Below are 115080 nucleotides of genomic sequence, written 5' to 3' on the forward strand. Positions count from 1 at the left end.
AGCGTCTGCGACACCACTGACAGATCATGTCGCGCACGCACCCTGCCAGCCCGTGCTGCATCAGCCCGCCACACCGAGCCAAGACCGACGAAACGCCGCCGCCACCCTCGGCACCGTCGTCGTGGAGGCCCAGGTCCGAAGTGGAGCACGCAACACCGCCCGCCACGCCGTCGAACTCGACCGCCAGCTCATGATCGTCCCCGGTGAGGCCACCTCCCCTCTGAGCGTCGGGGTGCACCAACTCGCCCGCGAGCCCGGCGGTGCCCGCATCGTCACCCGCGCCGCCGAGATCATCGAAGACCTCGGTGAACTCGGCACCGACCTCGCCGAGCCCCTCCACTCCCCGGACACCGTCCTCGACCGGCTCGACGAGATCGCCGCGCGAATCCTCGACTCCGTCCCCCGCCGCACAGCGGCCCTCCCCGCCCAGATCGCCGCCCAGGCCGGCACCACCCTCCGCGAAGTCAACCGGACCCTCCCCCTCCTCCACATGCGCGGCCTGATCGAGGACACCGCCGGCCGCTACCGCCAGACGAAGGCCGCCATCACCCCCGCCTTGGCAGCGGGAAGGGCGAGCGGGGCAGGTGGGGGTGGGGACGGGTGAGCGGGGTGAGGGCGGGAGCCGGGGATGGGCGAGCGGGGGCGGGAGCGGGGCCGGGGCCGGGGCCGGGGATGGGCGGGCCGGGTGAGCGCGAACCGAGCCGGGGCCGGGGATGGGCGGGCCAGGTGAACGCGAACCGAGCCAGGGCCGGAGACGGGCAGGCCGGGTGAGCGCAAGCCGAGCCGGAACCAGAGACGGGCAGGCCGGGTGAGCGCAAGCCGAGCCCGGGATGGGCGGGCGCTGAGGACCTGGCCCTGGCCAATCGCACCGCACCGCACCGCAGCCAGCAAACCCGTCCACGACACAAACGGAGGTGACATTCCCGGTCGACCGAAGGACACCCTGGGATGGGTTCCCTAGGTTCGCTCGCGGTTCGCCGGCTCGCCGGTTCGGGCACCTTCCGGACGGCACGACAGGCACGACAGGTACCGGGCCTCGCGAGCGCCGGTTGCCGGCGGCGACCGGCGTCGGCGTCGGCGTCGGAGCCAGCCGCCGTGGGCGGGAAGATGCTGCGTCGCGTCTTGGACATGCCCGCGCCGTCCGGGAGGCCGGCGCGTGGATGCCCGCGCTGCCAGGCCATGGCGGAACAGAGTCCGGAATCGCCACGATCAGGACACGGACGGAGGTGACGCCTCGGCGACGATGATGACGCAGACCGCCGCGAGCAAGCATCCGGAGCCGCAGCGGCGATGGACAACGGCATGCAGCGGCGTGCAGCGGCGTGCAGCTGCACCTCCCGTCCTTGCCGGGCTTCGCCTGGCTACGCCAGCCCGCCTCTACAAGCGACATCGAGCCATGGCGAGCCCGGCGGAGCCGGGCCCTGTCACCGAGCTCGCCAGGGGGGACTGCCAGCGCCATCTACCGTCGGCATTCAGCGAGGCCTCTCGGCGAGCGTGGCCATAAGGCAGCGATGCCAAGCGAGCCGATGGCTGCCGGGCCGGGTGAGCCGACGAGCACCGAAGTCGAGCGTTGGATGCCGGTGCTCGGCAACAGACTGGACGCCGGCTCGGGTCAGCCATCGAGTGCCGAAGCCGGGTGCCGGGTTTCGGGGCCGGGCGAGCCTTGGGCACATTTGTTCGCGCCAACAATGGGGCCTCGGCGCTCGGCGGGCGGGCAGACTGAATCGCTCGCGGCAACTACAGCGCATACCCGCCTGCCGTGCTGACGCGTCCACGGCGGCTACCGCACCAGTCGCGGCCGACGCCGGGCCACAGCGCTTGCCAAGGTTGCCGCATTCGCCGCGTCCATACCCAACGCCGAGCCGCACACCGAGCGAGCAACCGACCAGCCGCCAATCGGTGAAACGGCGAATCGACCGCCCAAACGTCCGCCCAACCGACCGACTGACACAGCCAGCCGACCAGCCGACCCAGCCGCCTACGGCAGCGTGATGTCTGGTTTGTCCAGCTCTTCGACGTTCACGTCCTTGAACGTCATCACCCGCACGTTCTTCACGAAGCGCGCCGGGCGGTACATGTCCCAGACCCAGGCGTCGCGCATCTCCACTTCGAAGAACACCTCGCCGTCGGTGTTGCGCACGTGCATCTCGACGTGATTGGCGAGATAGAACCGCCGCTCGGTCTCCACCACGTAGGAGAACTGGCGGACTATGTCGCGGTACTCCCGATAGAGCTGCAGCTCCATCTCGGTCTCGTACTTTTCGAGATCCTCAGCGCTCATGTCGCGGCCTCCACCCCGTCATTGTCACCCATGACCGGCGTGCCAGGCACCGCAGGCTGCCGCGACACACCCGCGTTCCTGACATTCGCGTAGGAATGCCGGTGCGCCACGCACGGACCGTAGGCGGCCAGCGCCTCCTGGTGGCCCGCGGTGACATATCCCTTGTGCGCGTCGAACCCGTATCGGGGGAACCTGACGTGCCAGTCGTCCATCAATCTGTCCCTGGTGACCTTCGCGAGCACGCTCGCGGCGGCGATGCACGCGGCCACCTGGTCACCCTTCCACACGGCCAGACCTGGCACGGAGAGCCCGTCGACGGCGAAGCCGTCGGTGAGCACGTACCCCGGCGCGACGCTCAGTCTGGCCAGCGCCCTGCGCATGCCGGTGAGGTTGCACACGTGCAACCCGCGCCTGTCGACCTCTTCCTGCCCGATCACCACGACCGAGTGGGCCATGGCGCGCGCGAGGACCTCCACGTAGGCCTCTTCGCGGGCGGCGGGGGTGAGCAGTTTCGAGTCGGCCAGCCCCGGCACTCGTCCGCGGCGTCCCGGCGGCAGGATCACCGCCGCTACGACGAGGGGGCCGGCGCAGGCCCCGCGGCCCGCTTCGTCGGCACCGGCGACGGCGTGGAAACCACGTCGCCGAAGCGCGTCTTCGAAGGTGTACAGGTCACCGTCGCGGCGGATGACCGTACGGGGAATGGTGATCACAGCGCCTCACGCAGAATTCGGCTCAGTTCCGGCGGGTAGATCACCTCGGCCGTGCCCGCAAGCTCGGCGGCGCTCCACCAGCGGTGCTCGTCCATGGTCGTCCGCTCGATCGGCTCGAAGCCGGCCGTGTCGACCACCCACGACTCGACGCGCGCCAGGAAGAACCAGTGCCGCTGCCGGTAGGCGAGGCCGTCGAAGGCGAACTCGGCGACTTCCTCGAACACCGGCCCGGCGAGTTCCTCGGCCGGCAACCGCAGGCCGGTCTCCTCGAAGAGTTCCCGGACGGCCGCGGCACGGGCGTCCTCACCCTCGTCGATGCCGCCGCCCGGCGTGAACCAGTACTTGTCGTCGGGCAGAGCCGGGTCGCAGCCACGAAAGAGCAGGACCCGGTCCTCGGCGTTGACGAGCAGAACCCTTCCGGCGAGCCGGTCGACCACCTCGGCAGAAGACATCACGTCAGACGACACTACGTCGGTTCGGGTACATCGGCAAAGGTGTCGGGAATCGCCAGCCAGCGCCAGCGATCGATCGGCCAGATGATCACGAAGGCCTTACCGATCACCGCGTCCACCGCGATCGTCGAGCGGTCGATGCTCTCGAAGCGGATGAAGTTCTCCCGCGAGTCACCCGACGCCGAACGGTGGTCGCCCATGACCCACAGGCGGCCTTCGGGCACGACGACGTCGAACTTGTTCGCGCTCGGCGCGTCCTGGACCCCGTCATCGTTGGTGTACAGGTATTCCGACTCGTCGAGCGGCTGGCCGTTGACGGTGATCTTCCCGTCCACACAGCACACGACGTGGTCGCCGCCGATCCCGATGACCCGCTTGATGAAGTCTTCCTCATTCGGGTCGCTGCGCCAGTCGTTCGGCGCGGTGAAGACGATGACCTCGCCGCGCTCGGGGTCGCGGAAGTCGTAGACCAGCTTGTTGACCAGCACCCGGTCCTTGAGGTCGAGGGTGTGCTCCATCGACCCCGAGGGGATCCAGAAGGACTGCAACACGAAGGTCCGCACGAGAAGGGCGACGACGATCGCCACACCGAGCAGGATCGGCAGTTCCTTCCAGAACGACCCGCTCTTCTTCTTGTCCTCGTCCTTGGACCCCTTCGCGGCGTCCTCGGCGGGCGGCTCGGTCTTCGGCTGCTCTTCTTCAATCACACGCGGAGTCTACGCATTGAACCTGAAACGTGGTGCCGGGAACACGGCGGTCAAAATGATCGGTGCCAACAAGACCGGACCGCCCTGGCCCCCTCCGGCCGCGATCGGCGCCGACCCGCCGGTGCCGGACGCCGGGTCGGGCACTCCGGCGAAGGTCGCCGGCAGCGGCAGCGCGTGCCAGCGGTCGACCGGCCATACGACGGCGATCGCGCGCCCGATCACGTTGTCCATCGGCACGAATCCCTGGCAGCGCGAGTCCTGCGACCTGCCGCGGTGGTCACCCATCACGAACAGCTGCCCCTCGGGGACCAGGACGGGCCCGAACTCCCGCGTGCGGCAGTCCCCGCCTTCCCCGCCGCCCTCGGCGCGGGGCGAATCCTCGAACAGGTACTCCGACTCGTCCAGCGGGTAGCCGTTGACGGTGACGCGGCCGTCCGCGTCGCAGCACATGACCGTGTCACCGGGCCGGCCGATCACCCGTTTGATGAAGTCCTTCTCCCCCGGCTCCCCGATTCCGACGAGGTCGGCCAGTCCCCCGCCGATGCGGCTGAGCAGCCCGGCGTTCGGGTCGGACTGGAACTCCGGCGCCCAGCGGTCGTTGCCGCGGAACACGATCACCTCACCGCGCTGCGGGGTGCGCACCTGGTAGACGACCTTCGACACCAGGACGCGGTCGCCTTCGGTGAGGATCTGCTCCATCGACGCCGAGGGGATCCCGAAGGCCTGCAGGAAGAAGGTCCTGATCAGCACCGCCACGCAGAACGCGACGAGCAGCAGCAGCGGCAGCTCTTTCCACAGCGGCATCTCCCGGCGGGCCGCCGTGCCCAGTGCGAGCCTGCGGCGGCGCTTCTCGTTAGCCGACTCGCGGCGGCCCGCGGCGGCCTTGCGCTCGGTCACGCCGGGCGCCGGGTCGGTGCCGGGGGTGTCGGCGTCCATGGCTCCTCCGGGGGCTGGGTCGCGCGGGTGCGCGCCTGGCCATCCTTCACGAGCCGTCAAGGGCACGGCAACGCAGGCACACGACAACGCGGGCCCGCCCGAAGGGGGACCCGCGTCGTGCAGATCTGGCGGCGAGGCCGCGGCGGACTAGTTCGCCGGACGCTCGCGCAGCTCCTTGATCTTCGCCTTCTTGCCGCGAAGCTCACGGAGGAAGTACAGCTTGGCGCGACGCACGTCACCGCGGGTCTCGACCTCGATCCGGTCGATGACCGGAGAGTTCAGCGGGAAGGTGCGCTCGACGCCGATGCCGAAGCTGACCTTGCGAATCGTGAAGGTCTCACGGAGGCCGGAGCCCTGGCGGCCGATCACGATGCCCTTGAAGATCTGGACACGGGAACGGTTGCCCTCGACGACCCGCACGTGCACCTTGAGCGTGTCACCGGCACGGAAATCCGGGATGTCCGCCCGTACCGAAGCGGCGTCCAGAAGGTCCAGCGTGTTCATGGCGAATAATCCTCGAAGCTCAAGGCGCGCTTTCGCGCCGAGTGAAAGTCTTGTCAGGTGTCGGCGGCCGAGTTCGGGGTGAGACACCGCGGAGCGGCCGATGCAACCGCTCAACAATACACATTACGATGGGCCGACATCGAACCCGGCCCCTTGCAACGTCGCCCGATCATGCTTGTCGAACTCCTCGACGGGCGTGGCGGCCAGCAGATCAGGCCTGGTCTGTGCGGTTCGCAACAGCGCCTGATCCCGCTTCCACCGCACGATCCTCGCATGGTGCCCGGACACGAGTACATCCGGTACCTCGAGTCCGCGCCATTCGGCCGGTTTCGTGTAGAGCGGCGCCTCCAGGAGACCCGTGGTGTGGGACTCCTCGACGATCGACTCGGCGTTGCCCAGCACGCCCGGCACGAGCCTGGTCACGGCCTCGGCGATCACCAGCGCGGCCACCTCGCCGCCGAAGAGGACGTAGTCCCCCAGCGACACCTCGGTCACCGGCATGCGCGTCGCGGCGTGCTCGATGACCCGCTGGTCGATGCCCTCGTAGCGGCCGCAGGCGAACATCAGCCACGGCTGCGTGCTCAGCTCCTCGGCCATCCGCTGCGTGAACGGCCGGCCGGCCGGGCTGGTCACCAGCAGGTGCGGGACCGGACCACCGGCCGGAACCAGCTCGTCGAAGGCCTCGCCCCACGGCTCGGGACGCATGATCATGCCCGGTCCCCCGCCGTAAGGGCTGTCGTCGACGGTCCGGTGGACGTCGTGCGTCCACTCGCGCAACTGGTGCACGCGCACGTCGAGCAGGCCGCGCTTGCGGGCGCGGCCGATCAGCGACAGCTCAAGCGGCTGAAGGTACTCGGGGAAGACGGAGACGACGTCGATCCGCAGCGCGGCGCCGTCCGGAGAGGATTCGCTCACAGGTCGAGCAGACCCTCCGGCGGGTCCACCACGATCCGGCGCCCGGGCACGTCGACCTCGGGAACCATCACCTTGATGAACGGGATGTAGACGGGCTTGGCACCCTTGCGCGACACGACGAGCATGTCGTGCGCGGCGCCGTGGTCGATGCGGGTGAGTTCGCCCACGCGCTCACCGGAGACGGTGACCACGTCCAGGCCCCACAGGTCGTGGTCGCGGAACTCGTCGGGGTCCTCGGGAGCCGCCATGCCCTCGCTCTCGAAGCACAGGCGGACTCCACGCATCTCATCGGCCCGAACCCGGTCGCCGACCTCCTTGAAGGTCATCAGCAGGCGACCCTGGTGCGGGCGGATGCCAGTGGTGGTCAGCGGACCGGCCGCCGCCGGGTCGGTGGAGTACACCTTCCCGACGGCGAACCGCGAGTCCGGCTCGTCGGTGCGAATCTCGACGACGAGCTCACCCCGAACGCCATGTGGCCGGATGATCCGGCCGACGACAAGCAGCACGGTCAGTACGAGTCGAGGATCTCGACGCGCACACCCCGGCCACCGATGCCGGTGACGACCTGGCGCAGAGCCTTGGCGGTACGGCCGCTGCGGCCGATGACGGTCCCGAGGTCGTCGGGGTTGACCCGAACCTCGAGCCGCTTGCCGCGGCGTCCGTTGATCATGCGGACCCGAACGTCGTCCGGGTTGTCGACGATGCCCTTGACCAGGTGCTCCAACGCGGGTCGGAGAACGTCAGGACTCCGCGGCGGCGTCCCCACCGGCAGTCTCCTCAGCAGTCGCGGTCGACTTGTCGGTCTTCTCGACCTTGGCCTCGTCGGCCTTCGCCTCGTCGGCCTTCTCGGCCTTCTTGGCGGGAGCCTTCTTCTTCGGCTTGGTCTCCGCGTCCTTGGCTTCCCCACCGGCGGCAAGGGCCTCGGCCTCGTACACGGCGGACTTGTCGGCCTTCGCAGCCGCGACCTTCAGCGGCTCCGGGGCGGGCAGGCCCTTGAACTTCTGCCAGTCACCCGTCTTGGACAGGATGGCCTTGACCGGGTCGGACGGCTGGGCGCCGACGCCGAGCCAGTACTGGACCCGCTCGGAGTTGACCTCGATGCGCGAGGGCTCCTCCTTCGGGTGGTAGATCCCTACGAACTCGATCGCCTTGCCGTCGCGCTTGGTGCGCGAGTCGGCGACGACGATGCGGTACTGAGGGTGGCGGATCTTGCCCATCCGCAGAAGTCGAATCTTTACGGCCACAGCTGTGTTAGCTCCTGTTGCGATATTGGGTGAGCGGCCTCGACACCGCGTAGGGTTGCGGCGCTTTCCGCTCGATGGACTGGCCGTACGACGTCGATGAGAGGGCGCCGCGCACGATCCACTACCAGCGGTCCATCCTACCGAGGCCCGATCAGTAGGAACGAGCCAGGTAGGCGACCAGTCCCTCTTCGTCCTCGGAGTCGGGAACCGAGCCGTCGGCACGGACCAGGCAGCGGACGCTGACGCCCTTGGTGTTGGCCTCGTTCTCACCCTCCACGCCGCAGTCCGACCACGGCAGCCGGACGAAGCCGTCGTTCGCGGCCTCGATCGCCTCGGCGAGCGTGCTCGCATCGGCGGTGTGGGCCTCGCGGTAGGCGAGCGCGGCGTCGAAAAGGGCCTTCTGGTCGGTTTCGAGGGCTTCGGTGACGGCCTTGGCGACCGCGTCGACGGACACGGCGGTCTTGGAACCGTCGATCCGGCGCACGATCGTGGCGTTGCCCTCTTTGAGGTCGCGCGGGCCGAGTTCGACGCGGATGGGGTAGCCCCGCAGTTCGGCGTCGACGGCGCGGCGGCCGAACGGGATGTCGGTGCGGGTGTCGAGTTTCACTCGGACGCCGGCGGCGCGCAGCTCGTCGTGGAGCTTCGCGGCGGTCTCGGCGACGCCTTCGCCGTCCTTGACGACGATGACGTAGGCCTGGACGGGGGCCAGTCGCGGCGGTACGCGCAGGCCGTTGTCGTCGCCGTGGGCCATGATCATGCCGCCGACCATGCGGGTCGACACGCCCCACGAGGTGGTCCACGCGTGGTGCTGCTTGCCGTCGCTGCCGAGGTAGCCGATGTCGAAGGCCTTGGCGAAGTTCTGGCCGAGCTCGTGCGAGGTGCCCATCTGGAGGGCCTTGCCGTCGCGCATGAGCCCTTCGAGGGTGTAGGTGTCGGTGGCTCCGGCGAATCGCTCGCGGGTGGTCTTGCGGCCGACGATGACGGGGATGGCCAGGATGTTGGCCATGAAGTCCTCGTAGACGTCGTGCAGGATGCGGCGGGCGTAGGCGCGGGCGTCGTCCTGGGTGGCGTGGGCGGTGTGGCCCTCCTGCCAGTGGAACTCCGCCGACCGCAGGAAGAGGCGCGTGCGCATCTCCCAGCGCAGGACGTTGGCCCACTGGTTGAGCAGCAGGGGCAGGTCCCGGTAGGACTGGATCCACTTGGCCATGAACTCGCCGATGACCGTCTCCGACGTGGGGCGGATGACGGCGGGCTCGTCGAGTTCCTTGCCGCCGCCGATGGTGACGACGGCGAGTTCGGGGGCGAAGCCCTCGACGTGCTCGGCCTCACGCTGGAGGTAGCTCTGGGGGATCAGCAGGGGGAAGGAGGCGTTCTCGGCGCCGGCGTCCTTGATGCGGAGATCGACCTCGGCCACCATGCGCTCCCAGATGGCCCACCCCGTCGGTCGGATCACCTGAGAGCCGCGGACTGGACCGTTCTCGGCCAGTTCGGCTTTCGCGATGACGTCCTGATACCAACGGGGGAAGTCCTCCGCCTGGGGAGTGAGCACTCGTGCCACGGTGATCCCGGGTCCTTTGCATGATCGTTTGTGCTGGTCAGAGTGGGTGTCGCCGTGAGGGACACCACGAAGGCAGCCTACAGGGCGCGTTTTGGGCGGTGACAGCGAATATGCGCCGCTCAGGCGTGAGCAGCGCGTGGGAGGCACTCGGTCCACTGAGGACTGTCGCACGAGGCCGGTAGCCTGCCCGCCGTATCCGAGCCGAAGGAATCCGCCTTGAGCGACTCGTCCGTCCACATTCCCCTCCACATCGCCGACCGCGCGATGGTCACCCTGATCAGTGCCGCCGGACCGCAGGAGTGGGACCGCGCCATCGCCTCGCGGCCGCGGATCGTGCGCGCGGTGCTCGACGGCCACGTGCCGGTGCCCGCCGCATTCGCCGAGGAGGCGCTGCGGGGCGGGGACGAGGAGTCGCTGATCTCGCTGCTCAAGGCCCACGAACGGGTGCAGGACATGCCCGACGTGCTGGACCGGCTCGCCGCGACCGGCCGCGCGCGGCTCTACCGCCACCACGACCGGCGCTTCCAGACGCGGCTGCTGGCCTCCGCGCACCTCGACCGGGCCGGCTGGGCCGCGATGGACCTGAGCCGGTGGGTGACGTGGATGCGTCCCGAGGACGAGGTCCGAACGTGGCGGCTGTACGTGCACTCGCGCCTGCCCGCGCTGCTGCGCGGCACCCTGGAGCGCGTGGGACACCTGCTGTCGGACCGGGAGCGGGCACTGGCGCTGTGGAACCTGCACGCGGCGGCCGGGCGCGAGGCGGCGGAGGCGTGGTTCGAGCGAGTCGGCGGAGTCGTCGGGGAGAAGGCCGCCGCCGAGGTCGCCGACGGAGGCGATCTCTCCGCCCTGGCCGCCTGGGCCGAGAGCACCGAGCTCGCCGTGGCCGAGTTGCGGGACACCGGGAGCGGCGACCGGGCACAGACCTTCGGTGCCCGCGAGGTCCTCGACTGGGACGTGTTGCGCGCGGCGCACCGCGAGGAGCCCTTCGACGTCGAGGCGGCGGGTCTGCTGGCCGGGCGTGAGGGCTGCCCGGAGGACTTCCTCGCCGAACTCTACGAAGCCCATCCGGGAGCGGTCGTCGACAACGCCGCGCGTCCCGACCGGGCCTGGTGGGCACTGAGGCCCAGCGGCTCGGCGGCGGTCGTCGCGCGGGCGTCGAAGGTGCTCGCCGGGCGGCTGGTCGCCGAGGGCGAGCCGGAGGGCGTGCTCGCCGAGGCGCGGCCCGCGGTGGCGGTTCTGGAGGCCCTGCGGACGTCGCGCGAGCGGCACGCCGAGAACACCGCCGCGCTGATGGACGAGCTGACCGCGCCGGTGGCGCGGCTCGGCGCCGATCCGGCCAGGTGGCGGGCGCTGCGGGCGGCGTTGAAGTCCGCGAAGGGCCTGACCGTGCTGGAGCTGTTCGCGAAGGCGGAGTCGATGGCGGCGGCCGGGAAGGCACCGGCGGCCTGGCCGGACGCGGCGGACGTTCCCCCCGAGGGCAAGGCGACGTCGCTGACGGGTGCGCGGTCGGCGTTCGTGCCGCTGTTCGACGTGGCGGCCGTCGAGGTGCAACTGGCCCTGCTTCCCCACCTGGACGGCAGGACTCGGCACGAGGTGTTCACCCTCGGCGCGTGGCGTCCGGAGTGGCTCGACGCCGCCCTCGCCGGCCCCGACCGGGGCTGGTGCCTGTCACTGGCCGCGCGGGCGTCGCTGAGCACACCCGCCATCCAGCGGCTGCTCGAACTGGACGATTCGGAGATCAACGCCCGGCTCTTCCTGCGCTCGCAGGTCTCGAACCTCCAGCGCACCGCGATCCTGTCCGGGCGGCGCTTCGGCGGCGGCGAGGGGCCGGTCCCTCTCGACCCGGGCCTGCGCGGCAGGCTGCTCACCCGAGACGGCGGCTGGCGCGGCACCGACGCGATCGACTGCGCCGACGCCGAGTTGCAGACGCACATCCTGGCGAAGGTACGGGTGCGCGGGGAAATGCCGCAGACGCGGCTGCTGGTCGAGGCGTGGGATCGGCACGGACGGGAGCTGGCGGCGAAGTACGTCGCCGGCGACATCGGGCCGAAGGCCTACTCGGCCCACCCGATCGGGCCGGGGCTCAAGAAGCGCTTCACGGCACTGCTGAAGCTGGACGATCCCTCGGCCGAGCTGGCCCGGCTGCGCGAAGAGGCGCGGGAGTCGCTGACCGCCGAGTGGCAGATCGGCCAGGTCCGGGCCGATCGCTCCGACCACTTCGACCTGGCCAAGCACTCCCACCACTGGCATTGGGACGAGCTGGTCGCCGCGCACCGGGAGGAGCCCTTCTCGCCGTGGATGATCAAGGGCTTCGACTCCGAGACCGCAGGGTGCCCGACCGAGTTCAAGGCGGACTCGGAGGAGCTGGGACCCAATCCGGAGGTCGGCGAGACCTGGGAGGACCGGATCCTCTCCTCCGGGGACGTCCTGCGGCGGCTGGAGGCCCCGCTGTCGGTGGACTACCAGAAGCGGCACTGGCTCGGCAGCGCGCTCGCGCGGGGCGCGGTCTCCCCCGGCGATGTCCTGGCCGTCGCGCGGCCCGCGGCGGTCGCGCTGGCGGTGGTGAACACGCGCGGCGCCGACGCGGTGTCGAAGCTGCTGGCGGAGACCGTCGCCGGGGACCCCGACGTGTGGATGCTGGTGCTGGGCATGCTCCCGGACTTCGCCGGCTCGCTGCCCGAGCTGCTGGACACGGCGAGGCTCGCCGTGGGCTGAGCACGTCAGCGGCCCGTGCGCGAACCGTGCGCGGGCCGTCAGCGCTCTCCGGGAACGTTCGGGGCACAGGGATCCACGACAACCCGAGGAGCGCGAGATGTCCCACGAATCCACCGTCGTCGCCGGCGGCGCGACCGACTTCATGACGGTCCGCCACCTGCGGCTGACCGGCGGCCAGCAAGAGATCGGCCGCGCACTGGGCGGCGAGGCGACCGGGTACGGCTGGGCGCCCACGCCGATCGACCCGGTGCTGGGCCGGGCCCGGCGCGTCTGGTTCGAGCGGCACTGGCCGCAGCACGCCGAGCGGCTGCGCGGGATCGCCGAGGCGGCCGGCGTCGACCCCGATCGCGACGACCTCGCCTTCGACTCGCCGTCGAGCGTGCCCGCCGGGTCGGGTTGCTCGGCGGTGTTCTGCCCGCCGTCATCCACAGTGGATGGACACGGGTTGTTCGGCCGCAACTACGACTTCTTCACCATGTCGTGGGAGGAGATGGTCGCGGCGTTCTCCGGGCCGGACGGCACGCCCGCCGCTCCCGGCGGCACGCCCATCGCGTCGCGACCGTACGTGCTGACCACCGTCCCCGACGACGGGCTCGCCACCACCGTCATCACGATGGACAACCTCGACGGCGCCACCGAGGGCGTCAACGAGGCGGGGTTGTCGGTGGCGTTGCTCATCTCCGACATCACCGAGGCCAAGCCGCCGGAGGGGCCCACTCCCCCGCAGGTCGGCGTCAACCCGATGCAGCTGCCGCGGTTCGTGCTGGAGACCTGCCGCACCGCCGACGAGGCGAAGGCGGCGCTGCTCGGCGCGAAGCAGTCGGCGGAGGTCGGCTGCCACTACCTGATCGCCGACGCCTCGGGCCGCGCGTTCGTGTGGGAGCGCGCGGGCGGCGTCGAGCACATCATCGAGGCCGAGGGCGGCGGTCCGCTGTGCGTGACCAACCACCTGCTCAGCCGCCACCCCGTCGCGCGCGACCTCCCGGCCGACACCGAGGAGACCTTCCTGACCTACGGCCGGGCCCGCACCCTCACCGAACGGGTCGAGGGCGCCGAGGTCGGCCGCGACTTCCTGGAGGACGCGATGGACGAGGTCTCGGTGCCGGCGGCGCCCGACTTCCCGTGGCGGACCCTGTGGCGTTCGGTGATCGACGTCAACGAGCCCTCGCTGGAGACGCGCTTCTACCTCGGCGACGCCGACGGCGCCGTCCGCCGCAGTGAGGCGCTGCGCTTCACGCCGAAGTAGCCGGCGAGGGCACCGGGCGCGCCGTCGCAACACGGACGGTGCGCCCGTCGTACGCGGTGCGCTGTCGCGGCGTGGGACTAGCGTCGGCAACCGGTCGGCGGGCGGGAAAGCGGAACCGTTCGTCCACTGAGGACTGTCGTACGCCGGCGGTAGCCTCCCGGTAGCCGAGCAGAAGGACGACCTTGAACGCACCGCATCTCACCCCCGACCACAGGCAGGCGTTCTCCGCTCTGATCGACGCGGCCGGCCCACTCGACTGGCGCGCGCTCCTCTCGGCCCTGCGTGGCCCCTTCACCCACGTCCTGGGCAAGTCTCACCGGCTTCCCGGCGAACTGATCGAGGCCGTCTTCGAACTCGGCGACGCCGAACTCCTGCGCGCGCTGGCCGGCAACGCCGAGCTGCGCCGCGATCCGGACGCACGGCGGAGACTCGCCGCCGGCGGGCACCCCGCGGTTGCCCTGGCCTGCGCCGACGACCGCGACCTGCGCCGCACCGTCCTGGAGAACGCCGATCCCTCGCACCCGGGTTGGCACGGGGAGACGGGCGCGATCACGCGACTGTGCACGGAGAAGGACCCCCGCGTCATCCGGTCGTTCGCGTACGCGCCCTTCACGCGCCTGCTGGAGCACGTCCTCGACATCGCCGCCGGTGAGCTGAGCGAGCGCGAGCTGGCATACGCCCTCGCCGGCCTGCGCCGCCACAGCGCGACGGACAACGCGCGCACGTGGGCCGAGCTGATCGGCGGGCCCGTCGCGTCGCGGGCCATCGTCGAACTCGAAGCCGGCGGCGACCTCTCCGGGCTCCTCGATTGGGCCGACGGAACCGAGTGCGCCGTCCGGGAGCTGCGTCCCGGCGGTCGCGGCGACCTCGAATGGCGCGTCTCCTTGCGCCCCGTCCTCGACTGGGCCGCCATCGACGCCGCCCACGCCGCCGAGCCCTTCGACGAGCGCGCCGCGCGGGCCCTGGTCGCCAGGGCGGACTGCCCGCCCGAGACCGTCGCACGGCTGCACGACACCCACCCACTCGCCATCGCCGAAGACGCCCTGGCCTTCGACGAGGGGATCTGGCGCGGCGAGAAGAACGCCACCGCCGCCGTCCTCGGCAAGTCGGCCGCCGTACTGACCCGCCGAGCCTTCGAACTGGGCATCCCCGCCGGCCTGATCACCGCCGCCCGCCCCGCGACGGCGATCCTGGCCGCCATGCGTCCCGAGCGCACGACCTCGCCGGACCACCCCGCCTTCGCCGAGCTTGAGCGACTGACCGCCGAGCAACTCGGCGACGACCCCGCCGCCTGGCGAGCGCTGCGGTCGGTGCTGCGCTCGGCGCCCGGGCCGGTCGGCGTGCTGTTCGGGACGGTGTGGTCGGTGGTGAACGGCAACGGCGCACCCCCGTCGTGGCCGTATCCCGCCGAGGCGCCCGCCGACGGCAAGTCGGGGGTCCCGTCGGGTGCCCGCGCGGCCTTCCTCACCGTCTTCGACTGCGCCACCGTGGAAGTGCGGCGCGGCCTGCTGCCGCACCTCGACGAGCGGACCCGCTTCGACGTGTTCACCCGTGCCGTCTTCGAGCCCTACCTCGCCGACGCGGCCGTCGAGGGCGGGGAGCGCTTCGCGCTGATGCTCGCCGCTCGTCCCACCCTCGAAGCCGGGACGATCCAGCGCCTGCTCGAACTCGACTCCCCCGCCGTCAACAGCAGGCTCTTCAACCGCACCGGGGCGACCCCGGAGCAGCGTCGCGCGATCTTGTCCGGGCACCGTTTCGGTCCCGGCGAAGGCATCGTGCCGCTCGACCCGGCACTGCGCGAGCGGCTGCTGGCCAAGCAGGCGGGCTGGCACCCCACCGAGGCCGTCGAATGCGCCGACGCCGAGCTTCAGGAGCACATCCTGCTCGCCGTGCGGGTCCGCGGCGACCTCCCGCAGCTGCGGCTGCTCCTCAACGCCTGGAAGTGGCACGGCCGCGAACGCGCGCTGCACCTGATCTCCGACGAGCTCAAGCCCGCCTCGTACTCGCGCAGGCCCATCGGCCGCACCGCCAAGTCCAGGCTGCGCAAACTCGCCGCTCTCTCCGACCCCGCGGCCGCCCTCGCCGAGGCCCGCGCGCAGGTCGACGCCTCGACGACCGCCGAGTGGCAGATCGCCGAGTTGCGGCGGGATCGGGACAACCCCTTCGAACTGGCGCGTCACTCGCATCCGTGGCGCTGGGCGGAGATCATCGCCGCCCACCGGGCCGAGGCCCTGCCGCCGAAGATGCTGGCGGCCATGCGGGACATGACCAGCGGGCTGCCCGCCGAGCTCGGGGAGGCGGCGGACGCCCAGGCCAACGCGTGGGACGGCCCGCTCACCAAGCCGGGCGGGGCCCTGCGGCGCCTCAAGGAGAAGCCGCTCGACGAGGGTTTCGTCAACGGCCAGTGGGTGCCACTGTGTCTCGCCTCCGGTCAGCTGACCCCCGGCGACCTGGTCCGCCACGGTTTCCCCGCCATGCGCGCGCTCGCGCTCGCCGCGCCGCACCTGTCCGAGGACCCCGGGCCGCTGTCGGCGCTGCTCGAAGAGACCGTCGACGGCCGTCCCGACGCGTGGCTGCTCACCTTGCGGATCCTGCCGGAGTTCACCGGCACGGTACCCGAGCTCCTGGCGACCGCGACCGCGGCGACGGACTGAGAGGAACGCGGTGAACAAGTCGCATCAGGCCGGTGCCGTCCTGCTCGGCGTGGCCCCCGAACAGGACTGGGCCCGTCAGGCGGCCGCGCTCGACGACCTGCTCGTCTCGGTCGTCGCCGAGCCATGGCCGCTGCCCGCCGGCCTCGTCGACGTCATGGTGCGCGGCGGCTCCGACCAGCTCATCGCCGCCCTCACCTGGCGCGCCCGGAACTCCGATGACGACGGTCTGCTGCGGCGGATAACCGAGTCGGCCCGGTTCGGGATGGGCGCGCTGTTCGCCCTTCCCCACGAACACAAGCGGATCGTGCTGTCCTCGCCTCCCGAGCGCGCCTGCTGGCACGGCCCCGACGGTCTCGTGGCCGGGTTGCTGGCGACGACCTACCCCGAGGTGCTCCGGCAGGCCGTGGGCTGCCCCTTCCCCGAGGTCGTCCGCCACGCCCTCGCCACGGCCGCCAGCGTGCTGACCGAGGCCGAACGCCACCGCGCGCTGCTGTCGATCCAGCGGGCGGCGGGCGACGACGCCGTCCGCGCATGCTCGCGCGACGGACTGGTCCCGCCGGAACTCACCGAGGACCTCGACGGCCTGGCCGCCCGGACCGAGCGGCACGAGGGCACGCACGGCCTCATCGCCGAACTGCGCGCCACCTCCGACCCCGCCGAGGCCGTCGCGCGCCGGGACACCATCGACTGGCCGCTGCTCGTCGCCGCGCACGAGCGCCGGCCGGTCGGCGGGATCGCCATCGGTGTGCTCGCCGAACGACCCGACTGCCCCGACGAGGCCCTGCTCGCGCTGTACCGCACCGACTCGGCGGTCGTCGTGCAGAACGCGCGGCGGGTCACCACCGCCATGCTCGCCGTCCCCGCGTCCGCGCCGGCACCCCACAACGCCGTCGTACGGCTGGTCGCCCGGCTCGTGGAAGACGGGCACGCCGAAACGGTCCTCGCCGAGGGACGGCCGGCTCTCGCGGTGCTGTCCGCCGTGCACGCCAGGCCGGTCGACTCGCCCGCGTGGGAACCGCTGGTGGCCGGCCTGCGCGAACTCGCCGAGACGCACCTGGGCGAGGACCCGCGCGCCTGGCGCGATCTGCGGACGCGGCTGCGCCGCTTCAACGGCACCGTCGCCGGTCTTTTCGGCGGCGCCCCGAACATCGCCGGCGCGGCGGCCGGCGGCTCCCGCAGCGGCCCCGGAGCCGACCGCAACGCCATCGCCGGGCTCCTCGGCGTCGTCGACACGCCCACGCAGATGAACGTCCTCCCCGAACTCGACGCGCCGACCACGGCGGCGCTGCTCGGCGAGGGGCCCTACCGGGCCGACTGGATGGAGCACCTGACCGCCTACGGCACCGCCGCCCAGCGCGCGCTGCTGGCGGGCCGCCGGGAACTGTCCGCGGCGGACCTCGACCGCCTGCTCGAACTCGGCGAACCGCTCGTGGACGCCCGCGTGCACCGGCACCCGGCCGTCACCCCGCGGCAGCGCGAGCTGATCATCGGCCGCCGGCTCGATCCCGCCTTCCGTGCCGAACTGCTCGACCGGGGCGGGTTCTTGACCGCCCGCGACGCCGTCGCCTGCGCCGATCCCGAGGTCCAGCTGCGCATCCTGCGGCACACCCGTGTGAAGGGCGAGACGCCGCAACTGCGGCTGCTGCTGAACGTCTGGCGCCGCCGGGGCACCGACAAGATGCTCGAACTCCACGACGAACTGCACCTGCGCAACACCGGCAGCGGCCACGAGCCCTTCGAGCAGGAGGTCGAGGCGACCTTGAAGGAGCTGCTGGCCATCGGCGACGAGGCCGCCGCCGTCGACACCCTCACCGCCCGTCTCGCGCACGCGGAGAGCGCGCGGTGGCAGATCGAGGCACTGCGCGATCCGGCTGTCGACCATGTCGCGCTCCTGGAGGAGTCGCACGACTGGCACTGGCCCGAGATCATCGCCGCCCACCGCGCCGAGCCCCTGCCCGACGAGGTCTTCGGCCGCCTCGGTCACGCCCACGGCCGCCCTCCGGAGTTCGCGGCCGAGGCCGAGCGCGTGCTCGTCGCCCACACCCGCACCGAGCGCGCGCTCATGGACGGCGCCGACATCGCGGCGGTCCTCGCCGACAACCCCCTCGGCGAGCGCCGCGACCAGGTGGCCTGGGTCTCCCGCGCCTTCACGGCATCGCGGGTGACCGTCGGCGACCTGCTCGGCCACGCCACGCCGGCCTACGAGGCCCTGACGGTCGTCGCGCGGCTCATCGCCGGACTTCCGCCCGGTGCGGCGGCCGAACAGGCACGGGCGACACTGTCGGACATGGTCCGCGACACGATCGGCACCGACCCGGAGGCGTGGGTGTTCGCCCTGCGGCTCCTCGGCGACTTCGGCGGGACCGTCGCCGAGCTGCTCACCACCGCCGCCGCGGTTGTCGGAGAGGATGACCGGTGACCGCCGAAGCGCACCGCCACCCAGGGTGCCGTGCCGTGGACCTGACCGACCGGCGCGCGCTGCTCGCGTACGAGCCGGCCGAGCCGGAGGTGATCGAGCGGGCCCGCGCGCTGAAGGAGTCGGCGCTGCTGGACCTCGGCATCGGTGAGAGCGTCGTGGCCTCCTGGCTGTACGCCAAGTGCCACCACCAGATCCCGACGACGGCGATCGCGACGGCGGCGGTCGTGGCGGGCGGAGACGGGGTGTGCACGCTGCTGTACAACCCCGACTTCTTCTGCCGGCTCGACGTGGCCGGGGTGAAGTTCGTGCTGTTCCATGAGGCGCGCCACCTCGTGCACCGGCACCTCCACGTCGATGCCGAGCTGCGCGCCGACCCGGTCTTCACGCTCGCCGCCGAGGTGAGCATCAACCATGTCGCGATGCGCAGGCTCGGCCGCTCGGCGCTGCCCGCCGAGACGATCGACGACGAGGGGACCACGCGCCCGACCGGCGTCGACCCCGCCGAGATCCACGCCGCCTACCACGCCGATCTCGTCGAACAGGGCCTCGCCCCACTGTCCTATGAGGACTTCGTGGACACCGATCTGACCGTCTACGCCGAACTCAAGCGCATGGCGCATCCGCCGGTCCCGACGATCCTGTGCATTCACGCCGACGACCACGGCAGGGGCGTGCCCCTCGACGGCGAGACCGTCGGCCGCGTCGGGCGGGCCGTGCTGGAGGAGACGATGCGGCAGGCCCGGCGCGGCAACGGCACCGCCAAGGGGGAGCTGCTCGACATGGCCCGTCGCGGCGGTGAGGAGGGCGAGCTCGGCAAGATGTGGGGCGACCTCGGCATCGCGGCGCTGCGCGGTCAGACGCCCAGGACGCGCCGGGTCGAGTGGTGGAAGCGCTGGCTGATCGACGTTCTCGCGTCGAAGCTGCGCGAGGGCGAGCGCCTCGTCTACCCGAAGAAGCTGGGCGCGGTGCTGCTGGCGCTGGGGCACGAGCCGATGCTGTCGCGGCGGGGGCGGGAGCGCACGAAGGTGGTGCTGGTCGCCTTCGACACGTCGGGATCGATGTCCGACGATGTCGTGGAGTGGCTGACGACGCTGGTCGGGAGCACCGACGGGGTGGAGACGCACTGGCTGAGCTTCGACGGGATCGTGATGCCCTTCAAGCCGGGTGAGCGGGTGCTGGGCGGCGGGGGAACGAACTTCCAGAACGTCGTGGACTACGCCGAGGGCCGGCTGGAGGTCGACGGACGGCGTTTCGAGGAGAAGGCCGACGCGGTGATCATGGTGACCGACGGCTACGCGCCGGTCGTGTCGCCGGCGGAGCCGGGCAAGTGGATCTGGCTGATCACCGACGGCGGCGACGACTGGCCGCAACGACAGGAGCCGCCGATGGCCTGCCATCGCGTCACCACGGGAGAACGATGACGGAACTGATGACCGGTGGACCGGGTCCGAACCGGACCGTCGGCGCGAAGGCGCCGAAGAAGGCCAAGCCGGAGCCCTCGGAGTTGGAGCGGTTCATCGAGGCGATGATCGCGATGGGCCAGACCGGGCAGGTGTTCGGCGAGCACGGGATCGGCAAGACGGCGACCTTCCTCTCCTACATACCGAAGCGTTTTCCGGGGACGGAGGTGGTGCTGGTCCCGGCGGCGAACCTGACGCCGGACGACCTGCTGGTCAACGCGCCGGTTCGCGACGGGCAGGGCGGGCTGGCGCTGCGGCAGCTGATCATGAAGCAGCTGAATCCGGGGCGGCCCTTCGTGCTGCTGCTGGACGATTCGCTGCAGGCCGGGGACACGATCCAGTCGCAGCTGATGCAGATCGCCTGCGACTGGACGCTCGGGGAGCACGATCTGCGTGAGCTGGGCTGTGTCGGGGTCTTCCTGACCGACAACGAGTCCTCGGCAGAGACCAGTGCCCGGCGCAGTGACCTGGCGGTCCTCGACCGGATGGTGACGGTGCGGATCACGGCGAACGACACGTCGTGGCGGCGGTTCCTCTCGGCGCGCTTTCCGCAGTGGGATCTGGCGCCGGTGTTTCGGGTGTGGTCGTCGCAGAGTCCCGAGATCCGGCAGCTGCTGTCGCCGCGGACGCTCCAGCACGTGCTGGACTGCGCGAGGGAGGGGTTCCCGCTGGAGTGGGGGCTGCCGCTGCTGAACGGTGCGCGGTTGAGTCTTTCCGACACGCGCGCGAACGGTGAGCCGCGGGATCTGACCGGCGAGATCCTGGGGCGGATCGCCTCGGCGCTGGGGGTCTCGCCGCCGGACATGGTCGCCGACCCGGTGCGGCGGATCCTGCGGGCCGCGATCCGCAACCGGTGGGCGGTGCTGCTCCAGGGGCCGCCGGGGTGCGGGAAGACGGCGGTGACGCGGCAGGTCGTGCGTGAGGAGACCGGTCGCGACGCGGTGTACTTCTCGCTGCCGGTGACCAATGTGGAGGACCTGTGCGTGCCCGTGCCGACGCCGGACGGGAGCCTCGAAGCGCTGCTGACGCGCAGTCTGCTGGGTCCGGAGCCGAAGGTGCTGGTCTGGGACGAGTACAACAGGCCCAAGGACAAGGCGGCCTTCGCCAAGCTGATGGAGGTCACGCAGGAGTGGACGCTGGCGGGCCGGCCGATCCGGAACCTGAAGGCGCAGATCGCTTTGCAGAACCCGCCGTACCACCTGGGCCGCAAGTTGATGGTGTCGAGCAACAACGTGGCGCAGGCGAGCCGTTTCACGGTGAGTTTCGAGGTGTCGCCCGACGACATCCCGGCCAACCAGTGGCTGATCGACACCTACGGCGACACCGCCGAGGTCGTGCTGGAGTGGTGGAAGAACGACATCGACGACGAGGGCCGCGAGTGGGTGACCAAGCGGACGATGGAGCGGCTGATCAAGCTGCACCGGCATGAGCAGCCGCTGCGGACGGGCCTGATCTACCTCGGCGACGGTGACTACGCGCCGGTCTCGCTCTCGGGCCTGGAGGCGCGTCTGGCCGACCGGCGCCCGATCGGCCTGCGCGAGCTGGCGTCCGATGTGGACGGCTGGGAGGCGCGGCTGCTGGCCGCCGCCGGCGCCAACGACGAGGGCACCGACGACACCGACCTGGTGCACCAGGTGTTCGCCAACGCCGAGGTCTCGCAGCTGCGCGACAACATGGCGGTGGTCGCGCGGCTGCTGCGGCACCTTCCGCCGAAGCTGCGCGCGACGTACCTGGTCGGGCAGACGCCGGAGAAGCAGCGGGTGTGGGTGGAGGCGGTCGCGGAGATGGCGCGGTTGCGCAAGGGTTGAGGGTGGGGCCGGTTCTGCCGGCCCGGCCGTCGGCGGGTATTCCCGTGATCGCTCATCGGCATCGCCGGTGGCGGCCGCCGTCGGTGCCGCGACTCCCGTGCCCCTACTTCCAGACCCGCCCGCGCAGCACGATCCGCTTGGGGTCGCGCAGGACCCGCAGGTCCTGGCGCGGGTCGGCGTCGTAGGCGACCAGGTCGGCGAGGCCCCGTTCGGTGAGGGAGGCGAAGCCGAGCCATTCGCGGCCGCGCCAGCTCGCCGCGGCGATGACCTCGTCGGCGGGGATCCCGGCGAGCTCGTTGAGCAGGATCATCTCCTCGGCGGCGAGGCCGTGGTCGATGCCGCCGCCGGCGTCGGTGCCGACGTAGATCGGCACGCCCGCCTCGTGGGCGGCGCGCACGACCTCGGGGAACCCGGTCTTGAGGCGGCGCATGTGGTCGGCGTACACCGGGAACTTCGGGTGGGCGTGCGCAGCGATGTCGTCGAAGGTGGCGATGTTGATCATCGTGGGGACCAGCGCGGTCCCGCGCCGGGCCATCTCGTCGATCAGTCCGGCCGACAGTCCCGTGCCGTGCTCGACGGAGTCGACGCCCGCCCGCACCACCGCGGCGACCGCCTCCTCCCCGAAGGTGTGCACGGCGACCTTGGCGCCCGCCTCGTGGGCGGCGTCGATGGCGGCGGCCAGCACCGATGCGTCGTAGGTGGGACCGAGATCGCCTTCGGCGCGGTCGATCCAGTCGCCGACCAGCTTGATCCACCCATTGCCGAGCTTCGCCTGCTCGGCGGCGCGGGCCGGCAGCTCCTCCGCGGTGCACTCGATCGCCACACCGCGCAGATACCGCTTCGCCGGGGCGAGATGCCGCCCGGCGCGGACCAGGCGCGGCAGCTCGGGGTCGTCGTCGAGTTCGGGATAGGGGAACGGCGAACCGGCGTCGCGGATGGCGAGCACACCGGCGTCGCGGTCCACGGCACCGAAGGCGCGCGCCTCGTCGAGAGAGGTCACCGGCGCCGAGCCGCGCTTGATGCCGATGTGGCAGTGCGCGTCGACGAGACCGGGCAGTACGTAACCGCCGTCGACGATCGTGCGCGCCCCCGCGATCGGCTCGAAGGTGACCGTGTCCCCGTACAGGTAGAGGTCGGTCACCTCGTCGCCGGGCAGCAGGACGGCGCGGACGTGCAGCGGCTCCAGCTCGCCGGGCACCGCGGCTAATCCTTCTTCTTGCCCAGCTTGCCGAAGTCGATGCTGGGCATCTGGAAGTCGGCGGGCAGACCCGAGGGGTCGGCGTCGACGCCGGGCGGCAGCTGCGGCTTCGGACCGAACATGCCGCCGGCGATCCCGCCGGAGCGGACATTGCGCTTCTTGACCTTGCCGTTCTTGCCCTTGCGCTTGATGGTCGGCGACTTGGTCGCCTTCCGCCCGCCGGGCATGCCCATCATGCCGCCCATCTGCTTCATCATCTTCTGCGCGTCGAAGAAGCGGTTGATGAGCTGGTTGACGTCGTTGACGGTGGTGCCCGAGCCGTTGGCGATGCGGATGCGCCGCGAGCCCTTGATGACCTTGGCGTCCTCGCGCTCGCCGGGCGTCATGGAGCGGATGATCGCGGTGACCTTGTCGAGGTGCTTGTCGTCGAGGTCGGCGATCTGGTCCTTCATCTGCCCCATGCCGGGCATCATGCCCAGGATGTTGGCGATCGGGCCCATCTTGCGCACGGCCAGGAGCTGCTCGAGGAAGTCGTTGAGGGTGAACGACTCCCCGCCGAGCATCTTGGCGGTCATCCGCTCCTTCTGCTCCTCCTCGAAGACCGTCTCGGCCTGCTCGATGAGGGTCAGCATGTCGCCCATGCCGAGGATGCGCGAGGCCATCCGGTCGGGGTGGAAGACGTCGAAGTCGGTGAGCTTCTCGCCGGTGGAGGCGAACATGATCGGCTGGCCGGTGACCTCGCGGACCGACAGTGCGGCACCGCCGCGGGCGTCGCCGTCGAGCTTGGAGAGGACCACACCGGTGATGCCGACGCCGTCGCGGAAGGCCTGAGCGGTGGTCACCGCGTCCTGACCGATCATCGCGTCGATGACGAACAGGACCTCGTCGGGCTTGGTCACGTCGCGGATCGCGGCGGCCTGGGCCATCATCTCGGCGTCGACGCCGAGGCGGCCGGCGGTGTCGACGATCACGATGTCGCGGGCGTGACGGGTGGCGTGCGCGAGGGACTCCTTCGCCACCGACACCGGGTCGCCCACGCCGCTGCCGGGCTGCGGCGCGTAGACCTCGACACCGGCCCGTTCGCCGAGCACCTTCAGCTGCTCGACGGCGTTGGGACGCTGGAGGTCGGCGGCGACCAGGAGCGGCTCGTGGCCCTGCCCCTTCAGCCACAGCGCGAGCTTGCCCGCGAGGGTCGTCTTACCGGCACCCTGGAGGCCGGCGAGCATGATCACCGTCGGGGGCTGCTTGGCGAAGGTCAGGCGGCGCGACTCGCCGCCGAGGATCGCGATGAGCTCCTCGTTGACGATCTTGATGACCTGCTGGGCAGGGTTGAGGGCCTTGGACACCTCGGCGCCGCGGCAGCGCTCCTTGACGTGACCGATGAAGGTCCGTACGACGGGCAGCGCGACGTCGGCCTCAAGCAGCGCGAGCCGAATCTCGCGCGCGGTGGCGTCGATGTCGGCGTCGGTGAGACGCCCCTTGCCGCGCAGCTGGTTGAAAATACCGGACAGGCGCTCGGAAAGAGTGTCGAACACTGGTGGTCGTCCTCGCTGTCAACTCATAGCAGGTCCAGTCGAGCCTATCCGGCTTGCGCCGGGCATGGCACATGGCCCGCGACTACCCCGTCGCGGGCCGTGTGCCGAGCGCCGCCTTCTACTTCGCGGCGCCCACCAGTTCTCCTTCTTCGCTCTCCTCGGCCTCGCTCACGGCGGCCGCGGGGGGCTCCTCGTCCTCGTAGGCGAGGACGTAGCCCTCCTCGGCGTGCTCGTGGGTGTCGATGCCCGCGGCCTCGCCCTCGGCCGGGACGCGCAGGCCGATCGTGACCTTGAGCACCAGGCCGATGATCGCCGCGACGACCGCCGAGTACACCGCGACCGCGCCGACGGCGGCGGCCTGCTTGCCCAGCAGGGAGACGTCGCCGCCGTAGAGCAGGCCCGCGCCGGTGCCCTCGGGGACCAGGTCGCCGACGGCGAAGACGCCGATCAGGACCGAGCCGACCGCGCCGGCGACCAGGTGCACGCCGACCACGTCGAGGGAGTCGTCGTAGCCCAGGCGCTTCTTGAGCAGGATCGCGAAGGGGCACAGGGCGCCGGCGATGAGGCCGATGGCGAGCGCGCCCAGCGGCTCGACGAAGGCGCAGGCGGGGGTGATCGCGACGAGACCGGCGACGGCGCCGCCGCAGGAGCCGAGCAGAGTGGGCTTGCCCAGGCGGATCCAGTCGACGACCATCCAGGCGACCACGCCGGCGGCCGTGGCGACCTGAGTGTTGATGAAGGCCAGCGCGGCGATGCCGTCGGCGGCGAGCTCGGAGCCGGCGTTGAAGCCGAACCAGCCGAACCACAGCAGGCCGGTGCCGAGCAGGACGAGGGACATGTTGTGGGGCTTGTGGTCGCGGTGCGGCCAGCCGATGCGCTTGCCGAGGACGAGGATGAGTCCGAGGGCGGCGGCGCCGGCGTTGATGTGGACGGCGGTGCCGCCGGCGAAGTCGAGGGCGCCGAGTCCGTTGGCGCCGATCCAGCCGCCGCCCCACACCCAGTGGGCGACGGGGAAGTAGACGACCGAGGCCCAGACGACGGCGAAGACGAGCCAGGAGCTGAACTTCATGCGCTCGGCGACCGCGCCCGAGACGAGGGCGACGGTGATGGCGGCGAACATCATCTGGAACACCGCGAAGAGCAGTTCGGGAATGCCGGTCGAGGTGACCGCCTCCTCCAGGTCTCGCAACCCGGCGGCGGAGAAGTCGCCGATGATCTCGTTGGTCCCCTTGAAGGCGACGCTGTATCCGTAGGCGATCCACAGGAGGCTTACGATGGCCAGTGCCGAGAGGTTCATCATCAGCATGTTGACCTTGCTCTTGGCGCGTGTGAGGCCGCCGTAGAACAGGGCGAGGCCGGGCACCATGAGTAGTACGAGTGCTGAGGCGATCAGCACCCAGGCTGTGTTACCGGCGTCGAGTTCCATGCCGCGGTCCCTCCGGTTCTCTTCCGTTTAGGTGAACGTGGAGAAAGCGTCGGACAGCGGTGTTTCGCACGGGATCCGTGCGTGTTACGGATATGGAAGCTGATGTTTCGAGGCGGTGAACTTCCGCTCACAATCGGCGGTGGGCGGGCGATCGGGACCGGTGCGCGTGGATATGGGCGCGGGCCCGCGCGTCAGCCGTCGATGTCCTTGCGCTCCAGGGGGTCGATCGCCGGGCCGTGCAGGACCTGCCCGTCGACGTCGAAGCGCGAGCCGTGGCAGGGGCAGTCCCAGGTCCGTTCGGCGTCGTTGAAGCTCACGATGCAGCCCAGGTGCGTGCACACCGCCGACAGGGCGCAGATCTCGCCGTCGTCGCCCTTGTAGACGGCGCAGCGCTCGCCTTTGTGCTGCATGACGGCGCCTTGGCCGGGTTCGAGGTCGCCGACGGTCCGGATGCGCGGCCTGCGGCGGATCCGGCCGGTCAGGAAGCGGCCGGCGACGGCGAGGTTGGCGCGGATCATGTCGCGCTTCTCGGGACGCGGGTTGAGCCGGGCGGGGTCGTAGAGGGCGGCGCGGTCGGTGTCCTCGCCGTTGATGAGGTCGGACAGGAGGCGTCCGGCGACGACGCCGTTGGTCATCCCCCAGCCGCCGAATCCGGCGGCCGCGAATACGTGCTCGGAACCGGGGCTGAGGCGGCCGATGTAGGGCAGGCCGTCGGCGGTGGTGTTGTCCTGCGCCGACCAGCGGCGGAAGGACTCGTCGGTGCCGAAGTGTTCGGCCGTCCAGGTTGCCAGGCGGTCGAAACGCTCACGGGTGGATCCGGCGCCGGGGGCGTGGGCCTCGCCGGTGACGATCAGCAGACGCCTGCCGTCGGCGTATGGAGCGGTGCGCACGGAGCGGACTCCGCTCTCGGGCGTGTTGAACATGCCTTCGGGGTCGTCGGCCGCCTCGATGGGCCCGGCCATGACGAGCTCGCTGCGGGGCACCAGGCGCGAGAAGTGCATGAAGGGGTCGAAGGCGGGATAGTGCGTGCACAACGCCACGGCATCGGACATGATCACGCAGCCCGACTCGGCGGTCACGCGGCAGCGCGACTCCTCCTCCAGCCCGACCACACGGGTGCCCTCGAAGATCTGCCCGCCGAGCCGCCGGAAGTCCTCGGCGAGCGCGAGCAGGAAGCGGCGGGGATGGAACTGGGCCTGGTTCTCGACGCGAATGGCCCCGGTGACGCCGAAGGGCAGGCCGGTTTCGGTGACGAAGGCGGCCGGCAGTCCGGCGCGCTGGGCGATGTCGACCTCGCGGTGGATCGCGTCGACCCGGTCGGTGCCGGTCACGTAGGTGTAGGCCGAACGGCGCTCGAAGTCGCAGTCGGCGCCCACGGAGTCCACGGCCGCGGCGAGGAGGTCGAGGGCGTCGCGCTGCGCGCGGGCGTGGCCGAGGGCGGTCTCCTCGCCGAGGCCGGCGGCGATGGAGGAGTACAGGAGTCCGTGGAGGGCGGTGACCTGGGCGGTGTTGTGCCCGGTGGTGCCGCCGGCTATCCGCTCGGCTTCGACCAGCACGACCGAGCGGCCCGCGCGGGCGAGCTCCCAGGCCGTCCACAGACCGGCGATGCCGCCTCCGATGACCGCGACGTCCACGTCGAGGTCGGCGGAGAGCATCGGATAGGAGGGGGACGGCGCGGTGTCCGTCCAGTACGACTCGTGATGACCCCCGACGGCGCCCATGTCACAGGTGTTACCCCGCACACGGCCCACCTAATCAGCGCAGGGCGTGGTCGAGGATGAACCTCTCCTGATCGAGCAGTCGAAGGTCGCGAACGGGCCGGCGGAGGTGGCCCTTGTGCACGATCCGCACGAAGGCGGGGTCGCCGGCCGCGGCCATCCGCCGGATGCCCTCGACGTGGTCGACGATGCGTTTGCGGATCACCCGGATGAAGCGCGCGCGGTCGCGCGCCGAAAGCCCGTAGGCGTCGGCGAACAGGCGCAGGCGGCGCGGCCGGTCGGGCCGCTTCCAGCCGAGCGTGTAGGAGTCGCGGTCGGTGAACAGCGGCACCCAGGTCCAGGCCGCGTAGGCCACGTCGTAGATCCGCGCGCCCGGCGAGGCCAGGTCGAAGTCGATCATGGCGAGGGTCCCGTCGGGGCGCCAGATGACGTTGTGCGGAGCGGCGTCGTGGTGGCAGATGACCTCGGTGTCGGGCGGCGGGGGCCCGAAGGAGCGCCACACCGCGCCCGGCGGCGGCACGAACCCGTACTGGGCGTCGTGGAACATCCGCAGCATCGTGGCGACGGTCTGGAGGGCCTCGTCGGTCGTCCAATGGGGAGCGAGGGGGTACTCCCCGCACTCGCCCTCCAGGTACGACAGGACCTCGCGGCCGTGCTCGTCGTTGCCCAGGGCCCGGGGGGCCCCGGTGAAGCCACGTACCTCCAGATGCCGAAGAAGCGAATGGACCGCCGGGGTCCAAGGACCCGTGTTCCGGCGAACCGTGTCACCGAGCCGCACCACGGTACTGGTGTTACCGCCGTGGAGCGGAACCTCCTGCTGCGTCACCGACCACCACCGTCACGTACGAGGATCAGCCCCGGAGACCTTCGCGTCTCGTTCGTCACCGAGCAACGCGTCCACGAAGTCGCTGACATTGAACGGCGCGAGGTCGTCGGGACCTTCACCGAGTCCGACGAGCTTAACCGGAACTCCGAGCCTGCGCTGCACCGCGATGACGATGCCGCCCTTGGCCGTCCCGTCGAGCTTGGTGAGGACGACACCGGTCACGTCGCAGACGTCGGTGAACACTCTTGCCTGTTCGAGGCCGTTCTGGCCGGTCGTGGCGTCGAGGACGAGCAGGGTCTCCGAGACGGGACCGTTGCCCGGCGAAGCCTGCGAGCCGGCCAACAGACTCCGCTCGACGACGCGCTTGACCTTGCCGAGCTCGTCCATGAGCCCGGCCTTGTTCTGGAGCCGCCCGGCGGTGTCGATCAGGACCGTGTCGACGCCCGACTCGATGCCCTGCTTGACCGCGTCGAAGGCGACGCTGGCGGGGTCGGCGGCCTCTTCACCGCGTACGACCTCGGCGCCGACCCGGTGCGCCCACGTGGCGAGCTGGTCGACGGCGGCGGCGCGGAAGGTGTCGGCCGCGCCGAGCAGGACACTGCGGCCGTCGGCGACCAGGACCCGCGCGATCTTGCCGCAGGTGGTGGTCTTGCCCGCGCCGTTGACGCCGACCACGAGCATCACCGCGGGCTTGCCGTCGCGGGGCTCGGTGTTCAGCGTCCGGTCCATGTCGGGATCGAGGGCGACGGTCAGCTCCTCGGCGAGCAGCGCGCGCAGCTCGGCGGCGTTGCGGGTGCCCAGGACCCGGGTGCGCTCACGCAGGCGGTCGACGATGACGGTCGTGGGCTGCACGCCGACGTCGGCGGCCAGGAGCGTGCCCTCGATCTCCTCCCACACGTCCTCGTCGAGCTTGTCGCTGGCCAGCAGGCTCAGCAGACCCCGGCCGATGGCGTTCTGGGAACGCGCGAGACGGGCCCGCAGGCGCACCAGGCGCCCGACGGTCGGCTCGGGCACCTCGACCTCGGGAGCGGCCACGACGGGCGGCGCCACGGGCGTCTCGGGGCTTGCCTCGACCGCGGCCTCGGGAGCGGGCGGCCGCTCCTCGGTGACCGTCCCGGTCGCCGCCGGCGGCTCGTCCCTCGTCACCTGCTCCGGCGGCGTTCGCTCGCCGCCCTTGCGGAGTCGGGGTACGACGAGGAGCGCGGCGCCGATGATGACGACGAGCGCGACCACGGCGTAGAGCCACCAGTTGTCCATGCGTGAATCCTTGCAGACGTCGATGCTTATGGGGCGGTGCCGGACGACGGCCGATGAAGTTCCTCACCGCGCGCGGCCGGGCCCGGGCTCGCCGATCTTACGGCCACCGCGCCCGCCCGCCCGACGCGGTCAGTCCTCGGTTTCGTTGAGACGCTGGCTGATCACCTGCGACACGCCACCGCGCATGCTGACGCCGTAGAGCGCGTCGGCGACCTCCATGGTCCGCTTCTGGTGGGTGATGACCAGCAGCTGGCTGGTCTCCTGCAGCTGGCGCAGCAGGTTGAGCAGGCGGCCGAGGTTGACGTCGTCGAGAGCCGCCTCCACCTCGTCCATGAGGTAGAACGGGCTCGGGCGCGCCTTGAAGATCGCGCACAGCATCGCCAGCGCGGTCAGCGAGCGCTCGCCGCCCGACAGCAGCGAAAGCCGCTTCACCTTCTTGTTGGGCGGGCGGGCCTCGACCTCGACGCCGGTGGTGAGCATGTCATCGGGGTCGGTGAGGATCAGGCGCCCCTCACCGCCGGGGAAGACGGTGGCGAAGACGTGCTCGAACTCGCGGGCTACGTCGTGGAATGCCTCGGTGAAGACCTGGAGGATCCGGTCGTCGACCTCGGTGACGACTTGGAGGAGGTCCTTGCGGGTCTTCTTGAGGTCGTCGAGCTGCTCGGAGAGGAACTTGTAGCGCTCCTCAAGGGCGGCGAACTCCTCCAGCGCGAGCGGGTTGACCTTGCCCAGCAGGGCCAGTTCGCGCTCGCCGCGGGCGGCGCGCTTCTCCTGCGTCGGCCGGTCGTAGGGAACCGGGAGGGGTATCGGCCTGCCGTCATCCTCGGCCTTGGCGATCTCGGCGGGGGTCGGCGGGATCTCCTGGTGCGGGCCGTACTCCTCGATGAGGGTGTCCAGGTCGAGGCCGAAGTCCTCGGCGGCCTTGCTCTCCAGCTGCTCGATGCGCAGGCGCTGCTCGGCGCGGGCCACCTCGTCGCGGTGGACGGCGCTGGTCAGCCGCTCCAGCTCGCCGGTGAGTTCGCGGACGGTCTTGCGGACGTCGGTGAGAGCCGCCTCGCGGGCGTTCTTGGCCAGCTGGGCCTCGTCGCGCTCGGCGGCGGCGAGCGTCAGGGACTGGTCGATGCGGCCGAGGACGACGCGGGCGCCGTCGGCGACGGCCCTGGCGATCGCCGCTCCCCGCTTGCGGGCCTGGCGGCGGGCCTCGGCGCGTTCGCGGGCCTCGCGCTCCTGGCGGGCCTGGCGGGCGAGGGCGTCGGCGCGGCCGGAAAGGGCGGCGACGCGCTCCTCGGCGGTGCGGACGGCGAGGCGGATCTCCATCTCGTTCTGGCGGACCTGCTGGAGGCCGGCGGCGAGGCGGTCGCGCTCGGCCGAGGACGGATCGTCGTCGTCGGGCTCGTCCTCTGCCAGGCGCAGCTGCTCCTCGAGTTCGGCGAGGCCGGCCAAGTCGGTGTCGCGGGCGGCCTCGGCCTTGTCGCGGGTGGCGACGAGACGCTCGACCTCGGCGACGGCGGAGCGGGCGGCGGCGCCGAGTTCGGCGAGCCTGCGGCCGGTCTCGTTGTTGCGCTGGTCGACCTGCTTGCGCAGGGCGGCGACGGTCTGGAGTTCGCGTTCGCGGGCGGCGGTCTCGTCGCGGGCGGCCGACAGGTGGCTGCGCAGCGTCTCGGTGCGCTGCTCGGCCTCGGCGCGCTTGTCGCGGGCCTCGTCGACGGCGGCCTGCACCTCGATGTAGCTCTGCTGCTTGGCCGAGCCGCCGGCCGCGCGGTGCGCGCCGAGGACGTCGCCTTCGGCGGTGACGGCGGTCAGCGCGGGGTGGGCGGCGAGCAGGTCGCGGGCGGCGGCGAGGTCGGCGACGACGACGGTTCCGGCGAGGGCCTGGCGGACGGCGCCGGTGAGCTCGGCGGGCGAGCGGACCAGGCCGGCGGCCCAGCGCGCGCCTTCGGGAAGCGTGATCGAGTCCTCGGCCGCGGTGGCCTCGGCCCCGATGAGGAGGGTCGCGCGGCCGGCGTCGTCGCTTTTGAGCAGGGCGAGCGCGGCGAGAGCCCCGTCGACGTCGGACACGGCGACGGCGTCGGCGAGCCCGCCGAGGGCGGCGGCCAGGGCGGCCTCGTGGCCGGGGTCGACGGCGAGGAGGGCGGCGACGCTGCCGAGCAGGCCGGGCACGGCGTCGGCGCGGCCGAGGAGGGCTCCGGCGCCGTCCTTGCGCCGCAGGCCCATGGCGAGGGCCTCCTCGCGGGCCTTCCACTGGGTGGCCTCGCGGTCGGCGGCGCGTTCGGCGTCGGCGAGTTCGCGGACGCGGGCCTTGGCGGAGGCGACGGCGTTCTGCGCCTCCTCGTAGCGTTCGGACAGATCGGCGTAGCCGGCGTCGGCGGTCTCGGACTGGTCCTTGACTTCTTCGTGTGCGCCGGTGGCGATCTCGGCGCGTTCGCGGGCCTCGGCGAGTGCGGTGGAGGCGCGGGCGATCTCGTCCTCGGCGGCCTGCGAGCGGGTGCGCAGGGCGTTGACCTTCCCGGCGAGGCGGGCCAGGCCCTCCCGGCGGGCGGCGACGGCCTTGACGGCGGCGACGAGGGCCTTCTCCGCCTCCGACAGGGACCGCTCGGTCTCCTGGCGGGTCTCCACGGCGGCGGCGAGTTTCGCCTGGTCGGTGTAGAGGGCCTCGCGCAGCTCGATCTCCTGCTCGCGGACCCGGACGGCCTCGGCCTCAAGGATCTCGGGGTCGCGGCCGGGGCGCTCGTCGGCGGTCTCGGCCGACAGGAAGCGCAGCCGCTCGCCGGCGAGCTGGCTGGTCGAGCGCAGGCGCTCCTGGAGGGCCGAGAGGCGGTACCAGGTCTCCTGTGCGCGGGCCAGGGCGGGCGCGTCGGCGGCGAGTTTCGCCTCCAGGTCGGCGAGTTCCTCGCCGGCCTTGCGGTGGGCGGTCTCGACCTCGGTGCGGCGGGTGCGCATGGCGCTCTCGTCGGCGACGTCCTTGGCGAGGGTGTCGCGGAGCTGGGTGAGCTCGTCGGCGAGCAGGCGCAGGCGGGCGTCGCGCAGGTCGGCCTGGATCCCCGCGGCGCGGCGGGCGAGGTCGGCCTGGCGGCCGAGGGGCTTGAGCTGGCGGCGCAGTTCGGCGGTGAGGTCGTTGAGGCGGTTGAGGTTGGCGCCCATCGACTCCAGCTTGCGAAGCGCCTTCTCCTTGCGCTTGCGGTGCTTGAGGACGCCCGCGGCCTCCTCGATGAAGGCGCGGCGGTCCTCGGGCTTGGCGTGCAGAATCCCGTCGAGGCGGCCCTGTCCGACCAGGACGTGCATCTCGCGGCCGATGCCGGAGTCGCTGAGCAGTTCCTGGATGTCGAGGAGGCGGCAGCGGTCGCCGTTGATCTCGTACTCGCCCTCGCCGGTGCGAAACATCCGGCGGGTGATGGAGACCTCGGTGTAGTCGATGGGCAGGGCGCCGTCGGAGTTGTCGATGGTGAGGGTGACCTCGGCGCGGCCCAGCGGGGCGCGGCCGGTGGTCCCGGCGAAGATGACGTCCTCCATCTTGCCGCCGCGCAGGGCTTTGGCGCCCTGTTCGCCCAGCACCCAGGCGATGGCGTCGACGACGTTGGACTTGCCCGAGCCGTTGGGGCCGACCACGCAGGTGATGCCCGGTTCGAAGCGCAGCGTGGTGGCGGACGCGAAGGATTTGAAACCCTTCAGGGTCAGGCTCTTGAGGTGCACGCGGGCTCCGTGGTCGGTCTCGGACGCTTGAGGGGGAAGCGGTCGGGTGGTCCTGCCCTGGCAGGCTACCTGTTCACCCCGTCAACACACGGCGATAACCCTGGCAACTCACCGGTGGGGCGGGGCCTCGGCCGGGTCCGCGGGAAGCGGGCCGCTCCGGCGCCGTCGGGCGCTCGCGGAGGTGGACGCAAAACGGCGCGCCGACCAATGGTCCGTCGGCGCGCGTCTTGACTTCTCGGGTGTCAGCGTACGGTGATCAGTTCGCCGGCCGACTTGGACAGCCGTTCCAGGTCCTCACGATCCGCCACCTCGGCGGTGAGTCGATCATTGTCGGCGCGCAGGCGCGCCACCTCGAACTCGAGGGTCCGTACCCTGGCACGCAGTTTGGTGACCTCGTCGAGCATGCGCCGGTCCGGCGCGGTGCCTACGTGGCCATACAGGGCCTTGGCCATGGTGTGTCTCCTTGGGAGCGCGCGGCAGCAGGTTACGTTGGCTCGCGTACCCGCGGCTTCGCTCGATGATTGTTTATTGCCACGTGGAGTGGCTTCAGCTGGTCGCGTACGGCAGGTGGCGTGTCTCCGAACGTCACGCACCGGACGATGCAGGCGTGATGCGAACGGTTGACGAACAGTACTGTTCACCTACTGGCGACACGGACCATCCTCCGCCCGAACGCGTCAAACGTCAAGCCTGACATACCGCTGATCGTGCCCGTTTTCGGGGAGATACGCGGGAGAAGACAAGAATTTTTCGGGCGTTGCGCCTGAAATCACAGTCGCGGACTCGCGCGAACCCCCGAAAGCCGCTAGCGTCGGGCAGCGATGTCGTCCCCCACCCCTCGGGCGCGCCGTCACAGTGACGATCCCTCCGACCGGGACCCGGCCGACCGGGCACCCGCGCGACGGTCCCACTCCGGCGCCCACCGACTACAGCGACACGGCGCCTGGCTCTCCCGCCTCGGCGCCGCGGCTCTCGTACTCCTCCTGGCGGGCCTGATCGCCGCCTGGTTCACCGGGGCCCTCCCCCTGCGCGGTCAGACACAGACCGACGACGCCGCCACCGACCTCCCCTTCCGCGTCGACCCCAGCGTCTCGGCCGGCGATGACAAGGCCAGCCGCGACGACCGCGACGGCGGCTCGGCCGAACCCGAACCGAGCGACACCGGGTCCGAGGGCGAGGACGAGGACGACCCGCCGCCGCCCGACGAGGACCTCAGCGAGGCCGAACAACTCGCCGCCGAGGCCGTTCGGCTGACCAACGTCGAGCGGGAGAACGCGGGCTGCGCAGCGGTGAAGGTGAACAAGAACCTGACCGCGGCCGCGCTGGGACACAGCCGGGACATGGCCGACAACGACTACTTCGACCACAACTCCCAGGACGGGCGCACGCCGTGGGACCGGTCCCGCGAAGCCGGGTACGACAACGCCATCGGCGAGAACATCGCCGCCGGGTACACGTCGGCGGCGGCGGTCATCGAAGGATGGATGAACAGCGAGGGGCACCGGGCCAACCTGCTCAACTGCGACGCGAAGGCGATCGGGTTGGGCGTGGCGAGCCGTGACGGCGGACAGCTGTACTGGACGCAGATGTTCGGGAGCGCCTGACGGCTCCCGCGACGCCCGTTCGGTCGCTCCGGACGACCGGCCCCACGCCACGGGAACCGCCCCACAGTGCACCGTCCACAGTGTACGGTTAGTCCGTTCGCCCACGCTTTGACCGGGAACTGTCACAGATCCGACTTATGTCTCCCCCTTTCGTTACGGATCGGTGACGATGTGTCCGCGGACGGTTACCGGACCGCCGCACGGATTCCCCTGGAGGCGCAATGGATCTCGTCGTCTGTGATGCCCAACGCGCTTACGGGGACGCGCTCGCCTCGGTCCTCTCCGCACGCGGCCACCGGGTGGTCACCGTCCCCGACGGCGGACTCCCCCGCGCCATGAGCGCGGGCACCCCGCAGGTGTGCGTCCTCGAACTCGGCGCCGCCGTGCGGGCCCGCGAAGTCGCCGACCTCTTCCCCCACGTGCGCATCTTCGTGCTCACCGGCCGCGGCGACGCGCGGGTCGTGCGCGACCTGGTCGCCGCGGGGGCCGTCGGCGCGGCGTCCACGATGCGCCGCCTCGACGCCGTCGTGCGCGCCATCGAGGAAGTCGGCGCCGGCCGCACCCACTACGACCCCATGCTCCTGCGCGCCGCCCTGCGCCCGGACCAGGAGATGGACGACGCCACCGCCCGCCGCCTCGCCGCCTACCTGACACCCCGCGAGGTCGAGGTCCTGCGCCGCATCGTGCGCGGCGAGGACACCCGCGCCATGGCCGGCGACATGGGCGTCTCGATCACCACCGTCCGCTCGCACGTCCAGAACGTTCTCGGCAAGCTCAACGTGCACTCCCGCCTCGCCGCGGTCGCCTTCTCCCTCTGCCACGGCCTGGTGTCCCTGCGGCGCGACGAGGTCGAGGTCTTAAGCGTCGTATAGTCCCGGCATGCCGGAGCTACCCGAAGTCGAGACCGTGCGCGAGGGCCTCGCCCGCTGGGTCGTGGGCCGCACGATCAGCGCCGTCCGCGTCGGGCACCCCCGCGCCGTGCGCCGCCACGTCGCCGGATCGGACGACTTCGCCACCGCCCTGACCGGCCGGACGATCACCGGCGCCGACCGTCGCGGGAAATACCTGTGGCTGCCCCTCGACTCCGGCGACGCGATCCTGTGCCACCTCGGCATGTCCGGGCAGATGCTGGTCCAGCCCGCCGACGCACCCGAGGAGAAGCACCTCCACGTCCGTGTCGACTTCACCGACGGCGGCCCCCAGCTCCGCTTCGTCGACCAGCGCACCTTCGGCGGCCTGTCCCTGTCCCGCGACGGCGCCGAACTGCCGCCCGAGATCGCCCACATCGCCCGCGACCCCGTCGACCCCGGCTTCGACGACGAGGCCTTCGTCGCCGCCCTGCGCCGCAAGCGCACCGAGGTCAAACGCGCCCTCCTCGATCAGACGCTGATCTCCGGCATCGGCAACATCTACGCCGACGAAGCGCTCTGGCGGGCCCGCCTCCACGGCCGCCGCGCCACCGGCAACCTCACCCGCCCGCTCGTCCGCGCGCTCCTCGGCCACGTCCGCGACGTCCTCGCCGAAGCCCTCCGAGCAGGGGGCACCAGCTTCGACGCGCTCTACGTCAACGTCAACGGACAATCGGGCTACTTCGACCGCTCCCTCAACGCCTACGGCCGCGCCGACGAACCCTGCCCGCGCTGCGGTACGCCCATCCGCCGCGAAGCGTTCATGAACCGCTCCTCCTACTTCTGCCCGCGCTGCCAGCGGCCGCCCGCCAGCTAAGCTGCGGGAGTGTCCGCAGACGACTACACGGCCTACCCCGACCACGACCCCCACGACCCGCCCCCCGGCGCCGCGCCCAGCTCCTGCCTCGGCTGCCAGGGAACCGGACGCACGTGGCGCGAGTACATGGCCGTCGGACCCCTGCGCGCGATCGACCTCGAACCCGGCGAAGTGGGTTCCGTGCCGGTCCTCGGTCTGTGCAAGCACTGCCGGGGGTACGGATGGACCTGGGGAACGAAGATCTAGGCGCCTGACCGCGACCGGACCCTGTCCGCCTTCAGCGAAAGGGGGTCCTCCCGCCCACGAGTCGGCCGTAGCGTGCGACGCATGACGCGAACCGCTTTCGTCCTCGGTGCGACCGGGCAGATCGGCCACGCCACCATCACCGCTCTCCTCGCCGACGGCTGGGACGTCACCGCCGCCTCCCGCGGAAAGAACCCCGCCGCCCTCCCCGATGGCACCCGCACCGTCACCGTCGACCGCTCCGACACCGCGGCCCTCAGCTCCGCCATCGGCGACGGCGTCGACCTCCTCGTCGACACCATCGCGTTCACCGCCGAGGACGGCCGCGGCCTGCGCACCCTCGCCGGCCGCGTCGGCTCGGCCGTCGTCATCTCCACCGGCGCTGTCTACACCGACACCGACGGCCACGCCCTCGGCGACGAGGTCTTCCCCGCCTTCCCCGACCCGATCCCCGAAACGCAGCCCACCAGCGACCCCACTCTCGGCGGCTACGGCCCCGACAAGGTCGCCCTGGAGAACGAACTCCTCGCCGCCGGCTCCGAACTGCCCACCACGCTCCTGCGCGCGGGCACCGTCCACGGCCGGCTGTCGGCCATCCCCCGCGAGTGGTACTTCGTCAAACGCGCGCTCGACCGGCGCCCCGTGCGCATCCTCGCCCACGGCGGCGCCACCGTCTTCCACCCGATCGCCGCCGCCAACCTCGCCGAACTCGTCCGCCTCGCCGGGCACCGCCCCGGCAGCCGCGTCCTCAACGCCGGCGACCCGAAACCGCCGACGGCCCGCGAGATCGGCGCCGCCGTCGGCGCCGTCATGGGCCATCTGCCCGAGGAGATCATCCTCGACGGCCCGCCGCCCGCCGACTCGATCGGCGACAGCCCGTGGACCCTCAAGGGCAACTTCGTCATGGACATGAGCCGCGCCGCCCGCGAACTGGGCTACGAACCGGTCACCGGCTACGCCGAATCCCTCCCGGACTACATCGCCTGGCTCATCGAGACCACCGAGGGCCGCGACTGGCGCGAGGCCCTGCCCGGCACGAAGCTCCTCGGCGGGGACGCGATGTTCGACTACGCCGCCGAAGACGCCTGGCTGGCCGCGCGCCGCTGATCACCCGCCCCACCCGGCCGCGTTACAGTCCCCACATGGTCACACGGGCACAGGTCGAGTCGGCTCAGGAACGCGTGCTGGGGCGGGTGCGGCGCACCCCGGTCATGCGCACGCCCTCGGCCTGGCTCAAGCTCGAGTTCACCCAGCACACCGGCAGCTTCAAGGCCCGGGGCGCCTTCAACCGCGTCCTCGCCGCCTTCGAGAGCGGCGAGTTCGACGGCGACACCGGCGTGGTCGCCGCCTCGGGCGGCAACGCCGGACTGGCCGTGGCCCACGCCGCCCGGGAGCTGGAAGTCCCGGCGACGGTCTACGTCCCGGAGACGGCCCCGGCGGTGAAGGTCGCGCGCCTCCACGAGCTCGGCGCGTCGGTGGTGCAGGTCGGCCACGAGTACGCCGAGGCCTACGAGGCCGCCACGAAGTACGCCGCCGACCACGGTTCGCTGTTCGTGCACGCCTACGACCAGCCGGACGTGGTCGCCGGGCAGGGCACCATCGCCCTCGAACTCGAAGACCAGGTTCCGGACGTCGACACGATCCTCGTGTCGGTCGGCGGGGGCGGCCTGATGGCCGGGATCGCCGCCGCGACCGACGCGGCCGTGGTCGCCGTCGAGCCCATGGACTGCCCGACGCTGAACAAGGCGCTGTCGGCGGGCGCCCCCGTCGACGTGCACGTCTCGGGCGTCGCCGCCGACTCGCTGGGCGCCCGCCGGATCGGCGACATCGCCTTCGAGCTCGCCACCCGCAAGGGCGTGCACAGCCTCCTGGTGCCCGACAACGCGATCGTCGAGGCCCGCCGCCGTCTGTGGCGCGAGCACCGCTTCGTCGTCGAGCACGGCGCGGCCTGCGCGCTGGCGGCGCTGACCTCGGGCGCCTACCTGCCCGAGGAGGACGAACGGGTCGCCGTGATCCTGTGCGGAGCCAACACCGACCCGTCCGACCTCGGCTAGTGGATCACTGCGGGGCCCCGCACCCGCAAGACCCACAAGACAAGCCCTAACAGTCGCCGCCGGCCGCCTCGGCGCGCGTCCGGCTGAGATTCCAGGTGAGACCGCCGTTGTCGCCCTGGTAGCAGGCGAGCCAGTCGAGGACATCCTGCCGCTTCTCGGCGGGGAGGCCGTCGAGGGCGGGCACGACGTCGTCGGAGAGGTTCCCGAGGTACAGCAGGTCGATCTTGCCGGTCTTGGCGTAGTGGTCGATGTTGCGGTCGGCGATGAGCGCGTCGGGGTTGACCGCGGCCAAGGCGAGCAAAGCGGCGGCACCGGTCGCGGCGACGGCGCGGGGCAGCCAGCGGGCGCGAAGCCGGACGCCGGCGACCATGACCAACAGGAACACCAGTCCGAGCCACAGTTCGACGGTGAAGATCCACACGCGCAGGCGGGTCAGTCCGTAGGCGTCCTCGTAGAGCGTCATCCGATGCAGCGCCGAGGCGACGACCACGAGGGACAGCACGCACAGCACGCCGAGGAGGACGCGCAGCAGCAGGCGCTGCAGCGGCTCGGCGCGCGGAGCCTTGCGAGCGGCGACGGCGATGACGGCCAAGGTGAGCAGGGTGATCCAGCACAGCTGCCAGAAGCCGCCGCGCGCGTACTCGGCGAAAGTCAGGCCGGTGGTGCGCTCGACGTAGTCGGCGCCACCGAAGAAGGCCACCGCCTGGACGGCGACGAAGGCCGCGAACAGGCCGTTGAGCAGGGTGAGGGGCACGGCCCACTCCCACAACCGCACCTTGCGCGCCGGCCGGGCGCCGATCAGGTCGAGGCGCGCCGGGCTCACCGCGAGGTGGGCGAAGCCGAGGACCCCGGCGACCAGGAACGGGAGCAGGATGAGCCGGCCGATCGCCAGGCCCGGTGACATGGTGGGTGTGACGGCCTCGACGAGTTCGGCGAAGGCCGGGTCGGCGGAGGCGAACAGGGCACCGAACAGCACCAGGACGACGACGGCGATGACGAAGGTGCGCAGGATCGGCACGGCGGTGCGGCGGCCGGGCATCGCGGCGAGTCCGCGCCGCGCCCAGCCCAGGCCGAGCGCCCACTCGAAACCGGCCAGCAGCGGCCCGAGGATGAAACCGGTGAAGCGCATCGGGGGTGCCACGGTGGCGGCCGTCGCGGCGAAGCCGGTGAGCACGCACATCGCGACGAGCTCGTCGTTGTCCAGGAAGGCCGGCACGCAGAACAGCCCCACGGTCAGCAGGGCGCCGACTCCGCGAACGGCGAGCTGGTCTCGCGGTGCCAGCGGGAGGGTGAGGGCCAGGACGGCGATGCCGGTGACGGTCATGCCGATGCCCGGTGTCCCGGAGGTGAGCACGAAGGTCGCCAAGAGCGCCACGACGGCGACGCCCGCGAGCGCCCAGTGCGGGGCGGCTCCCCGGGAGGCGGGGACGTGGCGGCTCATGAACGCGGTGATCGGGTCCGGCCTCGGCGGCAGGGCGGGCGGGTACGGAGCCGCCATCGGCATCTTGCCGCGCATCACGGGCGCCGCGGCGTGCCATGGGGGCGAGCCGGGCTCCTGCGGGGTGGGTGTCTCGGGAGTGGTCATCGTCCTGGCCTTTCTGGGCGGCCGGCCGCCGCGCACGGGCACGGCGCGGCGACCGGCCCGTCTCGGTCGGTTCGGCTGGTTTCCTGGTCGGCGATGGGCATGGGGCATCACCACCACGGTGCGATGTGCGCGGGAGGTGCGGTAGGGCGGTCAGTCCTGTTCGGGCGGACCGGTCCCGGAGTGCTCGGGCGCGGGGAGGCGGACCCTGATCAGGCAGCCCCGGGCGGAGTCCGCGACGGCGATGCGTCCGCCGTGCAGTTGGACGATCCAGCGGCAGATGGCCAGGCCGAGGCCGGTTCCGCCGCCTCTGCGGTCGAAGCGGGTGGCGTTGTCGCCTCGGGTGAAGCGTTCGAAGACGCGCCGGCGTTCGGCGACGGGGATGCCCGGGCCCTGGTCGGCGACGTCGATGACCAGGCCGCCGTCGGTGTCACGCGCCGCGCTGACGCTGACGGTGGCGCCGGCCGGGCTGTGGCGGACGGCGTTGTCGAGGAGGTTGGCGACGACCTGGTGCAGCCGCGCCGGGTCGGCGACGGCGGTGAGGCCGGGCGGCGCGGTCACCTCGACGGCGACGTCGCGGCCGCTCAGCGCCTGCTCGGCGGCGGCCCGGCGCAGCAGCGGCAGGACCTCGAACTCACTGCGGTGCAGGGGGACGACGCCGGCGTCGAGGCGGGAGAGGTCGAGGAGCTCGCCGACCAGCCGGCTGAGCCGCTCGGTCTGCGCCAGCGCCGTGCGCAGTGTCGGCTCGTCCGGTTCCGACACCCCGTCGACGACGTTCTCCAGCACGCCTTGGAGGGCGGTGATGGGCGTGCGCAGTTCGTGGGAGACGTTGGCGATCAGCTCGCGCCGCTGCCGGTCGACGGCGGCGAGGTCACCGGCCATCTGGTTGAAGGCCTCGGCGAGCACGCCGACCTCGTCCTGCGAGGTGGCGCGGACGCGGACGGCGTAGTCGCCGCGGGCCATCTTGCGCACCCCGGCGGTCATCTCGCGCAGGGGCGAGGTCATGCCGTGGGCGAGGACGCGGGAGACGAACACCGCGCCGATGATGGCGATGGAGGCCATCTTCCAGGGCAGGAAACCCAGCAGGTACCAGAAGACGAGCAGTCCGAAGGTGCCCGAGCCGACCAGCAGGATGCTGAACTTGACCTTGACGGAGCGGACGCGGTCGAGTGGGCGGGGCGCGACGTCGCCGAGCCAGATCCACATCTTGGCGACCGGACCGGCGTCGCTGGCCCTGGCCCTGGGGCTGTCGAGGTATTCGCGCAGCCACCGCCATCCCCTCCGCGGCGGTGTCCTGCGTGCGGTCTCACTGGTCATCGCGGGCTCTCCAGCGCGTAGCCGACGCCGTGGACGGTGCGGATGATGCCGTCGCCGAGTTTGCGGCGCAGGGCGCGGACGTGGCTGTCGACGGTCCGGATGCCCGCGGCGGCGGAGTGGCCCCAGACCTCGCCGAGCAGCTGTTCCCTGGTGTGCACGACGCGCGGCCGGGTGGCCAGGCGCACGAGGAGGTCGAACTCGGTGGCGGTGAGGTGCACCTCGGCGGTGTCGCGGCGGACCCGGCGTTCGGTGCGGTCGATCTCGACCTCGCCGATGCGCAGGGCGGACTGCGTCTCGGGGGCCGGGGCGGCGCGGGCGACGCGGCGCAGGAGCGCGCTGATCCGCGCGGTCAGCTCGCGCATGCTGAAGGGCTTGGTGAGGTAGTCGTCGGCGCCCACGCCCAGGCCGACGAGCATGTCGGTCTCGTCGTCGCGGGCGGTCAGCATCAGGACCGCGACGGGCCTGGCGGCCTGTACCCGGCGGCAGACCTCCAGACCGTCGATGCCGGGGAGCATGACGTCGAGGACGAGCGCGTCGGGCCGGTACTCGCCCGCGGCCTCGACGGCGGCGAGGCCGTCGTGGACCGTGCGGGTGTCGTATCCCTCGGCCCGCAGGCGGGCGGCGATCGACGCGGCGATCGTCGGTTCGTCTTCGACGATGAGGATCCGCCGCCTGGCGTCTGAGCTGGGCATGGGGCCAGCGTAGGACGCGAATGTGCAGACGGTGGGGTCCGGATGTGGAGATTTCGTGGAGATCGCCGGCAGGCGCGGGGTCGGTCGCCGAATAATGCCTTGCGCGCGGACTCGATCATCGGTTATGGTTCCGCCCGAAGTTGTAACGGTGCCGGCCCATCTGACGGGTCCGCGTGGAAGAGAGAGGGGGCGTCTCACGATGACTGCCGCCGTGCGGTTCATGCCGCCTGTCTCGAACGCCCTCCTCGGCGAGGGCTCCGCTCGCTAGGCGAGCAGTCCTTCCTCTTCACCGGCTTCAACAACACCCTTTCGGAAACTGTGTTGCCGGTGGCCTTTGCGATCTTCCACAAGGAGTACCACCAGTGCGCGAGCGCGACTCTTTCGTTCCCATGAAGTCCCGTGGCCGTAAGCGTGAGGCCGACGACTTCTACTACGAGGAGGCCGAACGTTTCAACGACGAGTTCGAAGGCGAGTTCGTCGAGTTCGACCCCGAGGCTCCCCCGTTCGGCGACCGCTGGACGACGTGGGACAAGTCCGAACCGCTCCAGCGGGCGCCCAAGCCGTGGCCGGACTGGCTCATCACCGACCTCGGCGCCGTCGACGTGGAGCACGGCGTCCTCAAGACCGGCAAGGAGGCCGACGTGTTCCTCATCGAGCGCGTCGTGCCCGACACCGACCGTTCCGTCCTGCTGGCCGCCAAGCGCTACCGGGACGCCGACCACCGCATGTTCAGCCGCAGTTCGGAGTACACCGAGGGCCGTACGGTCCGCAAGTCGCGTGACCAGCGCGCGATGGAGAAGGGCACCAAGGTCGGCCAGGAGATGCTGGCCGGGCAGTGGGCCGCGACCGAGTGGAACGCACTGGTCCGGATGCACAACGCGGGCGCCTCGGTGCCCTATCCGGTGCAGGTCCTGGGCACCGAGGTGATCATGGAGTTCGTCGGCACCGGCCGGGAGGCCGCGCCGAGGCTGGAGATCCTGCGGCCGACGCCGGCGGAGCTGGCGGACCTGTGGGACCAGCTGGTGTTCAACATGACCATCATGGCCCGCGACGGTTTCGCGCACGGGGACCTGTCCTCGTACAACATCATCGTCGACAAGGGACGGCTGGTGGTCATCGACATGCCGCAGATCATCGACGTCGTGGCCAACCCGCGCGGCCGCTTCTTCCTGGAGCGGGACGTGCGCAACGTCGGCGCGTGGTTCGTCTCGCGCGGCATGGACCCCAAGTACGTCGACATGCTGGTCGCCGACCAGTTCGCCGACGCGCGGGTCAGCTGAGCGGGCCGCCGGCCAGCATCGGCGCCACCTCGGCGCCGATCCGCTCGATCGTGGTGCCGGTGGCCTCGAAGCCGCCGGCGCCCTCGACCATCAGCAGGGCGTGCTGGACGCCGGTGCGCTCCGCCGACCGGCTCAGCACCTCGGCGCAGTGCTCGGGTGTGCCCACGGGGTGCATGCCGATGAGCGTCTCGACGTAGGCCGCCGGGTCCCGCGCGGGCCCGGCGGAGCCGTCGATGCGGACGTACTCGGCCACGCCGGCGCCGATCCAGCCGGGCATCGCGGCGCGGACCTCGGCGGCCGCCTTCTCCCTGGAGTCGGCGACGTGGCAGAGATAGGCGGCCGCGTGCGGGGCGGTGCCGGCGTCGTGGCCGAACATCTCGGCGGTCTCGCGGTAGCGGTCGAGCAGTTCGGCCTTGGCGGCGTCGCCGATGTGCACGCCCAGCAGCAGCGGCAGGCCCCTGCGGGCGGCCAGGTCCACTGTGGACGTCGAAGTCGCGGCGACCCACACCGGAAGGGGCGCGGCGGGTTTCGGCACGACGGCGACCTCCCTGAAGCGGAAGAAGCGCCCGTCGGCGGCCACCCGCGGCTTGCCGGACACCCAGTCGCACAGCACGTCGAGGGATTCACCGAAGCCCTCGGCGAAGCGCTCGATGCCCGTGCCGAAGACCTCCAGGTCGACCCACGGGCCGCCTCGTGCCACGCCGAGCCGGAAGCGCCCGCCCGACATCGCGTCCAGCGCCACCGCCTCCTCCCCCAGCGCCACCGGACTGCGGTTCGACAGCACGCACGCCGCCGTCCCGACGGTGATGCGCTCGGTGCGGCCGAGCAGGTTCCCGGCGGCCACCGTGGCCGACGGGCACACGCCGTAGGAAATGAAGTGGTGCTCGGCCAGCCACACGCCGTCGAGGCCGGCCCGCTCCGCCGTCACCCCATGGGAGACCGTGCGAGCGAGCGCCTCGCCCGCCGTCACGCCGGGGAACTTCGCGCCGGCCAGGAACAGTTCCAGTCGCACAGATCCTCCGGTGTCTCGGGAACGAAGAGGCGCCGGGAGCGTCGTGAAGGCGACGACACCCCCGGCAAGATGTGCTCTGCCGTATCCGACGCTGCTAGCAGTCGCGGAGTTCCGGGGACTGGTTGCGAAGCTGGCCGGTCGGCGAGATGAACTTGCGGTACTGCACGGAGTCGACCGCGGCGGGCCGGAACGCGGCGATGCGGTGGCAGTTCTGGAAGGCCAGCTTCACGCCGAAGTGGCGCTCGATGCCGCCCCGGATCGCGTCGGAGGCCAGGGCGCGCAGCAGCTGGCCGCGCGAAGTCTCGTCCGGCGGCGGGGTCACGTTGTCGGCGAACGGCGCCTCGGTGGTGCCGAGCTCGCCGACCACACGGCTGATGGTCTCCCACGCGTACGGCAGGGAGGTGCGCACGCACTCGACGAACTCGGCGTCGGTCACCTCGCCTCGTTCGGCCTTCTCCAGCAGATCCGGGGAAACGTCAAGGGACATGTCGGCTCCTTTCGGGTTTGGCGGACACGTGGTCCCAGTTGACTCCAACGGGGGGCCACGTACTGTCAGACAGTTGTCACCGGACCGTCACTAACTCAGCGCGGGCTCGCCGGTCCGGGTTTCGAGCAGGTGCGGGCCGAGGACGAAGTCGGGGTCGATCTGGCGGGAGAGGTCGGCGCCGGTGCGCTCGCTGCCCCACGCCTCGGCGTTGCGGCGGTGGAACTCGTGGGCCTGGCGGGTGAACTTCGCCCAGTCCTTGCCGATCCCGTCGAGCAGGGCGCGGGCCTTGTCGAGGACGGCGAGGTTGCCGGCTTCCAGGCCGGTGATCTCCAGGTGCCGGCCGCGCTCGGCGGCCTTGACGAACTTCGAGCGGCCGCACCAGCCGATCAGCGCGTCGCCGACGTGCTCGCGCAGGAAGTCCACATCGGACTCGTCGTCGACCTTGTTGCCGATGACGGCGATGCGCACGTCGAAGTCGGCGGCGTATCCCGCGTACTGCTTGAAGACGCCGACACTGCGCACGGTGGGCTCGCAGACGAGGAAGGTGCAGTCGAAGCGGGTGAACATGCCCGAGGCGAAGGCCTCCGCGCCGGCGATCATGTCGACGATGACGTACTCGCCGGGGAGGTCGACCATGTGGTTGAGCAGGAGTTCGACCGCGCCGGTCTTGGAGTGGTAGCAGGCGACGCCGAGGTCGTTCTCGGTGAATCCGCCGGTGACGGCCAGACGGACGCCGGCGACGTCGGTGACCAGGCCGTCCAGGAGCGGATTGGTCTCGGTGATGCCGAGGAGGCGTGAGCCCGGACCGGGCGGGGTCGTCTTCAGCATCTGCTCGACCGACTCGATGCGCGGGTTCGAGCCGCGCAGGTAGTCCTTGATGCGCGGGAGGGCGTCACCGAGGGTCGGGAGGGCGACGGCGTCGAGTTCGGCGAGGCCGAGCGCGCAGGCGAGGTGCTGGTTCACGTCGGCGTCGATGGCGAACACGGGGTTCCCGAGGTGGGCGAGACGGCGGGCGAAGAGCGACGCGAGGGTCGTCTTGCCGCTGCCGCCCTTGCCGACGAAGGCGAGTTTCACGGTGGCTCCTGGATGCGGGTGCGTAGGTGGTGACACGGCTGGCGCGTTTATGAACTTGGGAACCAGTTTCATTAGCGCGGCGGGGTGTGTCAAGGAAGCGCGCGGGCGTGTCGTCCGGCGACCGTTTCCGGCCGCGCGCACGAACGCGGCCCGCCCCTCCCGAAGGAAGGACGGGCCGCGCCTCAGCCCTACTGCGCCCACCTGCGACCGGGGCGCCATCCCCGGCCGCTTCGGCTCCTCGCGGAGCCCTTAGTAGTTCTCGATCTTCGGGTAGTCGTCCGGCCGCTTCATGTTCGTGTGACCGAAGGTCATGTCGAACGCGCGGTCCCAGTCGCCGTTGCGGAAGGACTCTTCGAGGGTCTCGTTGATGAACTTCCGCAGCTCCGGGGAACCGTGCTTCAGGCCGATGCCGTAACGCTCGGTCGTGAAGGTCTTGTTGAGCACGCGATAGGCGTCGGGGTCCGACTGCGTGAAGCCCTGGAGGATCACGTTGTCGGTGCTCACCGCGTCGACGGGTTCGGCCCCGTCGAGGGCGGTCACGCAGCTGGAGTAGTCCTTCAGCTCCACCACCTCGACGCCGGCCTGCTTCTTCAGCTCTTTCGCCGAGGTGGATCCCTTGGCGGCGCAGACCGACTTGCCGACCAGGTCCTCGACGGAGTTGATGTCCTTGTTGTCGGCCTTGACGAGGATGTCCTGACCGGCGACGTAGTACGGGCCGGCGAAGTCGACCTCGGCCTTGCGCTCGTCGTTGATGGTGAAGGTAGCGATCACCATGTCGACCTGCTCGGAGCTCAGATACGTGGTGCGGCTCTTGGCGAGGGTCTCGATGAACTCGATGTTGACGCCTTCTTCGACGGTACCGAAGATCCGCTGCGCGATGATGCGCCCGACTTCGGCGTCGAAGCCGTCGATGCGACCGGTCGCCTCGTTGCGAAGGCCGGTGAGGGGCTGGTCGAACCGGGTGCCGACGAGGAGCCGTCCGCTTTCCTTGATCGCCTGGATCTCCGCGGGGAGGGAGTCCTCCGGAGCCTGCGTCATCACGTAACGCGATCCGGTCGGCGCGGAAGGTATCTCGTCCTCGCCGCAGGCTGCGAGGGGAAGCAGCCCGAGCACCGTAAGGATGATGGCCAACCTACGAAGGGTTGACCTTGCTGTTAAAAAGTGTGATCGACTAGCGACGATCAGCTTGGCAGGCTTGAGCATGCGGATGAGCCTAGCGAGAAAGCCGGTCGGTGTGACCGAGACCCCACTCGCATTTTTTCGCCCCGCCGGAGGCGGTGGGACTACCGTTGGACCGTGACTCAGACGACGGCGACCGAGCACGAGATGCACGACCGCGACCCGCGACGAGCGCGCCCGCTGGACATTCGCAGGCGCGGACTTGTCGGCTACCAGGCCGCCTGGGACGAGCAGCGCGAACTGCACGCCCAGCGCATGGAGGACGAACTCCCCGACACCGTCCTGCTCCTCGAACACCCGAGCGTGTTCACCGCCGGCCGGCGTACCCAGGACTGGCAGCGCCCCGACGACGGCACGCCCGTCGTCGAGGTCGACCGCGGCGGCCTCATCACCTGGCACGGCCCGGGCCAGCTCGTCGGCTATCCGATCGTGCGGCTCCCCAAACCGCTCGACGTCGTCGCCTACGTCCGCCGCATGGAGCGGGTCATCACCGACGTGTGCGCCGAACTCGGGGTGCACACCGTCCCCAACCCGGAGCGCACCGGCGTCTGGGTCCCCGCCGACGACCGCGGACCGGACCGCAAGATCGCCGCCATCGGCGTGCGGGTGCGCTGGGCGGTCACCATGCACGGCTTCTCCCTGAACTGCGACAACTCCTTCGACGGCTTCAACGCGATCGTGCCCTGCGGGATCGTCGACGCCGAGGTGACCTCGCTGTCGAAGGAACTCGGCCGGGACGTCACCGTCGCCGAGGTCATCCCGCTGGTGGAACGGCACCTGCCGAAACTGCTGGCCTGACGCGCGAGACGGCCCCGGCGTGATCGCCGGGGCCGTCTCGCGTGTGCGGCCGAAGCTACAGGTCGTAGTCCTGGGCGACCTTCGCGTGGTGATCCGCGTCGAGTTCGGCGTCGACGGCCAGCGAGAGCCACGACATCGGGTGCTCCCAATCCTTCGTGAGCTCGGTCAGCAGCCGGTGGGCCTGGGCGGCGCTCGCGGTCGGCGGGACGGCGACGCCCGTGTAGACACCGGTCACCGTGTCCTCGGCGTCGGGCGGGAAGATCTGGTAGTCCTCGTCGGTGTACAGCCACACGCCGTAGCCCTGCTCGCGCAGCGCGTCCAGGAAGGCCTCGAAGGCCTCCGGCCCCGGGTGCGCGCCGTCGACGAAGTAGGTCCGGAACCCGCCGGGTGCCAGCAGGCGGACGGCGGCCACGGCCGGGTACCAGCCGTCGCGGTCCTCCTCCTTCTCCGGCGGCGGTTCGAGTGCGGCCGGGTCGATCACGACGAGGTCGCCGTGGTTGAGCGGTGCTCCCGGGCGGGTCACCGACTCCACCCGCGCGGTCGCCGGGCCGGTACGGATCGCCAGGACCACCACGCGCCCGTCGGGCCGGTCGTAACGCAGCTCGACCGGGTGCCAGCGCTCGTCGATCGGGCCCTCGGGCGTGTCGAGGTCGATGCCGATCTCGGCGCACTGGCCCCGAACGGCCGCCCAGTCCCCGTTGACGGTGGCGGCGATGATCAGCGACCACCGGTCGGCGGGCTGGGTGTGGTGCACCGGCGACTCGGCCTCGTCGTCGGTGCGTTCGAGGACCTCGGTCCACACTCGCTGCGCCGTCTCGAAGTCGCCGAGCTCACGGGCGGCGGTCGCCCACATCCGGCGGGCGTTGACGACCGAGTCGTCGACGGCGACGAGGGCCTCGCACTCGCGGGCTGCCTCGGCCCACTCCCCCTGTTCGGCGGCCCAGGAAGCGCGGTACCAGTGCGCCTGCGCGGGATCGCGGGGCGCGACGAGTGAGGCGAGCCGGGCGATGCCCTCGGCGTCGCGGCCTCGGGTGAGGACGTTGGCGAGGAGCCGGTTGCGGTCGTCGTTGCCCGGGTCGGCCTCAACGCGCTCCCACAGGATCCGGGCGGCCTTCCACGGCAGGCCGAGAACGCTGAGGTACTGGGCGACCAGTGCGAGGACCTGCGGATCCTCGGGCTCCCGCTCGTGGGCGACGGTCAGCAGGTCGAGGTTGCGCTCGGGATCGGCGGGCTGATAGGAGCCGTCCTCGGCGGCCACACCGAGGGCTTCGAGGTATCCGGGGAGGTGCTCGACGTCGACGGGGAGCTCGGGCGCGGGCAGCGCCTCGGCGTCGCGGCGCATCGCGATGAAGTCGCGGCCGGTCGCGGTGTCCTTGCGCCGCAGGTCGTCGAACTTGCGGGCGGCGAACTCTCCGAGGGACTGGGCCACGGTGCGCGCGCCGCGCTGGACGGCGAGGCGCCCGGCGATCAGCAGCATGTTCAGCGATGCCCGGTGGGAGCCGACGTCGTCGAGGTAGGCGGCCCAGCTGGCCAGGGCGGTGCCGAGGCGCGGCACGTTGTCCAGCGCGTTGAGCGACACCAGCCGCTCGGCGGTCTGGGCCCACTTCAGGCGCAGGTCGGCGTGCTCGATGGGCTCGGCGATCTCCGGCAGCTGCGCGAGTGCGTTCTCGGTGTCCCCGAGCCGGGCGTACAGCTCGGCGCGGGCCAGGGCGAGTTCGCGAAGGTCGTCCTCGTCGAGGGCGTAGGGACCGTTGCGGCGAGCGGCCTCGGAGCGTTCGAGGACGTCGAGGCCTTCCTGCGCGCGGTCGAGCTGCCCGAGGAGGCGGGCGCGCTGGATGTGCATGTAGAGAGAGGGGTCGCCGCCGGCGGCGCGGTGCCTGCCCTCGGCCTCGACAATGTAGGCGAGGGCCTCCTCGGTGCGGCCGTCGTCGTTGAGGGCGTAGCTGTACTCGCGGGTGAGACAGTCGAAGCAGTTGCGGGCGGGTTCGATGCGGCCGAGGGTCTCGTCGAGGATGGCGATGCGCTCGTTGACGTATCCGGGTCCGTCGATGCGGGCGTGGGCGATGCAGAAGTCCTGCACGACGCAGACCGACTGCGGGCAGTCCCTGGTCTCCTCGCGGTGGGCGAATTCGAGGAGCGCGGTGGCCTCCGGGAGGGCCTTGGCGCCCTGCTGGCGTTCGTTGACCAGCGACTGGAGTCGCCAGTGGCGCAGGAAGACCTCCACCCAGGGCAGTTCGAGGGCGCGCGCGGTCGCCAGGGCCTCGGGGAAGATCGCGTCGACCTCGTCGGGCCGGCCGTTGACGGCGTGGCCGGAGATCTCGGCGACGGCGTCGGCGAGGCGGTGGTGCCCGGCTTCGACGAGTTCGCGGTGGGTGTCGTGCACCCAGGCCCAGATGTCGCTGGTCATCGAGGGTCTGTCTCCTGTGCGTCGGTGGATGGCGCGGGGTCGGGCTGGGCGACGAGGCTCTCGACGGCGCTGCCGACGCCGATGAGCGCCGCGGTGAGGTCGCCGCGGTGGCCGGTCTCGCCGGCGGTGGCGGCCATGATGACCTTGAGGGAGCGCAGCAGCGCGGCGGCGGTGGTGCAGCCGGGGTGGTCGGCGCGGCGGGCTTCGAGGAGTCTGCGGACGGCGAGGTTGTCGAGGTTGAGGTAGAGGCGGGCGGCGACGCTGCCGTCGGTGGCGGCGGTGAAGTCGCGGGCGAGGGAGAGCGCGGCCAAGGGGATGCGGGAGGCGGTCTCGTCGGCCTCGATGCGGCGTTTGAGGGCCACGTCGGCGTCGGGGACGAGGACGAGGGGAAGGGCGGCGGGCGCGTAGCGGGCGGGGACGAGCTGCTCGTCGTCGTCGGTGAGGACGGCCGAGAGCCAGGCGTGGTCCGCTGTGGACAGTGGGGTGCCGGTGTCCTTGAAGAGCCTGCGGTCGCCGTCGCTGGTGCCGAGTTCGATGACGGGGCAGCCGCGTTCGGTGCCGTAGCGGCGCAGGAAGGGCAGGACGGCGTAGCGGTCGCCGCGGGCGATGGGAACCTGCATGGCGCGGTAGAGCATCTCGGTGAAGCCGCCGCCCTCGCCGGTGTTGACGTGGATGGTGCCGTTTCCGGCGGCGCGCAGGGAGCCGGCGGTCATGTCGCCGCTGGAGGTGGGCACGGGGACGTCGTCGGCGAGGAGTTCGAACAGGCGGTCGTCGCAGAGGGCGGCGCCGAGCAGGACCTGTCCATGGCGGGCGAGGACGCGCTGCCAGGTGCCCGGCTGGGTGCGGGCGATCTCGAACATGCCGTTGATGATCGCCTCGGTGAGTCCCTTGTGGACGGCCTGGTAGCGCTCGTCGCGCTGCAGGTCCTCGCGGCTCGCGGTGGGCGTCAGGCGGGCCGACTCGATGACGCCGCCGATGAAGCCGGCCCAGGTGGGCAGGAGGTCGCGGGCGTCCTTGGAGAGCATCATGCCGCGCAGGCAGACCGAGAGGTCGCGGTTGTCGGTGCTGCCGTAGGTCGCCGAGTCCTGGATCCACAGGAGACCGACGGCATCCGACTGCTCGTCGGGGCGGACCGGGATGGTGCACAGCGGCGCGAGGCGCTGCGCGAAGCGGCCGGCGAAGTCGAGGGCCGACTGCTTAGTGGAGTTCTCGTCGCGCCACGGGGCCGGCAGGTCGTTGACCGGGACGGTCTCCTCGCCGATGTGCACGGGGATGGGCAGCAGCGCGCAGTAGCGGGTGACGACCTCGCGGAGGGTGGCCTGCTCGGCGAGGTAGGCGAAGTCGGGCTTGAGCCGCAGGGTCACCTCGGTGCCCGGCGACTGCGGGGGCGCGTCGACGACGGAGTAGGTCTCGCCGCCGACCGAGTGGTAGCGGTGTCCCGCCGCGGTCTCGCGGTGCGAGGTGGTAACGACGGTGACCTCGTCGGCGACCGCGAAGGCGGAGAGGAAGCCGAGACCGAAGGCCCCGATGAGGTCCTCGCTGCCGGTCACGTCGCGCAGGAGGCGGGTGTAGCCGGTGCCGACGGTGGCGAGGTAGGCGTGGATCTCCTCCTCGGTGAGCCCGGCGCCCTCGTCGCGGACGGACACCGTGCCCGCGGCGGCGTCTCCGCGCACGATGACGCGACCCGAGGCGGCCTCGGGGTCTTCGAGGCGTCTGCGGGTGATCGAGTCATGGGCGTTCTGGACCAGTTCGCGAAGCGCGACCAGCGGGGTCGAATAGAGGTGGGCCGCCAGGACGGACACGAGTCCGCCGAGGTCGACTTCGGTCTGCCTGAGCTCTTCGCGCATGGTCGGAAAGTTTGCCACGCGCCTATGACAACGGCGTAGCCGGTTTAGCGCCGCGCCTTGCGCCGCCCGGGTTTCAGGCGGCGCGCGCCACCATCGCCGGCGCCGCCGGGACGACCAGCGGCGTCAGCGTCTCGGGGTCGTCGATGACGCGGCAGCGCAGCCCGAAGACCTCCTCGATCAGCTCGGCGGTGACGATCTCGCCCGGCACGCCCTGGGCGACGATGCGGCCCTCGGTCATGGCGATCAGGTGCGTCGCGTAGCGGCAGGCCAGGTTGAGGTCGTGCAGGACGGCGACGAGCGTGCGGCCCTGGGAGGCGTTGAGGTCGGCGCACAGGTCGAGGACGTCGACCTGGTGGGCGATGTCGAGGAAGGTCGTCGGCTCGTCGAGGAGCAGGATCGGGGTCTGCTGGGCGAGCGCCATCGCGATCCACACCCGCTGACGCTGGCCGCCGGAGAGTTCGTCGACGGGGCGCCCGGCGAGGTCGAGGACGCCGGTGGCGGTCATTGCCTCCTCGACGACCAGTTCGTCGGTCTTCGACCACTGCCGCAGCAGGCTCTGGTGGGGGTATCGGCCGCGCGCGACGAGGTCGGCGACGCTGATGCCCTCCGGCGCGGTCGCCGACTGCGGGAGCAGCCCGAGACGCCGCGCGGCCTCCTTGGCCGGGTATGAGCCGATGAGCTGTCCGTCGAGGTGCACCGCGCCGCGCTGGGGCTTGAGCATCCGCGCCAGCGCGCGCAGTAGCGTCGATTTGCCGCAGGCGTTGGGGCCGACGATCACCGTGAAGGAGCCGTCGGGGATGGAGACCGTCAGTCCGTCGACGACGACGCGCTTGTCGTAGGCGAGCACGAGGTCTTCGGCGTGCAGGCGGTCAGGCATGGCGGGATCCTCACGGCGGGGGAAGGCTTAGGCGAGCCTAACCTTCTCCCGCCGTGGAATGCACGCGGGTCAGTCGCGAAGAGGCACGGGTCTCGGGTTCCAGTCGAGCCAGCGGCCCCAGGGATCGCTCTCGGCGAGCAGTTCGGCGGCGACCGGGCGGCCCTCGCGGTAGGTGACCGACAGCAGGTGGAACTTGTCCTTCACCTCGCCGAGCGGGTCGTCGCTGACCAGGGAGAGCGAGTTCGCCGGGGCCTCCAGGGCGAGCCAGACGAGGTCGCGGCCGGCTGCGGCCAGGGCCCGGGCGAAGTGGGATCTGCGCTCGTACAGGCAGCACAGGACGGCCGAACCGTAGACGACGGGCAGGTGCCCGGTGGGGATCTCGGCGAGGGCGGCGGGGAGCAGGTCGACGAGGTCGCCGACCCGCCAGTCGATCGACACGCCGTCGGCCTCGGCGATGGCGAGGTCGAGCCTTCGCAGGGAGTCGTCGAGGTCGGGGCGGACACTCGCGCGCATCCAGGCGACGGTTTCGGGGTCGGTGAGGTGGAGGGGGTCCAGGTCGATGACGGTGCGGCCGGCGATGTCGACGGGGTGGTCGAGGTCGGCGGGCGCAACGCCGCGCAGTTCGAGGTCGAGGACCAGTGGCCGGTCTCCGTTGATGAGCCGGTCGCCGAAGCGGTAGCCGTAGCGGTCGGGCTGGGCGGTGAGTCCGGCGGCGCCGCCGAGTTCGACCAGGGAGAGCGGGCGGTCGTCGCGGGCGGCGACATGGGTGAGGGCGGGCCAGAAGTGGGCGACGCGAGCGGGGTCGTTCCACCGGGCGTTGCCGCGGGCCACCGATTCGATGAGGGCGTCGTGGTGCTCGGCGACGAACTCGGCGAGGACCGCGACCAGGCCCGGGCCGGGCTGCGCGGAGCCGCCGAGGGTCGGGAAGTAGGCGGCCAGCGGGTGGCCCGGCAGGCGGGTGCGCAGGACGTGGCTCACGGCCGTGGTGAAGCGGTCGGCGAGTGTCCAGTCAACGGGGAGTTCGTCGAGGCAGGCGGCCAGTCGCGGGTCGTCGGCGACGGCGGCGCAGATGAGGGAGAAGCACGGGAGTTCGTCGGCGGTTTGCTCGGACCGTTTACGGAAGACGCTTTCGAGCGTCGGCTCTGCTGTCATATCCGCCACAACGTAACCCGCGGCCACCGTCCGGCGCTATCCCGTAAGGAACGAGCCGGTGGATCGGTACATACATGATCACGATCCGCACAGAGATCGACATCACATGAAGTACCAGGCAGTAAGCCTTTAGCGTGGGCAACCGTACGTCCGCCGATCAAGTTCGGCGAAACCGCCCACTCATGGAAAGAGAGCAGTCGTGCGCATTCGCTCGATAGCTGTCATGGTCGGGGTACTCACCCTGACCCCGGTGGGAGCGGCCCATGCCGACCCGCCGGCCGCCCCCGAGACGACCACCGCCACCGACGCCGTCACCCTCCCCACCGGCGACCGGGTCCTGCCCCTGCCCGACGGCCGCCTCAGCGTCGATCCGGGTCCGGGCCGCGAGGGGATCACCTTCACCTCGCCCAGCGCCCCCGACGGTTCCGCGGACCGTCTCCTCATCCCCGCCGACGTGCTCGACCAGATCGGTGCCGGGGCGGTCGACCCCTCCCTCTACAACGTCGACGCGATCCTGCGCGGCGACGCCGTCGGCGCGAACACCTTCGCGACCACCGAGAACGCCCAGCAGGTGACCGTGCGCTTCGCGACGCCCTCGGGCGCGCTTGCCGAGCAGATGCAGGTGAACCTGCAGAACCAGGAGACCGGCGAGGTCTTCTATCTGCGCGCGCAGGGCGACGGCACGGCCGCCGGCCTCGTCCCGCCCGGTGAGTACGCCGGCCTGGCCTACCAGCAGACCAAGCCACAGCCGGGAGCGGCCGGATTCGTCTCGCTGACCTACCACCGGCTCACGGTCGCCGGTGAGCCCACCGGGTTCTCCGTCGAGGCGGCCGACCTGACCGAGCTGACCTTCACCGTCGACCGCGCCGACGCGCGGCTGCACAGCGCGGAGTTCAAGCTCCAGACGACGCTGCCCGGCGGCGTCTTCGGGATGAGCTTCACGACGATCCTCGAAGGCGACTGGCGGATCCACTCCACGCCCGTCGAGGCCGAGGGCCTGCTCTTCGCGATCCGCCCGACCCTGACCGGGCCGCCCACCGTGGACACGCAGACCGCCTACAGCTACCACCTCGTGCACTCCTCGGACAACGGTGTCCCGGCCGACCTGACCTGGCGCGAGCGCGACTCCAAGCTCGCCAAGCGCGTCAGCGACTACCAGACGCACGGCTACAAGATCGACCTGCGCCGCGACAGCTACGGCCGCGTCGCCTCCGGGTACGACTCGGCTTTCATCGTCCCCACGTTCGACGTCCGCACCCCCGCGCTGCGCACCGAGTACTACACGGCCTCGCCGAGCGTCGAGTGGTTCCACGGGGCCGACTTCGGTGAGCAGTACCCGCCGGACTACATCGTCCGCTACGGCGGGCACTACAAGGCCGGCAGCGCGAAGGTCACCTGGTTCGGCGCGCCGGTGGGGCCCGGTCTGGTTCCCGCGCGCTACGCCTTCTCCCTCAACCGCGACGGCGACCAGCTGTCGGGGATCACGCCCATGTTCACCGGGCCCGACGCGAACGAGGTCGGCTGGGGCACGATCGGCGTGACCGGCACGACGACGCTGTCGCGTGACGGTGTGGAGCTCGCGCGCAGGTCGAGCCGCCTGGAGTCGCAGAACTACTACCTCCCCGCCGGTGACTCGGGCACCTACACCCTCAGCGTCGACGCGGCCCGCGAGGTCGCCTGGACCGACCTGGGCACACGCTCCTCGGCGACGTGGACCTTCGGCTCGGCGAGCACCGCCGACCGGGAGGCGGTGAACCTGTCGACGGTGTCGCTCGACGCGACCGGCGTCGACGACGGCTACGCCCGTCGCTGGCTGCCGCAGGTGGTGACGCTCGAAGCGCTGCGCCAGGGCGCGGCGGCGAAGACCACCTCGATGACCTTCGAGGTGTCCTACGACGAGGGCGCGACCTGGAAGTCGGTGCCGCTGCTGCGGCACGGCGGCGAGGCCGTCGCCCTGCTGGTCCACCCCTCCGGCGCGCAGTACGTGTCGGTGCGCCTGTCCTCGACCGACTCGCTCGGTGGTGCGTTCTCCTCCACCACGATCCGGTCCTACGGGCTGAGGTAAGAGGTACGAGGTCTCACGCCCGGGCGGTGCTCAACGTCCGGGCGTGACCTTGTCCGGGAAGTGCGCCGAGGCCAGGCCCGCGACCTTGCCGATGGAGCCCAGGTCGAAGGGCGGTTCCAGCGAGGCGCCGCCGTCGCCGAAGACGACCTCGGTGATGAAGGAGCCCTCGGCGTTGCGGCCGGCGACGGTGACGTAGGAGTCGGTGAGGGCGAGGCCGGTGAACGAGTGGTCCGGAGCGTCGATCCGCCAGCTGCGCGCGACCGTCCACACCGCACCGGCGGTGTCGTCGACCTCGGCGAGAGTCCCGTCCGCGGTGAGCATCAACGCCCGCCCGGCGGCGTCGAAGGCGAGGTCCACCGGCGCGTCGACGCCCTCGACCTCGACAGGTGCCGCTTCGCCGGGGTTGGCGCCCTCGAAGGACAGGATCCTCCCCGGCGCCTGCCCGGCGAAGAAGAAGCCCCGGCCGTCCCGGCGGAAGGCCAGGCCGCGCTTGCCGTGCGGCACCGACAGTCCCGGGTGCACGCCGGTGCGCTGGGAGTTCACCTCGTCGCCGGCGATCCACCAGTGGTCGCCGGACGACGGGTCGAACGCGTTGGACAGGTGCCCGGCGAGTTCGCCGAGGTCGACGACGGTGTCGCCGATCTCCTGGTCGCGGACGGCGAAGATGCGGGCCGGGGCGGGCTCGGGGGTCGCCCCGGAGATGGTGATGGCGTAGATCTCGTCCATGGCGGGCCTTTTCTCCGGTTGCGGAAGTCCCGACCGACGGTAGTGGAGTCGGCGGCCCGGCGGGAGTGCTTCGCGGGCACGGCCGGGTCCGTGTCGAACCCGGCCGTGCCGTCGGCGTCAGGGCGTCAGCCGGTGCAAGTCTCTCGGGAACAGCGTGACCTCGCGGATGTTGGCCGCGCCGGTGAGCTGCCCGACGAAGCGTTCGAGGCCGATGGCGAAACCGCCGTGCGGCGGCATCCCGTGCTTGAACGCGGCCAGGTAGCCCTCGTAGCCCTCCGGGCTCTCGCCCTTGGCCGCCAGCGCCGCCAGGTAGTCGGCGTGGCGGTGCAGGCGCTGCCCTCCGGTGACCAGTTCGGTGCCCCGGAACAGCAGGTCGAAGGACGCACTGTAGTCGGGACGTTCGGGGTCGGGATGGGTGTAGAACGGGCGTTTCGACATCGGGTAGCCGATGATGTAGGCGAAGTCGCTGCCGTGCTCGCGCATCGCCCACTCCCCCACCCAGCGCTCGTGCGCCGGCGCGAGGTCGTCGAGCCCCTCGGTCTTCTCACCGGTGGCCGCCGAGATCATCTCCAGGGCCTCGGTGAAGTGCAGCGCCGGGACCTTCTCGGGCATGACCGGCAGGGTCAGGCCCAAGGTCTCCACCGCCGCCGGCGCGTGCCGCCCGACCGCCGAGAGCATCCCGCGAATCGCCGCCTCCAGCGCGGCCTGCACCTCGGCGTAGCTCTCGATGAAGCCCAGCTCGGCGTCGAGGGACACGTACTCGGCGAGGTGCCGGACGGTGTCGTGCGGCTCGGCCCGAAAGACCGGCCCGACCTCGAAGACGCGCTCGAAGACCCCGACGAGGGTCTGCTTGTAGAACTGCGGGCTCTGCGCGAGGTACGCCTTGCGGCCGAAGTAGTCGACGGTGAAGACGCTGGCGCCCGACTCCGTCGCGGTCCCGACCAGCTTGGGGCTGTTCACCTCGGTGAACTCCAGCTCGGACAGCGCCTCGCGGAACCCGCGCACGGCCGCGGCCGCGATCTCGAACGGCGCCCGCTTGCGCGGGTGCCGCAGCGCCACCTGGGCGTTGTCGAGCATCGTCGGCAGGGTCGCGCGAAGCTCCGGCCGGTACAGCTCGAAAGGCGCCGGTTCGGCCGCGTCGCCGAGCAGCCGCAGCGACGGCCCGGTCATCTCCACACCACCGGGAGCGTCGGCGTTGGCCGTGGCCTCGCCGGTGAACTCCACCACGGTCTCCTCGGTCAGCGCCTCGATCCGCGCCCGCAACCCGGGCTCGCGGACGACGACCTGCGCCAGCCCGGAACGGTCGCGGACGACGGCGAAGACGACCGACTTGAGGATCCGGCGGCGATGCAGCCACCCGGAAACCCGCACGGTCCGTCCGATATGGACGGGCAAGGACGAGGCCAGGACCCTCGGCGGGTCGGCACTCGCCTCGGGGACTGCGGCGACGGTCGTTTCGATTTCATACGACATCTGTTCTCACACCTCCTCGATTCACTGGGAATCCCCGGAGGTGTGGGCGACGGGGTAGTCGCGGTGCCACCACACCTTCACCGCGCGCCGGCTGCGCGCGGCCTTCATGAAGCCCGTTTCGTGGGCCGTACGGCGGGCTCTACTCGGCGCCTCGCGACGCCTTTCTTCCCGCGGCTCGGGAGGGTCTTCGCACCCGTTCCGCGGTCCACCTTCACAGCTGCCGGTGGCTCTCTCGTCCGCGGGTCGGCGGGTGTTACTCGGCTCCGTCGATACCGTGCCACGGACCGTAGCACACGTTCCGGCGGTCCGTCATCAGCGAAACGCCAGGCCGACGGCGAGTGAGGCGCGGTGCCCGCGCACGACCGTCTCGGCCGGAAGGACGAACGACGAGAGCCGCCGCACTCGCGTGCGGCGGCTCAACGCTCAGGCCGGTGACTAGCCGGCGGCGTACGGGTCCACCAGGCCGCTGAGGTCGGGGGCGCCCTCGGGGTCGCCCGCGGGGGCGGCGGGGTCCACAGCCGACGGGTCGGCGGCCGGGTCCACGGCCGACGGGTCCGCGGCGGGGTCGGTCTCGGTCGGGTCGGCACCGAAGACACCCGGGAACGAGGACTCGGGATCGGAGGCGGTGGTGTCCTCCTCGATCGGCTCGTCCACGTACTCGGTCTCGTCCATCATGCCGTCACCGGTGCTGTCGTACTCGATGCGGTCGACGTTGCCGTCACCGTCATCGTCGGTCTGCAACTCCTCGATGAGACCGTCACCGTCGTAGTCAACGGCGATCATGTCGGCGTCCCCATCGCCGTCCGAGTCGTAGCGGTACTCGTCGGCACCGTCCGCACCGACCGAGTGCTCGTACTCGTCCCCGGTTCCATCACCGTTGAAGTCGATCCACGGCTCGGTCATCGCTATCCCCAATTCATCACGTCGGTTGCCTGTGCACCAAACCATAGGCGGCTGCGCGAGACGCATTCTCCCGGATCTGTGCCAACGCCGGGATGTCGGGAGGGCGCCCGACGGGGCCGGTTTCGGCTGGTGACGGGACAAATGCGGAGGGTTCGCGCCCGGTCGCATCGGTGCCGGGAGCGGTGCCCGGCGGGCACCGCTCACCGATGGTCACCGCCCGCGCGCGAGCGAAGAGGGCGGTCGCCGCGGCGACCGCCCTCTCATCCCTCGCCCCTTGCTAACCCTCGCGCGGCGGCAGCACCGGTGCCGTCAGCCGCGGCCGAGCCTTCGGGTCGGCGACGTGCGGCGGCCGCTTCTTCAGCTCGCCGAGCGCCAGCTCGATCGCGGTGTCCAGCTGCGGGTCGCGTCCCGCCGCGTGGTCCTGCGGCGCGAAGTCGACCTCGACGTCGGGGTCGACGCCGTAGTTCTCCACGCCCCAGCCCGCGTTGTCGAAGTGGAAGGCGAACTCCGGCTGCGACAGGAAGGTGTTGTCCACCAGCCCGGCGCGTTCGGTGTAGCCGACCACCCCTCCCCAGGTGCGCGTGCCGACCAGCGGCCCGAGGCCGAGCTGCTTGAAGGCCTGACTGAAGATGTCGCCGTCGGAGCCGGCGAGCTCGTTGGCGATGGCGACCAGCGCCCCGCGCGGCGACTCGACCGGGTAGGACACCGGCACGTTCCAGCGGGAGTGGTCGTAGCCGAGCCTGCGGCGGGCGAGCTTCTCGATGAGCAGCGCCGAGACGTGCCCGCCGCCGTTGTAGCGGACGTCGACGATGAGCCCGCTGTGGTCGAACTCGTTGAGGTAGCCGCGGTGGAACTCGGCGAACCCGGCCGGTCCCATGTCGGGCACGTGGATGTACCCGATCTGCCCGTCGGTGGCCTCGTGGACCTTGCGCCGGTTGGCCTCGACCCAGTCCCTGTAGCGGATGTCCTGCTCGGAGGACAGGGCCCGGACGGTGACGGTGCGCGGTTCGGCGTCTCCCCGCCCGATGGTCAGGCGCACCTCCTGCCCGGCCTGGTTGACCAGGCGCTGGGCGGGGGTGACGCCGTCGTCGCCGACGGGCTGGCCGTTGACGGCCAGCAGCTCGTCGCCCTCCCGGACGTCGACGCCGGGACGGTTGAAGGAGGAGGTGACCTCCGGCCGCCAGGGGTCGCCGTCGAGGATGCGGTCGACGCGGTAGACGCCGTCGCGCACGGAGAACTCCGCGCCGAGGTAACCCTGCCCGTAGTGGGGGCCGGGCCGGTAGTCACCGAGCGCCTCGTAGGCGTGGGAGGTGCCCAGTTCGCCGTTCATCTCCCAGAACAGGTCGGACAGCTCGCCGCGGGTGGAGATCCGCTCGATGAGCGGCGCGTAGCGGTCGTACACGCCGTTCCAGTCGACGCCGGACATGTCCTCGGTCCAGAACTGCTCGCTCTGCAGCCGCCAGGCCTCGCGGAACATCTGCGGCCACTCGGTCTCCGGGCGCACCGAGACCTTCACGCGGCCGAGGTCGATCCAGCCCGACTCGCGGCCGCTCGCCGACTCGTCGGGCACCTTCTCGCCGGCCTTGACGACCCGCAGGCGCTCGTCCGAGCGGTACAGCAGCGTCTTGCCGTCCGGGCCGAGCTCGACGTCGCTGACGGCCTCGGCGACGCGCTCGACCTTGCCGGTGCTCAGGTCGACGCTGTCGAGCACGCCGACCGGCTCCGTCGGGGCGTCGCCCGAAGGTCGCGTGCCCTCGATCGGCCGCGACAGGATCAGCACCTTCCCCGAAACGCCCACGACCTTGTCGTAGCGGCCGTCGGGAACGGGCAGGGGCACGATCCGCCGGGTGATGCCGTCGAAGTCGACGCCGCCCTTCGGCTCCTCGGCGTCCTCCTTGTCGGCGTCCTTGCCCTTGTCCTCCTCCTCGACGACGGGTTTGGGCTCGGGCACGAAGGGCGCGGGCACGTCGGCGCGCAGCGCGATCGCGTAGGGCCGCGAGCCGGTGGGGAAGTTCAGGTCGAAGTGCAGCTCGTCGTAGACGGGGTTGAACTCGCGGTGGCCGATGAAGTACAGGTACTTGCCGTCCGGGTCGAAGGACGGGCCCTCGTCGCGCAGGACCCGGTCGGCGGCCAGGCGGGTGCGTCCGGTGGCGAGCTCGACGAGCTTGATGCCGGTGCGGCTGGCGGAGTCCTCCTGGACGCCCTGGAGGGGGCAGGAGTAGGCGAGCCACTCGCCGTCGGGGGAGAACACCGGGTCGCACATCTGGCCGAAGGCACTGGTGTCGAGGACCTGCACGGAGGGCTCGTCGGCCGCCAGGTCGACCAGGAGGAGCTGGTTGCGGTGGTTGGTGACGGCGACCGTGGCGCCTTCGGGCGCGACGGCGAGTTCGAGGACTCGTCCGAGGTCGAGGCCGTCGAAGCGGCGGTCGGGCTCGAAGCCGCCGGCGGGGAGCGTCACGAGGACTTCGCGCGGGCCGTCGTCGGCGGCCACGGCGACGAGGCGCTCACCGCCGGGCAGCCAGGTGAGGTCGCGGTAGCGCACGCCGTAGGGCTCGCCGTGCTGGACGACCGGGCCCTCCCAGTTCCCGAAGGTGAAGGGCTTCCCGCGGCTGGTGATGGCCAGGGATGAGCCGTCTCCCGACAGGCGCGCGGAGTGGAGGTACTCGCCGGCGTCGACGAAGCGGCGGGCGCGCTGCGTGTGGGTCACGCCGATGGAGATGTCGAGCTTGCGCGGCCCGTCCTCGGCGGGGTCGAGGAGGTAGATGTCCCCGCCGCAGTGGTAGACGAGGCGGCTGCCGTCGCCGGACAGGGAGCGGGCGTAGAAGTCGCCGTGGTCGGTGTGGCGGCGCAGGTCTCCGCCGGTGAAGTCGGTCGAGTAGACGTTGCCGTAACCCTCGTGGTCGGAGAGGAAGTACAGGCGCTCGCCGACGATGTGCGGGTTGCCGACGTTGCCGGCCGGTTCGCGGATCCGACGGAAATCCCCCGCGTCATTGCCGTCGCAGATCCACAGGTGTCCGGCGGTCCCGCCCCGGTACCTCTTCCAGGCCGAGGCGTCGCGGAACCCACCGCGCGCGATCACGGTGACGCCGCCGGGGCCTTCGGCCAGCTCGGTGGCGCGTCCGTAGGGCAGTTCGGCGCTCTCGCCGCCGGTGCGGGCGTCGATCGCGCGCAGCCGGGACTCGGAGCGGTTGGGGCTGTAGGCGGAGGTGGCGTAGACGACGGAGTCGCCGCGCCAGGCGGTGACCGCCGAGGAGTAGCCGCCGTCGAAGGTGAGGCGCCTGGACTCGCCGCCGGCCATGGGCACGACGTAGGCCTCGGCGGGGCCTTCCTCGCGGCCGGTGTAGGCGATCAGGGTTCCGTCGGGCGAGACGCGGGGATGTGACGCCGCGGCGACACCGGCGGTCAGCCGGGCGGCGAATCCGCCGCCGCCGGGGACCGTCCAGAGATCGTCCTCGCAGACGAAGACGATCGTGTCGCCGTGAATGGTCGGGAATCGGGGATAGCCGTTCGCCATCGATGACCTCCGGATGAGGGGTTCTCGGTCCGCACACCGCCCACTGGAGCGGCATCATCATGACATCACACCGACGCCACGTGAGCAAGCCCACGAGTGGGCGGGTCCGCCACGACGTAGGCTCGACAGCGTGACCTCCGTACAGCCCGAAGGCCGCCGCATGCTGCGCATCGAAGCGCGCAATGCGGCCACGCCCATTGAGCGCAAGCCGTCCTGGATCAAGGTCAAGGCCAAGATGGGCCCGCAGTTCACCGAACTGTCCGGGCTGGTCAAACGCGAGGGCCTGCACACCGTCTGCCAGGAAGCCGGCTGTCCCAACATCTACGAGTGCTGGGAGGACCGCGAGGCGACCTTCCTCATCGGCGGCGACCAGTGCACCCGCCGCTGCGACTTCTGCCAGATCGACACCGGCAAGCCGCAGGCGCTCGACCGCGACGAGCCCCGGCGCGTGGCCGAGTCGGTCGCCCAGATGGAGCTGAAGTACGCGACCATCACCGGCGTCGCCCGCGACGACCTCCCCGACGGCGGCGCTTGGCTCTACGCCGAGACCGTCCGCCAGATCCACGAGATGCTGCCCGGCTGCGGCGTCGAGCTGCTGATCCCCGACTTCAACGCCGTCCCCGAGCAGCTCGCCGAGGTCTTCGGCTCGCGCCCGGAGGTGCTGGCGCACAACGTCGAGACCGTGCCGCGGATCTTCAAGCGGATCCGCCCGGCCTTCACCTACGAGCGCTCGCTCTCGGTGATCACCAAGGCCCGCGAGGCCGGCCTGGTCACCAAGTCGAACCTCATCCTGGGCATGGGCGAGGAGCGCGAGGAGATCTCGCAGGCCCTCAAGGACCTCCACGCCGCCGGCTGCGAGCTGATCACCATCACGCAGTACCTGCGCCCCTCGGCCCGGCACCACCCCGTCGAACGCTGGGTGAAGCCCGAGGAGTTCGTCGAACTGAGCGCCGAGGCCGAGGCCATCGGCTTCGCCGGGGTCATGAGCGGCCCCCTGGTGCGCTCGTCCTACCGGGCCGGACGGCTCTACAAGCAAGCACTCGACGCCCGCCAGCCCGCGTGACGCGGACCTCCATCTAAGATTGACGTTATGGCAGACCAGCCCGAGAAGGTTTCATTCGGCCAGCGGATCAAGCAGATCGGCCAGGCGTTCACGTTCACCGCGAAGCGGGACAAAGTATTCCTCCCGCTGGTGATCGTCGCCATCCTCGTACCGCTGATAGCGGTCGCGGCGCTGGTGACCTTCACCGAACTCGGCTGGTGGCTCATCCCGGTCGGCATCCTGATGTCGCTGCTGGCCATGATGATCGTGCTGAACCTGCGCGTGAACAAGGCCGTCATGAACGAGGCCGTCGGCAAGCCCGGCGCCGCCCTCGCCCTGATGGACATGATCCGCGGCTGGACGACCACCCCGGCCGTGCAGGTCAACACCCACCAGGACATGGTGCACCGCACGATCAGCCGCTCCGGCGTCGTGCTGCTCGCCGAGGGTTCGCCCCACCGCCTCAAGAGCATGATCGCGCAGGAGAAGAAGCGCGTCAGCCGCATCGCCGGCAGCGCGCCCGTCTACGACTACATCATCGGTGAGGGCGAGGGCCAGCTCTCCGTGCGCAAGCTGCGCACCACGCTGACCAAACTCCCCAAGAACCTCACCTCCAAGGAACTCGCCGGCCTGATCAAGCGGCTGGAGGCGATCAGCGCCCGCTCGGCGCCGATCCCGAAGGGCCCGATCCCGGGGAACATGCGCGCGCCCAAGGGCATGCACAAGGCGATGCGCGGCCGCTGAGCGGACGCGCACGGAGCCGGGACACCTCGCGTGTCCCGGCTTTTTCACGCCCGCGACGACCGGACAAAGCCGGGTAAGACCGTACGGACCCCGCACCGAAAGTGTCCGACATCCGGACGGACCCTTCACATCGAGCCCTGCGCTCCGTACGATTCCCGAAACCGTGACGGCCCGTCGCAGCGAGCATGAAGACCGTCACGGCACGCACACGTCGACACCGTCGAGACCACATGCGAAGGTTGGAACATGGACGGCGAACCGCTTCTGCGCAGCAAGGGCCTGCGAGTGACAAAGCAGCGACTCGCCGTGCTCGAAGTACTCACCGAGGGCGGGCACCCCGAGGTCGACGAGATCATCAACCGCGCCCGGCCGAAGGTCGGCTCGCTGTCGACGCAGGCCGCCTACGACGTCCTCGCCACGCTCACCGGCGCCGGCCTCGCCCGTCGCATCGAGCCCGCCGGGCACAACACCCGCTACGAGGCGCGCACCGGCGACAACCACCACCACGCCGTCTGCCGGCAGTGCGGGCACGTCGAGGACATCGACTGCGCGGTGGGCACCGCCCCCTGCCTGCACGCCGCGCAGGACCACGGGTACGTCATCGACGAGGCGGAAGTGACGTACTGGGGCCTGTGCGGCGACTGCCAGGGACCGCGGGGCTAGCGGACTCACCGAAGGCTCTTCGCGCCGGCGCTCCGAAGGGCGCCGGGAGACGGTGCGGGGATCCGCCGGCACCCGGGCGGCGAGGACGCCGGGCCCTAGCGGATGACGACCGACTCCGCCGCGCGGTCGTGCAGGCCGCGCCGGTCGGAGTCCATGATCAGCGCGGGCACGACCAGCGCCAGCAGCACACCGCGGATGAACGCGCGGTAGAGGCCGAGGCGCTCGCCGTCGAGCCGCACGCAGCGGATCTTGGCGACCCGCATGCCGGGCGTCTGCGTGAAAAGGCCGATGAACACGGCGTACTCGAGCACCAGCACCGCCGAGGCCCACAGGTTGCCGTAGGGCTGCGGCGCCACGGCAACGGCGAGCAGCAGGCACAGGATCCAGTCGATCAGCAGTGCCAGGAAGCGCTCGCCGAGAGTCGCGGGGCGAACCTCGGAAGACGACTGCGAGGAGGGGCCTGCGGTGGTAGACACGTGGTGAGCCTACCCGGCGGCGGGTTCCGGGCTCGGTCGACGGTGTCGCGTGTGCCCGGTCACCATGAACGCCGTGTAACACGGCCGAAACAAGCGAGACACGGCAAGGCAACGCCGTCGACTTACGGTCGCCGCAGGCTGCCATGCCGACTGTTCCCACAGCGCCTACCACCGCCTAGCGGACGGAGGAACATCCAGTGTTCGCCAACCCCGACGAGCTTTTCGCCTACGTGCGCGACAACGACGTCAAATTCATCGACGTTCGTTTCTGTGACCTGCCCGGTGTCATGCAGCACTTCAATGTGCCAGCCGAGTCCTTCGGCGAGGACGCGTTCACCGACGGGCTGGCGTTCGACGGTTCGTCGATCCGCGGGTTCCAGGCGATCCACGAGTCCGACATGCTCCTCCTGCCCGACGTGACCTCGGCCTTCGTCGACCCGTTCCGCGCGCAGAAGACGATCGCGCTGAACTTCTTCATCCACGACCCGTTCACGCGGGAGGCCTACAGCCGCGACCCGCGCAACGTCGCGAAGAAGGCCGAGCAGTACCTGTCCGGCATCGGCTTCGCCGACAAGGCCTACTTCGGCGCCGAGGCGGAGTTCTACATCTTCGACTCGATCCGCTTCGACACCGCCGCGCAGCACGGCTTCTACTACATCGACTCCAAGGAAGGCGCCTGGAACACCGGCAAGGACGAGGAGGGCGGCAACCTCGGCTACAAGCCCGGCTACAAGGGCGGCTACTTCCCCGTTCCGCCGGTCGACCACTTCGCCGACCTCCGCGACGGCATGGTGCGCGAGCTGCTCAACGTCGGCCTTGAGGTCGAGCGCGCCCACCACGAGGTCGGCACCGCCGGACAGGCGGAGATCAACTACCGCTTCTCGACGCTGCTGCACTCCGGCGACCAGGTCCAGCTGTTCAAATACATCGTGAAGAACACCGCCTGGGCGGCCGGCAAGACCGCGACCTTCATGCCCAAGCCGCTCTTCGGCGACAACGGCTCGGGCATGCACACCCACCAGAGCCTGTGGCTGGGCGGCGAGCCGCTGTTCTACGACGAGACCGGCTACGCCGGCCTCTCGGACATGGCGCGCTACTACATCGGCGGCCTGCTCAAGCACGCCCCGAGCCTGCTGGCCTTCACCAACCCGACGGTGAACTCCTACCGTCGCCTGGTGCCGGGCTTCGAGGCGCCGGTCAACCTGGTCTACTCGCAGCGCAACCGCTCGGCCTGCACGCGCATCCCGGTCACCGGGACCAACGCCAAGGCCAAGCGCGTCGAGTTCCGCGTGCCGGACCCGTCGAGCAACCCGTACCTGGCCTTCTCGGCGATGCTGATGGCCGGCCTCGACGGCATCAAGAACAAGATCGAGCCGCCGACGCCGGTCGACAAGGACCTCTACGAGCTGCCGCCCGAGGAGTACAACGAGGTCGCGCAGGTCCCCGGCTCACTGCCGGCGGTCCTCGACTCGCTGGAGGCCGACCACGACTTCCTGCTGGAGGGCGGGGTGTTCACCCCCGACCTGATCGACACCTGGATCTCCTGGAAGCGCGAGAACGAGGTGGACCCGATCCGTCTGCGCCCGACGCCGCACGAGTTCGAGCTCTACTTCGACGTGTAAACCCGCGAGAGCCGGACGCACGCGAGAACCCCGCCACCGTGGCACGACGGTGGCGGGGTTCTCGCGTATCGGTACCCAATTGCCTTGCGCCCCAAGGCTTCCCCCGGCAAGCTGACCGCTTTCCGGCACCCCTGGAGCGCCCATGTCCCTCAACCTCACCCGCGTCCTCGGCGACGGGCCCTTCGCAGAGATCGGCGCGCCGACCGCCGTGGCCGCGCATGACGGGCTCGTCGCGGTCGGCGGCGATCTCGGCTCGCTGTACTGGGACGGGGACGGGACGGCCCGCGTCGGCTGGAGAGCGCACCGGCTGGGCGTGTACGAAAGCGGCGGCGAACGGTGCCGGGTGCTCATCGAGACGCGGTGGCCGGTCAACGCGCTCGACTTCCACCCCTCGCTGCCCCTGCTGGCGGTGGGGACCGGCTCTTACGACGGGGGCGACTACTTCGACGGGGAACTCATCCTCCTCGACGTCGAGACCGGCGAGACCGTGTCCCTGATGCCCGACGAGCGGGAGGTCCGCCGGGTGCGGTGGGCCGACGCGCGGACGCTGGAGGTGGTGGTGGCCCCGCCCAACGACAACGACTTCCCCGAGCCGCGCGAGCGCGGCTTCGCCGAGGTGATCGTGCGCGCGGACTGGCAGACGCCCGAGCCGTACCGGCTGGGCGAGGTCGCCGGACGTGAGACGGTGCCGAGCGCGGCGCCGCCGGTGTCGCTGCGGGAGCACGCGGGAGAGGCGTGGGAGCCCCGGGACCAGGTGTGGGCGGTGGCCGCGACGAATGACGGGGGCGTCGTCGTGGGGCGTCAAGGCGTACTGCTGGAGGCGTGGACGGCGGGCGGCGAGCCGGCGTGGTCGGTGCCCGACGAGGGCGGGGCGAAGCAGCTCCTGGTCGATCCGGGTGGGCGGACCGCGCTGGTCAACGTGACGCGTCCGTGGCGCGAGGGTCCGGACGGGTGGCACCGGGGGCCCGATCTGGTCGGGCGCGTCTCGCTCGACGACGGGCGCTTGCTGACGCGCCTCGACGAGGGCTGGGCCGCGGTGCTGGCCGGAGCGGCCGACGGCTCGGCGCTCATGCGCCACACGAACTACCGCGAGGAGCACGCGGCGATCCTGCTCGACCCCGCGGGCGAGCGCGCGGGGACGGTCGCGCTGCACGGATGCGACACCTTCAACCACCCGTTCGAGGTACGAGGGAGCGCCCTGCCGCTCGTCCTGGTCGGCGAGCCGGACGCGCCCCACTGGGACAAGTGGGTCGCCGCGGTCGGTCCCGGGGCGGACCTCGACCGGCTCTTCCCTCTCGAATGGGAGGCCGGCCCGGGCAGGCACCTCTTCGGGGGACCGGGTGTGGTCTCCGGCGGGACGCTCGTACACGCCGGAACGGTCCACCACGGGCACGGCCTGCTGCCCGGCAACGCCTTCGTGGTCGCCCGCGACTTCACGGGCGGCTCGGCGCGCTGGGTGCACGCCGGCGACATACCGGTCACCGCGCTGGACACCGACGGCGAGCGCGTCTACGCGGCCTTCAACTCGGGTGAGCTGCTGGTCTTGGACTTGGAGAACGGCGAGGTGCTCCACCGCGAGGAACTCGTGGTGCGGGGACGTCCGGTGGTCGCGCTGTCGCTGGCCCTCGACGGTCCCGGGCGGCTGCTCGCCGGAACGGTCGACGGCCGGATCCTCGACTTCGCGCTCGACTTCGCCGCCTGAGCAACTTTTCGGTCCGGCCGCAGCGTCGACCGTAGCGGCGGCTGCCCATGCCGCCGGAGACGGAGATCCGCCATGGCCGGCCGACGCCGCCGCCGATCCGCCGTACGACGCCTGCCCTGGTGGGGGAAGACCCTGCTCGGCGTGGGCGCCCTGCTGCTCGTCCTCGCATCCGGTGCGATCGTGTACGTGAACGTGATGCTGGACAAGGTGAACGACGCGCTGCCCAACCAGTGCCTGCTGGAGGACTGCGACGCCTACGAACCGGGTGAGGAGATCAACGGTCCGCTGAACTTCTTGATGATCGGCTCCGACATGCGCTCCGACTGGTCGGCGGCGCAGTCCGACTCGATCATGATCCTGCACCTCGACGCCGAGCTGTCCTCGGCGAACATCGTCTCGGTCCCCCGCGATCTGCGGGTGACGATTCCCGATTGCGACGGCGGCGCGCCCTGCGAGGGTTCGAAGATCAACGCGGCCTTCAGTCTCGGCGGGCGGGACATGAAGAAGGCCGTCTCCAGTGTCGCCGCGACGCTGACGGAGCTGACCGGGGTGAAGTTCGACGGCGCCATGATGATCAACTTCGGCGGCTTCCGGGACGTGGTGGAGATGCTCGGCGGGGTCGAGCTGTGCGTGCCCTTCGACATGTACCTCGAACACCCCAAGAACGCCCAGGGCGAGAAGCCCTTCGTGGAGAAGGGCTGCAAGGAGTACGAACCGAAGCTGGCGCTGGGGATCGTGCGCGAGCGGATGGCCTACGATCCGACCAACCCGAACTGGGACGAGAAGTACGGGATCGGCGACTTCGGCCGCCAGCGGATGCAGCAGCACTTCGTCAAACAGCTGCTCAAGCGCGCCAAGGAGCAGGGCTACCTGACCGACGTGTTCAAGGTCGGCGACCTGATCGAGAGCATCGGCGACCAGGTCCTGCTCGACCTCAAGGGCCGGCTGGTCACCGACGTGGCCTTCGCGCTGACCGACCTCGACGCCTCGAAGCTGACCACCGTGAAGATCCCCTCGGAGTCGCAGACCATCGGTGACACCGACTTCGTCGTCACGCAGCCGGGTGAGCAGGAGGAGGCCGCCGAGGCCCTCTACCGGGCGATCCGGGAGGACGACATCGACTCCTGGGTCCTCACTTACCCGAAATGGGTGAACAAGTCCTCCTGACCGGGCCGGTGGTGCGCCCCCGCGGGCCGGGGACGCACCACCGGCTCAGGCCGCGGCGGCCTTGCGTTCGGCCTGCGTCAGCAGGAAGGCGATGCCGCCCATCAGGCCGAGGGCGAAGCGGACGAGGGCCTCGTAGTTGGTCAGGTCGGGCGAGTGCTGCATGCCGACATCGGTGTCGCTGCCGAGCAGGACCATCAGCCCCCACATGCCCCAGCCGAACAGCGAGCCGGAGCCGACCCAGGCAGCGCCGGTCACGATCCAGCGCGGGACGCGCGCCGGGCGGTCGCGGAGGTTGAGGAGGAGACCCCATGCGGCGAGGAGCGCGAAGACCGCGACGACGAGGCCGTTGGTGCGGCCGTTGCGGCTCATGGCGTCGGCGTGGTCGGCGCTGAGGCCGCCGGTGTAGCCGAACGCCCACGCGCCCTGGACCACGGCGACGACCATCGAGCCGATGGCGACGCACCACGTCAGGGGGACGCTCAGGGAGCGCAGTGCGGGGATGCCGGCGGGTCCCTCGCCGGCTCGGCCGGTGAAGGCGCCGGGCCAGCGGCCTCGCGCGTACAGCAGGAAGGCCACCAGGAAGGCGACTCCCTGTACGACGAACCCGGCGTAGACCATGCCGAAGACCCACGCGGCGACCGGCGGCGGTGGCTCGTCGGCGGGGGCCGATGGGAGCAGCGGGTCCCCGGAGAGGGCCGCCGCGAGGGCCTGGAAGGGCATGCCGACCACGATCTGGCCGAGCAGTCCGGTGCCGACCCAGACCGGGAACAGGATGAGCCAGGCCGGTGCCCGCAGGCCGCGCCGGAAGGCGAACACGCCCGCCAGGAGGGCGGCGACGAGGTCCATGCCGGCGGTGAACGCGTTGAGCGCGTCGAGCTGTGTCGTGTCGGCCATGTCGTTGAGGCCGGCGGTGCCGCCGAACAGCCAGTGGATCTTCAATATGAGGTAGGGCAGGGTGGCCACGACCAGGAGCCCGCAGGCGAGGCGGCGGACGAGGTCGGCCCATTGAGGGCGTGCGGTCTCGGACATGCCCCCAGCCTCGGGCGGACCGGCGGGAGAAACCTGCCCCTGCAGCGTGAAGAGCCTCCCCTGCATGGGGGAGATCGGCGCAGCCTGGGACATATCGCCCCATGAGCGGCGCGGAGCCGCCCCCTGGGAGGATGTGCCGATGGACCGCGCTCGTCTCCTCCGTCTCCTGCGCCGCATCGGCCTGTGGACCCTCGCCGTGCTGACCGTGCTCGTGCTCGTGGTATCCCTCGGGTTCGCCTACATCGTGCGGCGGTCATTCCCCACTGTGGACGGTGAGATCGCGTTGCCCGGGATGTCGGGACAGGTGGACGTCTGGCGCGACGAGCGGGGAATCCCGCAGATCTACGCCGACACCGCCACCGACCTGTTCCGCGCGCAGGGCTTCGTGCACGCCCAGGACCGCTTCTGGGAGATGGACTTCCGCCGGCACGTCACCGCCGGCCGGCTCGCCGAGATGTTCGGCGAGAGCCAGGTGGAGACCGACGCCACCGTCCGCGCGATGGGCTGGCGCAAGGTCGCCGAGCAGGAGTGGGAGATCCTCGACGCGACCACCAGGAGCTACTTCACGGCCTACGCCGAAGGCGTCAACGCCTACCTCGAAGGCCACAGTTCGGGTGAGATCAGCCTGGAGTACACCGTCCTGGGGCTCGACAATCCCGACTACGAGATCGAACCCTGGTCTCCGGTCGACTCCATCGCGTGGCTCAAGGCCATGGCCTGGGACCTGCGCGGCAACCTCAGCGACGAGCTCAACCGGGCCACGCTGGCCGACGCGGGCCTGACCCCGAAGCAGATCTCGCAGCTCTACCCGGCCTACCCGACCGACCGGCACAAGCCGATCATCCCCGACGGCACCGTCACCGACGGCGAGTTCGAGCTGTCCGACCCCGCTCAGGTCGGCGAGGACGACGGCGGCGAAGGCGGCGGCGAAACCGACGCCACAGTGGACGCCACGGCCGCCTTCGGCAGCGCGCGGAGCGCCTTCGACGCGCTCGCGGCGGTCACCGGCCCGGCCATCGACGGGATCGGGTCGAACTCCTGGGTGGTCTCGGGCTCGCGGACCGAGACGGGCATGCCGATCCTGGCCAACGACCCGCACCTGGCGCCGTCGATGCCCTCGGTCTGGTACCAGGCCGGGCTGCGCTGCCGCACGCTCAGCGAGTCGTGCCCCTTCCGGGTCACCGGCTTCACCTTCTCCGGCGTGCCGGGCATCATCATCGGCCACAACGCCGAGGTCTCCTGGGGCTTCACCAACCTCGGCCCCGATGTCACCGACCTCTACGTCGAGCGCGTCGACGGCGACAAGTACCTCGTCGACGGATCCTGGCTGCCCTTCGAGAGCGTCCGTGAGGAGACCATCAAGGTCGCCGGCGGGGAACCCAGGACGATCACCGTCCGTGAGACCAAGCACGGCCCGATCATGTCCGACCACGGCGGGGCCTACGACTCCCTGGCCGCCAACCCGCCGACGCCGAAGATCAACGAGGGCGGCGAGTACGCGGTCGCGCTCCAGTGGACCGCGCTGGAGCCCGGCCGCACCGCCGAGGCGATCTTCGCGCTCAACCGGGCCACGAACTGGCCGGAGTTCAAGGCCGCCGCCTCGCGCTTCGAGGTCCCCTCGCAGAACATGATCTACGCCGACACCTCCGGCAACATCGGCTACCAGGCGCCGGGCAAGATCCCGGTGCGCGGCACCGGCGACGGCACCTGGCCCTCCCCCGGCTGGGACTCCGGCTACGACTGGTCGGGATACATCCCCAACGAGGAACTGCCGTACACGATCAACCCCGAAGAGGGCTTCATCGTGACCGCCAACAACGAGGTCATCGGCGAGGAGTACCCGCACCTGCTCACCGAGGACTGGGCGTACGGATACCGCAGTGAGCGCATCCGGGACATGATCGAGGCCGACACCGACCTGCTCAGCATCGACGACATCCGGCTCATGCAGATGGACGGCCGCAACGGCGGCGCCGCGCCGGTCGTGCCGAAGCTGCTCGCCGTCGGCGCCGAGGGCACCGTCAAGGAGGCGCAGGACCTCCTGCGCGACTGGAACCTGCAGTCCGACCGCGACTCGGCGGCCTCCGCCTTCTACAACGCGACCTGGCGGCACCTGCTGCTGAACACCTTCGACGAACTGCCCGACTCGGCGCCCCCCGGCGGCGGCGAGCGCTGGTACGAGGTGGTCGCCAAGCTCATGGAGCAGCCCGACAGCCCGTGGTGGGACGACGCCGCCACGCCGGAGGTCGAGGACCGCGACGCGATGCTCTCGCGGGCGATGGCCGACGCGGTGAGCGAGCTGACCGAGCGGCTCGGCGACGACCCGTCGAGTTGGCGCTGGGACGAGCTGCACACGCTCACTCTGACGAATCCCACCCTCGGCACCTCGGGGATCGGGATCGTGGAATGGCTGTTCAACTCGCCCCCGGTCGGGGTGGCCGGCGGGGACGGAATCGTCAACGCCACCGGCTGGAACCCGGCGAAAGGGTACGAGGTCGACGCCGTACCCTCTATGCGAATGATCGTGGACCTGGCGAACCTCGACGGGTCCTGGTGGGTCAACCTGACCGGCCAGTCCGGGCACACGTTCAGCGCCCACTACGACGACCAGGTCCAGATGTGGCGTACCGGCGCGCTCACCCCCATGCGCTGGTCCGACCGCGACATCGAGGTCACCACCCGCGACCGGCTGAAGCTCACGCCCTGACGGCCCGTACCAGAGGAACCGACACCACAGTGGACACCACTACCAAGGCCGCCCCCGGGCCCGACGCCGACGACGGCGTGACAGAAGAGGGCGCGTCGCGCGGTCTGCTCGGCAACCCCAGGGCGGTCTTCTGGCTGCGGGTCGCCGCCGTCGTGCTGCTGATGGCGGTGGTGTGGATCCTCACCGACAGGTTCGGCGAGCACCACCGGCTGTTCGACTTCCGGATCTACCGCAAGGCCGTGCTGTTCTGGCTCGACGGGGACAACATCCTCTACAACTACTCACAGCCGGACAAGACGAACTACAACCTGGGCTTCACCTACCCGCCCTTCGCGGCGCTGATCATGATCCCGCTGGCGGTGCTGCCGTACGGGCTGGCGCTGTGGTCGCACCTGATCGTGATGTCGGCGGCGCTGGCGCTGATGTGCTACTGGGTGGCCACTCCCCTCGCCCGGCGCCTCAACCAGCCGGCGTGGTTCGTCTGCGGGCTGGTGGTGCCGCTGGCCTTCGCGCTGGAACCGATCCGAGAGTCGCTGAGTTTCGGTCAGGTCAACCACGAACTGGCCGTGCTCATCATCGGCGACCTGCTGTTCCTGTGCCGCCGCAACTCGAAGTGGGCGGGCATCGGGATCGGGCTGGCCACGGCGATCAAGCTGACGCCGGGGATCTTCATCATCTACCTGCTGCTGACCAAACGCTGGCGGCCGGCGTTCATGGCGATGTTCTGGGCGACGGCGGCGACGGTTCTGGCCGCGGCCTTCGACCTGCGCTCCTCGGTGAAGTTCTGGCTGGTGACCTTCTGGGACTCCAGCCGGGTCGGGATCCTCGACCAGACCTCGAACACCTCGATCAACGGGATGATCCTGCGGTGGTTCGACCAGCGCGACCCGAACTATCCGCGCTGGATCTACCTGCTGGGTGTGCTGCTGGTCGTCGGCTACGGGATGTGGCGCGCGGTGCGGGCCTACCGGCAGGGCGACGAGATCTGCGCGCTGACCATCGTCGGCCTGGTGGGCGTGATGGTGAGTCCGGTGTCGTGGATCCACCACAACTTCTGGATCGTGCCCGCCCTGGTGGTGCTGGCCGACGTGGCCTTGCGCAAGGGCGCCTGGACGAAGCGCTTCTGGCGCTGGGCGGCGCTGTTCCTGCTGGTCTACTGGTCCTTCGCGCTGACGATGAGCCTGCGCTTCGCCGAGGTGACCACCAAGCACTGGATCCACGGGCCGTTCTGGTGGATCGGGGAGAACTCCTACGTGATCCTCTCGCTGGTGCTGATCCTGATCCTGCCGATCAGGCGCGACACCGACACGCTCGACCTGGCGGACGGGAACTTCTGGCCGCGCTGGCCGTCACGGCTCGCGTCGTGGCCGGACCGGCGCCGGGCGGCGGCCGAGGCGAAGGCGGCGTAGCCCGAACACGATCGTGGCGATGACCAGGCCGGTCATCGCCACGGCCCCGGCGAGTTTCGTGCGCAGCGCGAGGTTGTCGCCGTCGGGCAGGGTCAGCGCGGGAAGCGCCACGGCCAGGACCTCGCCGGCGGTGCGCAGACGTCCTGTGTGGACGGACACGGCGAGGACCGCCAACGGCCACAGCACGTACCAGGGGTGGAAGACCGGCGACAGCGCCACGACCGCGACCAGTGCGCCCGTGAGGTGTCGCAGGATCGCGCCGGGGTCGCGCGCCTCGCGATAGGCGCGGACCCAGATGACGACGAGCGCGACGGCCAGCGCCGCCCAGCCGATGACGCGCGCGACCTCGACGGCGCCGGTGGTGACGTCGTGGCCGAGGGCCTTGCTGAGGGCGCCGACGGCCATGCCGACGGCGGTCGGGGGCGAGGTCCACTGGACGGAGTCGCCGGAGGAGGCCAGTCCGCGCAGCCAGCCCAGCCGCAGGCCGCTCGCGAGGGTGATGGCGGCGAAGACGGCGACGGTCCCGGCCAGGGGCGCCCAGGTCCTGCGGAGGAGCTCGCGGAAGGTGCGCTCGCGCATCAGCAGCAGGACGGCGAAGGGCAGCGCGATTCCGGCGGTGGCCTTGACGGCGACGGCCGCGCCGAGCAGAGCGCCCGACGCCAGGCCGCGGCGGTGGAAGGCGGCGAGGAGGCCGCACAGCGCCAGACCGATCATCAGCGCGTCGTTGTGGCCGCCGGAGACGACGTGGACCATCAGCAGCGGGCTGGCCAGCCCGAGCCAGGCGGCGCGGACGGGGTCGACACCGGCGCGCGCGGCGAGCCGGGGAACGGCGTAGGCCATGAGCAGGACCCCGAGGAGCGCGCCGACGCGCAGCACGGTCACGGCGACGGCGAGGTTCCCGCCCGCGACGGCGACGGCCGCTCCGGCGAGCAGTACCCAGACGGGGCCGTACGGGGCCGGTGTGTCATGCCAGATCAACGAGACCGAGTCGAGCCAGGGGCACGGGAGGGCCGCCGAACCGACCTCGTAGGGGTTGAGGCCGCCGTGGACGGTGGCGCCCTGGCAGGCGTAGGCGTAGAGGTCGCGGCTGCCCAGTGGCGGCGCGAAGAGCAGCGGCGCGGCCCACAGCGCGGCGGTGGCCAGGACCGCACGCAGGGACCAGTCGGCCTTGCGGGCGTGCCACCAGGCAACGCCGAGGGCGGCGAGGCCCAGTGCCCACACGCCGATCGCGGCGGCCGTGCCGGGCCGCGACAGGGCCATCTGGAGGTTCGACTTGAGGTCGGTGTCGGGCTTGGCGCCGCCGAGCCAGGCGGCCACGGCGAGCAGGACGCCGCCGAGGAGGCCGAGAAGGGTGATCGTGAGGCGGCGCACGGGGGCCATGGTCGCACACGGGAAGGTCGCGTCTTCGCCGTGACGTCGCCCTCCGGGTCGCTAAACTCGGCCTCAGTGCGGGCGGGGGCTCCCCGGAGGGGATCGCCGACGACCACGGCGCCCTCCGAGACAAGGGACGACCATGACCTTCACCGCGAGCGTATTCATCGGCACCAGCCTCGACGGGTACATCGCCCGCGATGACGGCGACATCGAGTGGCTCACCGCGCGCGGCGAAGACGTCGGCGACATGGGCTTCTTCGAGTTCCTCGACACCGTCGACACGGTCATCCTGGGGCGCACCACCTACGAGACCGTTCTCGCCTTCGGCGAGGAGGCGTGGGTCTACGGCGACCGGCGCGTGGAAGTGCTCAGCACGACCATCCCCGAGGGAGCCGACCCTCGGGTGACCGTCCACCGCGATCTCGACGCGATGATCGCCGCCCTCGACGAGCGGGGCGCGAAGCACGTCTACCCCGACGGCGGACGGCTCATCCAGTCGTTGCTGCGCGCCGGACGCGTCGACCGCTTCATCATCGCCACCGCCCCGGTCCTCATCGGCGGCGGGCACCGCCTGTTCGGCGACCTGACCGCCGACGTGCGCCTGCGGCACGAGTGGACCAAGACGCCCGGCGCCGGGTTCGTCCAGACCTCGTGGGCGGTCGACAGGCCCTAGATCGTGCGCCGGTGGGCCAGCTCCTTCTCCTCGTCGGGAAGCGCGTCGGCGGTCAGCAACCGGGGCAGCAGCTCTGGTTCGAGCGTCATGGCGCGAAACACCAACGCGACGGACACGTCGTGGCCGGGGCGGTGCACGATCTCGACGGCGTCGCCGGCCCGGATCTCACCCGGCTCGATCACCCGCAGGTAGGCGCCGGGCACGGCGGCCTGCGTGAACCGCTTGATCCACCCCGCGCGCTCCAGCCATCCCTGGAAGGTCGCGCACGGAATACGGGGGGTGGCCACCTCAAGGACCACCTCGGCGCCGATCCGCCAGCGCTCACCGATGAGCGCTCCGTTGACGTCGAGCCCGGCGGTGGTGAGGTTCTCCCCGAAGACGCCATTGGACAGCGCGCGGCCGAACTCCGGCTCCCAGCCGTCGAGATCCTCGCGCGCGTAGGCGTACACGGCCTGGTCGGTCCCGCCGTGCGCCCGCACGTCGTAGACGCGGTCGCCGGCCAGACCCACGGCCCCGGTGCCCTTCGGGCCGGGAGCCGACACCGCGACCGGGCCGTCGACCGGCCGCTTGTCGATGCCGGTCGCCGCCAGTTTCTTCCACGGGTTCGCCCGGGGCACGCCGATGTTGACCGAGAGCAGCCTCATGACCGCGACGGTACGCGTGGGCACCCCTGCGAGGCCACGCCTTTCCCGCCCCACCCGGACCCCCGTGCGACCATGTCCCCGATGCCGAACCCACGCCGCGCCGCCCCGACCGGCCCCGTCCCCGTCGCCACCGCCGTGGCACTGGTCCTGAGCGTCGCCTGGTGGCTCGCGCCGACCATGGGCACCGACACCTCCGCCCAGTTCGGGCACGCCGAGTTCTTCGCCAGGTACGGCTTCGCCCTCGTCGACTTCTCCTGGTACGGCGGAACCCAGGCCCTGGGGTACAGCCTCGTCTCGCCGCCGGTCATGGCCGTCCTCGGACTCGGCCTCACCGGCGTGCTCACCGCGACGGCGTCGACCGCGCTGCTCACCCTGATCTTCGTGCGGACCGGCCTGCCCCACCCGCTGCTCGGCGGGCTCGCCGCGGCGGTGACCATGGCCGGGAACCTCGTGTCGGGGCGCCTCACCTTCGGGCTCGGGGCCGCCTTCGGGCTGGCCGCGCTCGCCGTGCTGACGACGTCCTGGCGGCGCCCGCTCGTCTTGTCCCTCGCGGCCGCGGCGGCCGTCCTCGCCTCGGCGACGAGCCCGGTCGCCGGCCTGTTCACCGGCGTCGCGGCGGCCGCGCTGCTCCTGGTCGGCGAACGGCGCACCGACGGGCTGGTGGTGGGCGCCGCCGCCGCCGTGCCGATGGCGGTCCTGACGCTGCTGTTCGGCGACGGCGGCTGGATGAACTTCTCCCCCGACGACTTCCGGCGCTCGCTGGTGACCACGCTGGTGGTCGCCGGGATCGCGCTGGCCGCACGACGCCGGGTCGTCCTGGCCGGCGCGTTGATCACCGCCGCGGGCCTGATCGGGGCCTACGTGCTGCACACGCCCGTCGGCGCGAACGCGATCCGCCTGACCGTGCAGTTCGCGCTGCCGCTGGCGCTGGCGATGCTGGACGTGCGCGTACCGGCCTCCTGGCCCCGGCCCCGGCTCGTGGCCGGTGCGGCCCTGGCGGTCCTCGCCGCGCTGCTGGTGTGGTGGCAGCCGCCGGTCAATACCGGTGACCTTCGCGACGCCGGGAACCCCGCAGCCGAGACGTCCTTCTACGCGCCGCTGCTCGCCGAGCTCGCCGCGCGCGGACCGGTCGGGCGCATCGAGATCCCACCGACCCGGAACTACTGGGAGGCCGCGTACGTGGCCTCCGAGGTGCCGCTCGCGCGCGGCTGGCTGCGGCAGCTCGACATCGAACGCGATCCCCTGTTCTTCGACGCCCTGCCCGGCGGCCAGGAAGGCACCGGGGTGCCGCTCGACGCGGGGACCTACCGGGAGTGGCTGCTGGACACCGGCGTCTCTTACGTCGCCCTCCCCGACACCGAGTTCTCGTGGGTCGGCCGCGCCGAGGCCGCGCTCGTCGCGGGCGGACTGCCGTATCTGCGCGAGGTGTGGAGTTCGCCGGACTGGCGGCTTTTCGAAGTGGACGGTGCCACCGGAGTCGTCGCCGCGCCCGCGACGCTGGTGTCCTCGCGCGCCGACGGGCTCACCTTCGACGCGCCCGGGGCCGGGGACTATCTCGTGCGGGTGCGGCCGCTGCGGTGGTTGACCGTGAACGGTCCAGGCGCCCCCCGATGGCGAACGGAAGGCGCCTGGACGATCGTCACCGTGTCCGGGCCGGGCCGGTACACGGTCGCTTCGTGACCGCGGTCAGTGGTGGTGCGGCCGGTACTTCTTGGGGAGCTTGAAACCGTATTCGGCCATCACCGAGCGCAGGCGGTCGGGGTAGTCGGTGATGATGCCGTCGACGCCGTCCTCGATGAGTTTGCGCATGGTGGGCTCGTCGTCGACCGTCCAGGGGATCACCTTGATACCGCGCGCGTGGGCGGAGGCGACCATCTCGGCGGTCACGTAGGGCCGGTAGCCGGGGTCGGTGACCTTGCCGTTCTGCGGGAAGCCGTGGACGGGCGAGAAGGCGTCGGCGCCGAAGGAGTCGACGGCGGCGATCGGGTCGCCGCCGAAGTCGTCGATGTCGAGGCCGCCGAGCCAGGGTGAGGCGCCGGGCTGTCCGACCTGGAGGAAGTCGTAGTTGGTGAGGGCGACCAGGGGCAGGCGGGGTTCGACGCGGCTCATGCGCATCAGGGCGCCCCAGTCGAAGCTCTGGACGGTGACCTGGCGCAGGAGTCCGGCGCGGCGGACCTCGGCGGCGACGATCCGCACGAATTGTTCGCGGGGGGCGGTCTGCTCGGGTGCGCCGGCTTCGACCTTCGTCTCGATGTTGAGTTTCACGCCGTGTGCGCGGTGGCGGTGGACGAGGTCGAAGACCTGGCGGAGGGTCGGCATGGTCTCGCCCGGTTCGGCGCGCTGGCCGGGGAAGGCGGGGAGGGTCTGGGTGCCGCAGTCGAGGGTCTTGACCTGGGCGAGGGTGAGGTCCTTGATGTACTTGCCGACGTAGGGGTACTCGGGGTCGCCGGGGTAGAGGGGGGCGGTGTCGAGGCATTTGGTGCCGCTGATCTTGCGGTCGTGGGTGACGACGGCTTTCTGGTCGGCGGTGATCTGGACGTCGAGTTCGAGGGTGGTGACGCCGAGCCGGAGGGCGTTGGCGAAGGCCGGGAGGGTGCTTTCGACGACGAGTCCGAGGCCGCCGCGGTGGGCTTGGAGGTCGAAGGATCGGCGAGGGTGCGCTCCGGCGGGCGTGGTGGTGAGGGCGAGCAGCACGCTAGCGGCCGTCATGGCGGCGAGGGCGGTGCGCAGTGGTCTCATGGGCGACACCTTTGCGGGGGAAGGTGTACGGGGGGTGTCTTCGGGTTGAGCGGGGTGGCACATCGATCGCAACACGATAGCGTGTCGCCCGCGCGCCGGGAACCCGTGAGTTCGGGCGTCGCCGAGGGTGGGGGCGGCGGTGCGCCGGGGACCTGCTGGGTCGGGGGTCGCCCCGGGGCGGGGCCGGCGGGTTCGCGCCGGGTACCCGGTGGTTCAGGCGTGACCCCGGGCCGGGCCGGCAGCTTCGCGCCGGGTACCCGCCAGTTCAGGCGTAACAAGACGCCGGGGACCCGGCACCGGAGGAGGTGCCGCAGCCCGATCCCATGCCTGTCAGGAGGTTTCGTTAGCCTCCGACCAAGCAAGCACAGAAGTCAGGCGTCACCCCAGCCCGGGGACCCTGCCGCAGCCGGCCCCGCCCGCCGTCACTGCCTCCGGGTGTCCAGGCGTCACCCGACCCGGTCCACCACCAGCGCAGGCGTAACCCCAGTCCGGGGACCCTGCCGCAGCGTGCTGACCCGCCGTCACTGCCTCCGGGTGTCCAGGCGTCACCCCACCCGGGCCACCACCGGCAGGCGTCACCCCAGCCTCGGGGACCCTGCCGCAGCATCCCCCCGGCCGCAGTCACTCCCACCCTGAGCCCTCTCCCCGCCCACTGGCGCGCACACCGGCCGGGACCGCCAACTCAGGCGGCACCCCACACCGGGCCTCCGCCCTTCAGGCGTCACCAACCGCCGGGCCGGCAGCTTCGCGCCGGGCACCCGCCAGGTCAGGCGTCACCCCCGCCCGGGAACCCTGCCGCAGCCGGCTTGCTCACCGCAGCCACCCCCGCCCTCAGCCTCCACCCCACCCCACCCCACCCCAACCCTCAACCCCCAGCCCTCAAGGTCAACCCCCCGGCCGGGGGCTTCGCCCCCCGCACCCCCACCGGAGCTCCGCCCCGGACCCCGCCAAGGGCTCCGCCCCTGGACCCCGCCGGGACTCCGTCCCAGACCCTGCTGGGAGGCTTCGCCCCCAGGCCCCCACCAGGAACTCCGTCCCTGGACCCGGTCCTCTCGCCTCGGCTACAGGCCGTTTGGGCTCGGGCTATGTGCGGCCGGCTTCGCCTCGGCCGCAGGCCACCCAGAGCCCGCGGTGGCCGAACCCACCCTCAGCCCTCAGCCCTCAGCCCTCAGACCTCGCCCCGCTCCAACCTCGCCCCAACCCCAACCTCGCCTTAACCCCTACCCCATCCTCGCCGCGATCAGCAAGAACGGTGGGAGGCCTGCCCTCCTCGGCTGTTCCGCCAGGATCCTCGCGTTCGGTGCGGGTTCCGACACCAGGTCGATGGTGAACCCGCACATCACGAGCCCCATCGCGTACGACGCGATGGTCCGGTGCTGGTTCCCCGCCCGTCGGACGCCGGTGGCGTTGGCGGAGCGCCAGAAGCCTTCGTCGAGGTAGTCGCCGACGAGTCGTTGGCCGTCGGGTGTCCAGGAGGCTCGGGGGGCTTCGAAGCAGGGGTGGGGGACGGTGAAGGCGAGTCCTCCGCCGGGTTTGAGGACGCGGCGGGCGGCGGCGAAGGCGGCGGGGAGGTCGGGGACGTTGTTGTAGGCGAGGCCGGCGGTGACCCAGTCCATGGAGGCGTCGGCGATGGTGGCGAGTGTTCTGCCGTCGTCGACGGCGTACTTGACGCCTGCGGGGCGGGCCTTCTCGGCGGCGCGGGCGTATTCGATGAGTCGTTCGCTCGGGTCGATGCCGTGGGAGGCGGCGCCTCTGGCGGCTACGGCGCGGGTGATGATTCCTTCTCCGCAGCCGACGTCGAGTACACCGTGGCCGGTGAGGTCTCCGGGCAGTGCGTCGAGCAGTAGGTCGCGGGCGAAGTCGTGCAGCGCGGAACCGGACCGAAGTTTCTCGGCGTACCAGTCCGCGATCGAATCCCAGGTCTCGGCGCTCACGGGCGGCAAGCTTATCCGGCGGGCGCGACAGTTTTCTCCAGGTGCACGAGCATCACCCCGGTGCCGCCGGGTTCGCGGCGAATTTCCCGGTATCCGTGGCGCTCGTACAGGCGCAGGTTCGCGGTGGAGAGGTGGCCGGTGAACAGCGCGAGTTTCCCGACGTCGCCCGGCATCTCGTCCTCCACGGCGGCCAGGAGCCGGGTGCCGATTCCCTCGCCCTGCCGGTCGGGGGCGACCATGAGGCGGCCGACGTGCAGGACGCCGCCGTCTCGGCGCGCGCGGATCGCGCCGACGATGCGGCCTCGGTGGACGGCCTTCTTCCACGTCGTCGTGTCGAAGTCGGCGAGCAGCGAGTCGATGGTCTGGACGAGTGGCGGCAGGTCGAGGCGGCCGTACAGGCGGGCTTCGGAGAGGTAGGCGGCGTACTGGAGGGTCAGCAGTTCGCCGGCGTCGTCCGGGCCGGCCGGAAGGATCTTCACGTCGGGCATGACCGTGAGGCTAGTAGTAGGTCTCCGGCTCCAGCTTGACCGCGAGCAGGCGACGGAAGGACGCCAGCCGTTCGGCGCTGGCGTGACCGGCGGTGACCAGCTCGTCGAGCCCGCACTCCTCGTTGTCGCCGGTGTGGTCGCAGCCGCGCGGGCAGTCCTCAAGGCCGGGCACCAGGTCGGTGAAGGCGTGCAGCAGCGACTCCGCCGACACGTGCGCCAGCCCGAAGGAGCGGATCCCGGGCGTGTCGACGATCCAGCCGCCGGTGGGCAGTTCGAGCGCGACCGCGCTGGTCGACGTGTGCCGCCCCTTGCCGATCGCGCTGACCCTCCCGACGTCGCGCAGCGCGCCCGGCACGATCCGGTTGACCAGCGTCGACTTGCCGACCCCGGAGTGCCCGATGAGCACCGAGAGGCGGTCGGTGAGCAGTTCGGTGACCGGCTCGATCGGACCGTCCGGCGAGGTCGTGACGTACGGCAGGTCGAGGTCGGCGTAGTACTCGCGCAGCCCGGCCAGCGCGGTCTCGGCGGGCTTGCCGAGGTCGGCCTTGGTGAGGCACAGCAGGGGCGCGATCTCGGCGTCGAAGGCCGCGGCCAGGCAGCGGTCGATGAAGCCGGTGCGCGGCGGCGGGTCGGTCAGCGAGGTGACGATGACGAGCTGCGCGACGTTGGCGACGAGCACGCGCTCGGTGGGATCGTCGTCGTCGGCGGTGCGCCGCAGCGCGCCCGTGCGCGGTTCGATCCGCACGATCCGGGCCAGGGCCCCGTCGGCGCCGGAGACGTCGCCGAGCAGTGCGACGCGGTCGCCGACCACGACCCCCTTGCGGCCGAGTTCGCGCGCGCGCATGGCAGTCACGTTGGTGCCGTCGGTGACCCCGTCGACCCGGCACGTGTAGCGGCCGCGGTCGACCGCGATGACCAGCGCGGGCACCGCGTCCTCGTGCGTCGGCCGGATCTTCGTGCGCGGCCGCGAGCGCCGCGTCGGCCTGATGCGGACGTCGTCCTCGTCGTATACCCGTCGTTTCGTCAGGACCCTTCCTCCAGCATCCGTGTCCACATCCCCGGGAAGTCGGAGAGCGTCTTGGTCGTGCAGCTCACGTCGTCGAGGGACATGCCCTCGACGGCGAGGCCGAGGATGGCCCCGGCCTGCGCCATCCGATGATCAGCGTAGGTCTCGAACACCGCCGGAGTGAGGCGGCGCGGCGCGATGCGCAGGCCGTCCTCGGTCTCCTCGACCTTGCAGCCGACGCGGTTGAGCTCGGTCGCGAGCGCTTCGAGGCGGTTGGTCTCATGCCCCCGGATGTGCGCGACGCCGCGCAGCGTCGAGGGGGAGTCGGCCAGCGCGCACAGGGCCGCGATCGCCGGGGTCAGCTCGCTGACGTCGGACAGGTCGGCGTCGATGCCCTTGATGCGCCCGGTGCCCTTGACGGTCAGGCCGCGGTCGTCCAGGACGCACTCGCCGCCCATCTCGGTGAGCAGGCCGCGCAGGGCGTCGCCGGGCTGGGCGGTGTTGTGCGGCCAGCCCTCGATGGTGACCTCGCCGCCGGTGACCAGCGCGGCGGCCAGGAAGGGCGCGGCGTTGGACAGGTCGGGCTCGATCTCCCAGGCGCGGCCGGTGAGCTGGCCGGGTTCGACCTCCCACACGTTCGGGCGGGAGTCGTCGACGGCGCCTCCGGCGGCGCGGATCATCGCGATCGTCATCTGGATGTGCGGGGCCGAGGGGACCGGCGGGCCGATGTGGCGCAGGACCAGTCCGCGGTCGAAGTCGGCGGCCGACAGCAGCAGGCCGGAGACGAGCTGGCTCGTCTTCGAGGCGTCGACGGTGAGCTCACCGCCCCGGACGCTGCCGGTGCCGTGGATGACGAAGGGCAGCGAGCCGCGTCCCTCATCGCTGATCTGCACGCCGATCGCGCTGAGCGCCCGCAGCAGCGGGCCCATCGGGCGCTTTCGGGCGTAGGCGTCCCCGTCGAAGCGGACCGCGCCGGTGGCCAGCGCCGCCAGCGGCGGAACGAAGCGCATGACGGTGCCGGCGAGGCCGCAGTCGATGTCGGCCGGGCCGTGCAGCGGCTGGGGCCGGATGACCCACAGGTTGTCCTCGGCGGTGTTGACGCCGACGCCCATGGCGCGCAGGGCACCGGCCATGAGGGTGGTGTCGCGTGCGATGAGGGGGTCGGTGAGGCTGCTGTGCTTCACGGCCGCCGCGGACAGCACCAGCGCCCGCGCGGTCATCGACTTCGACCCCGGGAGGGCGACGGTCGAGATCACGGGTTCGGTGGCCCGGGGGGTTTGCCACGGTGTGGGCGCTGAGGTCTGCTCGGTCACGCCGATCAGCGTACTGTTTCTGCCATGTGCGGGCGTTACGCATCGACGCGGAGTGCGACGGATCTGGCGGCTCTCTTCGAGGCCGTCGATGACACGTCGGGGGCCATCGAGCCCGGATTCAACCTTGCGCCGACCAGGTCGGTGCCCATCGTGCGGGTCTCGAAGAGCCTGGAGTCGCGGGCGGTGTCGCCGGCGCGCTGGGGGCTGGTGCCCAGGTGGGCGAAGGATCCGGGGATCGGCAGCCGGATGTTCAACGCGCGTTCGGAGACGGTGACGACCTCGAACGCGTACAAGAACGCCTTCAAGCGCAGGCGCTGCCTCGTGCCAGCCGACGGCTGGTACGAGTGGCAGAAGCTGCCCGACGGGACCAAGCAGCCTTTCTACATGACCTACGACGACGGCGAGCCGCTCGTCTTCGCGGGGCTGTGGGAGACCTGGGGCGAGGATCCGCTGATGAGCATGACCGTGCTGACGACCGACGCGCACGGTGGCCTTGAGGACATCCACGACCGCATGCCGCTGGTGCTCACCCCCGATCGCTGGGCCGACTGGCTCGGGGAGTCCGACGACGTCGAGTCGCTGCTCCTGCCGCCCTCTCTCGAGGTCATCGCGGCCATCGAGGCGCGTCCGGTGTCCAAGGCCGTCGGTAACGTACGAAATGATGGTGCGTTCCTTACCGACCGCGTTGAGGCGGCGAGTGTTCGAGGGGTCGAACCCCCTGTCGAACAGGATGGGGCACCCACCCTGTTCTAGGGTGTTTTAGCACTGTTCGTTCCCGGTCGTACAGTTCCCTTTTCGCGTCAAGCCTTGTCCGCCCCTTGTGCCGCGGGTTAGAACACAGCACCGGTGCGGGAGGAATTCCGCGCCGGTTTCCGGGGCGGGAATCCATCACACCACCAGCGAACTCCTGCCCCGACTGACCACATTGGACAGTCACCATGGGGAGGTGGGTCAATGACCCGCGCGAGATTGCCACGGCCGGAGGAGGTCGCCGCCGCGCGCGCCGACCACAGGCTGCTGAACGCACGCGAGGAGCGCCCGGTCGACGAGACCTGGCGTGTCAGGGGGAACTGCCGCTCGGTGGATCCCGAGACGTTCTTTCCGGCCGCCACCGAGGCGCCGGACATGGCCGTCGCGGTCTGCGGGGGATGCGTCGTCAAGGCCGCATGCCTCGCCTGGGCGCTTGAGACGGCCGACGGCCACGGTGTCTGGGGAGGCACCACTCCGAGGGAGCGGAGGGCCATGGTCGTCGCCTGGCAGGACCGTGAACCCGCTTTGGCGGGGCACTGACCGGAGTTGATCGACTTCGGAGCGTAACCGGGGGTCCGATCGGTCGTTAGAGGAAGTGAACCGGCACATCTGGCTCGTCCAGAGGCGGTCTTTCGGGACCGCGCCGACCTCCCAGGCCCTTCCTGGCTCTGGTGGCAGGCACCGCCACCAGAGCCAGGAAGCGCGAGGCGCCGGCGCCGCCGCGTCTTCCCCGGAAACAGGGAGGCGTTCGTCACTCCGGCCCGGCGGAATTACTCCCACCACAGTGGCGTTCTCCCCTCCGTAAGGGATGAAGGGAGCCACCAGACGTGATGACCAAGGTGCGTAACCAGCCCGGAGGGTCTGGTGCGGGGTCGCGAGACGAGACGACCGAACAGCTGCGTCGTCTTTTGGCCGGTCCGGCCTGGCCGGTTACCGGTTCTCCCGTCGAACCCAGCGGCGTATCCTCAGCGGGGATGATCAACCCGAGGGGGACGAAGACCTTGCCGCAGGCGCCCGACGCTCCGGAAACGGTCGAGGAACGCGGCTCGCGCTTCGAGCGTGACGCCATGCCGTTCGTCGACCAACTCTATGGCGCCGCCCTGCGCATGACGCGCAACCCGGCCGACGCCGAGGACCTGCTCCAGGAGACCTTCCTGAAGGCCTTCGCCGCGTTCCACCAGTTCCGCGAAGGCACCAACCTCAAGGCCTGGCTGTACCGGATCCTGACCAACACCTACATCAACTCCTACCGTCGGCGTAAGCGCCAGCCGCTTCAGTCGCCGACCGAGGAGATCACCGACTGGCAGCTCGCCGAGGCCGAGTCGCACACGTCGAGCGGTCTGCGCTCCGCGGAGACCGAGGCACTCGACCGGCTGCCCGACAGTGACGTGAAGGAAGCCCTGCAGCGCCTGCCGGAGGACTTCCGGCTCGCGGTGTACCTCGCCGACGTCGAGGGCTTCGCCTACAAGGAGATCGCCGACATCATGGGCACTCCGATCGGGACGGTCATGTCCCGTTTGCACCGTGGGCGCCGCCAGCTGCGTGACATGCTTCAGTCCTACGCCGCCGAGCGGGGTTTCACCCACTCCGGCGCGGACCCGGAAGGGGCCTGAGGTGAGCTGTGGGGACCCGAATGAGGTCGACTGCCGAGAGGTGCTCTCCGAGGTGTACTTCTACCTCGACGCCGAATGCGCCGAGGCGCGCCGCGAGATCATTCAGCAGCACCTCGACGAGTGCACGCCCTGCCTGAGAGAGTTCGGCATCGAGCAGGAGGTGCGCGCGCTGGTGCAGCGATGCTGCCGCCAGGAGGTCGCGCCGAACGGGCTCAAGGACCGCCTCCGGGAGAAGCTCTCGGGCTTCGACCTTCCTCGGTAGAGGCGCGGCCGGCTCGTCCGGAACCGAAGGCGTGAAGACGTGAGCAAGGCGCGGGGCCGAGGGGTTCCGCGCCTTCTCGCTGCCCGGGCTACGCCTTCTGCGATTCCTCGCCGGGGGTGAGCAGGGTTTCGGCCGCCTTGACGGCGGCGCTGGCCAGGCCGTCGACGAGCGGGTCGTCGGCCATGTGGATCTCGTTGGCAGAGACCAGCCCCTGCGCCACCGACAGGGCGGCGTCGCGCAGGTTCTCGCGGTCGGTGCCCTCGTCCTCGAAGAACACGAACCAGCTCGTGTGGACGGTCATGATCGCCTGGAAGGCCCGCACGCGCGTCTCAAGGTCGGCGCCGGGCTCGTACATGAGCCGGTGGAGGGCGCCCATGCGCTCCTTGAAGTGCTTCCCCTTGTCGTCCATCCGGCGGACCGTCGGCTGGTTCTCGTGGAAGAAGCGGATCATGTCGTGCTTGTCGATGATCAGGTCCATGTAGCGGCGCAGCACCTCGCGGCGCAGTTTGGGGCCGCGCGGCTGTGCCTCGCCCCAGGCGATGAGGTCGTGGACGGCGCCGCCGAAGTCCTCGAAGTAGCTGGTGAGGATGTCCTCCTTGGCCTTGAAGTGGTAGTACAGGGCGGCCTTGGTGACGCCGAGACGCTCGGCGATCTCCCGCAGCGAGGTCTTCTCGTAGCCCTGCTCAAGGAACAGCTCTAGTGCGACACGTTGAATACGTTCGCGGGTGCTGGACATCACAAACCCCATTACTTACTTGACGACCGGCTAGCGGCGACTTAAGTTTCACATATCACTTGCCGGTCGGCAAGTAAGTACTGCTTGAGAGGATCTTCCCATGTCTCAGGCTACCGACGCCTCCCCGCCGAAGATGCGGCGGGAAATCCTGGTCGTCATGCCTGGTCTGATGCTCGCGATGCTGCTCGCGATGCTCGACAACACCATCGTCGGCACGGCCATGCCGGTCATCGTCGGTGAGTTCGGTGGCTACGCTCACATGTCGTGGGTGGTCACGGCCTACATTCTCGCCGCGACGATCTCCACGCCGCTGTACGGCAAGCTCGGCGACCTTTATGGCCGCAAGCGTCTGTTCATGTTCGCCATCGCGCTGTTCCTGGTCGGTTCGGCCGCCTCCGGCGCCGCTCAGGACATGGGCCAGCTCATCGCCTTCCGCGGTCTCCAGGGCCTCGGCGCCGGCGGTCTGATGGTCGGTGTCATGGCCATCATCGGCGACCTCGTCCCGCCGCGCGAGCGTGGCAAGTACCAGGGTTTCATGGCCGCGGTCATGATGCTGGCGATGATCGGCGGCCCCTTCATCGGCGGCTTCCTCACCGACGCGATCAACTGGCGCTGGACCTTCTACATCAACATCCCGCTGGGCGTCGTGGCCCTGCTGGTGGTCGCGTTCACCCTGCACATTCCGCGGCACAAGAACCAGGCGCGGATCGACTACCTGGGCATCGTGCTGCTCAGTATCGCGGCCGGCTCGCTGGTGCTCCTGACGACCTGGGGCGGCACCGAGTACGAGTGGAACTCGCCGCAGATCCTCGGCCTGGGGGCACTGGCCGTCGTGGCGCTGGTCCTGCTGATCATGGTGGAGCGCAGGGCCGCCGAGCCGGTGCTGCCGCTGCGTCTGTTCAAGGACCGCAACTTCGTTCTGATCAACGCCGTCGGATTCCTGCAGGGCTTCGCGATGTTCGGGGCGATGACCTTCATTCCGATGTACCTGCAGATCGTCAAGGGGCAGTCGCCGACCGAGTCGGGTGTCACCTTCATTCCGATGATGCTCGGCGCGATGGTGGCGTCGCTGCTGTCGGGTCAGGTGCTGACCAAGACCGGCAAGTACAAGATCTTCCCGATCATGGGCGGCGTGATCATGATCGTCGGCATGGCCCTGCTGACGATCCTGAAGGTCGACACGTCCCTGTGGGTGATCAGCGGGTTCCTGATCATCTTCGGTGTCGGGCTGGGTCTGATCATGCAGGTGTCGATGGTGGTGGCGCAGAACAGCGCGCCGCAGCGCGACATCGGCGTGGCCAGCAGCACCTCGACGTTCCTGCGCAGTATCGGCGGGTCCTTCGGTGTGGCGCTGTTCGGGGCGATCTTCGCCAACCAGCTGACCAACTACTTCACCGGCAGGCTGCCGGGGGACACGGCGTCGAACTTCACCGGTGGCGGAGCGGGTCTCGACCCGTCGCAGATCAAGGAACTGCCGCCGGAGATCCTCGGGGTCGTGACCACCGGGGTCACCGAGGCGATCACCAACGTGTTCATGTGGAGCATCCCGTTCGCGGTGGCCGGGCTGCTGTTCGCGCTGTTCGTCAAGCAGGTGCCGCTGCGCACCGCGGGTCTGCCGGGCGGGGACGACGCGAAGGGCGCGCCGGACACCGTCGAGGCGGACGCGGCGAAGATGTCGGCGATGCACTGAGGTCGTTGCGTGCGCGTCGGCGTGTGCGCCAGTGGGCGGCATGTGGCGCGTGAGCGTTGAGCCGCGCGCGGCGGGTCAGGCCGCGCGGGGTACGTGAAGGGGGCGGGGTTCAGGCGCTTGGGTGCCCGGGCCCCGCTTTCGCGTCGGGTTGCCGTGCCGTCACAACACGAAGCTAGCGCGGACCTTGTGACCTGTGGCACACTCTGACGTCGACCGTGATCAATAGATCACGATCGATGATCATCCAGTCCGCGATCATGGAGGAACCGTGAAGTTGATCAAGTCCGCGAGCGACGCGATGCTCAGCCTGCTCGTTCCGAAAGCCGAGGCGGGTGCGTGCTGCAGCGATCAAGGTAAGCGGAAGACCGTCGCCTGCAATATTCATTCGCACAAGGTCTGCGTCCTGAACTGCCAGTGTGTGTGGGTGTGCGGCGCCTGCGTCCCCAACTAGGCGCAGATTCCACGTACCTGTTCTGAGCGAGCGCGACGCGAAGATTCGCCCGAGGCCGACGCATGGGAGTCCGGTGACTCGGCGCGGACGCTTTTCGGACGATCGGCACCGCCCCCGGCACGAGGGCCGATCGGTGCCGCGACACTCGTTGTCGCCGTGAATCAGCCATCACCAGCCCCGGCACGAGGAAACATCTTGCGTGCCGGGGTTCACCATGGTCGGCGGTTCGGCGTACATCAGGCGAGCGGCGGGGGCGCGCGCCGGTGATGTTCTTCCGCCGGGCGCCGGCGTAGGTCCCCCACGTTCCGGCGAGGGCGAGAAGCGGGGCCGGTGCCGGCGCGGTCGCGTCACGAGCGCGGCCCGCCCCGGAGCAGGCCACCCGCCCCGAGCATCCATCCCAACCCCACCCACCAAAACGGCCCACCCGCCATACCTCGACGTGTGGGCCGTTGGCGTCCGCGCTAGGCGTTCGGACGGCGTCCGTGGTTCGCGCCCTTTTTCTTCCGCGCGCGACGCTTGCGGGCTCGCTTCGCCATGGTGATCACTCCAAACTTCGCTAGTCGGCGCCCTACACGATATTGGCTGCCCCATGACGCGATGGAGGCGAGGCAGCCTACTGTGATCGTCGAATGGACACTGCCCGACCGATGGAGGCGATGATGGCCGAGGAAATTCGTGCCGAGATGGTGGCGAACGTCTGGAAGATCGTGGCCAAGCCCGGCGACCAGATCGCCGAGGGCGACACGATCGTGATCCTGGAGTCCATGAAGATGGAGATCCCGGTCATCGCCGAGGAAGAGGGCACCCTCACCAGCATCGAGGTCGCCGAGGGCGACGTCGTGCAGGAGGGCGACCTCATCGCGGTGCTCGACTGATGGACCTGGAGATCCGGGTGGCGACCCCCGCCGACTACGCCGAGGCGGGCCGCATCGCCGTCGAGGCCTACCGGGTCCACGGACACCTGGGCGCCGAGGACGGGCCCGGCTCCTTCTACGCCGAGAAGCTCGCCGACGCGCAGGGCCGGGCCACCGACAGCACCCTCCTCGTCGCGGTGGACCCGGCGACCGGCCGCGTCCTCGGCACGGTCGCCTACCTGGAGCACGGCTCGCCGATGGCGGAGATGTCGGCGCCCGGCGAGGCGGAGTTCCGCATGCTCGCCGTCGACCCCGCCGCGTCCCGCCGCGGTGTCGGCGAGGCCCTGGTCAACGCCTGCGTGGAGCGGGCGCGCACGCGCGGGCGCACGGCCGTGGCGATCTGCAGCCGCGGCGACGTGGCCCAAGGCGCCATGCGGCTCTACCACCGGCTGGGTTTCACGCGCACGCCCGACAAGGACTGGGAGCCCGTCGCGGGCATCGCCCTCATCGGCTGGCGCATCGAGGTCTGACCCTACGCCCCGCCGGAAGGCCGCTTCGCCCGCGAACCGGGTCGGGGCGGCCGCATCTGCGCTATTTCACTGATTGCCCGGCGCATCGAGACTTAAGCTCCCCTCAGGTGCGGCGTACCTGCTCGGTTTCGCGCACAATATGCTTGCTTCGCGCACGATCACGCAACACGCACGCCCGAACGAGGAGAACCGCATGACCGAGCAAGTGGGGACGGCCCGTGCCGCCCAAGCCGCGCCCGACGGCCTGAGCGCACCGCGCGGGTCCGGCATGGCTGCCGACATCGACGAGCAGCCGGCCGTGTTCGCCGACCTGCTCGACAACCACGCCAAGGCGATCGCGGACGTGGCCGGCGCCATCGCGCGAAAGAAGCCCAAGTTCGTCGTCTACACCGCGCGCGGAACCTCCGACCACGCCGCGCTCTACGCCGCCTACCTCACCGAGATCCGCCTCGGCATCCCGACCGGCCTGGCCTCGCCCAGCGCCATCACGGTCTACGGTGCCCGCCCCGACCTGTCCGAGGCCCTCGTCGTCGGCGTCTCCCAGAGCGGCGGCTCGCCCGACATCGGCGAGGTCCTGCGCGTCGCGCGCGAGTCCGGCGCCCAGACCCTCGCAGTCACCAACAACCCCGGCTCCCCGCTGGCCAACGCCGCCGAACTCCACATCGACGTCTCCGCCGGCCACGAGCGCGCGGTCGCGGCCACCAAGACCTACACCGCCGAGCTGATGGCCCTGCTCATGCTCATCGAGGGCATCCGTGGCGGCGACGGCACCCTCCCCGCCGACGAGCACGCCGAACTCGCCAAGCTCCCCGAACTGGCCCGCGCGCTGCTCGCCGACGACACCGCCGTCGAGCTCGCCCCGCGCTACCGCTTCGCCGAGCGCCTGGTCACCACCGGCCGCGGCTACGCCTACCCGACGGCCCGCGAGGCGGCCCTCAAGCTCATGGAGACCAGTTACCTCTCCGGCCTGGCCTTCTCCGGCGCCGACCTGCTGCACGGCCCGCTCGCCATGGCCGACCCGGACGTCCCGGTGCTCGCCATCGTCGGCAGCGGCCCCGGCGGCGCGACCATGCGCGAGGTCCTCGGCCGGCTCGGTGAGCGCCGGGCCGACGTCGTGGCGATCGGTTCGGACGTGCCCGGCGCGGCGCTGCGGATCCCGACCCCCGACGTCGACGAGCGCTACAGCCCGCTGCTCGACATCCTCCCCCTCCAGCGGCTGGCGCTCGCGCTGTCGCTGACGCGCGGGGAGAACCCCGACGCGCCTCGCAGCCTCAAGAAGGTGACCGAGACGCTCTGAGACGGCCCCCTGCAAGGGGCTGGGGCGAACGGCCGCGCCGCACGTCGGCGCGGCCGTTTTCGTGCCCTCAGTGCCCGGCGAGCAGGTCCTCGGTGAGGGTGCGCAGCCGTGCGGCCGCCGCGGTGTCCCAGTCGGTGCCGTCGACGGGGATCCGCTCGTGGTGGAGGTATGCCGACAGCGGTTCGGCGGGCGGGTCGTCGAGGCGGTGGAGGATCGGCACGACGGCCTCGCCGACGGTCTTGCCGCCGCGTCGCATGGCGGCGACATGGGCGGCGTCGGCGGCGCTGTAGGTGCCCGAGTGACCGGTGACGGTGACTCCCGGGTGGTGCAGGACGTAGCGGACGCGGGTGCCTGGATGGGCGGCGGCGTAGTCGACGCCGAGAAGGTCGGCGAGTTTCCCGGCCTGGGTCATGGCCCGGCCGCCGTTGTAGCCGCGGGTGAGCTGGAGGTCGCCCCAGGCGATCACGCCGAGGGGCGCGCCGGGCCCGGCGACGCTCATGATCACCGGTGCGGGGGCCTGCTCCAGTCGCGAGGCGAGGCCGTGCCCGAGTACGTGGCGGCTGAGGTGGAACAGCGCGAAGTTCTCCTCGAAGCCCTCGGCGGTCTCGGCGCGGGCGGAGCGGTAGTGGCGGGCGCACAACACCAGCGCGTCGACGGCCGGCGCGGTCGCGGTGATCTCGGCCAGGACGCGGCGGTTCTCGGCGACCAGTGCGAGGTCGGCGGCGATGAACTCCGCGCCGGCCGGTGCCTTGGCGGCGTCGCGGCCGACGACGATGACGCGGTCGCGGCGGCGCAGGAACGTGCGGGCCAGGGCCCGCCCGATGCCGTCGGTGCCGCCGGTGATCACGATGGTCTTCACAGTGAGGCTCCTTCCAGGACGGGGGAGGGGGTGCGGTCGCGGCCGGGCACGCGGGCCGTTGCGGCCAGCATCGCGGCGGCGGCGAAGACCAGCGCCCAGGAGACGTGGTGGAAGCCGGTGACCGGATCGGCGGCCGACTGGACGAGGAGCGCCATGAGCGTGATGCCGAAGGAGGCGCCGAGCTGGTTGAGCATGTAGAGCAGTGAGCTGCCCTGCGCGACCCGCTCGGGCGGCAGGACCTTGAACACCGCGCCCATCGTCGGCGCGCTCGTGCAGCCCAGGCCGAGGCCGAAGGTGAGCGAGGCGGCGACGGGCAGGATCCGGCCGGTCGAGCCGTCGACGAAGGTGAAGGCCAGCGCGCTCAGCACCGTGAGGGTGGCTCCGGCGACGGCGAGGGTGCGCGACCCGAGACGGTCGGAGAGCCGCCCGGCGAGCGGCATGGAGATGACCGCGCCGACACCGAGCGGGGCCAGCAGCAGCCCCGCGGCGAAGGGGCCCTCACCGCCGGCCTGCTGGTAGAACAGCGGCAGCGCGAAGAGGGCGCCGTAGGTGGCGACGCCGTTGAAGGCGAGCACCAGCACGCCGACCGGGAAACCCCGGTGCGCGAACATGCGCAGATCGATCAGCGGCGGTGTCCTGCGCCGGCGCAGCGCGTGGGCGACGTAGACGCCCAGGAGCGCCAGTCCGACCGCCAGCGGCCCGATCACGTACGGCGTTGTCAGTCCGCCGTGCTCGGCGGCCTGCGAGAGGGCGAGGACGGAGGCGGCGACGCCCGGACCGATCAGCGCCACGCCGACCACGTCGAGCCGTGTCCTGGGGGCGTCGGCGGCGGGCCGGTCGACGGGCAGAACCTTGCGGGCCAGCAGGAAGGCGGCGATGACGATCGGGACGTTGACGAAGAACATCCACCGCCAGTCGAGGCTCTGCACGATGAGGCCGCCGACGATCGGCCCGACCACGGGCCCTGCCGAGCCGACGGCGCCCATCAGCCCGACGACGCGGCCCGAGCGGCCGGGCCCGGCGGTGCGGATGAGCAGGGTGAGCATGAGCGGGTCGAGGATGCCGGCGCCGGCGCCCTGCACGACGCGGAACGCGATCAGCGGCCCGACGTCCCAGGCGAGCCCGGAGGCGACCGAGCCGATGAGGAACAGCACCAGCCCGAACAGCCACAGCCGCCTGCCGCCGACGCGGTCGACGGCCCACGCGGTCACCGGGACGGCGACGGTCAGGGCGAGCAGGTATCCGGTCGAGGCCCAGCCGATCACGGCGAGGGAGCTGTCGAAGCGTTCGGCGAGCGTGTCGGCGGCGGCGACGACCATCGAGCCGTCGAGGATGCCCATGATCCCGCCGAGCAGGATCACCGCGATCGTCCGCCGCACGAGAGGTTCGAAGCGGTCTTCGGTGGGTGGCATTGAGCACTCCAGAGAGGGAAACTGAACCAACGGGTTCACCGTAGCGAACCATTTGGTCGTACGAAACCTTAGGGTCTGCCTGACTGAACCAACAGGTTCAGTTCGCTGGGTGACGGGGTAGGCTTCCGGGGTGACCGCACCGAAGACGCATCCCGGCCGCACCGGCTCGCGAGGCCGCATCGACAAGCGCGAGGCGATCCTGGAGGCCGCTTTCCAGGTCTTCTCCCGCAAGGGATTCGCCAGTGCCTGCATCAAGGAGATCGCCGTCGAGGCGAAGGTCGCCAAGCCGACCATCTACAGCCACCTCGACGACAAGGACGCGCTCTTCCGCGAGGCCGTGGCCGCCGCCTCCGAGGTCGCCGCCGCCGAGAACATCGCGGCCGTCGAAGGGCTGCGCAACCCCACCGGGGACCTCGACGCCGCATTCGCCGAGGCGGCCCGGCTCCTGCTCGCCAGTTGCCTGCACGCGCGCTCCTGTGCGCTCAAGCGCCTGACCTACGCCGAGCTGCCGCGCTTCCCCGAACTCCTCGACACCGTCCGGGGTGCGGTCACCGACCGCCTCGTCGACGCCCTGGCCGGCCACCTCGCGCTGCTGTCGCTGGCCGGGTCGCTGAGCGTCGCCGACCCGGTCACCGCCGCCGAGCAGTTCGTCAGCCTGCTCACCGGCCCCCTGGAGCGCCGCACGCGCCTGGGCACTCGCGCGCTTCCGCAGGCCGAAGTCGACGCGATAGGCACGGCGGCCGTGCGCACGTTCCTCGCCGCTTACCGCAAGGACTAATCCGGCATACCCGGGCGAGTCGCCTGGACTTTCGTCTTTTGCTCTGGTTGCCTCACGCTGACCGCCCGGTCATGATCGCGAGGCGAGCCGTTGAGTTTCTGGGACTACGTCACCAGCCGCTGGGACCTGCTGGCCTTCGAGACCTACCAGCACGCGAGCATGGTCTTCCAGTGCGTGCTGGCCGCGACCATCATCGGCCTGGCCGTCGCGATCGCCTCCTACCGCACGCCGTGGCTGGCCAACCTCGCCACCGGCACCGCCTCGGTCATCTTCACCGTCCCGTCCTTCGCGCTGTTCGGGCTGATGATCCCCCTCTTCGGACTCGGCGTCGTCCCGTCGGTGGTCGCCTTGACCCTCTACGCGCTCCTGCCGATCATCCGCAACTGCATCGTCGGCCTGGCGGGCGTCGACCCCGCGATGGTCGACGCCGCCCGCGGCATGGGCATGAACCGCGCGATGGTCCTCGCCCGCGTCGAACTCCCGCTCGCCTGGCCGGTCATCCTCACCGGCATCCGCGTGTCGACCATGCTCACCATGGGCGTCGCCGCGATCGCCGCCTACGTCTCCGGGCCCGGCCTCGGCGACGAGATCTTCTCCGGCCTCGCCCGGCTCGGCGGCGCCAACGCGCTCAACGCCGCCCTGGCCGGAACGATCGGCATCATCCTGCTGGCGCTGCTCTTCGACGCCGCCTACATCCTCATCGGCCGACTCACCACATCCAGGGGGCTGCGTGTCTGACGTCGGTGGAGTGCAGATCGACCTGCGCAATCTCACCAAGCGCTACCCGGGCCAGAAGAAGCCCGCCGTCGACGACGTCACCATGACGATCAACGCCGGCGAGATCGTCGTGTTCGTCGGCCCGTCCGGCAGCGGCAAGACCACCACGATGAAGCTCATCAACCGGCTCATCGAGCCGACCTCCGGCGAGATCCTCATCAACGGCGAGGACGCCCGCCGCAAGAAGGCCGACGACCTGCGCCGCCACATCGGCTACGTCATCCAGGCCGGCGGCCTCTTCCCGCACATGACCGTCGCCGACAACATCGCCATCGTCCCCAAGATCCTCAAGTGGGACAAGAAGCGCATCGCCGCACGCGTCGACGAACTCCTCGCCATGGTCGGCCTCGAACCCGCCGTGTACGCCCAGCGCTACCCGCGGCAGCTGTCCGGCGGGCAGCAGCAGCGCGTCGGCGTCGCCCGCGCCCTGGCCGCCGACCCGCCCGTCCTGCTCATGGACGAACCCTTCGGCGCCGTCGACCCCATCACCCGCGCCAAACTCCAAGACGAACTGCTCTCCCTGCAAGACGAGCTGAGCAAGACCATCGTCTTCGTCACCCACGACTTCGACGAGGCCGTCAAGATCGGCGACCGCATCGCCGTGCTCGCCGAGGGCTCCCGGATCGTGCAGTACGCCGAGCCCGCCGAGATCCTCGCCAACCCCGCCGACGACTTCGTGCGCGGCTTCATCGGCGAGAACGGCGCCATGAAGCTCCTCAACGTCACCCGCGTCGCCGACATCGACCTCGACGAGGCCCTGACCGTCGACCCCGAAGCCGACGCCGCCGAGGTCCACCGCGCCCTCGCCGACCGCGACGAGCACTGGGCCGTCGTCCTCGACCGCACCGCCGGGCGGCCCGTCCGCTGGGTCAACCGCGAGGAACTCGCCGATGCCAGCGGACCCGTCGAGGGCTTCGGCGGACCCGTCGACGTGACCATCTCCGGCCGCTCGACCCTCCAAGAGGCCCTGGAGGCCCTGTTGCGCTCCGACGCCGAACTCGTCCCCGTCGTCGTCAAACGCCGCTACCGGGGCCTGGTCACCCTCAACACCGTCCAGCAGGCCATCGCGACCCTGCGCGAACGGGCCCGCAAGTCATGACCGTCACGACCGAAGCGGCCGTCGAGGTCGCCACCGACGTCGCCCCCTCGCCCTCGGCGACGGGCAGCGCCTGGCACCTGCTCATCACGCCGGCGATCATCGTCGCCGCCGGGATCGCCCTGTTCGTCGGCGTGCGCGCCGCCGAACCGAACGAGTCCGAACTGCGCTCCCTCGAAGCGTCCTTCGTACTGCGCCTGCTCGGCCAGCACATCAGCCTCGCCGCCGTGTCCAGCGTCATCGTCCTGGCCGTGGCCATCCCCGTCGGCATCGCGCTCAGCCGCAAAGGCGCGCGCCTGGTCACCCCGGCCATCCTCGGCATCGCCAACATCGGCCAGGGCGCCCCCGCCATCGGCGTCATCGTCATCCTCGCCGTCATCCTGCCCACCGCCGCGCCCTTCTGGGTCGCGATCCTCGCCCTGAGCCTCTACAGCGTCCTGCCTGCCCTGCGCAACACCATGGTCGGCCTCCAGCAGGTCGACCCGGCCCTAGTCGAGGCCGGACGCGGCATCGGCATGTCGGCCACACGCACACTCCTGACCGTCGAACTGCCGCTGGCGGCGCCCATCATGCTCGCGGGGATCCGCACCACCCTCGTCCTCAACGTCGGCGTCGCCGCCCTCGCCGCCTTCATCGGCGCCGGGGGCCTCGGCGAGATGATCGCCGCCGGCGTCAAACTCCAGCAGAACGTCGTGCTGATCACCGGCAGCGTCCTCATCGCCATGCTCGCCCTGGGCATCGACTGGCTCGGCGCGCTCGCCGAGCGCTACCTGCGGCCGAAGGGGGTCTGAGCGGTGCGAAGGATCCCGTTGCTGCTTGCCTGCACGGCCCTGCTCGCCGGCTGCGGCCTGCAGCCCGCCTCCCAGTTCATCCCCGAGGTCGAGGCCGGCCCGGTGCTCGACCAGTACCCGGGTTTCGACGGCGCCCCGATCGTGGTGAGCTCCAAGGACTTCACCGAGCAGCTCGTGCTGGGCAAGATGACCAGCCTCGTGCTGTCGGCGGCCGGAGCGAAGGTCACCGACAAGACCAACATCAAGGGCAGCGTCAACGCGCGGCTGTCCATGCTCGGCGGCGACGTCGACGTGATGTGGGAGTACACCGGCACCGGCTGGATCGTCTACCTGGGACACACCGACCCGATCATCGACCCCGACGAGCAGTTCCAGGCCGTCGCCGAGCAGGACCTCGCCGAGAACGGGATCGTCTGGACCCAGCCGGCGCCGCTCAACAACACCTACGCCATCGCCGTCAAACAGGCCACCGCCGACCAGTACGGCCTGGTGAACATCAGCGACATCACCAAAGTCCCCGTCGACGAGCGCACCTTCTGCCTCGAAGCGGAGTTCATCAACCGCAACGACGGCTTCGTCGGCATGCAGGAGGCCTACGGGTTCACCTCCGCCGACATCCCGCCGGGCAACGTCCAGTCGATGGAGGCCGGGCTGATCTACAACCGCATCGGCGGCAGCTGCACCTTCGGCGAGGTGTTCGACACCGACGGGCGCATCCCCGCCAACGGGCTCGTCACGCTGGTCGACGACGAGCACTTCTTCCCCATCTACGAGCCGGCGCTGACCGTCCGGCAGGAGATCTACGAGGCCTACCCGCAGATCGGCGACATCTTCGCCGACCTCGCCTCACGCCTGACCACCGACGTCATGCGCGGCCTCAACGCGCAGGTCGACGTCGACGGCCTCGATCCCGTCTTCGTGGCCGAGGACTGGCTCAAGGCGCAGGGCTTCCTGGCGTCTTGAGTCCGGCGGGGACAATGACGCATGCTCCGTGAAGTCCACCCGCGCGCGGCCCTGACTCCCGGGCATCGCGTCGACATGGTCCGGCACCTGCACGGCCGAGGGTGGGCGCTGGCCTCCTACGACGGGACGGTCACCCTCACCGACGCCGAACTCGCCCTGGAGAGCCGCCTCGACCTGGGCATGACGCTCACCGACCTGGAGTTCGCCGCCGACGGGACCTGGGCGTGGATCGGCGAGTCGGGTCTGTGGACGGGTACGCCCGGCGAGCCCCGGCCGGGGCCGGAGAACGCGGGGTCGGTGCGCTGGGCCGACGACGATCTGTGGATCGCGTGGGAGGACGACGGGCTCGCTGCCCAGATCGCGGTCGAACTGTGCGACCGGGAGTACAAGACCCTCGCCGCCACGACCGTGCCCGAGCTTTACGGCGGTTCCGGCGTGTGGTTCCACCCGCACCCCGACCCCGGCGCGGTCGTCATGTGGGTGGCCGGACCGGCCTGGGCCGGCAGTGAGTCCTACGTCATCACCCGTGAAGGCGGCGCCCTGCGCGCCCAGCCCGTCCCCTTCGAGCGGGGCGGCCCGGCCGTCTTCGCCGACGGCGGCCTCCTGATCGCCGTGCCCGACCTCGTGCGCGCCTCCTGGCCCGACTGCGCCGAACTGGGCCGCCTGCCCTGGACCGACATCTCACCCGACCCCCACGACGAGCGCCCCACCCGCGACCTCTGCCCCCTCCCGGGAGGGAAGGCCGCCTGGGGATCGTCGAGTCGCCGCGTGCGTGTCGTCGACCTCGACACCATGACCGTCGAGGCCGAGGTGGTCCTCGACGGCCACCCCGTGCGCACCTTCTCGGCCTTCTACGCCGCGCCCGGCATCGGCTCGCCCCACGGCGACCTGACGCATTTCACCTGCGGCGGCGGGGACGTCGTGAGCGTCCACTCCGACCAGGAGGTGCTGCTGAGCGCGGCCGCCGACTGGGCGGGGGCCTAGCGGGCACGTCTGAAACCGTCCGGCGCGGCCCTCCGGCCACTTAGAGTGACCGTACCTAGACGGGGAGGCCGGGCCATGGCGAGCGAGTTCCAGACGCGCAAGCTGATCCGCAGGTTCGGGCTGCTCGACAGCTATCACGCCGGACACGTCGAACCCAGCGACTACCTCCGGATAGCCGAGCGCTTGCGGTGCTCCTTCGAGCTTGAGGACGGCGATCCGCGCGTGACCACGTTGCGCGGAGCCTACGAGCGGCTGTGGCACGACGTGCACGGCGACACCGCGAAGGTGTCGCTGGAGGAGTTCGTCGACGCCAACGGCAAGGCCGTCACCGGCGCCGCCGAGGCCACCTACCGGCCCGTCTGGGAGAGCCTGTTCGCCCTGTGCGACCAGAACGCCGACGGGGAGCTGGAACTGCCGCAGCTACGGCTCCTCCTGCGCGCGCACGGGCTCGTCGAGCCGCAGATCGACGCGGCGCTGGCGCACATCGTGCCGCGCGGGCCGGGGCTGTCGCGCGAGGCGTTCGGGAAGGTGTGCGGCGAGTACTTCGCGGGGGAGGACCTGGAGGCGGCGGGGAACTGGCTGTTCGGGGACCCGAGGCCACTGACGGTGGGGTTGGGGTAGGGCGCCCCCGCCGTAGCGGGGGCGTACGGCTTGCGCCGGAGTCAGACCCCCACCCGCCCGCCGCTGCGCCAGTACTCGCCGCCCTCGCGCGTCATCACGCCCTGGTCGACCAGGTACCGCCGCAGCGCCGCGTGGTCGTCGTGCCACCCCTTGAGGACCCGGTCGACCTCCTTCTCGCTGTAGCGGCAGCCGGGTTCGAAGCTGAGTTCGGCGATGTGCTCGACGACGATGCGGATCTTGCGCTGCCCCGCGGGCAGCGAGGTCAGGCGGTTGTCGCGGACGAAGTTGCGCAGGACGGCGTTGCGCTCGGGGTCGGCGTCGAGCTCGGCGGGGGCCGTCGTCGGCGCCTCGCGCCTGGCGGCGTCCTTGAACAGCCCGGCGCCGGCGGTCATGCGCCCGTCCCCGCCGGTGGCGACCAGTCCCGCCCCGATGAGCCGCTGGAGGGCCTTCACGGCGGCCTTGGCGTCGATCCCGGCGGTTTCGGCGACCTCGGCGGAGGTCCCGGCGCCGAGCACCACGGCGGAGAAGGCGCGCAGGCGCGTCGGTTCGGCGAGCTGGCCGCAGAGTTCGTGGGAGTCCATGCCCCGAGACTAGGAACCCCGGCGGCGCGCGATCAAGGCGATAACACCGTCGGCGTCGCTACCCTCGACTGGTGTCCACCCTCCGTGATCTTCTCAGCGCGCACACGACCCTCGAAGAGGACCAGGTCGACCACCTGCACCTCCTGGCGGCCGAGTGGCAGCTGCTGTCCGACCTCTCCTTCGCCGACCTGCTGATGTGGGTGCGCGCGCAGGACGGCGACCGCGGCTACATCTGCGTCGCCCAGGTGCGGCCCACGACGGGCATGACCGCCTATTACGACGATCAGGTCGCGCGCACCATCGCCGGCGCCGACGCCGCGCATCTAAGCGCCGCATACACCGAGGGCCGCATCTGGCGGGAGGGCGACCCGGTGTGGTTCGGCGACACGCCCGCGCGGCATGAGGCGATCCCGGTCCGCCGGACCGCCGAGGGGCCGGTGATCGCGGTGATCGCGCGTGACACGAATCTCATGACCGTCCGCAGCCCGAGCCGGCTGGAGTCGAACTACCTCAACATCGCCGACGACCTCGCGCAGATGGTCACCGACGGCAGCTTCCCGCCGCCGCGCCTGCCCGGCGAGACGACAACGGCGCCGCGCGTCGGGGACGGCCTCGTCCGGCTCGACGCGGCGGGGAAGGTCAAGTACGTCTCGCCCAACGCCCTGTCGGCCTACCGGCGCCTGGGGGTGTCGGGCCACCTGCTCGGCGAGGACCTGGCGGCCATCACCGGCCGGCTGGCCGACGACCCCTTCGACGGCGGCGACGCCGTGGCGCGCATCAATTCCGCGCTGCGGGGCGACAGCCCGCCGCGCAAGGAGATCGAGGCGCGGGGCGCGACGGTCCTGATGCGGGCACTGCCGCTGCGGCCGGTCGGCTCGCCGGCGGGCGCGCTGATCTTGGTGCGCGACGTGACCGAGGTCCGCCGCCGCGACCGGGCGCTGATGACCAAGGACGCCACGATCCGCGAGATCCACCACCGGGTGAAGAACAACCTCCAGACCGTCGCGGCGCTGCTGCGCCTCCAGGCGCGGCGGGTCGGCGCTCCGCAGGCCCGGGCGGCCCTTGAGGAGTCGGTGCGGCGGGTCGCGTCGATCGCGCTGGTGCACGAGACGCTGTCCCAGTCCAGCGACGAGGCCGTCGCCTTCGACGAGATCGTCGACCGGATCTCGTCGATGGCAGCCGAGGTCGCCGCGGCCGAGTCGCAGGTGCGGCTGCGGCGTGTCGGGACCTTCGGTGTGCTGCCCTCGGAGGTGGCCACGCCGCTGGTGATGATCCTCAACGAGCTGCTCCAGAACTCCGTCGAGCACGCCTACGGGCCGGGGCAGTCGGGTGAGGTAGTGCTGACCGTGACGCGGGAGAACGGCGAGCTGCGGGTGGTCGTTTCCGACGAGGGCCGGGGTCTTCCGGAGTCCTTCCGGATCGAGAACAGCCAGCGGCTCGGCCTGCAGATCGTGCGGACCCTCGCCACCGGTGAGCTGCGCGGCACCATCGACCTTCGCCCCCGCGAGGGCGGCGGCACCGAGGCGGAACTCGTCGTACCCCTGAGCTGACTTCGTACGGTGTACGATTCCGGGATGGCCAACGAGGTGACCATCCCGGCCCTTCCCTGCGCTTCCATCGACGAGACGGCCGAGTTCTACCAGGCGCTCGGCTTCACCCGCACCTACCGCCAGACCCGCCCCAACCCGTTCATGATCGTCAAGCGCGAGGACATCGAACTGCAGTTCTTCGGCATCGACGGCTTCAAGGCCGCCGACTCCTATGGAACCTGCGTGGTGATCGTCCCCGACATCGGCGAGATCTACGAGGCCTTCGCCGCGGGCATGCGCGCGGCGTACGGCAAGGTCCTCGTCGCCGGGATCCCTCGTGTGACACGTCCGCGTAAACGCAAGAACGTCGACGGACTCGCCGGATTCAGCCTGGTCGACACCGGCGGGAACTGGATCCGCTTCTTCCCGCGGCCGCCCGCCGACGAGCCCGCCATCGCCGAAGCCGGCGAGCGCGGCCGACTGGGCCGGGCCCTGGACAACGCCGTCGTCCTCGGCGACTCCAAAGGCGACGAACGCCAGGCCGCTCGGATCCTCGACTCGACGCTGAGGCGCGAGGGCGGCGAGGCCGCGCCGGCCGAACTCGTGGAGGCGCTCGTCTACCGCGCCGAACTCGCCGTCCGGCTCGGCGAAGACGACGTCGCCCGCGAGCATCTCGCCCGCGCCGGGGCCGTCGAACTCGGCGACGCCGAACGCTCCGCGCTCGCCGGGACGCTCGCCGAGGCGGCCGAGCTGTCCCGCAGTCTGGACTGATCCATTCGCTGATCCGCCGGCCCCGCGTCCGGTGAACGCCTTGTTACCCCAGATGTCGCCGTGTGTCGGCCTGTGGCGCCGCCTACGCCGCGTCTTGGGAGGTGACACCCCCGTGGAGCTTGTGGCATGCTTGCCCGCATGAGTGCTGCCCTGCGCATCCGACTCGTGGCCCGCCGCCACGTGGACTTCGGGCGTACCCGCAGCGCGATCTGTCGCCCGGTGCATCGTCGCGCCTGATCGAACCAGCCACACCTTCTTGGGCGCGCGACGTGTCGCCGCCGTGACTCCACTGTGTGCAACGCCTCGCGTGCTGATCATTTAGCACCGGGAGCAAGCATCATGACCTCGTCGGTCCGCAGTAGGCACAACTCCAAGGGCCAGGGCCAGTGGGCGTACGGCCACACCGAGCCGCTCAACCCCAACGAGCAGCAGAAGAAGGACGACAATCCCCTCAACGTCCGCGCGCGCATCGAGAACATCTACGCGCACCGCGGCTTCGCCTCGATCGACCCGGCCGACCTTCGCGGCCGCTTCCGCTGGTGGGGGCTGTACACGCAGCGCAAGCCCGGCTTCGACGGCACCGCGACCGGTGTCCTCGAACCCGAGGAGCTGGAGGACGAGTACTTCATGCTGCGGGTCCGCATCGACGGCGGGCAGCTGTCGGTGGAGCAGTTGCGCGCGATCGCCGAGATCTCGAAGATCTACGGCCGCGACACCGCCGACATCACCGACCGGCAGAACATCCAGCTGCACTGGATCCGCGTCGAGGACGTGCCCGACATCTGGCGCCGCCTCGAAGAGGTCGGACTGTCCACTCAGGAGGCTTGCGGCGACTGCCCGCGCGTCGTCCTCGGCAGTCCGGTCGCCGGCGTCGCCGAAGACGAGCTGATCGACGCCACCCCCGCCATCGACGAGATCATCGACCGCTTCATCGGCGACCAGAGCCTGTCGAACCTGCCGCGCAAGTACAAGTCCGGCATCTCCTGGCTGCCCGACCTGCCCTACGAGACCAACGACCTGTCCTTCCTCGGCGCCGTCCACCCCGTGCACGGGCCCGGCTACGACGTGTGGGTCGGCGGCGGCCTGTCCACCAACCCCATGCTCGCCAAGCGCCTGGGCACCTGGGTCGCCCTCGAAGACGTCCCCGACGTCTGGCACGCCGTCACCGCCCTCTTCCGCGACTACGGCTTCCGCCGCCTGCGGACCCGCGCGCGCCTGAAGTTCCTCGTCGCCGACTGGGGCATCGAGCGCTTCCGGGAGGTGCTGGAGAACGAGTACCTCAAGCGCAAGCTCGACGACCTCGACGAACCCGAGGTCGCACCGGCGCTCATCGACCACGTCGGCGTGCACCGCCAGGCCGACGGCCGCTACTTCATCGGTGCCGCACCGATCGTCGGGCGCGTCACCGGGACCGTACTCGAACAGGTCGCCGAGCTCGCCGCCCGCCACGGCAGCGACCGCATCCGCACGACCCCGGGCCAGAAACTCCTCGTCCTCGACATCAACGAGTCCGATGTGGACTCCGTGGTCGCCGAACTGCGCGAGCTCGGCCTGCACGCCGACCCCAGCCCCTGGCGCCGCGCCACCATGGCCTGCACCGGCATCGAGTTCTGCAAACTCGCCCTCGTCGACACCAAGGAACGCGCCCGCCAGACGGTCATCCAGCTGGAGAAGCGCGTGCCCGACATGGACAGTCCACTGTCGATCCACGTCAACGGCTGCCCCAACGCCTGCGCCCGCACCCAGACCGCCGACATCGGCCTCAAGGGCCAGCTCGTCCTCGTCGACGGAAAGCGCGTCGAAGGCTTCCAGGTCCACCTCGGCGGCGGACACGCCCAGCACGCCGGCCTCGGCCGCAAACTCCGCGGCCACAAGGTCTCGGCCGCCGAACTCGCCGACTACGTCGAGCGCCTCTCCCGCCGCTACCTGGAGGAGCGCACCGACGGCGAGGTCTTCGCCGAATGGGTCGCCCGCGCCGACGAGAAGGACCTCCAGTGAGCGGTCGCGCCGTCCCCTACTTCTGCCCCTACTGCGGCGACGAGGACCTCTACCCCCACCTCCCGCCGGGCCCCGACGCGCGGCCCTCGGGCTGGGAGTGCCGCGCCTGCGCCCGCGTGTTCTCGGTGACCTTCAAAGGACTCAACTTCGGCAACGACGCCACCCCTCAGACCGTGCCCGTCGACAACAGACCGGAGACCGGCGATGACTCGTGACATCCTCGAACTGCGAGACCTGGCCCTGCACGCCGGCCGCGAACTCGACAACGCCTCCGCCGAACGCATCGTGGAATGGGCCGCCGCCGAGTTCGGCGAGCGCTTCTGCGTGACCTCCTCCTTCGCCGACGCCGTCCTCGCCCACCTGGTGTCCACAGTGGTGCCCGGCGTCGACGTCGTCTTCCTCGACACCGGCCTGCACTTCGAGGAGACCCTCGACGTGCGCGAAGAGGTCCGCCGACGGCTCCCGGTTACGGTCAAGTCCGTGCGGCCGCCGCTGACCGTCGGCCGCCAGGACGGCGAGTTCGGCCCCCGCCTGTGGGACCGCGCCCCCGACGAGTGCTGCCACATGCGCAAGGTCGAACCCCTCGCCGAGGCGCTCGCCGACTACGACGCGTGGGCGACCGGCCTGCGGCGTGACGAGTCGCCCAGCCGCGCCGGCACCCGCGTGGTGGACTTCGACGCCGGACGCGCCAAGGTGAAGATCTCACCCATCGCGAACTGGACGCAGTCCGATGTGGACGCCTACATCGCGGCCAACGACATCCCCGTCAACGACCTCTTCAACCGCGGCTACGGCTCGATCGGCTGCTGGCCGTGCACCCGCCGCGTCAAGCCCGGCGAGGACCCCCGCGCCGGCCGCTGGGCGATGTTCGACAAGCAGGAATGCGGTCTCCACCTGTGAGCGGCTCCTGGAGGTCCGACGGCCCCGGCCCGCCGCTGGTGCTGATCGCGCACGGCAGCCGCGACGGCCGCTCCTCGGCCGTCGTGCGGCGCATCGCCGCCCGCCTCGACGCGCGCGCCGCGTTCATCGACTTCGACCGCCCCGGCCCGGTGACCCTCATGACCGACCTGGCCGACGCCGGCCACCGCACGGTCGTCGCGGTGCCCCTGCTGCTCACCGACGCCTTCCACAGCCGCGTCGACGTGCCCCGGCTGCTGGCCGAGGTCCGAGAGAAGCGCCCGAAGCTCGAAGTGCTCGCGGGAGCCCCGGTCGGCGGGCCCGAACTCGTCCCCGCGCTCGTCCGCCCTTTGCCCCCGGGAACCGACGGCATCGTCCTGGCCGCCGCCGGCACCAGGGACCCCGAGTCGCTGATCCAGGTCGGCGACATGGCCGAACGGACCGGCGCGCACGCCGGCGTCCCGGCCGGACCGGCCTTCGCCGCGTCCGCCGAACCCTCGGTCGGCGCCGCCGTCGAGAAACTGCGGGCGCGCGGCGCCGAACGCGTCGCGGTCGCCTCCTACTTCATCGCCCCCGGGCTCCTCTACGAGCGGGTCCGCGTCGCCGCGCTCGCCGCCGGGGTGCCGGTGGCGCCGCCGCTGGGCGACGCCGGGGAGCTCCTGGCGGTGGTGCGCGACAGGTACGGGGCCGCGCTGGGCGTCGGCGCCGGACTCGGCATGGCCGCCTGAGAAGCGCCGGATCCGTTTCATCCCTTGTGTTCTACTTCGCGGGCCGCACCTCCAGGGGTGCGGCCCGCCTCGATCATGCGTCCCTTGTGGACCATCGTGGGCCCTTTGGGCCTCCGGCCCCCATTGGCACCATCCACCCCCCTTGTTACGATGTTCCCGTCACGGAGACGGTCCCAGCGCGACGTTTCCCCTCGTAACCGAAGGGGTAACGCTGTTGATGGGCCGTCAGCCGGTCGCCCACCGACCGGATCCCGCGGCCCCGCGAGCAAGTGCCCACCACCTGCTCGCCGACAACACAAGACAGGTGCCGGAATCATGCGGTCCCGCCGCGTCCGTGTCCGTCGTCGCCGGCCCCGGCGGCCCGTGACCGCGACGCGCGCGTCGTCTCCCGGCACGAGGCCGAAGCCCAGCCTCCCGCCAACGGCGAAAGCCGATGAGGAGACCACGCCAAGCTGATGTCCGCACCCGCTTTGACGACCACCGCGCAAGAAGCAACTCCGGCGAGCCCGACCCGAAAGGACCCGTACTTCTCCAACGCGAAGCTGATCCTGATCGTCCTCGTCGCGTGCGGGCACGCCTGGGCGCCGCTGATGGACAGTGACGCGGTCCGGGCGGCCTACCTGGTCCTGTACGACCTGCACATGCCGGCCTTCATCCTCATCTCGGGCTACCTGTCGCGCAGCTTCGTCGGCCGCCCCGACCAGTGGCGGCGCCTGCTCACCGGTGTCGCCCTCCCGTATGTGACCTTCTCGCTCGCCTACGGCCTGCTGCGGATCTACACCGAGGGCCGCTTCGAGTGGAACCTGCTCTACCCGTGGTACCTGATGTGGTTCCTGCCGGCGCTGTTCTTCTGGCGGCTGAGCGCGCAGATCTGGAAGGTCGTGCGCTGGCCGGTCGCGGTGGCCTTCGCCATCTCCTTCGCGGCCTCGCTGACCGCTCTCAGCGACGTCCTCGACCTCGGCCGCGTCCTCCAGTTCCTGCCGTTCTTCGTGATCGGCACGCAGCTTCGCCGCGAGCATTTCGACATGCTGCGGCGCACGTGGATCCGTGTCGCGGGCCTGGTCGGGACGGTCGCGCTGCTGGGCGTCGCCTACGTCTTCGGGCCCAGTCTGTCGACGGAGTGGGTGTATTACAGCCAGGGCTACGGCCAGCTGGAGACGCCGCTGGAGTGGATCCTGCCGATCCGGGTCGGGGTCTTCCTGGCCGCCGGTGTCTTGCTCGTCACCTTCCTCGCCTGGGTGCCCGACCGCGAGTGGCGGCTCAGCGCCCTCGGCGAGCGCACGATCTACGCCTACCTGCTGCACGGATTCGTGATCAAGGTCGCCGACGGCGGTCTCGACCTGTACCGCTTCGAGTGGCTGCACACGCCCGGCGGTGCCGTTCTGGTGACCCTGCTGGCGGCGGGGCTGGCGGTCTTGCTGATGACCGCGCCGGTGACGCGGATGTTCCGGTGGGCGGTGGAGCCGCGGATGCCGTGGCTGTTCACGGCCCAGGCCCGGCGGCGCCCGCAGAAGGCCGCGGCCTGACCGCGTCGGACACCGAGAGACCAAGCGTGCATGGCCCGGCCCCCGCTGAGAAGCGGGGGCCGGGCCATGCCTGGCACACGGGGCATCCGCGGTCGTCACGTTCACGTCCGCCCGCCACGGATCGGACGCGGTCGAAACCTATGGTGTCACCGCAGGTCAAGTCGGTCGATATGCCGATATATAGACTCCGGTCGATGTCAGGCGGATTCGATGATCAGCAGGGCGGGGGGATAGACTGAATGGCTTCGTTTTCGTAGGTCGGGGAGATTGCAGTTGAGCCACAGCGGTGGGCGTGAGGACGACACGAGTGTTGCCGAAGAGGTCTTGAGGGATGCCGAGATAGCCCTCGAACAAGAACACGTCGACACCGTCTACGACCGGCTCGACGAGCTCCGCGACATCGCCGTGCGCGCCGAACGCGAGGGATACAACTACTCGCACGCGAGGGTTCCCGGCGCCCAGTACGAACGCGACGTGTTCGTCTACCAGGCCGCCAAGCGGCTGCACACCCTCGACGCCGAGCACGAGGGCCTCGTCTTCGGGCGCCTCGACCTCGACGGCCCCGTCACCCGTCACATCGGCCGCCTCGGACTGCGCTCGGCCGAGCAAAAACCCCTGCTGATCGACTGGCGGGCACCCGCCGCGGCACCGTTCTACCAGGCCACGGCCGCCGACCGCATGTCGGTGATCCGGCGCCGGGTCATCCGCTCCAGCGGCCGCACCGTCCTCGACATCTCCGACGACCTCCTCGACACCGAGCACGCCGACCCCGACGCCACCGGCCTGTCCGTCATCGGCGACGGCGCCCTCATGGCCGCCCTCGCCCGAGCCCGCGGCGAACGCATGCGCGACATCGTCGCCACCATCCAGCGCGAACAGGACGAGGCCATCCGCGCCGAAGCGCGCGGCGTCACCATGATCAGCGGGGGACCGGGCACCGGCAAGACCGTCGTCGCCCTCCATCGCGCCGCCTACCTCCTATACGCCGACCGGCGCCGCTTCGAAGGCGGCGGCGTACTCGTCGTCGGACCCTCGACGGTGTTCCTGCGCTACATCGAACGCGTCCTCCCCTCCCTCGGCGAGGACGCCGCGGCCCTCTACGCCCTCGGCGAGTTCTTCGACGGCGCCAAGGCCGTCCGGCAGGACCCCCCGAAGGTCGCCGCCGTCAAGGGCGCGGGGCGCATCCGCAAGATCCTCGCCCGCGCGACACGCCTCACCCCGCCGAACGCCCCGAAGACCTTCACCATCGTCTACCGCGGCGAGGTCCTGCGCCTGGACGGGCAGGACCTCGCCGAGGCCCGCCGGGTCGTCCAGCGCAAGAACCAGCAGCACAACCACGCCGTCACCGAGGCCGGCCGGGCACTTCTGGTCGCCTTGTGGCGCAAGGCCAAGGAACGCATCGAAACCGGCCTGGTGCCCGCCGAGTTCTCCCGCGACCTCGGCGCCCGCAACGAGTTCCTCGAACTGCTGCACTCCTGGTGGCCCGAGCTGACCCCCGAGGAGGTGCTGCGCTGGCTGTCCGACGAACGCCGCCTCGGCACCGCCTCGCAGGGCGTGCTGTCGCGCCAGGAGGTCTCGGCCGTGGCCGCCTCGCTCGCCGAGCCCGGCTGGTCGGTCTCCGACATCCCGCTGCTCGACGAGCTCGCCAGCATCCTCGGCAAGCCGAAGCGCCCGAAGGCGCGCCGCAGCACCGACGGCGACACGATCCAGGAGCTGACCACCACCCAGGACCGCCTGTACACGCGGGCCTCGCGGGCCGAGCGCGGCTCCGACTACGACGGATACGCCCACGTCGTCGTCGACGAGGCGCAGGACCTGTCGCCGATGCAGTGGCGGATGCTCGGCAGGCGCGGCCGCCAGGCGAGCTGGACCATCGTCGGCGACGCCGCCCAGAGCAGCTGGCCGGACCCGGCCGAGGCGCGCCGCGCGCGCAACGAGGCCCTTGGCCGCCTGCCGCGCAAGGAGTTCCACCTGACGACGAACTACCGCAACTCCGCCGAGATCTTCGAGTTCGCCGCCGAGTCGATCCGCGTCGCCGTCCCCGACGCCGACATCCCGAAAGCCGTGCGCCGCACGGGATCGGTGCCCGTCGCCCTGCGCGTCCCGGCCGCCGAGCTGTCGGCGACGGTCGCCGCGAAGGTCGCCGAGCACCTCGACGAGGTCGCCGGAACCGTCGGTGTGATCACCCCGGCCAATGAGCGCGACGAGGTCGCCAAGTGGTTCGAGCCGCACGAGCGGCTGCACGTCATGACCGCCCTGGAATCGAAGGGCCTCGAATTCGACGCGGTCGTCGCGGTCCGGCCCGACGTGGTCGCCGCCGAGTCGGGCGCACAGGTTCGTTACGTCGTGTTCACCCGTGCGACGCAATTCCTCACGGTGGTCGACTCGCAGGATTAACAACAGGAATACCGCGGTTGAAAAGCAACCCCGGCTTTTGGTGAATGGTGGGTTTTCGAGGGACTGAATCGTCTCGCCCACCATTTCCGGGGTTATTCTTCGAGCCATGTCGAGCCCCGAACCGGTTCGCCGCCCCCTGCGGATCCTGATGGTCGTCGTCACCGACTACCGCACCGACGCACGCGTGCGCCGGCAGGCCGAGGCCCTCGTCGGCCGCGGTGACCACGTGACCGTCCTCGCGCTACAGGTCGGCGAACGGCCCCAGACGTCCGTGGTCAACGGCGTGCGGGTCGTCGAACTGCCGATCCGGAAGTACCGCGGCTCCTCGGCCGGCGCCTACCTCAAGCTCTACGGCCGCTTCACCTGGCGCGCGCTGAGCTGGGCGGCCAAGCACCGCCGCGAGTTCGACCTGGTGCAGGCCCACTCGATGCCCGAGACGCTGGTGTTCTGCGGACTTCCGCAGCGGATGCGCGGCCTGCCGATCCTGCTCGACGTGCACGACCTCACCTCGAAGACCTTCGAGGAGAAGTTCGCCTCCCGCCCGGCGCTGCTGGGCTCCGTGCGGGCCTCCGAGCGCGCCTCGATGCGCTTCTCGACCGAGGTGATCACCGCCAACGAGCCCTACGCCGAGCTGCTGCGCGGGATCACCAGCACCCGCGTGACCTCGGTGCTCAACTGCCCCGACGACGCGGTCTTCCAGCCCCGCGCGTGGCGCGAGTGGCAGCCCGGCGGCGAGTTCGTCGCCGGTTACCACGGTCTGATCGCCGAGCGGCAGGGCGTCTTCCAGGCCGTCGAGGCCGTGGCTCTGCTGCGCGAGGAACTGCCGGGCCTCAAGCTGCGCATCCGCGGCGCCGGGGACGACTCGCCCAGGCTGCACGAGCACATCGCGCGCCTCGGAGTCGGCGACCGCGTGCATTTCGACGACACCCCCATCGCCGTGACCGACCTGCCGGCCGAGCTCGGCGAACTGCACCTGGGCCTCGTTCCGCACCAGATGGGGCCGCTGACTAGGGACATCCTGCCCAACAAGATCATGGAGTACGCCGGGGTGGGCGTGCCGATCGTGTCCTTCCGCAACCAGACCGTCGCCCGCTACTTCGACGAGCGGGCCGTGGTCTTCGCCGATCCCGCCGACGGCCCCGGTCTGGCCAAGGCCATCGCGGCCGTCGCCGGGGATCCCGTCGCCGCCCGCGCCCGCAGTGAGCACACCCTCGGCCTGATGACCGAGCGGATGTGGAGCCGCCAGCGAGCCACGTACTTCGAGGTCATCGACCGGATGACGCGGACGGCGGCCGCGCGGCCCGTCGTCGCGAGGGCCGCCGCGGAGTAGCGATCACAGGCGCCGCAGCGGATCCGGCGGCGCACCGCGCTCCTGGTCGAGGAGCCCGCGCAACTCGCCGACCCGCTCCTCGGACATCGAGGTGTAGACGAGGTGCGGTTCGTAGGGCGCGAGCCGTTCGATGACCTTGGCGTCGTCGGCCGCGTCGACCATCATCAGCACGTGTCCCGCGCCGGGAGGCAGTTCGCCGGCCATCCGCGCGACGAGTCGCTCGTCGACGCCGATGTGGTTGAGCTTGCCCAGCACTCCCCCGGCGGCCGCTCCCGCGGCCAGCCCGAAGACGGGTACCGCCGCCATCGCGCCGACGATGACTCCCGCGACGGCTCCGGTCGCGGCGTCCTTCGCCGAGAGGTGGCGGGAGTGCTTGACGTCGATGACGCCGGTGTCGCGCCTGGTCACCAGGGCGAGGTCCTCTAGCTTGATGAGGCCTTCGCTCTGCAGGAGGTCGATCGCGCTCATGGCGACCTGGGCGGTGGATTCGGCGCGGAATCCCAGTACGACGAGCTCTGACATGGATCCTCCGCTGATCGTCGGGGTGGGGTTCCATTGCATCAAGAGCGGGCCGCGCGGGTGGCCGCTCGGCGAAATCGGCTCGCGTGGGCGTGTGGCCGCTGCTAGGTTCCGCGCGTGAAGATCTCCCGTATCGACCTTTTCGACGACGCCGTGTTCAACGCCTGGCACGCCGCCGCGAGCGAGGGCGTCGGCGCCGGACGGCACGACCCGCCCCTCTACAGCGCGGCCCAGTCGGCCGTGGCCTACCGCGCGACCGATGGCCCCTACGACTACGAGTTGTACGGTGCGGTCGTCGACGGTGAGATCGTCGGTACCGTCCGCGTCGAGTTGCCCAA

General features: G+C 71.0%; 99 protein-coding genes and 1 pseudogene (1 of these 100 only partly in view). 52 read left to right on the forward strand and 48 right to left on the reverse strand.

The features are described from left to right. Nucleotides 1-52 precede the first annotated feature (52 nt). On the forward strand, nt 53-604 hold the full coding sequence (locus AB0I28_RS08115) for a DNA-processing protein DprA (protein ID WP_357490885.1): 552 nt from the start codon (nt 53-55) through the stop codon (nt 602-604). A 1374-nt stretch (nt 605-1978) separates the two neighbouring features. Here the strand turns inward: AB0I28_RS08115 and AB0I28_RS08120 are convergent. The 11 genes from AB0I28_RS08120 to proS form a co-directional block, all read right to left on the reverse strand. Then, a complete protein-coding gene (locus AB0I28_RS08120; protein WP_184785387.1) occupies nt 1979-2281 on the reverse strand; it encodes a DUF2469 domain-containing protein in 303 nt (100 codons plus the stop codon). Next, nucleotides 2278-2991, reverse strand: coding sequence for a ribonuclease HII (locus tag AB0I28_RS08125; protein ID WP_357490888.1), 714 nt, complete (start codon nt 2989-2991; stop codon nt 2278-2280). The genes AB0I28_RS08120 and AB0I28_RS08125 overlap by 4 nt, the downstream gene beginning before the upstream one ends. Next, nucleotides 2988-3443, reverse strand: a complete 456-nt coding sequence (locus tag AB0I28_RS08130; RefSeq protein WP_357490890.1) for an NUDIX domain-containing protein — start codon at nt 3441-3443, stop codon at nt 2988-2990. Before AB0I28_RS08130 ends, AB0I28_RS08125 begins: the two co-directional genes overlap by 4 nt. Before the next feature lie 14 nt (nt 3444-3457). Next, a complete protein-coding gene (gene lepB / locus AB0I28_RS08135) occupies nt 3458-4048 on the reverse strand; it encodes a signal peptidase I (RefSeq protein ID WP_357491937.1) in 591 nt (196 codons plus the stop codon). Nucleotides 4049-4159: 111 nt separating this feature from the next. Then, nucleotides 4160-5086: a signal peptidase I gene (gene lepB / locus AB0I28_RS08140; RefSeq protein ID WP_357490892.1), complete on the reverse strand. Its 927-nt coding sequence runs from the start codon at nt 5084-5086 to the stop codon at nt 4160-4162. Nucleotides 5087-5233: 147 nt separating this feature from the next. After that, nucleotides 5234-5590 carry a 50S ribosomal protein L19 gene (rplS, locus tag AB0I28_RS08145; RefSeq protein ID WP_357490894.1) on the reverse strand — a complete coding sequence of 119 codons (357 nt, stop codon included), beginning with the start codon at nt 5588-5590 and terminating at the stop codon, nt 5234-5236. Between the two features lie 123 nt (nt 5591-5713). Continuing rightward, nucleotides 5714-6475 (reverse strand): tRNA (guanosine(37)-N1)-methyltransferase TrmD, encoded by a 762-nt coding sequence (gene trmD / locus AB0I28_RS08150; protein WP_357491939.1) that lies wholly within the window; start codon nt 6473-6475, stop codon nt 5714-5716. A 26-nt stretch (nt 6476-6501) separates the two neighbouring features. After that, the gene (rimM, locus tag AB0I28_RS08155) at nt 6502-7008 is read right to left on the reverse strand and encodes a ribosome maturation factor RimM (protein ID WP_357491941.1); all 507 of its coding nucleotides are present in this window, start codon (nt 7006-7008) and stop codon (nt 6502-6504) included. Nucleotides 7009-7013: 5 nt separating this feature from the next. Next, nucleotides 7014-7271 carry an RNA-binding protein gene (locus tag AB0I28_RS08160; protein ID WP_184785382.1) on the reverse strand — a complete coding sequence of 86 codons (258 nt, stop codon included), beginning with the start codon at nt 7269-7271 and terminating at the stop codon, nt 7014-7016. After that, nucleotides 7246-7749, reverse strand: coding sequence for a 30S ribosomal protein S16 (rpsP, locus tag AB0I28_RS08165; protein ID WP_357490896.1), 504 nt, complete (start codon nt 7747-7749; stop codon nt 7246-7248). The genes AB0I28_RS08160 and rpsP overlap by 26 nt, the downstream gene beginning before the upstream one ends. Nucleotides 7750-7900: 151 nt before the next feature. Further along, nucleotides 7901-9307 (reverse strand): proline--tRNA ligase, encoded by a 1407-nt coding sequence (proS, locus tag AB0I28_RS08170; protein ID WP_357490898.1) that lies wholly within the window; start codon nt 9305-9307, stop codon nt 7901-7903. Nucleotides 9308-9523: 216 nt separating this feature from the next. Here proS and AB0I28_RS08175 point away from each other — a divergent pair, with 216 nt between their 5' ends. The 6 genes from AB0I28_RS08175 to AB0I28_RS08200 all read left to right on the forward strand — a co-directional run bounded on the left by AB0I28_RS08175 (nt 9524) and on the right by AB0I28_RS08200 (nt 21609). Beyond that, complete coding sequence (locus tag AB0I28_RS08175; RefSeq protein WP_357490900.1) at nt 9524-12022, forward strand: hypothetical protein; 2499 nt, start codon at nt 9524-9526, stop codon at nt 12020-12022. Nucleotides 12023-12119: 97 nt separating this feature from the next. Further along, nucleotides 12120-13268, forward strand: a complete 1149-nt coding sequence (locus AB0I28_RS08180; protein ID WP_357490902.1) for a C45 family peptidase — start codon at nt 12120-12122, stop codon at nt 13266-13268. Nucleotides 13269-13450: 182 nt separating this feature from the next. Then, nucleotides 13451-15922, forward strand: a complete 2472-nt coding sequence (locus tag AB0I28_RS08185) for a hypothetical protein (protein ID WP_357490904.1) — start codon at nt 13451-13453, stop codon at nt 15920-15922. A gap of 10 nt (nt 15923-15932) precedes the next feature. Continuing rightward, entirely contained in the window at nt 15933-18341 is a 2409-nt protein-coding gene (locus AB0I28_RS08190) for a hypothetical protein (protein WP_357490906.1), read from the forward strand. A gap of 35 nt (nt 18342-18376) precedes the next feature. Then, a complete protein-coding gene (locus tag AB0I28_RS08195; protein ID WP_357490908.1) occupies nt 18377-19762 on the forward strand; it encodes a hypothetical protein in 1386 nt (461 codons plus the stop codon). Next, on the forward strand, nt 19759-21609 hold the full coding sequence (locus AB0I28_RS08200; RefSeq protein ID WP_357490910.1) for an AAA family ATPase: 1851 nt from the start codon (nt 19759-19761) through the stop codon (nt 21607-21609). Before AB0I28_RS08195 ends, AB0I28_RS08200 begins: the two co-directional genes overlap by 4 nt. 103 nt (nt 21610-21712) lie before the next feature. Here the strand turns inward: AB0I28_RS08200 and AB0I28_RS08205 are convergent, their stop codons facing one another. From AB0I28_RS08205 to AB0I28_RS08240, 8 genes are all read right to left on the reverse strand, one after another. Next, nucleotides 21713-22807 (reverse strand): amidohydrolase family protein, encoded by a 1095-nt coding sequence (locus AB0I28_RS08205; RefSeq protein WP_357490912.1) that lies wholly within the window; start codon nt 22805-22807, stop codon nt 21713-21715. A gap of 5 nt (nt 22808-22812) precedes the next feature. Then, entirely contained in the window at nt 22813-24342 is a 1530-nt protein-coding gene (ffh, locus tag AB0I28_RS08210) for a signal recognition particle protein (RefSeq protein ID WP_357490914.1), read from the reverse strand. Nucleotides 24343-24460: 118 nt separating this feature from the next. Next, nucleotides 24461-25768: an ammonium transporter gene (locus tag AB0I28_RS08215; protein WP_357490916.1), complete on the reverse strand. Its 1308-nt coding sequence runs from the start codon at nt 25766-25768 to the stop codon at nt 24461-24463. 191 nt (nt 25769-25959) lie between these two features. Continuing rightward, on the reverse strand, nt 25960-27489 hold the full coding sequence (locus tag AB0I28_RS08220) for an FAD-dependent oxidoreductase (protein ID WP_357490918.1): 1530 nt from the start codon (nt 27487-27489) through the stop codon (nt 25960-25962). A gap of 34 nt (nt 27490-27523) precedes the next feature. Then, nucleotides 27524-28312, reverse strand: a complete 789-nt coding sequence (locus tag AB0I28_RS08225; RefSeq protein WP_357490920.1) for an aminoglycoside phosphotransferase family protein — start codon at nt 28310-28312, stop codon at nt 27524-27526. A gap of 12 nt (nt 28313-28324) precedes the next feature. Next, the gene (gene ftsY / locus AB0I28_RS08230) at nt 28325-29569 is read right to left on the reverse strand and encodes a signal recognition particle-docking protein FtsY (protein ID WP_357490922.1); all 1245 of its coding nucleotides are present in this window, start codon (nt 29567-29569) and stop codon (nt 28325-28327) included. 129 nt (nt 29570-29698) lie between these two features. Then, nucleotides 29699-33259, reverse strand: coding sequence for a chromosome segregation protein SMC (gene smc, locus AB0I28_RS08235; protein WP_357490924.1), 3561 nt, complete (start codon nt 33257-33259; stop codon nt 29699-29701). A gap of 242 nt (nt 33260-33501) precedes the next feature. Continuing rightward, nucleotides 33502-33711, reverse strand: a complete 210-nt coding sequence (locus tag AB0I28_RS08240; protein ID WP_357490926.1) for a hypothetical protein — start codon at nt 33709-33711, stop codon at nt 33502-33504. Between the two features lie 369 nt (nt 33712-34080). On the opposite strand from AB0I28_RS08240, the gene AB0I28_RS08245 reads away from it, so the two are divergent. From AB0I28_RS08245 to AB0I28_RS08270, 6 genes are all read left to right on the forward strand, one after another. Beyond that, nucleotides 34081-34863: a CAP domain-containing protein gene (locus AB0I28_RS08245; RefSeq protein ID WP_357490928.1), complete on the forward strand. Its 783-nt coding sequence runs from the start codon at nt 34081-34083 to the stop codon at nt 34861-34863. 221 nt (nt 34864-35084) lie between these two features. After that, the gene (locus tag AB0I28_RS08250) at nt 35085-35735 is read left to right on the forward strand and encodes a response regulator transcription factor (protein WP_357490930.1); all 651 of its coding nucleotides are present in this window, start codon (nt 35085-35087) and stop codon (nt 35733-35735) included. 7 nt (nt 35736-35742) lie between these two features. Further along, nucleotides 35743-36588 carry a bifunctional DNA-formamidopyrimidine glycosylase/DNA-(apurinic or apyrimidinic site) lyase gene (mutM, locus tag AB0I28_RS08255; RefSeq protein ID WP_357490932.1) on the forward strand — a complete coding sequence of 282 codons (846 nt, stop codon included), beginning with the start codon at nt 35743-35745 and terminating at the stop codon, nt 36586-36588. A gap of 9 nt (nt 36589-36597) precedes the next feature. After that, nucleotides 36598-36834: a hypothetical protein gene (locus AB0I28_RS08260; protein WP_357490934.1), complete on the forward strand. Its 237-nt coding sequence runs from the start codon at nt 36598-36600 to the stop codon at nt 36832-36834. 81 nt (nt 36835-36915) lie between these two features. After that, the gene (locus AB0I28_RS08265) at nt 36916-37938 is read left to right on the forward strand and encodes an NAD-dependent epimerase/dehydratase family protein (protein WP_357490936.1); all 1023 of its coding nucleotides are present in this window, start codon (nt 36916-36918) and stop codon (nt 37936-37938) included. 35 nt (nt 37939-37973) lie between these two features. Continuing rightward, on the forward strand, nt 37974-38885 hold the full coding sequence (locus AB0I28_RS08270; RefSeq protein ID WP_357490938.1) for a threonine/serine dehydratase: 912 nt from the start codon (nt 37974-37976) through the stop codon (nt 38883-38885). A 46-nt stretch (nt 38886-38931) separates the two neighbouring features. Here the strand turns inward: AB0I28_RS08270 and AB0I28_RS08275 are convergent, their stop codons facing one another. From AB0I28_RS08275 to AB0I28_RS08285, 3 genes are all read right to left on the reverse strand, one after another. Beyond that, on the reverse strand, nt 38932-40470 hold the full coding sequence (locus AB0I28_RS08275) for a DUF4173 domain-containing protein (RefSeq protein WP_357490940.1): 1539 nt from the start codon (nt 40468-40470) through the stop codon (nt 38932-38934). Between the two features lie 150 nt (nt 40471-40620). Then, nucleotides 40621-41673, reverse strand: a complete 1053-nt coding sequence (locus AB0I28_RS08280; RefSeq protein WP_357491943.1) for an ATP-binding protein — start codon at nt 41671-41673, stop codon at nt 40621-40623. Between the two features lie 107 nt (nt 41674-41780). After that, nucleotides 41781-42476, reverse strand: coding sequence for a response regulator transcription factor (locus tag AB0I28_RS08285; protein WP_357490942.1), 696 nt, complete (start codon nt 42474-42476; stop codon nt 41781-41783). Nucleotides 42477-42838: 362 nt separating this feature from the next. Here AB0I28_RS08285 and AB0I28_RS08290 point away from each other — a divergent pair, with 362 nt between their 5' ends. Further along, the gene (locus tag AB0I28_RS08290) at nt 42839-43756 is read left to right on the forward strand and encodes an RIO1 family regulatory kinase/ATPase (protein WP_357490944.1); all 918 of its coding nucleotides are present in this window, start codon (nt 42839-42841) and stop codon (nt 43754-43756) included. On the opposite strand, the gene AB0I28_RS08295 is transcribed toward AB0I28_RS08290, so the two are convergent. From AB0I28_RS08295 to AB0I28_RS08310, 4 genes are all read right to left on the reverse strand, one after another. Beyond that, entirely contained in the window at nt 43749-44768 is a 1020-nt protein-coding gene (locus tag AB0I28_RS08295) for an LLM class flavin-dependent oxidoreductase (RefSeq protein ID WP_357490946.1), read from the reverse strand. The two genes, AB0I28_RS08290 and AB0I28_RS08295, sit on opposite strands and share 8 nt — an antisense overlap. Nucleotides 44769-44862: 94 nt before the next feature. After that, entirely contained in the window at nt 44863-45255 is a 393-nt protein-coding gene (locus AB0I28_RS08300) for an SCO5389 family protein (protein WP_357490947.1), read from the reverse strand. A gap of 90 nt (nt 45256-45345) precedes the next feature. Continuing rightward, nucleotides 45346-46329: an ATP-binding protein gene (locus AB0I28_RS08305; RefSeq protein WP_357490949.1), complete on the reverse strand. Its 984-nt coding sequence runs from the start codon at nt 46327-46329 to the stop codon at nt 45346-45348. A 249-nt stretch (nt 46330-46578) separates the two neighbouring features. Further along, complete coding sequence (locus AB0I28_RS08310) at nt 46579-47460, reverse strand: glutamate ABC transporter substrate-binding protein (RefSeq protein WP_357490951.1); 882 nt, start codon at nt 47458-47460, stop codon at nt 46579-46581. A gap of 195 nt (nt 47461-47655) precedes the next feature. On the opposite strand from AB0I28_RS08310, the gene lipB reads away from it, so the two are divergent. Beyond that, complete coding sequence (gene lipB / locus AB0I28_RS08315) at nt 47656-48306, forward strand: lipoyl(octanoyl) transferase LipB (RefSeq protein ID WP_357491945.1); 651 nt, start codon at nt 47656-47658, stop codon at nt 48304-48306. A gap of 55 nt (nt 48307-48361) precedes the next feature. Here the strand turns inward: lipB and AB0I28_RS08320 are convergent, their stop codons facing one another. From AB0I28_RS08320 to AB0I28_RS08335, 4 genes are all read right to left on the reverse strand, one after another. After that, nucleotides 48362-50713 carry a hypothetical protein gene (locus AB0I28_RS08320; protein ID WP_357490953.1) on the reverse strand — a complete coding sequence of 784 codons (2352 nt, stop codon included), beginning with the start codon at nt 50711-50713 and terminating at the stop codon, nt 48362-48364. Continuing rightward, on the reverse strand, nt 50710-52560 hold the full coding sequence (locus tag AB0I28_RS08325) for an ATP-binding protein (RefSeq protein ID WP_357490955.1): 1851 nt from the start codon (nt 52558-52560) through the stop codon (nt 50710-50712). The genes AB0I28_RS08320 and AB0I28_RS08325 overlap by 4 nt, the downstream gene beginning before the upstream one ends. Nucleotides 52561-52633: 73 nt before the next feature. After that, the gene (locus AB0I28_RS08330; protein ID WP_357490957.1) at nt 52634-53437 is read right to left on the reverse strand and encodes an ABC transporter ATP-binding protein; all 804 of its coding nucleotides are present in this window, start codon (nt 53435-53437) and stop codon (nt 52634-52636) included. A 69-nt stretch (nt 53438-53506) separates the two neighbouring features. After that, on the reverse strand, nt 53507-54589 hold the full coding sequence (locus AB0I28_RS08335; protein ID WP_357490958.1) for a DUF2332 domain-containing protein: 1083 nt from the start codon (nt 54587-54589) through the stop codon (nt 53507-53509). Nucleotides 54590-54839: 250 nt separating this feature from the next. On the opposite strand from AB0I28_RS08335, the gene AB0I28_RS08340 reads away from it, so the two are divergent. Beyond that, the gene (locus AB0I28_RS08340) at nt 54840-56654 is read left to right on the forward strand and encodes a hypothetical protein (protein WP_357490960.1); all 1815 of its coding nucleotides are present in this window, start codon (nt 54840-54842) and stop codon (nt 56652-56654) included. A gap of 30 nt (nt 56655-56684) precedes the next feature. Here the strand turns inward: AB0I28_RS08340 and AB0I28_RS08345 are convergent, their stop codons facing one another. From AB0I28_RS08345 to AB0I28_RS08360, 4 genes are all read right to left on the reverse strand, one after another. After that, on the reverse strand, nt 56685-57380 hold the full coding sequence (locus AB0I28_RS08345; protein ID WP_357490962.1) for a hypothetical protein: 696 nt from the start codon (nt 57378-57380) through the stop codon (nt 56685-56687). Nucleotides 57381-57497: 117 nt separating this feature from the next. Continuing rightward, nucleotides 57498-58853 carry an aspartate--tRNA(Asn) ligase gene (gene aspS, locus AB0I28_RS08350; RefSeq protein ID WP_357490964.1) on the reverse strand — a complete coding sequence of 452 codons (1356 nt, stop codon included), beginning with the start codon at nt 58851-58853 and terminating at the stop codon, nt 57498-57500. A 435-nt stretch (nt 58854-59288) separates the two neighbouring features. Next, a complete protein-coding gene (locus tag AB0I28_RS08355) occupies nt 59289-59756 on the reverse strand; it encodes a hypothetical protein (protein WP_357490966.1) in 468 nt (155 codons plus the stop codon). A gap of 277 nt (nt 59757-60033) precedes the next feature. After that, nucleotides 60034-63270, reverse strand: coding sequence for a PDZ domain-containing protein (locus AB0I28_RS08360; RefSeq protein ID WP_357490968.1), 3237 nt, complete (start codon nt 63268-63270; stop codon nt 60034-60036). Between the two features lie 160 nt (nt 63271-63430). Between AB0I28_RS08360 and lipA the strand changes: the two genes are divergently transcribed. The 3 genes from lipA to AB0I28_RS08375 all read left to right on the forward strand — a co-directional run bounded on the left by lipA (nt 63431) and on the right by AB0I28_RS08375 (nt 65719). Further along, nucleotides 63431-64333 carry a lipoyl synthase gene (gene lipA / locus AB0I28_RS08365; protein ID WP_357491947.1) on the forward strand — a complete coding sequence of 301 codons (903 nt, stop codon included), beginning with the start codon at nt 63431-63433 and terminating at the stop codon, nt 64331-64333. Nucleotides 64334-64360: 27 nt separating this feature from the next. Further along, nucleotides 64361-65056, forward strand: a complete 696-nt coding sequence (locus AB0I28_RS08370) for a DUF4191 domain-containing protein (RefSeq protein ID WP_357490970.1) — start codon at nt 64361-64363, stop codon at nt 65054-65056. Nucleotides 65057-65302: 246 nt separating this feature from the next. After that, nucleotides 65303-65719 (forward strand): Fur family transcriptional regulator, encoded by a 417-nt coding sequence (locus AB0I28_RS08375; RefSeq protein WP_357490972.1) that lies wholly within the window; start codon nt 65303-65305, stop codon nt 65717-65719. 95 nt (nt 65720-65814) lie between these two features. Here AB0I28_RS08375 and AB0I28_RS08380 read toward each other — a convergent pair whose 3' ends face one another. Next, a complete protein-coding gene (locus AB0I28_RS08380) occupies nt 65815-66195 on the reverse strand; it encodes an RDD family protein (protein ID WP_357490974.1) in 381 nt (126 codons plus the stop codon). A 197-nt stretch (nt 66196-66392) separates the two neighbouring features. Between AB0I28_RS08380 and glnA the strand changes: the two genes are divergently transcribed. The 3 genes from glnA to AB0I28_RS08395 all read left to right on the forward strand — a co-directional run bounded on the left by glnA (nt 66393) and on the right by AB0I28_RS08395 (nt 70686). Continuing rightward, on the forward strand, nt 66393-67817 hold the full coding sequence (glnA, locus tag AB0I28_RS08385) for a type I glutamate--ammonia ligase (protein ID WP_357490976.1): 1425 nt from the start codon (nt 66393-66395) through the stop codon (nt 67815-67817). A 142-nt stretch (nt 67818-67959) separates the two neighbouring features. After that, a complete protein-coding gene (locus AB0I28_RS08390; protein ID WP_357490977.1) occupies nt 67960-69519 on the forward strand; it encodes a hypothetical protein in 1560 nt (519 codons plus the stop codon). Nucleotides 69520-69591: 72 nt separating this feature from the next. Beyond that, complete coding sequence (locus tag AB0I28_RS08395; RefSeq protein WP_357490979.1) at nt 69592-70686, forward strand: LCP family protein; 1095 nt, start codon at nt 69592-69594, stop codon at nt 70684-70686. A 45-nt stretch (nt 70687-70731) separates the two neighbouring features. Here the strand turns inward: AB0I28_RS08395 and AB0I28_RS08400 are convergent, their stop codons facing one another. Next, nucleotides 70732-71715 carry a hypothetical protein gene (locus AB0I28_RS08400; protein WP_357490981.1) on the reverse strand — a complete coding sequence of 328 codons (984 nt, stop codon included), beginning with the start codon at nt 71713-71715 and terminating at the stop codon, nt 70732-70734. A gap of 139 nt (nt 71716-71854) precedes the next feature. Between AB0I28_RS08400 and AB0I28_RS08405 the strand changes: the two genes are divergently transcribed. Both AB0I28_RS08405 and AB0I28_RS08410 read left to right on the forward strand, forming a co-directional pair. Continuing rightward, complete coding sequence (locus tag AB0I28_RS08405) at nt 71855-74422, forward strand: penicillin acylase family protein (protein WP_357490983.1); 2568 nt, start codon at nt 71855-71857, stop codon at nt 74420-74422. A 29-nt stretch (nt 74423-74451) separates the two neighbouring features. Continuing rightward, nucleotides 74452-75831, forward strand: coding sequence for a glycosyltransferase family 87 protein (locus tag AB0I28_RS08410; protein WP_357490985.1), 1380 nt, complete (start codon nt 74452-74454; stop codon nt 75829-75831). Here AB0I28_RS08410 and mptB read toward each other — a convergent pair. Then, nucleotides 75772-77202 (reverse strand): polyprenol phosphomannose-dependent alpha 1,6 mannosyltransferase MptB, encoded by a 1431-nt coding sequence (mptB, locus tag AB0I28_RS08415; RefSeq protein ID WP_357490986.1) that lies wholly within the window; start codon nt 77200-77202, stop codon nt 75772-75774. The genes AB0I28_RS08410 and mptB overlap by 60 nt on opposite strands. A gap of 142 nt (nt 77203-77344) precedes the next feature. Here mptB and AB0I28_RS08420 point away from each other — a divergent pair, with 142 nt between their 5' ends. After that, entirely contained in the window at nt 77345-77878 is a 534-nt protein-coding gene (locus AB0I28_RS08420) for a dihydrofolate reductase family protein (RefSeq protein ID WP_357490988.1), read from the forward strand. Here the strand turns inward: AB0I28_RS08420 and AB0I28_RS08425 are convergent. Beyond that, nucleotides 77875-78522: an MOSC domain-containing protein gene (locus AB0I28_RS08425; protein ID WP_357490990.1), complete on the reverse strand. Its 648-nt coding sequence runs from the start codon at nt 78520-78522 to the stop codon at nt 77875-77877. The genes AB0I28_RS08420 and AB0I28_RS08425 overlap by 4 nt on opposite strands. Before the next feature lie 81 nt (nt 78523-78603). Between AB0I28_RS08425 and AB0I28_RS08430 the strand changes: the two genes are divergently transcribed. After that, nucleotides 78604-80202, forward strand: coding sequence for a hypothetical protein (locus AB0I28_RS08430; RefSeq protein ID WP_357490992.1), 1599 nt, complete (start codon nt 78604-78606; stop codon nt 80200-80202). A gap of 6 nt (nt 80203-80208) precedes the next feature. Here AB0I28_RS08430 and AB0I28_RS08435 read toward each other — a convergent pair whose 3' ends face one another. The 5 genes from AB0I28_RS08435 to aroA form a co-directional block, all read right to left on the reverse strand. Beyond that, nucleotides 80209-81261: a glycerophosphodiester phosphodiesterase family protein gene (locus AB0I28_RS08435; protein WP_357490994.1), complete on the reverse strand. Its 1053-nt coding sequence runs from the start codon at nt 81259-81261 to the stop codon at nt 80209-80211. A 1220-nt stretch (nt 81262-82481) separates the two neighbouring features. Further along, a complete protein-coding gene (locus AB0I28_RS08440) occupies nt 82482-83195 on the reverse strand; it encodes a methyltransferase domain-containing protein (protein WP_357490996.1) in 714 nt (237 codons plus the stop codon). Between the two features lie 11 nt (nt 83196-83206). Then, nucleotides 83207-83683 carry a GNAT family N-acetyltransferase gene (locus AB0I28_RS08445; RefSeq protein WP_357490998.1) on the reverse strand — a complete coding sequence of 159 codons (477 nt, stop codon included), beginning with the start codon at nt 83681-83683 and terminating at the stop codon, nt 83207-83209. A 10-nt stretch (nt 83684-83693) separates the two neighbouring features. Continuing rightward, the gene (rsgA, locus tag AB0I28_RS08450) at nt 83694-84635 is read right to left on the reverse strand and encodes a ribosome small subunit-dependent GTPase A (protein WP_357491949.1); all 942 of its coding nucleotides are present in this window, start codon (nt 84633-84635) and stop codon (nt 83694-83696) included. 71 nt (nt 84636-84706) lie between these two features. Further along, complete coding sequence (gene aroA, locus AB0I28_RS08455) at nt 84707-86002, reverse strand: 3-phosphoshikimate 1-carboxyvinyltransferase (RefSeq protein ID WP_357491000.1); 1296 nt, start codon at nt 86000-86002, stop codon at nt 84707-84709. A gap of 24 nt (nt 86003-86026) precedes the next feature. Here aroA and AB0I28_RS08460 point away from each other — a divergent pair, with 24 nt between their 5' ends. From AB0I28_RS08460 to rsrA, 4 genes are all read left to right on the forward strand, one after another. Beyond that, nucleotides 86027-86755, forward strand: a complete 729-nt coding sequence (locus AB0I28_RS08460) for an SOS response-associated peptidase (RefSeq protein WP_357491002.1) — start codon at nt 86027-86029, stop codon at nt 86753-86755. A gap of 201 nt (nt 86756-86956) precedes the next feature. Beyond that, nucleotides 86957-87292: a WhiB family transcriptional regulator gene (locus AB0I28_RS08465; RefSeq protein WP_357491003.1), complete on the forward strand. Its 336-nt coding sequence runs from the start codon at nt 86957-86959 to the stop codon at nt 87290-87292. A gap of 290 nt (nt 87293-87582) precedes the next feature. Beyond that, entirely contained in the window at nt 87583-88365 is a 783-nt protein-coding gene (locus AB0I28_RS08470; protein ID WP_357491005.1) for a sigma-70 family RNA polymerase sigma factor, read from the forward strand. Between the two features lies 1 nt (nt 88366). Further along, nucleotides 88367-88627: a mycothiol system anti-sigma-R factor gene (rsrA, locus tag AB0I28_RS08475; RefSeq protein WP_357491007.1), complete on the forward strand. Its 261-nt coding sequence runs from the start codon at nt 88367-88369 to the stop codon at nt 88625-88627. Between the two features lie 88 nt (nt 88628-88715). On the opposite strand, the gene AB0I28_RS08480 is transcribed toward rsrA, so the two are convergent. Further along, nucleotides 88716-89363: a TetR/AcrR family transcriptional regulator gene (locus AB0I28_RS08480; protein ID WP_357491009.1), complete on the reverse strand. Its 648-nt coding sequence runs from the start codon at nt 89361-89363 to the stop codon at nt 88716-88718. Nucleotides 89364-89463: 100 nt separating this feature from the next. Here AB0I28_RS08480 and AB0I28_RS08485 point away from each other — a divergent pair, with 100 nt between their 5' ends. The 5 genes from AB0I28_RS08485 (at nt 89464) to AB0I28_RS08505 (ending at nt 94185) form a co-directional block, all read left to right on the forward strand. After that, nucleotides 89464-91053 carry an MDR family MFS transporter gene (locus AB0I28_RS08485; protein WP_357491010.1) on the forward strand — a complete coding sequence of 530 codons (1590 nt, stop codon included), beginning with the start codon at nt 89464-89466 and terminating at the stop codon, nt 91051-91053. 268 nt (nt 91054-91321) lie between these two features. Beyond that, nucleotides 91322-91504 (forward strand): hypothetical protein, encoded by a 183-nt coding sequence (locus AB0I28_RS08490; RefSeq protein ID WP_357491012.1) that lies wholly within the window; start codon nt 91322-91324, stop codon nt 91502-91504. A gap of 647 nt (nt 91505-92151) precedes the next feature. Continuing rightward, the gene (locus AB0I28_RS08495; protein ID WP_357491952.1) at nt 92152-92379 is read left to right on the forward strand and encodes a biotin/lipoyl-binding carrier protein; all 228 of its coding nucleotides are present in this window, start codon (nt 92152-92154) and stop codon (nt 92377-92379) included. After that, on the forward strand, nt 92379-92888 hold the full coding sequence (locus AB0I28_RS08500) for a GNAT family N-acetyltransferase (RefSeq protein WP_357491014.1): 510 nt from the start codon (nt 92379-92381) through the stop codon (nt 92886-92888). The genes AB0I28_RS08495 and AB0I28_RS08500 overlap by 1 nt, the downstream gene beginning before the upstream one ends. Nucleotides 92889-93156: 268 nt before the next feature. Continuing rightward, nucleotides 93157-94185, forward strand: coding sequence for an SIS domain-containing protein (locus tag AB0I28_RS08505; RefSeq protein ID WP_357491954.1), 1029 nt, complete (start codon nt 93157-93159; stop codon nt 94183-94185). A 67-nt stretch (nt 94186-94252) separates the two neighbouring features. On the opposite strand, the gene AB0I28_RS08510 is transcribed toward AB0I28_RS08505, so the two are convergent. Together AB0I28_RS08510 and AB0I28_RS08515 are read right to left on the reverse strand one after the other, a co-directional pair. Beyond that, complete coding sequence (locus tag AB0I28_RS08510; protein ID WP_357491016.1) at nt 94253-95044, reverse strand: SDR family NAD(P)-dependent oxidoreductase; 792 nt, start codon at nt 95042-95044, stop codon at nt 94253-94255. Further along, nucleotides 95041-96456: a DHA2 family efflux MFS transporter permease subunit gene (locus AB0I28_RS08515; RefSeq protein WP_357491018.1), complete on the reverse strand. Its 1416-nt coding sequence runs from the start codon at nt 96454-96456 to the stop codon at nt 95041-95043. Before AB0I28_RS08515 ends, AB0I28_RS08510 begins: the two co-directional genes overlap by 4 nt. A gap of 130 nt (nt 96457-96586) precedes the next feature. Here AB0I28_RS08515 and AB0I28_RS08520 point away from each other — a divergent pair, with 130 nt between their 5' ends. The 7 genes from AB0I28_RS08520 (at nt 96587) to AB0I28_RS08550 (ending at nt 102466) form a co-directional block, all read left to right on the forward strand. Further along, complete coding sequence (locus AB0I28_RS08520; RefSeq protein ID WP_357491020.1) at nt 96587-97234, forward strand: TetR/AcrR family transcriptional regulator; 648 nt, start codon at nt 96587-96589, stop codon at nt 97232-97234. Between the two features lie 90 nt (nt 97235-97324). After that, nucleotides 97325-97972 (forward strand): ABC transporter permease, encoded by a 648-nt coding sequence (locus AB0I28_RS08525; protein WP_357491021.1) that lies wholly within the window; start codon nt 97325-97327, stop codon nt 97970-97972. Then, nucleotides 97965-99110, forward strand: a complete 1146-nt coding sequence (locus AB0I28_RS08530; protein WP_357491023.1) for an ABC transporter ATP-binding protein — start codon at nt 97965-97967, stop codon at nt 99108-99110. The genes AB0I28_RS08525 and AB0I28_RS08530 overlap by 8 nt, the downstream gene beginning before the upstream one ends. Continuing rightward, nucleotides 99107-99898: an ABC transporter permease gene (locus tag AB0I28_RS08535; RefSeq protein ID WP_357491025.1), complete on the forward strand. Its 792-nt coding sequence runs from the start codon at nt 99107-99109 to the stop codon at nt 99896-99898. The genes AB0I28_RS08530 and AB0I28_RS08535 overlap by 4 nt, the downstream gene beginning before the upstream one ends. A 3-nt stretch (nt 99899-99901) precedes the next feature. Then, entirely contained in the window at nt 99902-100861 is a 960-nt protein-coding gene (locus tag AB0I28_RS08540; RefSeq protein WP_357491027.1) for a glycine betaine ABC transporter substrate-binding protein, read from the forward strand. A 21-nt stretch (nt 100862-100882) separates the two neighbouring features. Next, nucleotides 100883-101845, forward strand: coding sequence for a hypothetical protein (locus AB0I28_RS08545; protein WP_357491029.1), 963 nt, complete (start codon nt 100883-100885; stop codon nt 101843-101845). A 75-nt stretch (nt 101846-101920) separates the two neighbouring features. Further along, complete coding sequence (locus tag AB0I28_RS08550; protein WP_357491031.1) at nt 101921-102466, forward strand: hypothetical protein; 546 nt, start codon at nt 101921-101923, stop codon at nt 102464-102466. 41 nt (nt 102467-102507) lie between these two features. Here AB0I28_RS08550 and AB0I28_RS08555 read toward each other — a convergent pair whose 3' ends face one another. Beyond that, nucleotides 102508-103047, reverse strand: a complete 540-nt coding sequence (locus tag AB0I28_RS08555) for a DUF2087 domain-containing protein (protein ID WP_357491032.1) — start codon at nt 103045-103047, stop codon at nt 102508-102510. Between the two features lie 71 nt (nt 103048-103118). Here AB0I28_RS08555 and AB0I28_RS08560 point away from each other — a divergent pair, with 71 nt between their 5' ends. The 9 genes and pseudogenes from AB0I28_RS08560 (at nt 103119) to AB0I28_RS08600 (ending at nt 114223) form a co-directional block, all read left to right on the forward strand. After that, nucleotides 103119-104597, forward strand: coding sequence for a histidine kinase N-terminal domain-containing protein (locus AB0I28_RS08560; RefSeq protein ID WP_357491034.1), 1479 nt, complete (start codon nt 103119-103121; stop codon nt 104595-104597). A gap of 24 nt (nt 104598-104621) precedes the next feature. Then, on the forward strand, nt 104622-105347 hold the full coding sequence (locus AB0I28_RS08565; protein ID WP_357491035.1) for a VOC family protein: 726 nt from the start codon (nt 104622-104624) through the stop codon (nt 105345-105347). A gap of 339 nt (nt 105348-105686) precedes the next feature. Further along, a complete protein-coding gene (locus tag AB0I28_RS08570; protein ID WP_357491037.1) occupies nt 105687-107345 on the forward strand; it encodes a nitrite/sulfite reductase in 1659 nt (552 codons plus the stop codon). Beyond that, a pseudogene (locus tag AB0I28_RS08575) lies at nt 107309-107488 on the forward strand (hypothetical protein); the annotation flags it as partial. The gene AB0I28_RS08570 and the pseudogene AB0I28_RS08575, both read left to right, overlap by 37 nt. Before the next feature lie 61 nt (nt 107489-107549). Next, nucleotides 107550-108245, forward strand: coding sequence for a phosphoadenylyl-sulfate reductase (locus AB0I28_RS08580; protein ID WP_357491039.1), 696 nt, complete (start codon nt 107550-107552; stop codon nt 108243-108245). Further along, nucleotides 108227-108970 (forward strand): sirohydrochlorin chelatase, encoded by a 744-nt coding sequence (locus AB0I28_RS08585; protein ID WP_357491041.1) that lies wholly within the window; start codon nt 108227-108229, stop codon nt 108968-108970. Before AB0I28_RS08580 ends, AB0I28_RS08585 begins: the two co-directional genes overlap by 19 nt. A gap of 455 nt (nt 108971-109425) precedes the next feature. After that, complete coding sequence (locus tag AB0I28_RS08590; protein ID WP_357491043.1) at nt 109426-110496, forward strand: acyltransferase family protein; 1071 nt, start codon at nt 109426-109428, stop codon at nt 110494-110496. A 273-nt stretch (nt 110497-110769) separates the two neighbouring features. Further along, entirely contained in the window at nt 110770-112893 is a 2124-nt protein-coding gene (locus AB0I28_RS08595) for an ATP-dependent DNA helicase (protein ID WP_357491045.1), read from the forward strand. A gap of 106 nt (nt 112894-112999) precedes the next feature. Next, a complete protein-coding gene (locus tag AB0I28_RS08600; protein ID WP_357491047.1) occupies nt 113000-114223 on the forward strand; it encodes a glycosyltransferase in 1224 nt (407 codons plus the stop codon). 3 nt (nt 114224-114226) lie between these two features. On the opposite strand, the gene AB0I28_RS08605 is transcribed toward AB0I28_RS08600, so the two are convergent. Beyond that, complete coding sequence (locus tag AB0I28_RS08605; protein WP_357491049.1) at nt 114227-114745, reverse strand: DUF1269 domain-containing protein; 519 nt, start codon at nt 114743-114745, stop codon at nt 114227-114229. A 114-nt stretch (nt 114746-114859) separates the two neighbouring features. Between AB0I28_RS08605 and AB0I28_RS08610 the strand changes: the two genes are divergently transcribed. Continuing rightward, nucleotides 114860-115080, forward strand: partial view of a GNAT family N-acetyltransferase gene (locus AB0I28_RS08610; protein WP_357491051.1) — the beginning only. 775 nt of this gene lie beyond the right edge of the window; 221 of the gene's 996 nt are visible here — the first part of the coding sequence; it begins with the start codon at nt 114860-114862; its stop codon lies off the right edge, out of view.

Source organism: Phytomonospora sp. NPDC050363 (genome assembly GCF_040655735.1).
In the GTDB taxonomy this organism is placed as follows: Bacteria; Actinomycetota; Actinomycetes; order Mycobacteriales; family Micromonosporaceae; genus Phytomonospora.

What these genes read in the sequence shown, in the direction of transcription:
- AB0I28_RS08535 (WP_357491025.1), top strand. Translation starts at nt 99,107, where the DNA reads ATGACCGTCACGACCGAAGCGGCCGTCGAGGTCGCCACCGACGTCGCC.
- AB0I28_RS08280 (WP_357491943.1), bottom strand. Translation starts at nt 41,673, where the DNA reads ATGTGGATCTGGCTCGGCGACGTCGCGCCCCGCCCACTCGACCGCGTC.
- AB0I28_RS08550 (WP_357491031.1), top strand. Translation starts at nt 101,921, where the DNA reads ATGGCGAGCGAGTTCCAGACGCGCAAGCTGATCCGCAGGTTCGGGCTG.
- AB0I28_RS08275 (WP_357490940.1), bottom strand. Translation starts at nt 40,470, where the DNA reads ATGACCACTCCCGAGACACCCACCCCGCAGGAGCCCGGCTCGCCCCCA.
- AB0I28_RS08430 (WP_357490992.1), top strand. Translation starts at nt 78,604, where the DNA reads ATGCCGAACCCACGCCGCGCCGCCCCGACCGGCCCCGTCCCCGTCGCC.
- rplS (WP_357490894.1), bottom strand. Translation starts at nt 5,590, where the DNA reads ATGAACACGCTGGACCTTCTGGACGCCGCTTCGGTACGGGCGGACATC.
- AB0I28_RS08220 (WP_357490918.1), bottom strand. Translation starts at nt 27,489, where the DNA reads ATGGGCGCCGTCGGGGGTCATCACGAGTCGTACTGGACGGACACCGCG.
- AB0I28_RS08425 (WP_357490990.1), bottom strand. Translation starts at nt 78,522, where the DNA reads ATGAGGCTGCTCTCGGTCAACATCGGCGTGCCCCGGGCGAACCCGTGG.
- AB0I28_RS08555 (WP_357491032.1), bottom strand. Translation starts at nt 103,047, where the DNA reads ATGGACTCCCACGAACTCTGCGGCCAGCTCGCCGAACCGACGCGCCTG.
- AB0I28_RS08270 (WP_357490938.1), top strand. Translation starts at nt 37,974, where the DNA reads ATGGTCACACGGGCACAGGTCGAGTCGGCTCAGGAACGCGTGCTGGGG.
- AB0I28_RS08240 (WP_357490926.1), bottom strand. Translation starts at nt 33,711, where the DNA reads ATGGCCAAGGCCCTGTATGGCCACGTAGGCACCGCGCCGGACCGGCGC.
- AB0I28_RS08250 (WP_357490930.1), top strand. Translation starts at nt 35,085, where the DNA reads ATGGATCTCGTCGTCTGTGATGCCCAACGCGCTTACGGGGACGCGCTC.
- AB0I28_RS08325 (WP_357490955.1), bottom strand. Translation starts at nt 52,560, where the DNA reads ATGCGCGAAGAGCTCAGGCAGACCGAAGTCGACCTCGGCGGACTCGTG.
- AB0I28_RS08390 (WP_357490977.1), top strand. Translation starts at nt 67,960, where the DNA reads ATGTCCCTCAACCTCACCCGCGTCCTCGGCGACGGGCCCTTCGCAGAG.
- AB0I28_RS08545 (WP_357491029.1), top strand. Translation starts at nt 100,883, where the DNA reads ATGCTCCGTGAAGTCCACCCGCGCGCGGCCCTGACTCCCGGGCATCGC.
- lipA (WP_357491947.1), top strand. Translation starts at nt 63,431, where the DNA reads ATGCTGCGCATCGAAGCGCGCAATGCGGCCACGCCCATTGAGCGCAAG.
- lipB (WP_357491945.1), top strand. Translation starts at nt 47,656, where the DNA reads ATGCACGACCGCGACCCGCGACGAGCGCGCCCGCTGGACATTCGCAGG.
- AB0I28_RS08570 (WP_357491037.1), top strand. Translation starts at nt 105,687, where the DNA reads ATGACCTCGTCGGTCCGCAGTAGGCACAACTCCAAGGGCCAGGGCCAG.
- lepB (WP_357490892.1), bottom strand. Translation starts at nt 5,086, where the DNA reads ATGGACGCCGACACCCCCGGCACCGACCCGGCGCCCGGCGTGACCGAG.
- AB0I28_RS08360 (WP_357490968.1), bottom strand. Translation starts at nt 63,270, where the DNA reads ATGGCGAACGGCTATCCCCGATTCCCGACCATTCACGGCGACACGATC.
- AB0I28_RS08130 (WP_357490890.1), bottom strand. Translation starts at nt 3,443, where the DNA reads ATGTCTTCTGCCGAGGTGGTCGACCGGCTCGCCGGAAGGGTTCTGCTC.
- AB0I28_RS08320 (WP_357490953.1), bottom strand. Translation starts at nt 50,713, where the DNA reads ATGACCAGCGACATCTGGGCCTGGGTGCACGACACCCACCGCGAACTC.
- AB0I28_RS08485 (WP_357491010.1), top strand. Translation starts at nt 89,464, where the DNA reads ATGTCTCAGGCTACCGACGCCTCCCCGCCGAAGATGCGGCGGGAAATC.
- AB0I28_RS08345 (WP_357490962.1), bottom strand. Translation starts at nt 57,380, where the DNA reads ATGGACGAGATCTACGCCATCACCATCTCCGGGGCGACCCCCGAGCCC.
- ftsY (WP_357490922.1), bottom strand. Translation starts at nt 29,569, where the DNA reads ATGGACAACTGGTGGCTCTACGCCGTGGTCGCGCTCGTCGTCATCATC.
- AB0I28_RS08355 (WP_357490966.1), bottom strand. Translation starts at nt 59,756, where the DNA reads ATGACCGAGCCGTGGATCGACTTCAACGGTGATGGAACCGGGGACGAG.
- AB0I28_RS08505 (WP_357491954.1), top strand. Translation starts at nt 93,157, where the DNA reads ATGGCTGCCGACATCGACGAGCAGCCGGCCGTGTTCGCCGACCTGCTC.
- AB0I28_RS08580 (WP_357491039.1), top strand. Translation starts at nt 107,550, where the DNA reads ATGACTCGTGACATCCTCGAACTGCGAGACCTGGCCCTGCACGCCGGC.
- AB0I28_RS08590 (WP_357491043.1), top strand. Translation starts at nt 109,426, where the DNA reads ATGTCCGCACCCGCTTTGACGACCACCGCGCAAGAAGCAACTCCGGCG.
- AB0I28_RS08435 (WP_357490994.1), bottom strand. Translation starts at nt 81,261, where the DNA reads ATGAGACCACTGCGCACCGCCCTCGCCGCCATGACGGCCGCTAGCGTG.
- AB0I28_RS08470 (WP_357491005.1), top strand. Translation starts at nt 87,583, where the DNA reads ATGACCAAGGTGCGTAACCAGCCCGGAGGGTCTGGTGCGGGGTCGCGA.
- AB0I28_RS08605 (WP_357491049.1), bottom strand. Translation starts at nt 114,745, where the DNA reads ATGTCAGAGCTCGTCGTACTGGGATTCCGCGCCGAATCCACCGCCCAG.
- AB0I28_RS08285 (WP_357490942.1), bottom strand. Translation starts at nt 42,476, where the DNA reads ATGCCCAGCTCAGACGCCAGGCGGCGGATCCTCATCGTCGAAGACGAA.
- AB0I28_RS08465 (WP_357491003.1), top strand. Translation starts at nt 86,957, where the DNA reads ATGACCCGCGCGAGATTGCCACGGCCGGAGGAGGTCGCCGCCGCGCGC.
- AB0I28_RS08245 (WP_357490928.1), top strand. Translation starts at nt 34,081, where the DNA reads ATGTCGTCCCCCACCCCTCGGGCGCGCCGTCACAGTGACGATCCCTCC.
- AB0I28_RS08200 (WP_357490910.1), top strand. Translation starts at nt 19,759, where the DNA reads ATGACGGAACTGATGACCGGTGGACCGGGTCCGAACCGGACCGTCGGC.
- AB0I28_RS08375 (WP_357490972.1), top strand. Translation starts at nt 65,303, where the DNA reads ATGGACGGCGAACCGCTTCTGCGCAGCAAGGGCCTGCGAGTGACAAAG.
- AB0I28_RS08420 (WP_357490988.1), top strand. Translation starts at nt 77,345, where the DNA reads ATGACCTTCACCGCGAGCGTATTCATCGGCACCAGCCTCGACGGGTAC.
- AB0I28_RS08330 (WP_357490957.1), bottom strand. Translation starts at nt 53,437, where the DNA reads ATGCCTGACCGCCTGCACGCCGAAGACCTCGTGCTCGCCTACGACAAG.
- AB0I28_RS08585 (WP_357491041.1), top strand. Translation starts at nt 108,227, where the DNA reads ATGCGGTCTCCACCTGTGAGCGGCTCCTGGAGGTCCGACGGCCCCGGC.
- AB0I28_RS08515 (WP_357491018.1), bottom strand. Translation starts at nt 96,456, where the DNA reads ATGCCACCCACCGAAGACCGCTTCGAACCTCTCGTGCGGCGGACGATC.
- AB0I28_RS08265 (WP_357490936.1), top strand. Translation starts at nt 36,916, where the DNA reads ATGACGCGAACCGCTTTCGTCCTCGGTGCGACCGGGCAGATCGGCCAC.
- aspS (WP_357490964.1), bottom strand. Translation starts at nt 58,853, where the DNA reads ATGTCGTATGAAATCGAAACGACCGTCGCCGCAGTCCCCGAGGCGAGT.
- AB0I28_RS08335 (WP_357490958.1), bottom strand. Translation starts at nt 54,589, where the DNA reads ATGACAGCAGAGCCGACGCTCGAAAGCGTCTTCCGTAAACGGTCCGAG.
- AB0I28_RS08495 (WP_357491952.1), top strand. Translation starts at nt 92,152, where the DNA reads ATGGAGGCGATGATGGCCGAGGAAATTCGTGCCGAGATGGTGGCGAAC.
- AB0I28_RS08445 (WP_357490998.1), bottom strand. Translation starts at nt 83,683, where the DNA reads ATGCCCGACGTGAAGATCCTTCCGGCCGGCCCGGACGACGCCGGCGAA.
- AB0I28_RS08500 (WP_357491014.1), top strand. Translation starts at nt 92,379, where the DNA reads ATGGACCTGGAGATCCGGGTGGCGACCCCCGCCGACTACGCCGAGGCG.
- AB0I28_RS08600 (WP_357491047.1), top strand. Translation starts at nt 113,000, where the DNA reads ATGTCGAGCCCCGAACCGGTTCGCCGCCCCCTGCGGATCCTGATGGTC.
- AB0I28_RS08395 (WP_357490979.1), top strand. Translation starts at nt 69,592, where the DNA reads ATGGCCGGCCGACGCCGCCGCCGATCCGCCGTACGACGCCTGCCCTGG.
- AB0I28_RS08565 (WP_357491035.1), top strand. Translation starts at nt 104,622, where the DNA reads ATGGCCAACGAGGTGACCATCCCGGCCCTTCCCTGCGCTTCCATCGAC.
- mutM (WP_357490932.1), top strand. Translation starts at nt 35,743, where the DNA reads ATGCCGGAGCTACCCGAAGTCGAGACCGTGCGCGAGGGCCTCGCCCGC.
- AB0I28_RS08400 (WP_357490981.1), bottom strand. Translation starts at nt 71,715, where the DNA reads ATGTCCGAGACCGCACGCCCTCAATGGGCCGACCTCGTCCGCCGCCTC.
- AB0I28_RS08370 (WP_357490970.1), top strand. Translation starts at nt 64,361, where the DNA reads ATGGCAGACCAGCCCGAGAAGGTTTCATTCGGCCAGCGGATCAAGCAG.
- AB0I28_RS08300 (WP_357490947.1), bottom strand. Translation starts at nt 45,255, where the DNA reads ATGTCCCTTGACGTTTCCCCGGATCTGCTGGAGAAGGCCGAACGAGGC.
- AB0I28_RS08405 (WP_357490983.1), top strand. Translation starts at nt 71,855, where the DNA reads ATGGACCGCGCTCGTCTCCTCCGTCTCCTGCGCCGCATCGGCCTGTGG.
- AB0I28_RS08460 (WP_357491002.1), top strand. Translation starts at nt 86,027, where the DNA reads ATGTGCGGGCGTTACGCATCGACGCGGAGTGCGACGGATCTGGCGGCT.
- AB0I28_RS08480 (WP_357491009.1), bottom strand. Translation starts at nt 89,363, where the DNA reads ATGTCCAGCACCCGCGAACGTATTCAACGTGTCGCACTAGAGCTGTTC.
- AB0I28_RS08215 (WP_357490916.1), bottom strand. Translation starts at nt 25,768, where the DNA reads ATGGAACTCGACGCCGGTAACACAGCCTGGGTGCTGATCGCCTCAGCA.
- AB0I28_RS08120 (WP_184785387.1), bottom strand. Translation starts at nt 2,281, where the DNA reads ATGAGCGCTGAGGATCTCGAAAAGTACGAGACCGAGATGGAGCTGCAG.
- AB0I28_RS08180 (WP_357490902.1), top strand. Translation starts at nt 12,120, where the DNA reads ATGTCCCACGAATCCACCGTCGTCGCCGGCGGCGCGACCGACTTCATG.